Source organism: Enterobacter pseudoroggenkampii (genome assembly GCF_026420145.1).
In the GTDB taxonomy this organism is placed as follows: domain Bacteria; phylum Pseudomonadota; class Gammaproteobacteria; order Enterobacterales; family Enterobacteriaceae; genus Enterobacter; species Enterobacter pseudoroggenkampii.
Genome location: NZ_JAPMLV010000002.1, coordinates 1 through 115,343 on the forward strand (window position 1 = coordinate 1; position 115,343 = coordinate 115,343).

The 115,343-nt window shown below is 55.1% G+C and carries 102 protein-coding genes and 1 pseudogene (1 of these 103 running past the window's edge); 50 read left to right on the forward strand and 53 right to left on the reverse strand.

What is annotated here, in order from left to right:
* Window positions 1-315 precede the first annotated feature (315 nt).
* On the reverse strand, window positions 316-882 hold the full coding sequence (gene gmhB / locus OTG14_RS13255) for a D-glycero-beta-D-manno-heptose 1,7-bisphosphate 7-phosphatase (protein ID WP_048990397.1): 567 nt from the start codon (window positions 880-882) through the stop codon (window positions 316-318).
* 188 nt (window positions 883-1,070) lie between these two features.
* Here gmhB and metN point away from each other — a divergent pair, with 188 nt between their 5' ends.
* The 6 genes from metN (at window position 1,071) to proS (ending at window position 6,650) form a co-directional block, all read left to right on the forward strand.
* Window positions 1,071-2,102 (forward strand): methionine ABC transporter ATP-binding protein MetN, encoded by a 1,032-nt coding sequence (gene metN, locus OTG14_RS13260; protein WP_048990396.1) that lies wholly within the window; start codon window positions 1,071-1,073, stop codon window positions 2,100-2,102.
* On the forward strand, window positions 2,095-2,748 hold the full coding sequence (locus tag OTG14_RS13265) for a methionine ABC transporter permease MetI (protein ID WP_014168730.1): 654 nt from the start codon (window positions 2,095-2,097) through the stop codon (window positions 2,746-2,748). The genes metN and OTG14_RS13265 overlap by 8 nt, the downstream gene beginning before the upstream one ends.
* A gap of 40 nt (window positions 2,749-2,788) precedes the next feature.
* Complete coding sequence (metQ, locus tag OTG14_RS13270; protein WP_014168729.1) at window positions 2,789-3,604, forward strand: methionine ABC transporter substrate-binding lipoprotein MetQ; 816 nt, start codon at window positions 2,789-2,791, stop codon at window positions 3,602-3,604.
* Between the two features lie 106 nt (window positions 3,605-3,710).
* Window positions 3,711-4,115, forward strand: a complete 405-nt coding sequence (rcsF, locus tag OTG14_RS13275) for an Rcs stress response system protein RcsF (RefSeq protein WP_032649711.1) — start codon at window positions 3,711-3,713, stop codon at window positions 4,113-4,115.
* Window positions 4,112-4,819 carry a tRNA (N6-threonylcarbamoyladenosine(37)-N6)-methyltransferase TrmO gene (gene tsaA, locus OTG14_RS13280; protein WP_032649713.1) on the forward strand — a complete coding sequence of 236 codons (708 nt, stop codon included), beginning with the start codon at window positions 4,112-4,114 and terminating at the stop codon, window positions 4,817-4,819. Before rcsF ends, tsaA begins: the two co-directional genes overlap by 4 nt.
* Window positions 4,820-4,931: 112 nt before the next feature.
* Window positions 4,932-6,650: a proline--tRNA ligase gene (proS, locus tag OTG14_RS13285; protein ID WP_048990392.1), complete on the forward strand. Its 1,719-nt coding sequence runs from the start codon at window positions 4,932-4,934 to the stop codon at window positions 6,648-6,650.
* 47 nt (window positions 6,651-6,697) lie between these two features.
* Here proS and nlpE read toward each other — a convergent pair whose 3' ends face one another.
* The 3 genes from nlpE to OTG14_RS13300 are packed head-to-tail and all read right to left on the reverse strand — an operon-like array spanning window position 6,698 to window position 8,395.
* Complete coding sequence (gene nlpE, locus OTG14_RS13290) at window positions 6,698-7,396, reverse strand: envelope stress response activation lipoprotein NlpE (RefSeq protein ID WP_032649717.1); 699 nt, start codon at window positions 7,394-7,396, stop codon at window positions 6,698-6,700.
* Window positions 7,397-7,430: 34 nt separating this feature from the next.
* The gene (arfB, locus tag OTG14_RS13295) at window positions 7,431-7,853 is read right to left on the reverse strand and encodes an alternative ribosome rescue aminoacyl-tRNA hydrolase ArfB (RefSeq protein ID WP_032649720.1); all 423 of its coding nucleotides are present in this window, start codon (window positions 7,851-7,853) and stop codon (window positions 7,431-7,433) included.
* Window positions 7,850-8,395 (reverse strand): YaeQ family protein, encoded by a 546-nt coding sequence (locus OTG14_RS13300; protein ID WP_061715939.1) that lies wholly within the window; start codon window positions 8,393-8,395, stop codon window positions 7,850-7,852. Before OTG14_RS13300 ends, arfB begins: the two co-directional genes overlap by 4 nt.
* A gap of 196 nt (window positions 8,396-8,591) precedes the next feature.
* On the opposite strand from OTG14_RS13300, the gene OTG14_RS13305 reads away from it, so the two are divergent.
* The gene (locus tag OTG14_RS13305) at window positions 8,592-8,792 is read left to right on the forward strand and encodes a YaeP family protein (protein ID WP_008501889.1); all 201 of its coding nucleotides are present in this window, start codon (window positions 8,592-8,594) and stop codon (window positions 8,790-8,792) included.
* Window positions 8,779-9,039, forward strand: coding sequence for a Rho-binding antiterminator (gene rof, locus OTG14_RS13310; protein WP_024907532.1), 261 nt, complete (start codon window positions 8,779-8,781; stop codon window positions 9,037-9,039). The genes OTG14_RS13305 and rof overlap by 14 nt, the downstream gene beginning before the upstream one ends.
* 28 nt (window positions 9,040-9,067) lie before the next feature.
* Here rof and tilS read toward each other — a convergent pair whose 3' ends face one another.
* From tilS to rpsB, 20 genes are all read right to left on the reverse strand, one after another.
* Window positions 9,068-10,357, reverse strand: coding sequence for a tRNA lysidine(34) synthetase TilS (gene tilS, locus OTG14_RS13315; RefSeq protein WP_061715940.1), 1,290 nt, complete (start codon window positions 10,355-10,357; stop codon window positions 9,068-9,070).
* A 58-nt stretch (window positions 10,358-10,415) separates the two neighbouring features.
* On the reverse strand, window positions 10,416-10,805 hold the full coding sequence (locus OTG14_RS13320; protein ID WP_023334583.1) for a VOC family protein: 390 nt from the start codon (window positions 10,803-10,805) through the stop codon (window positions 10,416-10,418).
* Window positions 10,806-10,870: 65 nt separating this feature from the next.
* Complete coding sequence (locus OTG14_RS13325) at window positions 10,871-13,003, reverse strand: lysine decarboxylase LdcC (RefSeq protein WP_267215218.1); 2,133 nt, start codon at window positions 13,001-13,003, stop codon at window positions 10,871-10,873.
* Window positions 13,004-13,103: 100 nt separating this feature from the next.
* Window positions 13,104-14,063 carry an acetyl-CoA carboxylase carboxyl transferase subunit alpha gene (gene accA / locus OTG14_RS13330; protein WP_008501895.1) on the reverse strand — a complete coding sequence of 320 codons (960 nt, stop codon included), beginning with the start codon at window positions 14,061-14,063 and terminating at the stop codon, window positions 13,104-13,106.
* Between the two features lie 12 nt (window positions 14,064-14,075).
* The gene (gene dnaE, locus OTG14_RS13335) at window positions 14,076-17,558 is read right to left on the reverse strand and encodes a DNA polymerase III subunit alpha (RefSeq protein ID WP_024907529.1); all 3,483 of its coding nucleotides are present in this window, start codon (window positions 17,556-17,558) and stop codon (window positions 14,076-14,078) included.
* Between the two features lie 38 nt (window positions 17,559-17,596).
* Window positions 17,597-18,193 (reverse strand): ribonuclease HII, encoded by a 597-nt coding sequence (rnhB, locus tag OTG14_RS13340; RefSeq protein ID WP_024907528.1) that lies wholly within the window; start codon window positions 18,191-18,193, stop codon window positions 17,597-17,599.
* Window positions 18,190-19,338 (reverse strand): lipid-A-disaccharide synthase, encoded by a 1,149-nt coding sequence (gene lpxB, locus OTG14_RS13345; RefSeq protein ID WP_024907527.1) that lies wholly within the window; start codon window positions 19,336-19,338, stop codon window positions 18,190-18,192. The genes rnhB and lpxB overlap by 4 nt, the downstream gene beginning before the upstream one ends.
* On the reverse strand, window positions 19,338-20,126 hold the full coding sequence (gene lpxA, locus OTG14_RS13350) for an acyl-ACP--UDP-N-acetylglucosamine O-acyltransferase (RefSeq protein WP_023310462.1): 789 nt from the start codon (window positions 20,124-20,126) through the stop codon (window positions 19,338-19,340). The genes lpxB and lpxA overlap by 1 nt, the downstream gene beginning before the upstream one ends.
* 3 nt (window positions 20,127-20,129) lie before the next feature.
* Entirely contained in the window at window positions 20,130-20,585 is a 456-nt protein-coding gene (gene fabZ, locus OTG14_RS13355) for a 3-hydroxyacyl-ACP dehydratase FabZ (RefSeq protein WP_010426706.1), read from the reverse strand.
* A 102-nt stretch (window positions 20,586-20,687) separates the two neighbouring features.
* Entirely contained in the window at window positions 20,688-21,713 is a 1,026-nt protein-coding gene (gene lpxD / locus OTG14_RS13360; protein ID WP_023345460.1) for a UDP-3-O-(3-hydroxymyristoyl)glucosamine N-acyltransferase, read from the reverse strand.
* A 3-nt stretch (window positions 21,714-21,716) separates the two neighbouring features.
* Window positions 21,717-22,211, reverse strand: a complete 495-nt coding sequence (gene skp / locus OTG14_RS13365) for a molecular chaperone Skp (protein ID WP_008501902.1) — start codon at window positions 22,209-22,211, stop codon at window positions 21,717-21,719.
* 122 nt (window positions 22,212-22,333) lie between these two features.
* Window positions 22,334-24,760, reverse strand: a complete 2,427-nt coding sequence (gene bamA, locus OTG14_RS13370) for an outer membrane protein assembly factor BamA (RefSeq protein WP_267215219.1) — start codon at window positions 24,758-24,760, stop codon at window positions 22,334-22,336.
* A 29-nt stretch (window positions 24,761-24,789) separates the two neighbouring features.
* The gene (gene rseP / locus OTG14_RS13375; RefSeq protein ID WP_024907524.1) at window positions 24,790-26,142 is read right to left on the reverse strand and encodes a sigma E protease regulator RseP; all 1,353 of its coding nucleotides are present in this window, start codon (window positions 26,140-26,142) and stop codon (window positions 24,790-24,792) included.
* Window positions 26,143-26,153: 11 nt separating this feature from the next.
* Entirely contained in the window at window positions 26,154-27,011 is an 858-nt protein-coding gene (gene cdsA / locus OTG14_RS13380) for a phosphatidate cytidylyltransferase (protein ID WP_024907523.1), read from the reverse strand.
* A gap of 12 nt (window positions 27,012-27,023) precedes the next feature.
* Window positions 27,024-27,782 carry a (2E,6E)-farnesyl-diphosphate-specific ditrans,polycis-undecaprenyl-diphosphate synthase gene (gene ispU / locus OTG14_RS13385; protein ID WP_024907522.1) on the reverse strand — a complete coding sequence of 253 codons (759 nt, stop codon included), beginning with the start codon at window positions 27,780-27,782 and terminating at the stop codon, window positions 27,024-27,026.
* Between the two features lie 186 nt (window positions 27,783-27,968).
* Window positions 27,969-29,168 carry a 1-deoxy-D-xylulose-5-phosphate reductoisomerase gene (gene ispC, locus OTG14_RS13390; protein ID WP_267215220.1) on the reverse strand — a complete coding sequence of 400 codons (1,200 nt, stop codon included), beginning with the start codon at window positions 29,166-29,168 and terminating at the stop codon, window positions 27,969-27,971.
* 95 nt (window positions 29,169-29,263) lie between these two features.
* The gene (gene frr / locus OTG14_RS13395; RefSeq protein ID WP_014882629.1) at window positions 29,264-29,821 is read right to left on the reverse strand and encodes a ribosome recycling factor; all 558 of its coding nucleotides are present in this window, start codon (window positions 29,819-29,821) and stop codon (window positions 29,264-29,266) included.
* Between the two features lie 167 nt (window positions 29,822-29,988).
* Window positions 29,989-30,714, reverse strand: a complete 726-nt coding sequence (pyrH, locus tag OTG14_RS13400) for a UMP kinase (RefSeq protein ID WP_008501910.1) — start codon at window positions 30,712-30,714, stop codon at window positions 29,989-29,991.
* Between the two features lie 150 nt (window positions 30,715-30,864).
* Window positions 30,865-31,716 carry a translation elongation factor Ts gene (gene tsf / locus OTG14_RS13405; protein ID WP_014830708.1) on the reverse strand — a complete coding sequence of 284 codons (852 nt, stop codon included), beginning with the start codon at window positions 31,714-31,716 and terminating at the stop codon, window positions 30,865-30,867.
* A gap of 117 nt (window positions 31,717-31,833) precedes the next feature.
* Window positions 31,834-32,559 (reverse strand): 30S ribosomal protein S2, encoded by a 726-nt coding sequence (gene rpsB, locus OTG14_RS13410; protein WP_003856207.1) that lies wholly within the window; start codon window positions 32,557-32,559, stop codon window positions 31,834-31,836.
* Window positions 32,560-32,880: 321 nt separating this feature from the next.
* On the opposite strand from rpsB, the gene map reads away from it, so the two are divergent.
* From map to OTG14_RS13430, 4 genes are all read left to right on the forward strand, one after another.
* A complete protein-coding gene (gene map / locus OTG14_RS13415; RefSeq protein WP_023310454.1) occupies window positions 32,881-33,675 on the forward strand; it encodes a type I methionyl aminopeptidase in 795 nt (264 codons plus the stop codon).
* A gap of 63 nt (window positions 33,676-33,738) precedes the next feature.
* Window positions 33,739-36,414 (forward strand): bifunctional uridylyltransferase/uridylyl-removing protein GlnD, encoded by a 2,676-nt coding sequence (gene glnD, locus OTG14_RS13420; protein ID WP_024907520.1) that lies wholly within the window; start codon window positions 33,739-33,741, stop codon window positions 36,412-36,414.
* 32 nt (window positions 36,415-36,446) lie between these two features.
* Window positions 36,447-37,271, forward strand: coding sequence for a 2,3,4,5-tetrahydropyridine-2,6-dicarboxylate N-succinyltransferase (gene dapD / locus OTG14_RS13425; protein WP_008501915.1), 825 nt, complete (start codon window positions 36,447-36,449; stop codon window positions 37,269-37,271).
* A gap of 111 nt (window positions 37,272-37,382) precedes the next feature.
* Complete coding sequence (locus OTG14_RS13430; RefSeq protein ID WP_008501916.1) at window positions 37,383-37,772, forward strand: DUF3461 family protein; 390 nt, start codon at window positions 37,383-37,385, stop codon at window positions 37,770-37,772.
* Window positions 37,773-37,831: 59 nt separating this feature from the next.
* Here the strand turns inward: OTG14_RS13430 and cdaR are convergent, their stop codons facing one another.
* The 3 genes from cdaR to dgt all read right to left on the reverse strand — a co-directional run bounded on the left by cdaR (window position 37,832) and on the right by dgt (window position 42,218).
* Window positions 37,832-38,989, reverse strand: a complete 1,158-nt coding sequence (gene cdaR / locus OTG14_RS13435; RefSeq protein ID WP_023334570.1) for a DNA-binding transcriptional regulator CdaR — start codon at window positions 38,987-38,989, stop codon at window positions 37,832-37,834.
* A gap of 146 nt (window positions 38,990-39,135) precedes the next feature.
* Window positions 39,136-40,572: a serine endoprotease DegP gene (gene degP / locus OTG14_RS13440; protein WP_024907518.1), complete on the reverse strand. Its 1,437-nt coding sequence runs from the start codon at window positions 40,570-40,572 to the stop codon at window positions 39,136-39,138.
* A 131-nt stretch (window positions 40,573-40,703) separates the two neighbouring features.
* On the reverse strand, window positions 40,704-42,218 hold the full coding sequence (dgt, locus tag OTG14_RS13445; protein WP_024907517.1) for a dGTPase: 1,515 nt from the start codon (window positions 42,216-42,218) through the stop codon (window positions 40,704-40,706).
* A gap of 82 nt (window positions 42,219-42,300) precedes the next feature.
* On the opposite strand from dgt, the gene mtnN reads away from it, so the two are divergent.
* From mtnN to OTG14_RS13460, 3 genes are read left to right on the forward strand one after another with little or no spacing between them, the layout of a single operon-like run.
* Window positions 42,301-42,999 carry a 5'-methylthioadenosine/S-adenosylhomocysteine nucleosidase gene (gene mtnN, locus OTG14_RS13450; RefSeq protein ID WP_024907516.1) on the forward strand — a complete coding sequence of 233 codons (699 nt, stop codon included), beginning with the start codon at window positions 42,301-42,303 and terminating at the stop codon, window positions 42,997-42,999.
* Window positions 42,992-43,792, forward strand: coding sequence for a vitamin B12 ABC transporter substrate-binding protein BtuF (btuF, locus tag OTG14_RS13455; RefSeq protein WP_024907515.1), 801 nt, complete (start codon window positions 42,992-42,994; stop codon window positions 43,790-43,792). Before mtnN ends, btuF begins: the two co-directional genes overlap by 8 nt.
* 27 nt (window positions 43,793-43,819) lie before the next feature.
* Window positions 43,820-44,437, forward strand: coding sequence for a TRIC cation channel family protein (locus tag OTG14_RS13460; RefSeq protein WP_024907514.1), 618 nt, complete (start codon window positions 43,820-43,822; stop codon window positions 44,435-44,437).
* Between the two features lie 93 nt (window positions 44,438-44,530).
* Here the strand turns inward: OTG14_RS13460 and erpA are convergent, their stop codons facing one another.
* Entirely contained in the window at window positions 44,531-44,875 is a 345-nt protein-coding gene (erpA, locus tag OTG14_RS13465) for an iron-sulfur cluster insertion protein ErpA (protein ID WP_013095643.1), read from the reverse strand.
* An 85-nt stretch (window positions 44,876-44,960) separates the two neighbouring features.
* Complete coding sequence (gene clcA / locus OTG14_RS13470; RefSeq protein ID WP_267215221.1) at window positions 44,961-46,361, reverse strand: H(+)/Cl(-) exchange transporter ClcA; 1,401 nt, start codon at window positions 46,359-46,361, stop codon at window positions 44,961-44,963.
* A gap of 177 nt (window positions 46,362-46,538) precedes the next feature.
* Here clcA and hemL point away from each other — a divergent pair, with 177 nt between their 5' ends.
* Window positions 46,539-47,819, forward strand: a complete 1,281-nt coding sequence (hemL, locus tag OTG14_RS13475; protein ID WP_048990257.1) for a glutamate-1-semialdehyde 2,1-aminomutase — start codon at window positions 46,539-46,541, stop codon at window positions 47,817-47,819.
* A 96-nt stretch (window positions 47,820-47,915) separates the two neighbouring features.
* Here the strand turns inward: hemL and fhuB are convergent, their stop codons facing one another.
* The 6 genes from fhuB to hrpB form a co-directional block, all read right to left on the reverse strand.
* Window positions 47,916-49,898 (reverse strand): Fe(3+)-hydroxamate ABC transporter permease FhuB, encoded by a 1,983-nt coding sequence (gene fhuB, locus OTG14_RS13480; RefSeq protein ID WP_061715949.1) that lies wholly within the window; start codon window positions 49,896-49,898, stop codon window positions 47,916-47,918.
* The gene (fhuD, locus tag OTG14_RS13485; RefSeq protein ID WP_267215222.1) at window positions 49,895-50,785 is read right to left on the reverse strand and encodes a Fe(3+)-hydroxamate ABC transporter substrate-binding protein FhuD; all 891 of its coding nucleotides are present in this window, start codon (window positions 50,783-50,785) and stop codon (window positions 49,895-49,897) included. Before fhuD ends, fhuB begins: the two co-directional genes overlap by 4 nt.
* Complete coding sequence (gene fhuC / locus OTG14_RS13490; RefSeq protein ID WP_267215223.1) at window positions 50,785-51,582, reverse strand: Fe3+-hydroxamate ABC transporter ATP-binding protein FhuC; 798 nt, start codon at window positions 51,580-51,582, stop codon at window positions 50,785-50,787. The genes fhuD and fhuC overlap by 1 nt, the downstream gene beginning before the upstream one ends.
* Before the next feature lie 50 nt (window positions 51,583-51,632).
* Window positions 51,633-53,882 (reverse strand): ferrichrome porin FhuA, encoded by a 2,250-nt coding sequence (gene fhuA / locus OTG14_RS13495; protein WP_267215224.1) that lies wholly within the window; start codon window positions 53,880-53,882, stop codon window positions 51,633-51,635.
* Window positions 53,883-54,116: 234 nt separating this feature from the next.
* Complete coding sequence (gene mrcB, locus OTG14_RS13500) at window positions 54,117-56,642, reverse strand: bifunctional glycosyl transferase/transpeptidase (protein WP_267215225.1); 2,526 nt, start codon at window positions 56,640-56,642, stop codon at window positions 54,117-54,119.
* 144 nt (window positions 56,643-56,786) lie between these two features.
* Window positions 56,787-59,216, reverse strand: a complete 2,430-nt coding sequence (hrpB, locus tag OTG14_RS13505; RefSeq protein WP_267215226.1) for an ATP-dependent helicase HrpB — start codon at window positions 59,214-59,216, stop codon at window positions 56,787-56,789.
* A 73-nt stretch (window positions 59,217-59,289) separates the two neighbouring features.
* On the opposite strand from hrpB, the gene thpR reads away from it, so the two are divergent.
* The 16 genes from thpR to OTG14_RS13585 all read left to right on the forward strand — a co-directional run bounded on the left by thpR (window position 59,290) and on the right by OTG14_RS13585 (window position 73,533).
* A complete protein-coding gene (gene thpR, locus OTG14_RS13510; protein ID WP_267215227.1) occupies window positions 59,290-59,844 on the forward strand; it encodes an RNA 2',3'-cyclic phosphodiesterase in 555 nt (184 codons plus the stop codon).
* Window positions 59,834-60,538, forward strand: a complete 705-nt coding sequence (sfsA, locus tag OTG14_RS13515) for a DNA/RNA nuclease SfsA (protein ID WP_032649756.1) — start codon at window positions 59,834-59,836, stop codon at window positions 60,536-60,538. The genes thpR and sfsA overlap by 11 nt, the downstream gene beginning before the upstream one ends.
* 176 nt (window positions 60,539-60,714) lie before the next feature.
* Window positions 60,715-61,170, forward strand: a complete 456-nt coding sequence (dksA, locus tag OTG14_RS13520; protein ID WP_001155232.1) for an RNA polymerase-binding protein DksA — start codon at window positions 60,715-60,717, stop codon at window positions 61,168-61,170.
* 59 nt (window positions 61,171-61,229) lie between these two features.
* A complete protein-coding gene (gene gluQRS / locus OTG14_RS13525) occupies window positions 61,230-62,120 on the forward strand; it encodes a tRNA glutamyl-Q(34) synthetase GluQRS (protein ID WP_267215228.1) in 891 nt (296 codons plus the stop codon).
* Between the two features lie 42 nt (window positions 62,121-62,162).
* Entirely contained in the window at window positions 62,163-63,560 is a 1,398-nt protein-coding gene (gene pcnB, locus OTG14_RS13530; RefSeq protein WP_073961632.1) for a polynucleotide adenylyltransferase PcnB, read from the forward strand.
* A complete protein-coding gene (folK, locus tag OTG14_RS13535) occupies window positions 63,557-64,036 on the forward strand; it encodes a 2-amino-4-hydroxy-6-hydroxymethyldihydropteridine diphosphokinase (protein ID WP_267215229.1) in 480 nt (159 codons plus the stop codon). Before pcnB ends, folK begins: the two co-directional genes overlap by 4 nt.
* A gap of 123 nt (window positions 64,037-64,159) precedes the next feature.
* Window positions 64,160-64,951, forward strand: a complete 792-nt coding sequence (panB, locus tag OTG14_RS13540) for a 3-methyl-2-oxobutanoate hydroxymethyltransferase (protein ID WP_008501941.1) — start codon at window positions 64,160-64,162, stop codon at window positions 64,949-64,951.
* Between the two features lie 11 nt (window positions 64,952-64,962).
* Window positions 64,963-65,814, forward strand: coding sequence for a pantoate--beta-alanine ligase (panC, locus tag OTG14_RS13545; protein WP_024907496.1), 852 nt, complete (start codon window positions 64,963-64,965; stop codon window positions 65,812-65,814).
* A gap of 31 nt (window positions 65,815-65,845) precedes the next feature.
* On the forward strand, window positions 65,846-66,226 hold the full coding sequence (gene panD, locus OTG14_RS13550; RefSeq protein ID WP_003856284.1) for an aspartate 1-decarboxylase: 381 nt from the start codon (window positions 65,846-65,848) through the stop codon (window positions 66,224-66,226).
* A 298-nt stretch (window positions 66,227-66,524) separates the two neighbouring features.
* Window positions 66,525-67,130, forward strand: a complete 606-nt coding sequence (locus OTG14_RS13555) for a fimbrial protein (RefSeq protein WP_267215230.1) — start codon at window positions 66,525-66,527, stop codon at window positions 67,128-67,130.
* An 82-nt stretch (window positions 67,131-67,212) separates the two neighbouring features.
* Window positions 67,213-67,956, forward strand: coding sequence for a fimbrial chaperone (locus OTG14_RS13560; protein ID WP_267215231.1), 744 nt, complete (start codon window positions 67,213-67,215; stop codon window positions 67,954-67,956).
* A gap of 83 nt (window positions 67,957-68,039) precedes the next feature.
* Entirely contained in the window at window positions 68,040-70,631 is a 2,592-nt protein-coding gene (locus OTG14_RS13565; protein WP_267215232.1) for an outer membrane usher protein, read from the forward strand.
* A gap of 28 nt (window positions 70,632-70,659) precedes the next feature.
* Window positions 70,660-71,232 carry a fimbrial protein gene (locus OTG14_RS13570; protein ID WP_032654701.1) on the forward strand — a complete coding sequence of 191 codons (573 nt, stop codon included), beginning with the start codon at window positions 70,660-70,662 and terminating at the stop codon, window positions 71,230-71,232.
* A gap of 26 nt (window positions 71,233-71,258) precedes the next feature.
* Window positions 71,259-71,822 carry a fimbrial protein gene (locus OTG14_RS13575; protein ID WP_126545079.1) on the forward strand — a complete coding sequence of 188 codons (564 nt, stop codon included), beginning with the start codon at window positions 71,259-71,261 and terminating at the stop codon, window positions 71,820-71,822.
* Between the two features lie 14 nt (window positions 71,823-71,836).
* Window positions 71,837-72,445 (forward strand): fimbrial-like protein, encoded by a 609-nt coding sequence (locus OTG14_RS13580; protein ID WP_267215233.1) that lies wholly within the window; start codon window positions 71,837-71,839, stop codon window positions 72,443-72,445.
* 8 nt (window positions 72,446-72,453) lie between these two features.
* The gene (locus OTG14_RS13585) at window positions 72,454-73,533 is read left to right on the forward strand and encodes a fimbrial protein StkG (RefSeq protein ID WP_267215234.1); all 1,080 of its coding nucleotides are present in this window, start codon (window positions 72,454-72,456) and stop codon (window positions 73,531-73,533) included.
* 1 nt (window position 73,534) lies between these two features.
* On the opposite strand, the gene OTG14_RS13590 is transcribed toward OTG14_RS13585, so the two are convergent.
* From OTG14_RS13590 to OTG14_RS13605, 4 genes are all read right to left on the reverse strand, one after another.
* On the reverse strand, window positions 73,535-74,782 hold the full coding sequence (locus OTG14_RS13590; protein WP_267215235.1) for a polysaccharide deacetylase family protein: 1,248 nt from the start codon (window positions 74,780-74,782) through the stop codon (window positions 73,535-73,537).
* A 64-nt stretch (window positions 74,783-74,846) separates the two neighbouring features.
* The gene (locus OTG14_RS13595) at window positions 74,847-75,287 is read right to left on the reverse strand and encodes a PTS sugar transporter subunit IIA (RefSeq protein ID WP_267215236.1); all 441 of its coding nucleotides are present in this window, start codon (window positions 75,285-75,287) and stop codon (window positions 74,847-74,849) included.
* A gap of 104 nt (window positions 75,288-75,391) precedes the next feature.
* Window positions 75,392-76,162, reverse strand: a complete 771-nt coding sequence (locus tag OTG14_RS13600; RefSeq protein ID WP_023334536.1) for an ABC transporter permease — start codon at window positions 76,160-76,162, stop codon at window positions 75,392-75,394.
* Window positions 76,159-77,085, reverse strand: coding sequence for an ABC transporter ATP-binding protein (locus tag OTG14_RS13605; RefSeq protein ID WP_008501946.1), 927 nt, complete (start codon window positions 77,083-77,085; stop codon window positions 76,159-76,161). The genes OTG14_RS13600 and OTG14_RS13605 overlap by 4 nt, the downstream gene beginning before the upstream one ends.
* A 107-nt stretch (window positions 77,086-77,192) precedes the next feature.
* Here OTG14_RS13605 and can point away from each other — a divergent pair, with 107 nt between their 5' ends.
* Window positions 77,193-77,855: a carbonate dehydratase gene (can, locus tag OTG14_RS13610; protein WP_008501947.1), complete on the forward strand. Its 663-nt coding sequence runs from the start codon at window positions 77,193-77,195 to the stop codon at window positions 77,853-77,855.
* A gap of 61 nt (window positions 77,856-77,916) precedes the next feature.
* Here can and hpt read toward each other — a convergent pair whose 3' ends face one another.
* The gene (hpt, locus tag OTG14_RS13615; protein ID WP_008501948.1) at window positions 77,917-78,453 is read right to left on the reverse strand and encodes a hypoxanthine phosphoribosyltransferase; all 537 of its coding nucleotides are present in this window, start codon (window positions 78,451-78,453) and stop codon (window positions 77,917-77,919) included.
* 208 nt (window positions 78,454-78,661) lie between these two features.
* Between hpt and OTG14_RS13620 the strand changes: the two genes are divergently transcribed.
* On the forward strand, window positions 78,662-81,052 hold the full coding sequence (locus OTG14_RS13620; RefSeq protein ID WP_267215237.1) for a glucose/quinate/shikimate family membrane-bound PQQ-dependent dehydrogenase: 2,391 nt from the start codon (window positions 78,662-78,664) through the stop codon (window positions 81,050-81,052).
* Window positions 81,053-81,142: 90 nt separating this feature from the next.
* Here OTG14_RS13620 and cueO read toward each other — a convergent pair whose 3' ends face one another.
* Window positions 81,143-82,711 (reverse strand): multicopper oxidase CueO, encoded by a 1,569-nt coding sequence (gene cueO / locus OTG14_RS13625; protein ID WP_267215238.1) that lies wholly within the window; start codon window positions 82,709-82,711, stop codon window positions 81,143-81,145.
* A gap of 145 nt (window positions 82,712-82,856) precedes the next feature.
* Between cueO and OTG14_RS13630 the strand changes: the two genes are divergently transcribed.
* The 3 genes from OTG14_RS13630 to speD all read left to right on the forward strand — a co-directional run bounded on the left by OTG14_RS13630 (window position 82,857) and on the right by speD (window position 84,983).
* Complete coding sequence (locus tag OTG14_RS13630; protein ID WP_014882582.1) at window positions 82,857-83,204, forward strand: YacC family pilotin-like protein; 348 nt, start codon at window positions 82,857-82,859, stop codon at window positions 83,202-83,204.
* Window positions 83,205-83,318: 114 nt separating this feature from the next.
* Window positions 83,319-84,188, forward strand: coding sequence for a polyamine aminopropyltransferase (gene speE / locus OTG14_RS13635; RefSeq protein WP_023310424.1), 870 nt, complete (start codon window positions 83,319-83,321; stop codon window positions 84,186-84,188).
* The gene (speD, locus tag OTG14_RS13640; protein WP_032649781.1) at window positions 84,189-84,983 is read left to right on the forward strand and encodes an adenosylmethionine decarboxylase; all 795 of its coding nucleotides are present in this window, start codon (window positions 84,189-84,191) and stop codon (window positions 84,981-84,983) included.
* Between the two features lie 31 nt (window positions 84,984-85,014).
* Here the strand turns inward: speD and yacL are convergent, their stop codons facing one another.
* Window positions 85,015-85,377, reverse strand: a complete 363-nt coding sequence (yacL, locus tag OTG14_RS13645) for a protein YacL (RefSeq protein WP_032649783.1) — start codon at window positions 85,375-85,377, stop codon at window positions 85,015-85,017.
* A 190-nt stretch (window positions 85,378-85,567) separates the two neighbouring features.
* Complete coding sequence (gene acnB, locus OTG14_RS13650; RefSeq protein WP_267215239.1) at window positions 85,568-88,165, reverse strand: bifunctional aconitate hydratase 2/2-methylisocitrate dehydratase; 2,598 nt, start codon at window positions 88,163-88,165, stop codon at window positions 85,568-85,570.
* An 891-nt stretch (window positions 88,166-89,056) separates the two neighbouring features.
* Between acnB and OTG14_RS13655 the strand changes: the two genes are divergently transcribed.
* Window positions 89,057-90,622 carry a DUF3300 domain-containing protein gene (locus tag OTG14_RS13655; RefSeq protein ID WP_267215240.1) on the forward strand — a complete coding sequence of 522 codons (1,566 nt, stop codon included), beginning with the start codon at window positions 89,057-89,059 and terminating at the stop codon, window positions 90,620-90,622.
* A 10-nt stretch (window positions 90,623-90,632) separates the two neighbouring features.
* Window positions 90,633-91,424 carry a DUF2950 family protein gene (locus tag OTG14_RS13660; protein WP_267215241.1) on the forward strand — a complete coding sequence of 264 codons (792 nt, stop codon included), beginning with the start codon at window positions 90,633-90,635 and terminating at the stop codon, window positions 91,422-91,424.
* Window positions 91,425-91,479: 55 nt separating this feature from the next.
* Here the strand turns inward: OTG14_RS13660 and traT are convergent, their stop codons facing one another.
* From traT to pdhR, 5 genes are all read right to left on the reverse strand, one after another.
* Window positions 91,480-92,211 carry a conjugal transfer complement resistance protein TraT gene (gene traT / locus OTG14_RS13665; RefSeq protein ID WP_048225655.1) on the reverse strand — a complete coding sequence of 244 codons (732 nt, stop codon included), beginning with the start codon at window positions 92,209-92,211 and terminating at the stop codon, window positions 91,480-91,482.
* A 198-nt stretch (window positions 92,212-92,409) separates the two neighbouring features.
* Window positions 92,410-93,834, reverse strand: a complete 1,425-nt coding sequence (gene lpdA / locus OTG14_RS13670; RefSeq protein ID WP_003856313.1) for a dihydrolipoyl dehydrogenase — start codon at window positions 93,832-93,834, stop codon at window positions 92,410-92,412.
* Window positions 93,835-94,009: 175 nt separating this feature from the next.
* Entirely contained in the window at window positions 94,010-95,905 is a 1,896-nt protein-coding gene (gene aceF, locus OTG14_RS13675) for a pyruvate dehydrogenase complex dihydrolipoyllysine-residue acetyltransferase (protein WP_267215242.1), read from the reverse strand.
* Between the two features lie 14 nt (window positions 95,906-95,919).
* A complete protein-coding gene (gene aceE / locus OTG14_RS13680; protein WP_024907478.1) occupies window positions 95,920-98,583 on the reverse strand; it encodes a pyruvate dehydrogenase (acetyl-transferring), homodimeric type in 2,664 nt (887 codons plus the stop codon).
* Window positions 98,584-98,706: 123 nt separating this feature from the next.
* Window positions 98,707-99,471 (reverse strand): pyruvate dehydrogenase complex transcriptional repressor PdhR, encoded by a 765-nt coding sequence (gene pdhR, locus OTG14_RS13685; RefSeq protein ID WP_014882565.1) that lies wholly within the window; start codon window positions 99,469-99,471, stop codon window positions 98,707-98,709.
* A gap of 263 nt (window positions 99,472-99,734) precedes the next feature.
* Between pdhR and OTG14_RS13690 the strand changes: the two genes are divergently transcribed.
* The 4 genes from OTG14_RS13690 (at window position 99,735) to OTG14_RS13705 (ending at window position 103,902) form a co-directional block, all read left to right on the forward strand.
* The gene (locus OTG14_RS13690) at window positions 99,735-99,962 is read left to right on the forward strand and encodes a hypothetical protein (protein ID WP_081112054.1); all 228 of its coding nucleotides are present in this window, start codon (window positions 99,735-99,737) and stop codon (window positions 99,960-99,962) included.
* Window positions 99,963-100,008: 46 nt separating this feature from the next.
* Complete coding sequence (gene aroP, locus OTG14_RS13695; protein WP_024907477.1) at window positions 100,009-101,379, forward strand: aromatic amino acid transporter AroP; 1,371 nt, start codon at window positions 100,009-100,011, stop codon at window positions 101,377-101,379.
* Window positions 101,380-101,543: 164 nt separating this feature from the next.
* Window positions 101,544-102,941: a glycoside-pentoside-hexuronide (GPH):cation symporter gene (locus OTG14_RS13700; RefSeq protein ID WP_061715960.1), complete on the forward strand. Its 1,398-nt coding sequence runs from the start codon at window positions 101,544-101,546 to the stop codon at window positions 102,939-102,941.
* Window positions 102,942-102,951: 10 nt separating this feature from the next.
* Window positions 102,952-103,902, forward strand: a complete 951-nt coding sequence (locus tag OTG14_RS13705) for a glycoside hydrolase family 43 protein (protein WP_061715961.1) — start codon at window positions 102,952-102,954, stop codon at window positions 103,900-103,902.
* Between the two features lie 18 nt (window positions 103,903-103,920).
* On the opposite strand, the gene ampE is transcribed toward OTG14_RS13705, so the two are convergent.
* Both ampE and ampD read right to left on the reverse strand, forming a co-directional pair.
* Window positions 103,921-104,775, reverse strand: a complete 855-nt coding sequence (gene ampE / locus OTG14_RS13710; protein ID WP_048989638.1) for a beta-lactamase regulator AmpE — start codon at window positions 104,773-104,775, stop codon at window positions 103,921-103,923.
* A gap of 9 nt (window positions 104,776-104,784) precedes the next feature.
* Window positions 104,785-105,335: pseudogene (gene ampD, locus OTG14_RS13715) on the reverse strand (1,6-anhydro-N-acetylmuramyl-L-alanine amidase AmpD).
* Window positions 105,336-105,422: 87 nt separating this feature from the next.
* On the opposite strand from ampD, the gene nadC reads away from it, so the two are divergent.
* From nadC to hofC, 4 genes are all read left to right on the forward strand, one after another.
* Complete coding sequence (nadC, locus tag OTG14_RS13720) at window positions 105,423-106,316, forward strand: carboxylating nicotinate-nucleotide diphosphorylase (protein ID WP_024907472.1); 894 nt, start codon at window positions 105,423-105,425, stop codon at window positions 106,314-106,316.
* Between the two features lie 174 nt (window positions 106,317-106,490).
* Complete coding sequence (ppdD, locus tag OTG14_RS13725; protein ID WP_024907471.1) at window positions 106,491-106,928, forward strand: prepilin peptidase-dependent pilin; 438 nt, start codon at window positions 106,491-106,493, stop codon at window positions 106,926-106,928.
* A 10-nt stretch (window positions 106,929-106,938) separates the two neighbouring features.
* Window positions 106,939-108,321: a type II secretion system protein GspE gene (gspE, locus tag OTG14_RS13730; RefSeq protein WP_267215243.1), complete on the forward strand. Its 1,383-nt coding sequence runs from the start codon at window positions 106,939-106,941 to the stop codon at window positions 108,319-108,321.
* Complete coding sequence (hofC, locus tag OTG14_RS13735; protein ID WP_267215244.1) at window positions 108,311-109,495, forward strand: protein transport protein HofC; 1,185 nt, start codon at window positions 108,311-108,313, stop codon at window positions 109,493-109,495. The genes gspE and hofC overlap by 11 nt, the downstream gene beginning before the upstream one ends.
* Window positions 109,496-109,538: 43 nt before the next feature.
* On the opposite strand, the gene OTG14_RS13740 is transcribed toward hofC, so the two are convergent.
* Window positions 109,539-110,582, reverse strand: coding sequence for a GMP reductase (locus OTG14_RS13740; RefSeq protein ID WP_024907468.1), 1,044 nt, complete (start codon window positions 110,580-110,582; stop codon window positions 109,539-109,541).
* 228 nt (window positions 110,583-110,810) lie between these two features.
* On the opposite strand from OTG14_RS13740, the gene coaE reads away from it, so the two are divergent.
* Genes coaE through yacG form a run of 3 tightly spaced genes read left to right on the forward strand, consistent with a single transcriptional unit; the run spans window position 110,811 to window position 112,378 of the window.
* A complete protein-coding gene (gene coaE / locus OTG14_RS13745) occupies window positions 110,811-111,431 on the forward strand; it encodes a dephospho-CoA kinase (RefSeq protein WP_267215245.1) in 621 nt (206 codons plus the stop codon).
* A complete protein-coding gene (gene zapD / locus OTG14_RS13750; protein ID WP_248165997.1) occupies window positions 111,431-112,174 on the forward strand; it encodes a cell division protein ZapD in 744 nt (247 codons plus the stop codon). The genes coaE and zapD overlap by 1 nt, the downstream gene beginning before the upstream one ends.
* Before the next feature lie 9 nt (window positions 112,175-112,183).
* Entirely contained in the window at window positions 112,184-112,378 is a 195-nt protein-coding gene (yacG, locus tag OTG14_RS13755) for a DNA gyrase inhibitor YacG (protein ID WP_024907465.1), read from the forward strand.
* Between the two features lie 34 nt (window positions 112,379-112,412).
* Here the strand turns inward: yacG and mutT are convergent, their stop codons facing one another.
* Both mutT and secA read right to left on the reverse strand, forming a co-directional pair.
* A complete protein-coding gene (mutT, locus tag OTG14_RS13760) occupies window positions 112,413-112,805 on the reverse strand; it encodes an 8-oxo-dGTP diphosphatase MutT (protein ID WP_023310403.1) in 393 nt (130 codons plus the stop codon).
* A 57-nt stretch (window positions 112,806-112,862) separates the two neighbouring features.
* A protein-coding gene (secA, locus tag OTG14_RS13765; protein ID WP_267215246.1) for a preprotein translocase subunit SecA crosses the window boundary here: on the reverse strand, window positions 112,863-115,343 show its 3' portion. The gene runs 225 nt beyond the window's last position; only the last 2,481 of its 2,706 coding nucleotides appear in the window; its start codon lies off the right edge, out of view; it ends in the stop codon at window positions 112,863-112,865.

Consider the following 115,343-nt stretch of genomic DNA (forward strand, 5'->3'; position numbering starts at 1 on the left):
AGACTTGGTATTCATTTTTCGTCCGAGGACGTTAAGAATCCATGTCACTTTGAGTGCCCACACAGATTGTCTGATAAATTGTTAAAGAGCAGTGCAACGCGGCTTTCGCTCACCGTTGCGAGGTGGCGTATATTACGCTTTCCTCTTTCAGAGTCAACCCGTTATTTCAGGATTTTTTCTCTTCAACCGACCGGGTTGTTTGTGAAGTGATTCACATCCGCCGTGTCGATGGAGGCGCATTATAGGGGGCCGCCGAGGAATGACAAGCGGAAAAATGCATTTTTATTTCAACCGCTCATCTTTTCGCCAAAAAGGCTATTTATGGTGCTTTTTAATCTCTTTTGGCAGATCGGCCAGACTATTAATCACCCAATCCGCTGCATTTTCTGCTTCTGGCGTTACTGGCTTACCGGTGCGGACTAATATTTTGGTCCCTACACCCGCTGCTGCTGCTGCCTGCATATCTTCCAGTTTATCGCCCACCATATAAGAAGCAGACATATCAATGTGCAGGAACTCCTGCGCAGAGATGAACATCCCCGGATGCGGCTTACGGCAATCACAGGTCTGGCGATACGCTTCAACCGTTCCCTGCGGGTGGTGCGGACAATAATAGATGCCGTCGAGATCCACGCCGCGGTCGGCCAGCGACCAGTCCATCCATTCCGTCAGCGTCTCGAACTGCGCTTCGGTGAATTTACCGCGTGCAATACCGGACTGGTTCGTCACAACTACCAGCGCATAACCCATCTCTTTCAGCTGGCGCATGGCATCTATTACGCCATCGATAAATTCGAACTCATCAATCTCATGGACATAACCGTGATCCACATTAATAGTGCCGTCACGATCGAGAAAAATTGCGGGTACTGATTTTGCCACCGGTTTGCTCCTGAAAAAGGCATGTTCGACTAGTATCTCATGAATCGCAGCGCAATAAAGTGCTCATCGTACAGAGTTGGATTGATTTAGACGTCTGGATGCCTTAACATCCGTTTTGTTTACGGTCATCACCCGTATCTGGCAGAAGAAAATGCCACGGCTAACTTACATACGATAAAAATAATCTAATGATTAAACTTTCCAATATCACCAAAGTGTTCCAGCAGGGGAACCGAACCATTCAGGCGCTGAACAACGTCAGTCTGCATGTTCCTGCTGGTCAAATTTATGGCGTCATTGGCGCATCGGGTGCAGGTAAAAGCACGCTGATCCGTTGTGTTAACCTGCTTGAGCGCCCAACCCAGGGCAGCGTAGAAGTTGGCGGCCAGGAACTTACCGCCCTTTCAGAAAAAGAACTCACCAAAGCGCGTCGTCAGATTGGCATGATTTTCCAGCACTTTAACCTGCTGGCCTCCCGCACCGTGTTCGGCAACGTTGCCTTACCGCTTGAGCTGGATAACACGCCGAAAGAAGAAGTGAAGCGTCGCGTCACCGAGCTGCTCGACCTCGTGGGTCTGGGCGATAAACATGATAGCTACCCGGCAAATCTGTCCGGTGGGCAAAAACAGCGTGTGGCCATTGCCCGCGCGCTGGCAAGCAATCCTAAGGTACTGCTGTGTGATGAAGCCACCAGCGCACTGGATCCGGCCACCACGCGTTCGATTCTGGAACTGCTGAAAGACATTAACCGTCGCCTGGGCCTGACGATCCTCCTTATTACGCACGAGATGGACGTGGTGAAACGCATCTGCGACTGCGTGGCGGTCATCAGCAATGGTGAACTGATCGAGCAGGACACAGTAAGTGAAGTGTTCTCGCATCCGAAGACGCCGCTGGCACAGCAGTTCATCCAGTCCACCCTGCATCTCGATATTCCGGAAGACTATCTGGAGCGTTTGAAAACCGAATCCACCGCAGACAGCGTCCCGATGCTGCGCATGGAGTTCACCGGTCAGTCCGTTGACGCTCCCCTGCTTTCCGAAACCGCGCGTCGCTTTAACGTGAACAACAACATCATCAGCGCGCAGATGGATTACGCCGGTGGCGTGAAGTTCGGCATCATGCTGACAGAAATGCACGGCACACAAGAAGAAACCCAGGCCGCGATTGCCTGGCTGCAAGAACACCATGTAAAAGTAGAGGTACTGGGTTATGTCTGAGCCGATGATGTGGCTGCTGGTTCGCGGCGTTTGGGAAACGCTGGCAATGACCTTTGTCTCTGGCTTCTTTGGTTTTGTGATTGGCCTGCCGGTCGGCGTATTGCTGTACGTAACGCGTCCGGGTCAAATCATTGAGAACGCGAAACTGTACCGTACGCTCTCTGCGCTGGTGAACATCTTCCGTTCTATCCCCTTCATTATTCTGCTGGTGTGGATGATTCCGTTTACCCGCGTGATCGTCGGAACGTCTATCGGTCTGCAGGCAGCGATCGTTCCGCTGACCGTAGGGGCTGCGCCGTTTATCGCCCGTATGGTGGAAAACGCCCTGCTGGAAATTCCAACCGGTTTGATCGAAGCTTCCCGCGCGATGGGCGCAACACCGATGCAGATCGTGCGCAAAGTCCTGCTCCCGGAAGCACTGCCAGGCCTGGTGAATGCGGCAACCATCACGCTCATCACCCTGGTCGGTTATTCGGCAATGGGTGGTGCAGTTGGCGCGGGCGGTTTAGGTCAGATTGGTTACCAGTACGGCTATATTGGATATAACGCTACCGTGATGAATACCGTTCTGGTATTGCTGGTTGTTCTGGTTTACTTAATCCAGTTCTCTGGCGATCGCATCGTCCGGACCGTTACTCACAAATAACGTTACACACAACACAAACTCTACGAGTTAAGGATAAAACATGGCGTTTAAATTAAAGACCTTTGCAGCAGTAGGCGCGCTGATCGGCTCTCTGGCACTGGTGGGTTGCGGTCAGGACGAAAAGGATCCAAACCACATTAAAGTGGGTGTTATCGTGGGTGCAGAACAGCAGGTTGCGGAAGTTGCTCAGAAAGTGGCAAAAGAGAAGTATGGCCTGGACGTTGAGCTGGTGACCTTCAACGATTACGTTCTGCCGAACGAAGCGCTGAGCAAAGGCGATATCGACGCGAACGCCTTCCAGCATAAGCCATACCTGGACCAGCAGATCAAAGATCGTGGCTATAAACTGGTGGGTGTCGGTAACACCTTCGTTTATCCAATTGCCGGTTACTCTAAGAAAATTAAATCGCTGGACGAACTGCAACCGGGCTCTCAGGTAGCCGTGCCTAACGACCCAACCAACCTTGGTCGTTCCCTGCTGCTGCTGCAGAAAGTGGGTCTGATCAAACTGAAAGACGGTGTTGGCCTGCTGCCAACCGTTCTGGATGTCACCGAGAACCCGAAAAATCTGAAAATTGTTGAACTGGAAGCGCCTCAGCTGCCACGTTCTCTGGACGATGCCCAAATTGCCCTGGCCGTTATCAACACCACTTACGCCAGCCAGATTGGCCTGACGCCAGCCAAAGACGGTATCTTCGTTGAAGATAAAGATTCCCCGTACGTTAACCTGATCGTGACTCGCGAAGACAATAAAGACGCGGAAAACGTGAAGAAATTCGTTCAGGCTTATCAGTCTGATGAAGTTTACCAGGAAGCCAACAAAGTGTTTAACGGTGGCGCTGTTAAAGGCTGGTAATCTCACCTCAGTGTAATATCATCAGGACGGGCTTATGCCCGTCTTGTCATTTGTGCAGTCAACTGATTCAATATCTGACGTTTTGATTATCCATTGAGGAAATATTATGCGTGCTTTACCGATCTGTCTTTTAGCACTCATGCTGAGCGGCTGTTCAATGCTAAGCAGATCTCCCGTTGAACCCGTTCAAAGCACGGCAACCCCGCCAAAAACAGAGCCTGCGAAACCAAAAGTGGTTCGCCCTGCGCCAGTTCGCATTATCACGAAAGCGGACGAACTCGTCGGTAAACCGTTCCGTGAACTGGGCGAAGTAAGCGGCGATTCCTGTCAGGCGACCAATCAGGACTCACCACCGAATATTCCGACAGCGCGTAAACGCATGCAGATCAATGCCGCAAAAATGAAAGCTAACGCGGTCCTGCTGCACAGCTGCGAAGTCACCAGCGGCACTCCGGGTTGCTATCGTCAGGCGGTTTGCATCGGTTCTGCGTTGAACATCACGGCGAAATGAGTGCATTTCAGTTCGAGCAGATAGGCGTTATCCACTCTCCCTATAAAGAGAAGTTCGCCGTCCCCCGCCAGCCCGGTCTTGTCACCAGCGGACGCGGTGAGCTTCACCTGATTGCGCCTTACAATCAGGCCGATGCGGTACGCGGGCTCGAGGCTTTCAGCCATTTATGGGTGGTATTCGTGTTTCACCAGACGATGGAAGGCGGCTGGCGTCCTACCGTGCGCCCTCCTCGTCTTGGCGGAAATGCGAGAATGGGCGTGTTTGCAACGCGCTCGACCTTCCGTCCAAATCCGGTTGGCATGTCGCTGGTTGAACTGAAAGGCATACGCTGCCAGAAAGATCGGGTGATACTGGAGTTAGGTAGCCTGGATCTGGTCGACGGCACGCCGGTTATCGACATCAAACCCTATTTGCCCTTCGCCGAAGCCCTCCCGGACGCGCGTGCAAGTTATGCTCAGGACGCACCGCAGGCGGACATGCCTGTTTATTTTACGCCTGAGATAACCGCGCAGCTCGGTCAACTGGAGAAACGCTATCCTCGCTTACGGGATTTCATCACCGAAGTTCTGGCACAGGACCCGCGGCCGGCCTACCGTAAAGAAGAGGAAGCAGGAAAATCATACGCCGTCTGGCTGCTTGATTTTAACGTTCGCTGGCGCGTCACCGGGGCAGGTTTTGAAGTGTTTGCCCTTGAACCCAGGTAATTTTGTTCTCCTCTCTTTTGGCATCTTTGCCACACTGGTAAACTAAACCACTTTTTTTGTGTCAGGCTGGTGTTTCAGCCTGTTCCAATCGTCGAAATGGAACCGTAACAACATGCGTACTAGCCAATATCTGCTCTCCACTCTGAAGGAGACGCCTGCCGACGCCGAAGTGATCAGCCATCAGCTGATGCTGCGCGCCGGGATGATCCGCAAGCTGGCCTCCGGGTTATACACCTGGCTGCCGACCGGCGTGCGCGTCCTGAAAAAAGTCGAAAACATCGTGCGTGAAGAGATGAACAACGCCGGTGCTATCGAGGTGTCCATGCCTGTGGTTCAGCCCGCTGACCTGTGGCAGGAGAGTGGCCGTTGGGAACAATATGGCCCAGAACTGCTGCGCTTCGTCGATCGCGGCGAGCGTCCGTTCGTTCTCGGCCCAACGCATGAAGAAGTCATTACCGACCTGATTCGTAATGAGCTGAGCTCTTACAAACAGCTGCCGCTGAACTTCTTCCAGATCCAGACCAAGTTCCGTGACGAAGTTCGCCCACGTTTCGGCGTCATGCGCTCTCGCGAATTCCTGATGAAAGATGCCTACTCTTTCCATACCTCTCAGGAATCCCTGCAAGAGACGTACGACGCAATGTACGCGGCATACAGCAAAATCTTCTCCCGCATGGGTCTGGATTTCCGTGCTGTGCAGGCTGATACCGGCTCCATCGGCGGTAGCGCATCCCATGAGTTCCAGGTACTGGCGCAGAGCGGTGAAGACGATGTGATCTTCTCTGACTCTTCAGACTACGCGGCGAACATCGAATTTGCAGAGGCGCTGGCGCCAAAAGAACCACGTGCTGCTGCAACGCAAGAGATGACGCTGGTTGACACGCCAAACGCGAAAACCATCGCCGAGCTGGTTGAGCAGTTCAACCTGCCAGTTGAAAAAACCGTTAAGACCCTGCTGGTGAAATCCACCGAAGGGAGCGCTTACCCGCTGGTTGCCCTGCTGGTGCGTGGCGATCACGAGCTGAACGAAGTGAAAGCCGAGAAGCTGCCGCAGGTAGCCAGCCCGCTGACGTTCGCGACGGAAGCGGAAATCCGCGCCGTGGTGAATGCGGGTCCAGGTTCACTGGGTCCAGTCAATCTGCCGGTTCCGGTTGTTATTGACCGCACGGTAGCCGCGATGAGCGACTTCTCCGCCGGTGCGAACATCGACGGTAAACACTTCTTCGGCATCAACTGGGATCGCGATGTGGCGACGCCGGAAGTGGCTGACATCCGCAACGTGGTAGCAGGCGATCCAAGCCCGGACGGCCAGGGTACCCTGATGATCAAGCGCGGTATCGAAGTGGGTCACATCTTCCAGCTGGGCGATAAATACTCGCGCGCGCTGAACGCCGCCGTTCAGGGTGAAGATGGCCGTAACCAGATCCTGACCATGGGTTGCTACGGGATCGGGGTGACGCGCGTGGTAGCTGCCGCCATTGAGCAGAACTACGACGAGCGCGGCATCGTCTGGCCGGACAACATCGCGCCGTTCCAGGTTGCTATTCTGCCAATGAACATGCACAAGTCTTACCGCGTGCAGGAGCTGGCCGAGAAGCTGTATGCCGAGCTGCGCGCTCAGGGTATCGAAGTGCTGATGGATGACCGTAAAGAGCGTCCGGGCGTGATGTTTGCCGATATGGAACTGATCGGTATCCCACACACCGTCGTGATCGGCGACCGTAACCTCGACAGCGACGAGATTGAATACAAATACCGTCGCAGCGGCGAAAAACAGATGATCAAGACCGGCGACATTCTTGATTACCTGGTGAAAGCCATCAAAGGCTAAACAAAAAACCCCGCTCAGGCGGGGTTTTTTAATGGCGCTACGTCAGCTTACTTGCTGTTACAGTCTTTGCCCGCAATAAATTTCGCGTCTTTGTCCGCCACCAGCGTTTTCACCATCTCTCCGCTATCCGGGTTTGGCTCCAGCGTAAAGTGACCGTCCACCGTCAGCAATACCGGTTTGCTGTCATTGCCGCGCGCCACAGCGTAATCGCGTTCAAGCTGGGCATTGTTTGCCACGCTGACCTTCTTGCCGGTTGCGCAGTCGGTAAAGATCGCCGCATCCGCCATATAGAAGTACATCCCCCGCATTGCCATCGGCGTTGCAGGCAGGGCCGCTTTCACCGGCGCCAGCGTGTAGTTTAACTGGGATTGAATAGGGTTACCTTCGCGGTCGAGCATCTCCATGCTGTCACCTTTAGGACGGAACCAGGTTTTCTCACCGGTGGTATCGGTCAGGACCAGCTTCTCCGCCGTACGCGCCCATGTTCCATAAGTCGCAAAAGAAGAAGGCTCTTTCGCCCCCTGATAGCGCTGGTTCATTACCCAGGTGCCGTCTTTTTGCAGGAACAGGGACGTTTCAATGCCTTCACAGTCCGCGCAAGGCAATACGCCACGCCAGCTCTGCTGCATCGGTTTTAATTCTTCCGTTTGCGTGGGTTGTAAAACCTGCGTTTCGGAGCGGTTGTTACACCCGAAAAGCGCAAACAGCGTACTCACTGCCAGCGCTGACCATAATGCTTTTTTCACAATGAATTCCTTATGAAAAGTGTGTTCCCTTTCGTCACTCTGTCGGGCGACGAACTTTACCGCGTAGTGCTTTCACTGTGGATTTTTGGGCCTTCGAGGACAAACGACGCTCTTTCGATGCGCGGGTTGGCCGCGTTGCCCGGCGGCTTTTTTGTACTGCCGTTAACTCTTTGATGACCGCCACCAGCCTGGCTATCGCCGCTTCCCGGTTGAGCTCCTGGCTACGGTACTCCTGGGCTTTAATCACAATCACACCATCGCTGGTGATCAGGTGGTGGCTGGCGGCAAGCAGACTTTCTTTATAATACTCTGGCAGGCTTGAGGCCCGAATGTCAAAACGCAAATGGATAGCCGTCGACGCCTTGTTGACGTGCTGCCCACCGGCCCCCTGTGCACGGATGGCGGTGATCTCCAGCTCGTTGTCCGGAATGCTGACGTTTCGGGACAAGACGATCATGAGGCCGGTTGCCACGCCGTCAAATGAATTTCCAGATTATTCTGAGAATCAGAAAGCCAGATTGCACCGTCCTGAATCGTCGCCTGCAATACCATGGTCCGGCTGGCAAACTCGCTCAGCTGCGCCAGCTGCTCATCATCCAGATACCAGACCGTAAGATTTTTAAACTGTCCGCACTTGCTCTTGTTTTGCTGCCACCAGATCTCCGCAGCGCGCTGATTATACGCGAATAAGGCCACTTCAGCGGACTGGGTGCAGGCCTTCTTAATTCGGCGCTCGTCCGGCAGTCCGAGTTCGATCCACAAATCGATACCCAGATGATCGTTGCGCAGCCAGGCTTCAGGCTCGTCTTCTGCGCTTAACCCACGGGTAAACTGCAGACGCTCGTCGGCATACTTCATCCACGCCAGCAGGCGCAGCATCATACGCTCCTGGGTTTCGGAGGGGTGGCGTGCCAGCGTCAGCGAGGCGTCCAGGAACTGGTTGCGATCCAGATCGGCCACATTGACCACTGCTTTATAAATTGTCGCTTTCAGCGCCATGAGAGAACTCCATTCGAATCAGGCGCCCATTGTAGCGAAAACCGCGGCAAAAGGCTGTTACGGGGTAATAAATACACCGCTATCAAGGCGCTGATATTGCTTAAATGAGTATGGTATAGTCACCTTGCTAAACCGAGTTTATCTTCGTAGGCTTAATGATATCTCACAGTAAGTCAGTGCGCTGGCGGGAGGGGATGTGAATAATTATTGTGAGTTAATTCGCAAACGGTATGCGGAAATCGCCAGCGGAGATCTGGGGTATGTCCCGGACGCGTTGGGCTGTGTATTGAAAGTGCTTAATGAAGTGGCCTCTGATGAGAGCCTTTCGGAGTCGGTCAGGGAAAAAGCAGCGTATGCTGCGGCGAATTTACTGGTGAGCGATTATGTCGATGAATGATACTTATCAACCCATCAATTGTGATGACTATGACAACCTCGAACTCGCCTGCCAGCATCATTTATTACTGACGCTGGAGCTAAAAGATGGCGAAGTGTTGAAGGCGAAAGCCAACGATCTGGTTTCACGTAAGAACGTGGAATACCTGATAGTGGAAGATGCCGGTGCGACGCGTGAGCTGCGTCTGGATAAAATAGCCAGCTTCAGCCACCCGCAAATCGGCACCGTCGTGGTGAGCGAATCCTGATGACATTAACGGGCAGCCAGGCTGCCCGTTACGCTTTCTGCCACTCAAACCTGGCACCCTCTTCTGACCACCCCTCTTCCGTGATGAAAACTCCTGCCGCAGCGATAAGCGTTTCACCGTAGAACAGCAGTGGCGTGGTGTCGCGCAGCCACGGCGGCACGTTACACTCCTGCCATATTTTCTTCAGCTTCCGCCCCCCGTTGCGCCCGACGATGTGCAGCATGCCACCAGCCTTAAAGCGCACGGTGACCGGTTCACCGGGCTTCGGCAACCTCACATGACCAGACGGCAGGAGAGAGACGCGTCCTGCCTCACAGGGCAATACCAGCGGTGCGTCAGGTGAAAGCCAGTCGAGCACCACATCGGTCAGTGAGGGCATGGATTTTATCCACCAGAGTTCCCCTTTATAGCGTCTTACGTCAAACCCGTTCAGATGGACGCGCGGGGAAGCATCATCCCGCGCCAGGGCAACCTCGTCCCAGATACGGCTCAGCATCGCCCGCGACGGCATCGCAGCGTGATGAGAGGCCAGCCAGCGTCGTAGCAGCGCGGCGCGACGTACCGGGCTCATCGCTGTCAGCGGTGCAATGGCCAGCGCACCGTCCTCAGAAATCAGTTCAGCCAGCTCGTCACTCAATAGCTCGTCCAGCAGCGATTCCTGTTCGGCGCACAGCATAGCGCTTCTTGCCGTCGCGTCGGCAAAATGCGGCCAGCGCTCGCTCAATAGCGGGAGGACGCGCAGACGCAGAAAGTTACGATCATAGCCGTCCTCCTGGTTACTCTCATCTTCGATCCAGCTCAGCTGATGTTCTCGCGCCCAGGCTTCAAGCGAGGCGCGCGTCTCGCCAAGCAGCGGACGCAGTAACGTTGTGCCGGCAAATGCAGAACGCGCCGGCATGGCTGACAGCCCCGCCGGTCCGCTGCCCCGCTTAAGCGCCAGCAGAAAGGTTTCACACTGATCGTCCAGATGCTGAGCCGTGACCAGCGCTTCTCCAGGACGTAATGCCCCGGCAAACGCGGCATAGCGGGCTTTACGCGCCTGCGCCTCGATGCCCAGCCCTTCCTCCGCAAGCGTGACGCGCTCGACGATGAGCGGGATCGCCCACGCCGCACACAAGGCTTCACAGTGCGCCACCCACTCCTCTGCGTGAGGACTTAATCCGTGGTGAATATGCATCGCCCGAAGCTGGACGTCAGGCTCCCGATCGCGCCAGCGTTTAAGACGATGGAGCAGAACGGTGGAATCCAGGCCACCGCTAAACCCCACCAGCAGCTGGCGGTACGGTGAAACGGCGTGTGCGATAGCGGGTAAGGTCATAGGGAATTACACATAAAAAATGCCCGAACTGAGCGGGCATTATCACACAGGACAAAGATTACTGCTGATAAAGCTCCAGCGGCAGGCCGTCCGGGTCGTTGAAAAAGGTAAAGCGCTTGTCGGTGAACGGATCGACGCGGATCGCTTCACACGTCACGCCGTGCGCTTCCAGGTGTTTTACTGCGCTATCCAGATCATCGACGCTGAAGGCAAGATGGCGCAGGCCACAGGCTTCCGGGCGGGACGGACGCGCAGGCGGAAAAGGGAAAGAGAACAGTTCAATCACATATTGCCCGTTTAACGCCAGATCGCCCTTCCAGGAGTCGCGCTCTTCGCGGTAGGCCTCGCTCATGAGCGTAAAGCCCAGGATGTCGCAGTAGAAGGCCTTACTTTTCGCGTAATCGGTCGCAATGATCGCAATATGATGAACAGCTTTTAAACCCAGCATAGCTTCTCCTTTTTATGATGCCTGAACGTTACAACCGAAAACCCGCACCTTGCAAGCGGTCACCCTTATTTTAGGACTCGCACCCAGTAAACGCCGTTCTCATCGCGCTTCGCACCGTGAATATCCGTCTCAAAACCGGGATAGTGACGCCCTACCGAACAGAGCATCAGCAGGAAATCGAGCACGGCCCGACTCTCCTCGGTAATCATCTCTCCTGGCATCAGGAGCGGAACGCCCGGCGGGTAAGGCAGGATCATGTTGGCCGATACGCGCCCGACCAGATTTTCCAGCTCAACGGTTTCGACCTCCCCTTTCACCTGGCGCTGCCAAGCCTTGTGCGGGGTTAATTTCATCTCCGGTAAGACATCGAACGCCTGAAGCATCAGACGCGGCAGATCGTGCTGGCGGATCAATCTGTGGATCCCCTGGGCCAGATCCTGAATACGCATATTGCGATAGAAGTCAGGATCCTCCGCGTAGAGATCCGGCAGCATGTTCTTCACCCGCAGGTTAAGATCGTAGGCGCGCTTAAACTCCATCAGACCGCGCAACAACCCCATCGCCCGCGTTTTATCAATACCAATACTGAACAGGAACAGCAGGTTATAGGGGCCGGTTTTTTCCACCACCACACCCCGTTCATAAAGGAATTTCGCCACCAGCGCGGCCGGAATACCTTCTTCACTCATCTTGCCCTGCTCATCCATGCCCGGCGTCAGGATTGTTACTTTTACCGGGTCGAGGAACATATGGTCGCTATCGGCATCCCGGAAACCATGCCAGTCTTCGCCGGGCGAGACGGGCCAGCACTCCGCCTCATCAATCTCTTCAGGCTGCCAGATATCAAAGAACCAGCCGTCGGCTTCATCTTTCAGCCGCTGAACCTCTTTGCGGAAATGCAGCGCGCGCTCCACCGAACGGTTGATGAGACGTTTGCCCGGGTTGCCGCGCAGCATCGCCGCGGCCGTTTCAATAGAGGCCACCAGCGGATAGCTCGGTGAAGTGGTAGTGTGCATCATAAAGGCTTCGTTGAACGTGTCTTCGTCGTACTCACCTTTGATGTGGATAAGCGAAGCCTGGGAAAATGCTGCCAGCATTTTGTGCGTCGACTGCGTTTCAAAGAATACTTTACCCGGCACGCGTTCACCACTCATGCCGCTTTTACCCGCGTATATCGGGTGGAAGTTGGTGTACGGTACCCATGCGGAATCAAAGTGGATAGACGGCACGTCCAGCGCCTTTTTGATCCAGTCTGTATTGTACAGCAGACCGTCATAGGTCGAGTTGGTGATCACCGCATGGACAGGCCAGCTTGCGCCTGGCAGTGCCGCGATCTTGCTTTCAATGGCTTCATGGGTGAACTCCCGGCGCGGAATACCGCCAAGTATACCGAGCGCGTTACGCGTGGGTGATAGCCAAAGCGGTACGACGTCGCTCATCATCAGCAGGTGAGCCAGCGATTTATGGCAGTTACGGTCAATCAGCAGGGTGCTCCCCGCCGGCGCGGCGTACATACCGACGATTTTGTTCGAGGTCGAGGTGCCGTTGGTCACCATATAGCTCTGCTCTGCGCCAAAGGTGCGGGCGATATACTCTTCGGCTTCCAGATGCGGGCCGGTGTGATCCAGCAGAGAGCCTAATTCGGTGACTGAAATCGACACGTCCGCTTTCAGCGTGTTGCCACCAAAGAAATCATAGAACAGGCAGCCCACCGGGCTTTTTTGATAAGCCGTACCCGCCATATGACCCGGCGTACAGAAGGTATATTTCCCCTCCTTTACGTAGGTGAAAAGCGCCCGGGTAAACGGTGGCGTAATGTTATCGAGATATTCATTCGTGTATTGTTGAATGCGGGTCGCAATATCGTCCGCCACGCCGAGGGAATATTCAAAGAACCACAGCGCCATACGCATATCATTGGCGCTGACGTCCATGGTGGAGTGGGTATTAATAAACGCATACAGCGGGAGGTATTCGTTCAGCTTGTTGATGTCGCTGCACAGTTCGAGATCATATTCATCCCAGTCGAAGATCACGCCGCAGATACGCGGGTTATGCTCGATGAACTTCAGCAGGTCGGCGCTGTTGTGCGGCCAGATTAGCTGATACCCGCGCGACTGCAGGGATTGCTCCAGCTCCTTAATCGGCTCATCTTTATAAAAGACGCCGTGCGGCCCCATAATGGCAATGATATTCATGGGCTTCCTCCTTAAAAAACATTAGCTAAGCATAGTCCGGCTAAACCGCAGGTATAAAAAAAGCCGCAACAGTGTGCGGCTTTTCAGATAATTGTGAAGCTTACGCGTAACCGTAGGTCATCAGACGCTGGTAACGGCGGTTGAGCAGATCCTCTTTGCTCAGCACGTCCAGATCCGCCAGGTCAGCCAGCAGCTGCGCTTTCAGAGAAGCCGCCATCACTTCCGGCTTACGATGTGCACCACCCAGCGGTTCCGGGATGATGGAATCGATCAGCTTAAGCTCTTTCAGGCGTGGCGCAATGATGCCCATTGCTTCTGCAGCCAGCGGCGCTTTGTCGGCGCTTTTCCACAGAATGGACGCGCAGCCTTCCGGGGAGATAACGGAATAGGTGCTGTACTGCAGCATATTCACTTTATCGCCCACGCCAATCGCCAGCGCACCGCCGGAACCACCCTCGCCGATAACGGTACAGATGACCGGCACCTTCAGACGAGACATCTCGCGCAGGTTGCGCGCGATGGCTTCAGACTGACCGCGCTCTTCCGCGCCCACGCCAGGGTATGCACCCGGGGTATCGATGAAGGTGATGATTGGCATGTTGAAACGCTCAGCCATCTCCATCAGACGCAGGGCTTTGCGGTAGCCTTCTGGTGCTGGCATACCAAAGTTACGACGGATTTTCTCTTTGGTTTCACGGCCTTTCTGATGACCAATGATCATCACCGGGCGTCCGTCCAGACGCGCGATACCGCCAACGATAGCTTTATCGTCAGCGTATGCGCGATCGCCTGCCAGTTCGTCAAATTCGTCAAACGCCAGGCGGACATAATCCAGGGTGTACGGACGCTGTGGATGGCGAGCCAGCTGGGCCACCTGCCATGCGCCGAGATCGGCAAAGATTTTGCGCGTCAGCTCTACGCTTTTCTCGCGCAGACGATGCACTTCTTCGTCGATGTTAATATCCAGTTTTTCATCCTGACGGCTTACCGCTGTCAGAGAATCGATTTTCGCTTCCAGCTCAGCAATCGGCTGTTCGAAATCAAGGAAATTCAGACTCATAGTATTCCTGTATTAGTCAAACTCCAGTTCCACCTGCTCCGAACCAATGAGGCCACGGAGATCGTTCAGTAAACGATCGCTCGGAGAGACACGCCACGTTGCACCAAAGCGCAACCGCGCACGTGCATCCGCCCTCTGATAGTAGAGATGTACTGGAATTGTCCCCGAGCGGTGGGGTTCCAGAGACTGACGGAGTCGGTTTAAAAGCTGGTCATCAATTTGCCTGTCCGTCAGCGAGATAGCAAGCCCGCGAGCATATTTTTCCCGGGCTTCGTCAATGTCCATCACTTCGCGGGCGGTCATTTTAAGCCCCCCACTGAAGTCATCAAAGCTGACCTGTCCGCTGACGATAAGTATGCGGTCTTTTTCCAGCAATTGCTGGTATTTATCCAGCGCGTCGGTGAACAACATCACCTCCAGACGCCCGGAACGGTCATCCAACGTACAGATGCCGATACGATTGCCGCGCTTGGTGACCATAACCCTTGCAGCAATCACGAGCCCCGCAGCCGTGGTGATTTTACCACGTTCTGTCGGATGCATGTCTTTAAGCCTGTGGCCGCCGACATAGCGCTCAATTTCTTTGATGTACTGGTTGATCGGGTGCCCCGTCAGGTACAAGCCTAACGTCTCACGCTCGCCATCCAGTACCACCTGTTCTGGCCACGGCTGGCAGTTGGAGTAAGATTGCTCGATCTGCTCCGGCTCTTCCGCCAGCACCCCGAACATATCCGCCTGACCAATGGCTTCCGCTTTTGCATGCTGATCCGCCGCTTTCAGCGCATCGCCGAGGGAATTCATCAGCGCGGCGCGGTGCGGCCCCAGCCGGTCAAACGCGCCGGACATGATCAGTTTTTCCAGCACGCGACGGTTCAGTTTTTTGGTATCGGTGCGGGCGCAAAGATCGAACAGCTCGCGGAAATACCCGCCGTTGTTACGCGCTTCGATGATCGCCTCGATCGGACCTTCACCCACGCCTTTGATCGCGCCGATCCCGTAAACGATCTCCCCGTCGTCGTTGACGTGGAAGTGGTAGAGCCCCGAGTTAATGTCCGGCGGCAGGATCTTCAGCCCCATGCGCCAGCACTCGTCCACCAGGCCCACCACCTTCTCGGTGTTGTCCATATCGGCCGTCATTACCGCCGCCATAAATTCAGCAGGATAGTGCGCTTTCAGCCACAGCGTTTGGTACGACACCAAAGCATAGGCGGCGGAGTGGGATTTGTTAAATCCGTACCCGGCGAATTTCTCAACCAGGTCAAAGATCTTAATCGCCAGTTCACCATCAACGCCGTTTTTTCTCGCGCCTTCTTCGAAAGTACCTCGCTGCTTGGCCATCTCTTCCGGCTTTTTCTTACCCATCGCACGACGCAGCATGTCCGCGCCGCCGAGGGTATAGCCGGAAAGCACCTGGGCGATCTGCATAACCTGTTCCTGGTACAGGATGATGCCGTAGGTGGGCTCCAGCACCGGCTTCAGGCTTTCATGCTGCCACTGAACGTCCGGGTAGGAAATCTCTTCGCGCCCGTGCTTACGGTCGATAAAGTTATCTACCATCCCTGACTGCAGCGGGCCCGGACGGAACAGGGCAACCAGCGCGATCATATCTTCGAAGCAGTCGGGCTGCAGGCGCTTAATCAGATCTTTCATGCCGCGCGATTCAAGCTGGAAGACGGCGGTGGTCTCCGAGCGCTGCAGCATGTCGAAACTTTTCTTGTCATCCAGCGGGATGGCCGCGATATCCAACGGCGGCTCGCCGTTCTTCTCGCGGCGGGCGTTGATCATCTCCAGCGCCCAGTTAATGATGGTCAACGTACGCAGACCAAGGAAGTCGAACTTCACCAGCCCGGCGTATTCTACGTCGTTCTTATCGAACTGGGTAACCGGGTGCTGGCCCGCTTCGTCGCAGTAGAGCGGCGCAAAGTCGGTAATTTTTGTCGGGGCGATAACCACGCCCCCCGCATGCTTACCGGCGTTACGCGTGACGCCTTCCAGCTTGCGCGCCATGTCGATCAGCGCTTTGACTTCTTCGTCGGCTTCGTAGATTTCCGGCAGCTGTGGTTCAGCCTCAAAGGCTTTTGCCAGCGTCATGCCCGGATCGGGCGGTACCAGTTTAGAGATGCGATCGACAAACCCGTACGGGTGGCCCAGCACGCGGCCGACGTCACGGATAACCGCTTTCGCCGCCATCGTACCGAACGTAATAATCTGCGATACCGCATCACGGCCGTACATATCGGCGACGTGCTCGATCACCTGGTCACGTTTCTCCATGCAGAAGTCGACGTCAAAGTCGGGCATGGAAACACGTTCCGGGTTAAGGAAACGTTCGAACAGCAGGTCGAATTCCAGCGGATCGAGGTCGGTAATTTTAAGCGCATAGGCCACAAGCGACCCAGCACCGGAGCCTCGGCCCGGTCCGACCGGTACGCCGTTATCCTTCGACCACTGGATAAACTCCATGACGATCAGGAAGTAACCCGGGAAGCCCATCTGGTTGATCACCTGGAGTTCAATGTCCAGGCGTTCATCGTACGGCGGCCGCTTCTCTTTGCGAACGGCCTCATCCGGGAACAGAAACTCCAGACGCTCTTCCAGACCTTCTTTTGATTTTGCGACCAGGAAATCTTCCGTGGTCATGTCTCCTGTCGGGAACTGCGGCAGGAAGTACTCGCCAAGGCGGACGGTAACGTTACAGCGCTTGGCAATCTCTACGCTGTTTTCCAGCGCTTCCGGGATATCGGAGAAGAGCTCACACATCTCCTCTTCGCTGCGCATGTACTGCTGCGATGAGTAGTTGCGCGGTCGTTTAGGATCGTCCAGCGTGAAGCCATCGTGGATCGCCACGCGAATTTCGTGCGCGTCAAAATCCCCCGGCTCAAGGAACCGCACATCGTTGGTAGCCACCACAGGCAACCCACGCTCTTCTGCAAGTGCCACAGCGGCATGAAGATAGTTCTCTTCGTCCTGACGGCCGGTGCGGATCAGCTCCAGATAATAACGATCCGGGAAATACTCTTCATAGAACGAGAGGCATTGATCCACCAGCGCGCTATTGCCGCGCAGCAGGCATTTGCCGACATCGCCCATACGGCCGCCGGAGATCAGCAGCAGCCCTTCGTTCAGCTCAGCCAGCCAGTCACGGTCGATCCACGGCCCCAGCGCACCGTATCCACGCTGGTAGGCTTTTGAGATAAGCAGAGTGAGGTTTTGATAGCCCGTGTTGTTCATCGCCAGCACGGAGATTTGCGTCATTTCATCGCCGATGAGATCGCTCTGCACATGAAAATCTGCGCCAACGATAGGCTTCATCCCCGCGCCATGCGCCGTTCCGTAGAACTTCACCAGGCCACACAGGTTGGTAAAATCGGTTATCGCCAGCGCGGGCATGCCAAGGGAGGCCGCCTTTTTTACCAGCGGCCCGGTCTTCGCCAGCCCATCGATCATGGAGTAGTCGCTATGCACCCGCAGGTGTACGAAACGTGGTTCAGCCATCTTCAGATTCCGCGTTACTTAATTGCTTGCGTATTGATTCAGGACACCCGTCCCAGCGCGCGTTTCACCGGGCCAAAGCTGCGCCGGTGATGTTCGGTTGCGCCATGTTCAGCCAGCCTTTCCAGATGGAAAGGTGTGGGATACCCCTTATGCTGGGCGAAACCATACTGAGGGTAAGTGAGGTCCAGCGCGGCCATTTCAGCGTCGCGCGTCACTTTGGCAATAATAGAAGCTGCGCTGATTTCTGCGACCCGGCTATCGCCTTTGACAACCGCCATTGAAGGCATGGGCAATGCGGGACAGCGGTTGCCGTCAATCAGGACATATTCCGGGGAAATTTTCAAACCCGCTACCGCACGCTGCATCGCCAGCATCGTGGCATGCAAAATATTCAGTTCGTCTATTTCATGCGGTTCAGCGCGCCCCAGGCTCCAGGCCAGCGCCTTCTCCTGAATCTCACTAAACAGCGCCAGCCGGCGCTTTTCAGACAATTTTTTTGAGTCGTTCAGCCCGATAATCGGGCGAGCCGGATCGAGGATCACCGCGGCGGTCACCACAGCCCCCACTAGCGGACCACGACCCACTTCGTCCACGCCCGCCACAAGGCGAGTGTGAGGATAAACAAATTCCATCATTTTGCTAGCTCCAGCACCGCATCAGCCGCTTGCTCATCAGCATTACAGCGGATCAGTTGATGCAGTTCGCGGAAGGTGTCGTGCATCTGGTGGCTGGTCTTGCCGTTTGCCAGCAGCGGCAGCAGTGCATCGGCAAGCGCCTGCGGCTGGCACTCATCCTGCAATAACTCTTTCACCAGCTCGCGACCGGCAAGCAGGTTTGGCAGGGAGACATAATCCGTTTTCACCAGACGTTTTGCCAGCCAGAAGGTGAACGGCTTCATGCGGTAACCGACCACCATCGGGCATTTCGCCAGCATACATTCCAGCGCCGCCGTGCCGGAGGCCAGCAGTGCGGCATCGCTCGCATACATCGCTTCTCGACCTTTGCCGTCCAGAAGACGGACGTGGAGATCCGGGGCGACTTCCGCTTTGATGCGCTCAAACTGCTCGCGGCGTTTGGCATTCACCAGCGGAACAACCACTTCAAGGTCGGGATAGCTCTGGCGAAGAATTTGTGCTGTTTTGAGGAAATCGGCGCTCAGCATCTCCACTTCTGCACCACGGCTGCCTGGCAGCAGTGCCAGACAATGCACATCATGGGGGATGCCCAGCACGTCGCGCGCCGCGTTTTTATCCGGATCCAATGGCATCGCATCCGCCATGGTATGACCGATAAAACGGCACGGAACATTAAATCTGTCGTAAAACGCTTTTTCGAAAGGCAGAAAAGCCAGCACCAGGTTGGTGGACCGTCCAATTTTGAAAACGCGTTTCTGTCGCCACGCCCAGACGGACGGACTGACGTAGTGAATGGTTTTTATGCCCTGCTTTTTCAGATTCCCTTCGAGGGTAATGTTGAAATCAGGTGCATCGATACCGACAAACACATCGGGTTTGAGTTCGGTAAAACGGCGGGTGAGATCGGCACGAATGTGCAACAAACGGCGGAGCCGTCCCAGCACCTCAACGATACCCATCACGGCCAGCTCTTCCATTTCATACCAGGCTTCACAGCCTTCGGCCTGCATCAGCGGGCCAGCAACGCCGACAAAGCGAGCGTTGGGTACACGCGCCTTAAGCGCGCGGATGAGACCTGCACCAAGAATATCGCCGGAGGTTTCTCCGGCGACCAGGGCTATCGTAAGCGGACGACTGTCGACCATTAACGAATCAGACCCCTTGTTGAACGGTCAAAGAATTCCATGAACGCGTTCACTTCCGGGTGCTTATTCGCCAGCTCGGCAATTTCCGGCTTCGCCTCTTCCAGCGTTTTACCGCTACGGTACAGCAGTTTGTACGCGTTGCGGATGGCAGTAATCGCTTCGCGGCTAAAACCACGACGCTTGAGGCCTTCGATGTTCACGCCAAACGGCGTGGCATGGTTGCCCTGCGCAATCACATACGGTGGGACGTCCTGCGCCACACCGGAGCAGCCGCCAACCATCACGTGCGCACCAATGATGCAGAACTGATGGACTGCGGTCATGCCGCCAATAATTGCGAAGTCATCAACCGATACGTGTCCTGCCAGCGTTGCGTTGTTGGCAAGAATACAGCGGTCACCCACGGTACAGTCGTGCGCGATATGCGCATTAACCATAAACAGGTTATCGCTGCCCACCTTCGTCAACCCACCACCCTGTACTGTTCCACGATGAATGGTGACGCTTTCGCGAATACGGTTACGATCGCCAATTTCCAGACGGGTCGACTCACCAGCATATTTCAGATCCTGGTTAACTTCGCCGATGGAGGCGAACTGATAGATCTCGTTATTGCAGCCAATGGTCGTATGACCATTCACGACAACGTGAGATTTCAGTACTGTACCCTCACCAATTTCGACATGGGGTCCAACAATACAAAACGGGCCAATGTGGACGTTAGCACCAATGATGGCACCGGTTTCCACAATCGCGGTAGGATGAATAAAGGCGGATTTATCAATCACGTATCAGGACTCCCGGCTACGAGCACACATCATCGTCGCTTCGCAAACAACTTTGCCGTCAACCAGTGCTACGCCTTTGAAGCGAGTCAGGCCACGACGCGTTTTTTCAAAAGTGACTTCCATGATCATCTGATCACCAGGCACGACAGGGCGCTTAAAGCGCGCTTCATCAATACCCGCGAAGTAATACAGCTCACCTGGCTCCAGTTTACCGACGCTTTTAAACGCCAGAATACCGGTAGCCTGAGCCATCGCTTCCAGAATCAACACACCCGGGAAGATAGGCTTACCAGGGAAGTGCCCCTGGAAGAACGGCTCGTTCACGGAAACATTTTTCACTGCGCGCAGAAAACGACCTTCTTCAAAATCCAGCACGCGGTCTACCAGCAGAAACGGGTAGCGGTGCGGCAGAAGTTCTAAAATCTCTTCAATATGCAGAGTATGAGTGTCAGTAGTCAAAATACTCTTCCTGTCAAAATGTACTGATAACAATAATAACACGGCCTGCCGGTTTATTAGAAAGCCGACAGGCCGGGAAAAATAGCGTTAAACGGATGACGCTTAGTCTTGTTGATCGATCTTACGCTCAAGAGACTTGAGGCGCTTGCTCATATCATCAATGTTCATCACCAGAGCTGCTGTTTTACGCCATACCTTGTTGGGCTGTAGCGGAATGCCTGAGGAATAAACGCCAGGTTCAGTGATAGGACGCATTACCATGCCCATTCCCGTCACGGTCACCTTGTCGCAGATTTCCATATGGCCATTAATCACGCTCGCACCGCCAATCATGCAATAACGGCCAATTTTCAGGCTGCCCGCCATGATGACGCCACCCGCAACCGCGGTATTGTCGCCAATCACAACGTTATGCGCAATCTGGCACTGGTTATCGATGATAACACCATTGCCAATGATCGTGTCGTCAAGCGCGCCACGGTCAATGGTGGTACAGGCGCCGATCTCCACGCGATCGCCAATAATAACGCGACCAAGCTGTGGGATCTTCACCCAGTTACCGCGATCGTTAGCGTAACCAAAGCCATCGGAACCAATCACGGTGCTGGACTGGACGAGGCAGTTTTCGCCAATTTCAACGTCATGATAAACGGACACATTGGCCCACAAACGGGTCCCTGCGCCGATTTTCGTATTTTTCCCAACGAAGCAGCCTGGGCCAATGACGACGTTATCGCCCAGCACAACGCCGGATTCGATAACCGCATTCGCCCCAACGGCGACGTTGTTACCCAGCCTGGCCGTCTCATCAATCGCTGCGCTGGCAGCAATGTTCTGGGCCGGTTGCGGCGTGGTATCAAGAATTTGAGCCATGCGTGCATACGTCAGGTAGGGGTTTTTCACTACCAGCGCGCTTACAGTGGCAAATGGAAGATCGTCCTGCGTCAGTACAACAGCTGACGCCTGGCATTGAGCCAGTTGCTCACGGTACTTAGGGCTTACCATGAAGGTAATCGTGCCAGCTTTAGCAGATTGCATGGACGCAACAGCGGTGATGACGATATCGCCATCACCGTGTAATTCTGCATCCAACTGCTGAGCTAAATCAGCCAGTCGAATTGAAGGCATTACTTATTTAACCTGTTTCAGAACATCAGCAGTGATGTCTTTAACATCTTTGCTGTTGAAAGCGACGGCGTTCGCATCAACAACCAGATCGATGCTCTGATCGGCAGCCACTGCTTTAACAGCGGTCTGAATGCGAGTCACCAGCTTGCCGCGTTCTTCGTTAGAACGACGCTGACGATCCTGCTCGAAAGCCTGCGCTTTCTGAGAGAACGCCTGGCGCTGAGCCATTACGTCTTTTTCCAGCTTGCTGCGGTCGCTTGCCTTCATGGTAGAACCATCACGCTGCAGACGCTGCATTTTGGACTGAAGATCGTTTTCCATACCCTGCAGTTCGCTTGCACGGCCTTTGAATTCGTTTTCCAGAGTCGCAGAAACACCTGTTTTCTGTGCAACCTGCTGGAACAAATTACCCATGTTGACGATTGCAATTTTGTCTGCTGCCTGAGCAGAAGTTGCCATCGCTAAACCGAGACCTGCAGCTAATAACCACTTTTTCACAATTAACTCCTTACCATCCCATTGGCACCAGAAGGTACCGTTCTTTGCGTGGCAAGGCGACCGTGTTACCGATCGCCAGTTGTCAGCGCTACACTGCCAACGCATTCCTTTGCAGCGGATTATTACCAGGTTTTACCAATGTTAAACTGGAATTGCTCCGACTTATCTCCATCATATTTCTTAAACGGCTGGGCGTAAGAGAAGACCAACGGTCCCAGCGGTGACATCCATTGTAATGCGATACCGGCAGACATGCGAATATTGCTCGGATCGCTGTAGTCAGGAATATCGCTAGGCATACCTTTCGTGCTCCAGTTTGTATCCCACACAGTACCTGCATCCCAGAAGAAGGACGTACGCACCGAGTTCGCATATTTATCGCTGATAAACGGCGTTGGCGTGATGAACTCCAGGCTGGCAACGGCCATGGCGTTACCGCCCACTGCATCATTGGAGCTACAGACGTTTGGCTGGCCTTTACTATCCGTAGCTGGTTTATCACAGTTATCTTTGTCGTTCCCGCCGTAGTAAACCGCTTTCGGACCAATGTTGTTGGACTGGAAGCCACGAACGGTACTGGAACCACCGGCATAGAAGTTTTCATAGAACGGCAGTTCTTTGCCGCCTAAACCGTCGCCGTAGCCCCAGCGGGTACGACCCAGAACCACCCACTTATGATCGTCATCGATCGGGAAGTAGGACGCGGTATCCAGCGTGACCTTATAGAACTCGTTATCGGAGCCCGGCACGGTCACTTTACCGTTCAGGTTGACGCGAGAACCTTCCGTTGGGAAGTAACCACGGTCAAGACGGTTATAAGTCCAGCCGTAGTTAAAGGTGAAGTCATCCGCAGCGAAGCCATTGTCATGACCTGTTTTGCTGGTTGACTGACCAATGGAGTCCAGGTAACGCCACATCGCCACCTGCGGTTGCATATTGGACAGGTCGTTATGCACGTAACCTAAGCCCGCACGCAGGGTGTTGTATTCGTTAACCGGGAAGCCAAGCGTACCGTCCACACCGTAACTCTTGTTGGTGTAAGAAGACAGATCCGCGTCGTCTGCTTTAAAGTCGTTATAGAAGATACGACCGCCCAGGCTTACACCGTCTACGGTGAAGTATGGGTTCGTTACAGAGAACTCAGAGTAGGTCTGGTAGTCGTTTTTGGTGCCGTTAATCCCGACAGAGTAACCCGTACCCAGCCAGTTATCCTGCTGCACGCCGACCTGGAAGCTGACGCCGCTCTCGGTACCGTAGCCCACACCGAAGTTGAAGCTACCGGTGTTGCGCTCTTTCACTTTATAAACGACATCAACCTGATCCGGGCTGCCCGGTACGCGCTGGGTATCGGTATCCACCGTTTCAAAATAGCCCAGACGGTTCAGACGCTCTTTACCCTGATCAACGAGGTCGCTACCCAACCATGCGCCTTCCATCTGACGCATTTCGCGACGCAGAACGGAATCTTTGGAGGTGTCGTTACCGACGAAGCGGATCTTACGCACGTAGAAACGGTTGCCCGCGTCAACATTCACGTGCAGCTTAACGGTTTTATCCGCGTCGTTGATTTCAGGCTGAGTCTGTACGCGCGGATAGGCATAACCATAGCGGCCGAGCAGCTTCTTAATGCTGTCTTCCATTTTGGTTACCTTGGAACCGCTATACAGGTCGCCTGGCTGAATTTTGGTCAGCGATTCGATTTCAGCAGAATGCCCCGCCAGGTTACCACTCACCTCAACACCCGAAAGCTTGTACTGCTCGCCTTCAGTGATGTTGACCGTGATGTAAATCCCTTTCTTGTCCGGCGTCAGGCTTACCTGAGTCGAGTCGATGTTGAAACGCGCATAGCCACGATCGAGATAGTAGCTGCGCAGAGTTTCAAGGTCGCCCGCCAGTTTCTGTTTCTGGTATTTGCGATCGCCTACCACGTTCCACCATGGCACTTCATCGCGCAGCTGGAAGGTGGAGATCAGTTCGTCGGTGCTGAACGCGTGGTTGCCGACAATGTTGATCTGCTGGATCTTCGCAGAAACACCTTCCTGGAAGACCAGCTTCAGGTCAACACGGTTGCGCGGCAGCGGAGTGACAACCGCTTTCACGCTGGCACTGTATTTACCGACGCTGTAGTAGAAGTCTTCCAGACCTTTTTCAATGTCTGAAAGGGTTGTGCGGTCCAGGGATTCACCCACACGAACACCGGATGCTTCAAGGTTTTGCTTGAGCATGTCATCTTTCACCGACTTGTTACCGGAGAAAGTGATACTGGCGATCGTTGGACGTTCTTTTACCTGTACCAGCAGCGTATCACCATCGCGCAGGACGCGGACATCCTCAAAGTTGCCGGTGGCAAACAGAGCACGGATGGTGTTACTGATATCATCATCATTAACCGTATCGCCGGGGCGTACAGGCATACTGAGGAGGGCCGCACCAACGGCGACACGCTGGAGGCCTTCGAAATGAATGTCTTTCACTACGAACCCGTCAGCACCGTATACGGTGGCGCTGCTAAACAGCAGCGACGCTATGAGCAACTTTTTCATCGCCATCGTTATTATGCGTTCTTCCTAACACTCTCTTACAACCGAGAGAAATCATTGAAAAGTGCAAGCCCCATTAACAGCACCAGCAAAATCGAGCCAATGCGATAACTAAAGTCTTGAACTCGCTCGGATACCGGTCCGCCTTTTAGCTTTTCAATCGCTAAAAACAGCAGATGACCCCCGTCTAAAACGGGAAGCGGGAACAGGTTGATTATCCCAAGGTTCACGCTAATGAGCGCGAGGAACATGAGATAGTAAATCACCCCGAACTCCGCTGACATCCCAGCCCCCTGGGCAATCGAAATTGGCCCACTGAGGTTGTTCAGTTTCACATCACCGGTTATCAATTTCCCCAACATGTTGACCGTCAGCTTCATCAGTTGCCATGTTTTATCCGTGGCTTCAAGGATGGCGCTGAACGGCCCATACTGGCGTATTGTCTTGTACTCATCTGGCAGCGGGATCACTTTTGGCACAACGCCTGCAAACCCTTCTGCCTTTTTGCCGACCGACTTCGTATCCGGGATCAGCGTCAGCGAAAGCGGACTGCCCTGCCTTTCAACTTCCAGCGCGAGAGACGTTCCCGGATTATCGCGCACCAGAGTAACAAAGGTCATCCACTCTGTTAATGGTTGACCATCGACTTTAACGATCCTGTCGCCCGCTTGCAAACCCGCTTTGCTCGCCGCCGAATTTGCCTGCACTTCGGCTAATACCGGCTCGATCTGCGCACCGCGTGGACGAATACCCAGCGCAGCGACGGGATCTTCTTTGTCTGGCTCGAAACGCCAGTGACGTAAATCGAGCACTTTGTCCTGACGCGCATCGGAACCAAACGGCGATACGCTGATGGTGGTCTGCGGATCGCCAATTTTGGCAACCAGCTGCAGTCGCACGGCATCCCAATCAGGGGTTTCGATGCCATCAATCGCTTTAAGTTCCATCCCGGATGTAATTTGCGCACTCGCCGCGATGGAGTTGGGAGCAATTTCCCCCACCACCGGACGCACGCCCGGGACGCCGATGATAAACACCAGCCAGTAAGCGAAAATCGCAAAGATGAAGTTGGCTACCGGTCCGGCAGCAATGATGGCGGCGCGTTGTCCAACGGTTTTATTGTTGAAAGCGCTGTGTCGCAGCTCAGGTGCGACAGGCTCGACGCGTTCGTCGAGCATTTTGACGTAGCCGCCCAGCGGGATAAGGGCGATGACAAATTCCGTGCCGTGGCGGTCGGTGCGCGTCCAGAGTGATTTGCCAAAACCGATGGAAAACCGCTCTACGCGCACGCCACAGCGGCGAGCAACCCAGAAATGGCCAAATTCATGCACGGTAATCAGTACACCCAGTGCAACAATGAACGCCGCCAGATTCCAGAGAATGCTCAGCATAAAACCTTCCGTTAAATCGTCCCGAATACCAGTAAAAGCAAACATGCAAACACTGGAACAGCCGCTGTCAGGCTATCAATGCGATCCAGTATACCGCCATGCCCTGGAATCAGGTGTCCGCTGTCCTTAATCCCTGCTTCACGCTTAAACATACTTTCGGTTAAATCACCGAGCACGGAGGCAAGCGCAGCAAAAATCGAGCACACCAGCAGTATTGACGGTGCCACTTCAAGATTCGCCCAGACGCCGTAGCCCCAGGAGATGATCGCTGCCGTAAACAGGCCGCCGATGAATCCTTGCCAGGTTTTGCCCGGAGAAACCTTCGGCGCCAGCTTATGTTTGCCAAACAGTTTACCAAACATATAGGCCCCGGAGTCAGCCCCCCAGACCAGAATCATCACATAAAGCAGCCAGATCGCACCGCTGTAGTGGTTTTCGTCGTAGTGCCAGGCGCGCAGCGCAACCATACCCCAGAAAAAAGGAATAATGGTGAGCAAACCAAAAATCAGTCGTAGCACTTTTGAATTACGCCATAATGCCGCGGAACCTGGATAAAAAAGGACCAGCAACAGCGCGGCAACCCACCAGACCAACGATATCCACAAGGAGCCGGCAACCAGGGGCTGATGAATATCATGGTGATATTCAGGCAACGTAAACAGCATTATGGCCAGGATAAAGCCACAAAGTACCGCGAGCCATACTCGCTGAGTGCGCGAGGTAAAGCCGCTAAACTGTCCCCATTCCCACGCGGCGAGCATGCACACCACCAGCGTGACAATAGCGAATCCCACCGGGGGCAGTAAAAACAGCGCCGCAATGACAATGGGTATTAATACAAAAGCGGAAATCAGGCGATACTTCAGCAAAAGCTACCCCCATCAGGCTTTGTCGCCACCAGGCTCGGTGCCGCCGAAACGACGCTCTCGATTGGCAAAGGCATGCAGCGCACCTTCAAAGTCTTGTTCATCAAAATCGGGCCAAAGAACATCGGTAAAGTAAAGTTCGGCATAGGCAATTTGCCATATCAAAAAGTTACTTATGCGATGTTCCCCCCCTGTCCTAATTACCAAATCCACAGGCGCCTGTTCATTCATGCAGATTTGCTTGCTCAGCGCCTCTTCATCAATTTGGTCGGGTCTCAACAGCCCTTCCTGAACCTGTTCGGCCAGATGCCGAACGCCCTGGATAATATCCCAGCGTCCGCCGTAATTCGCCGCAATATTCAGCGTCAGACCGGTATTATTTTCCGTCAGCGCTTCTGCTTTACGAATCCGTTCCTGCAAACGTGAGTTAAAACGACTGGTATCGCCAATGATACGCAGGCGGACGTTGTGGCGGTGCAGGCTTTTTACTTCGCTGTCTAGCGCCCACACAAACAATTCCATCAACGCAGTCACTTCCTGCAAAGGTCGATTCCAGTTTTCACTGCTAAAAGCATAGAGCGTTAACGCATCAATGCCGTTGTTGGCGGCAAAAGAAACGGCGCGACGAACGGATTTCGCCCCCGCTTTATGCCCAAAGGCTCGTATCTTCCCTTGTCTTTTCGCCCAGCGGCCATTGCCATCCATAATGATTGCTACATGACGGCAGCCATGAGCTGGCAAATTTTCGCTTATTGGTTGATTCGCAGACAACATAACGCGTTTTTTGTCCCTGAAAAGGATTTAACGGTACTCAGGAATACTGAAGCCTATACATAAAAAAGCCGTGTCAAACCACGGCTCACCTGACCACATTAAGTCAAATACCTGCGATCAGGTGGCGCAGACTATATCACTGAAGCCCAACGCTAACAAATAGCACGACGACTAGTGGTTGCTTTATCACCAGCTTGCGAGACGTGTCACCTGTTGACGCGCAATATTACGCGCAGTTGCATCCACCGCCAGCACCTCTTCCACGCTTTGTGGTTCGCGCAAATCCATCATCTCCAGTACCGATAAATTTAACGACGCGATATCGGTAAAACGAATTTGCTGATTCAGAAATGCCTCAACGGTAATTTCATTGGCTGCATTAAGTGCCGTCGTCGCCGCCTGCCCCTGGTCAAAGGCAGTCATCGCAAGCTTCAGACAAGGATAGCGGTCATAGTCCGGTTCACTGAACGTCAGGGAACTTAGCTTGCAGAAATCAAGCGGCTTCACGCCGGATTTCACTCGATTTGGCCACGCCATGGAATGGGCAATCGGCGTACGCATGTCCGGCTCGCCCAGCTGTGCCAGCACGCTGCCATCCTGATAACGCACCATCGAGTGAATCACCGATTGCGGGTGAATCAGTACTTCCATCTGTTTCGCTGACGCATTAAACAGCCAGCGCGCTTCAATGTATTCCAGACCTTTGTTCATCATGGTGGCAGAGTCAACGGAGATTTTACGCCCCATCGACCAGTTCGGATGACGGCACGCCTGATCCGGCGTCATGGCGCGCAGTTCAGACAGTGGCGTTTCACGGAACGGGCCACCAGACCCGGTAAGCAGAATAGACACCACGCCATTCTGCTCCAGGTCAGCGTACCCCAGGTTCTGTTGAAAAGGTTGCGGTAAACTCTGAAAAATCGCGTTGTGCTCGCTGTCGACCGGCAAAAGACGCGCGCCGCGCTGCTTCACCGCATCCATAAACAGGCGTCCACAGGTGACCAGCGACTCTTTATTGGCCAGCAGCACATCCTTCCCGGCATCAATCGCGGCAAGCGTAGGCAATAACCCTGCCGCCCCGACGATGGCCGCCATCACCTGATCCACCTCATCCAGCGCCGCCATCTCGCAGGCCGCCTGTTGGCCACTCAGCACCTCGGTTCGACTGCTCTGTTCAAGCAGCTGTGCTTTCAGCAGACGCGCGCTCTCTTCGTCATCCATCACCGCATAGCGGGGCGCAAACTCCAGGCACTGCTCGACCATTCGCTGCACATTCTTACCGGCCACCAGCGCTGTCACGGTGTAGAGTTCAGGATTATGGCGAACGACGTCGAGAGTGCTGCAACCGATAGAGCCGGTTGAGCCAAGGAGTGTTAAATGCTTCATGAGATGCCCGAAAAAAGTTAGACCAGATAAAAGCAAAACGCCGCCAGCAAGACCCGAAGTCCCTCTGAACGGCGTTTATCAGTGTACGACAGAAATCAGAACTGCATCAGTTCCGCTTCTTTATCTGCCAGCGCCGCATCAATTTTCTTGATGGCAGCGTCGGTCATTTTCTGAATGTCGTCCTGAGAACGACGATCGTCATCTTCACTGATCTCTTTTTCTTTCAGCAGCGCTTTTACTTTATCGTTCGCATCGCGACGGACGTTACGCACGGATACACGACCCTGCTCAGCTTCGCCACGAACCACTTTGATCAGATCTTTACGACGCTCTTCCGTCAGTGGAGGCAGTGGAACGCGGATGTCAGAACCCGCAGAGCTTGGGTTCAGTCCGAGGTCAGAGGCCATGATCGCTTTCTCAACGGCCGGGCTCATAGAACGATCGAACACGTTGATTTTCAGCGTACGGGTATCTTCTACCGTGACGCTCGCCAGCTGACGCAGAGGGGTTGGCGTACCGTAGTATTCTACGATGATGCCATCCAGCAGGCTTGGGGAAGCACGGCCAGTACGGATTTTGCTGATTTGGGTTTTGAACGCTTCTACGCATTTTTCCATGCGTACTTCAGCATCTTTTCTGATGTCGTTAATCACGTTACGAATCCTTGAAAACTTGTCTCAGGCAGACTATCCGCCAGCACAGCGCTACAGGTGTGCTAAGTATAGTCGCGTTTAATTCATGACAACGCCAAAGGCGCGCCCGGGTAAGATACCACTACAAAATAAAGCGGAATCTTACCTGTATTTATCGTCAACGGAAATTATTCCGTGATCAAAGTGCCTTCTTTTTCGCCCATGACCACGCGACGCAGTGCGCCAGGCTTGTTCATGTTGAAGACACGGATCGGCAGTTTGTGGTCGCGAGCCAGCGTGAAGGCGGCAAGATCCATCACTTTCAGCTCTTTATCCAGCACTTCGCTGTAGCTCAGCTGATCGTACATGGTGGCAGAAGGATCTTTTGCCGGGTCGGCAGTAAACACGCCATCTACTTTGGTCGCTTTCAGTACCACATCGGCTTCGATCTCGATACCGCGCAGGCAGGCAGCGGAATCGGTTGTAAAGAACGGGTTACCCGTACCGGCGGAGAGGATCACCACGCGGTTATTGCGCAGCAGGCTGATAGCTTCTGCCCAGCTGTAATTATCGCAAACGCCATTCAGGGGAATCGCGGACATCAGGCGGGCATTCACATAGGCGCGATGGAGCGCATCACGCATTGCCAGGCCATTCATCACGGTTGCCAGCATACCCATGTGGTCGCCCACTACGCGGTTCATCCCCGCTTTCGCCAGACCAGCACCACGGAAAAGGTTGCCACCGCCAATGACCACGCCAACCTGGATACCCAGTTCGACCAGTTCTTTGATTTCCTGTGCCATGCGATCAAGGATGCTTGCGTCAATACCGAAGCCTTCCGATCCCTGCAGCGCTTCGCCACTCAGCTTAAGCAGAATGCGTTTGTACACGGGTTTTGCATTGGTAGCCATGTTTCTTTCCTGAGACTGTCAACGATTAAGATGGGGGTTAATTCTGGCGACATGATATGCCGCAAATCAGCACAGCGATACTGGAGCCTGTCTGATTTCCTGTGACGGGTGACAAAAAGAAGCCGCCCTCAGGCGGCTCCTTTTCAATCATTAAGACTGCTTGGACATTGCAGCAACTTCTGCTGCGAAGTCAGTCTCAACTTTCTCGATGCCTTCGCCCACTTCGAAGCGGATGAAGCCAGTTACGTCAGCGTTGTGCTCTTTCAGCAGCTGAGCAACAGACTTGCTTGGATCCATAACGAATGGCTGGCCAGTCAGAGAAACTTCGCCGGTGAATTTCTTCATGCGGCCTTCAACCATTTTCTCTGCGATTTCTTTTGGTTTACCAGACTGCATCGCGATGTCCAGCTGAACCTGGTACTCTTTTTCTACCACTTCAGCAGACACGTCTTCTGGCTTAACGAATTCTGGTTTGCTTGCAGCGATGTGCATAGCCAGCTGTTTAACCAGCTCTTCGTCAGCGCCTTTAGCCGCAACCAGAACACCGATACGTGCACCGTGCTGGTAAGAGCCCAGAACGTCGCCTTCCAGAGAAGCAACGCGACGGATGTTGATGTTCTCACCGATTTTAGCAACCAGCGCAACACGTTCTTCTTCGAACTGTGCTTTCAGAACTTCAACGTCAGTGATTTTGCCAGCAACAGCTGCGTCCAGAACTTTGTTAGCAAATGCCTGGAAACCACCATCTTTAGCAACGAAGTCAGTCTGGCAGTTAACTTCCAGAATGATGCCGTAGGTGCCGTCGATTTTAGTGATGATCACGCCGTCAGCAGCAACGTTGCCTGCTTTTTTAGCTGCTTTGATCGCACCGGATTTACGCATGTTTTCGATTGCCAGCTCGATGTCGCCGTTCGCTTCAGTCAGCGCTTTTTTGCAATCCATCATGCCTGCGCCAGTACGCTCGCGCAGCTCTTTTACCAGGGATGCGGTAATTTCAGCCATTCTTAAATCCTCGGGAGATGTGAACTGCCCGGCCGGGGGCCAAACAGTGTAAATTGAAAAAAGGGGCCGGTAATGGGCCCCTATTCATACACGGTACTAATAAGGGGTAAAACCTTATTATTCAGCTTCTACGAAGCTTTCTTCCGCCTGAGAAGCCAGATCCTGGGAACGGCCTTCACGAACGGTAGCAGCTACAGCGCTCAGGTACAGGCTAACAGCACGGATTGCGTCGTCGTTACCCGGGATAACGAAGTCAACACCGTCCGGATCGGAGTTGGTATCAACGATAGCGAATACCGGGATACCCAGGTTGTTAGCTTCTTTGATTGCGATGTGCTCGTGGTCTGCATCGATTACGAACAGCGCGTCTGGCAGGCCGCCCATATCTTTGATACCGCCCAGGCTGTTTTCCAGCTTGTCCAGTTCACGAGTGCGCATCAGCGCTTCTTTCTTAGTCAGCTTGTCGAAAGTACCGTCCTGAGACTGGGTTTCCAGATCTTTCAGGCGTTTGATGGACTGACGAACAGTTTTCCAGTTGGTCAGCATGCCGCCCAACCAGCGATGGTTCACGAAGAACTGGTCGCAGCTGTTAGCAGCATCTTTCACAGCTTCGCTTGCAGCGCGCTTAGTACCAACGAACAGAATCTTACCTTTACGGGAAGAGATCTTGTTCAGCTCAGCCAGGGCTTCGTTGAACATTGGTACAGTTTTCTCAAGGTTGATGATGTGAACTTTGTTACGCGCGCCGAAGATGAAAGGCTTCATTTTCGGGTTCCAGTAACGGGTCTGGTGACCAAAGTGAACACCAGCCTTGAGCATGTCGCGCATGGAAACAGTTGCCATGTTTAAAACCTCTATATTGAAAGTTGGGGTTATGCCTCCACGTATCCCATATTACCGACCCCAAAGGGCACCCCGGAATATGTGCCGATACGTGTGTGTTGTTACACAAAGTGAGATTTGTCGCTTCCGTCCAGCCTGTGTATCTGAGATGGATCGGAAGTCCGGCGCGCTTTATACCACAAAACACGACCAGAAACCAACAGTTGTTGGCGGAGTGTGCTGTTAATGATTCTCAATTTGGCACGGGGTGTGCCTGACTGATACCATTGACGACACTTAGACTAGTATTGTCGAAAAAATCGACACCGATGGACAGAATACATGGCTATCTCTATTAAGACACCTGAAGAAATTGAAAAGATGCGCGTCGCCGGTCGTCTGGCCGCGGAAGTGCTGGAAATGATCGAGCCGTTCGTAAAGCCGGGCGTCAGCACCGGTGAACTGGACCGTATCTGTAACGACTATATCGTGAACGAGCAGCACGCGGTTTCGGCCTGCCTCGGCTACCACGGTTTCCCGAAATCCGTCTGCATCTCTATTAATGAAGTGGTGTGTCACGGCATTCCGGACGATGAAAAACTGCTGAAAGATGGCGACATCGTCAACATTGACGTGACCGTCATTAAAGACGAGTACCACGGTGACACCTCAAAAATGTTCATCGTTGGCAAGCCGACTATTCTTGGCGAGCGTCTGTGCAAAGTGACGCAAGAGAGCCTCTACCTGGCGCTGAAAATGGTTAAACCGGGTATTCGCCTGCGTACCATCGGTGCGGCAATCCAGAAGTTTGTGGAAGCAGAAGGTTTCTCCGTGGTGCGCGAGTACTGCGGTCACGGCATTGGTCGCGTCTTCCATGAAGAACCGCAGGTTCTGCACTATGATGCAGATGACGGCGGCGTGGTGCTGCAAAAAGGCATGACCTTTACCATTGAGCCGATGGTCAACGCGGGTGACTACCGCATCCGTACCATGAAAGACGGCTGGACGGTGAAAACCAAAGACAGAAGCTTGTCTGCGCAGTACGAGCATACTATTGTGGTAACAGACAACGGCTGCGAAATTATGACGTTGCGCAAGGATGACACCATCCCGGCGATACTGACGCACGACGAATGATAAAAAAGCCGGCAAATGCCGGCTTTTTTAATGGCTATAGTTTTTTCTTATGGGTGGCGCACGATGAGTAATCTTTTACCCGAACAGTATGCTAACACAGCACTTCCCACCCTTCCCGACCAGCCCGATAACCCGGGCGTCTGGCCGTCGCACGAGCTGACCTGCGCGCATATTAAAGCCCACATGGATGTTTTCCATCGCTGGCTGGGCAGCGCGTTCGACGCAGGCGTGTCGGCCGAGCAGCTCATTGAAGCGCGCACCGAATTTATCGACCAGCTTCTGCAGCGCCTGTGGATCGATTACGGGTTTGGGCAAATCAGTGATGTTGCGCTGGTTGCCGTCGGGGGCTATGGCCGCGGTGAGCTGCATCCGCTTTCCGATATCGATCTCCTGATCTTAAGCCGCAAAAAGCTGCCGGACGAACAGGCGCAAAAAATTGGCGAACTGCTGACGCTCCTCTGGGACGTGAAGCTGGAGGTCGGCCACAGCGTGCGCACCCTGGAAGAGTGTCTGCTGGAAGGGTTATCCGACCTGACCGTCGCCACCAACCTGATTGAAACCCGTCTGCTGATTGGCGACGTCGCGCTGTTTCTGGAGCTGCAAAAGCACATCTTCAGCGACGGCTTCTGGCCGTCAGAAAAGTTCTTCGCCGCGAAGGTCGAGGAGCAAAACCAGCGTCACCAGCGCTACCACGGCACCAGCTATAATCTTGAGCCCGATATTAAAAGCAGCCCCGGCGGCCTGCGCGACATCCATACCCTGCAGTGGGTCGCTCGCCGCCATTTTGGCGCCACCTCGATGGACGAGATGGTCGGCTTCGGCTTCTTAACCGAGGCAGAGCGTAACGAGCTGAACGAGTGCCTGCACCTGCTGTGGCGCATTCGATTTGCCCTGCATCTGGAAGTCACCCGCTACGATAACCGTCTGCTGTTTGACCGCCAGCTCAGCGTGGCGCAGCGCCTGAATTATCAGGGCGAAGGCAACGAGCCGGTTGAGCACATGATGAAGGATTTCTTCCGCGTCACCCGCCGGGTGACCGAGCTGAACCAGATGCTGCTGCAGCTGTTCGACGAGGCCATTCTGGCCCTGACGGCGGATGAGAAACCGCGCCCGATTGATGACGAATTCCAGCTGCGCGGCACGCTTATCGATCTGCGCGACGAAACGCTGTTCATCCGCGAGCCGGAAGCGATTCTGCGGATGTTCTATACCATGGTGCGCAACAGCACCATCACCGGGATCTACTCCACCACCCTGCGCCATCTGCGCCATGCGCGCCGTCATCTGACGGAGCCGCTGTGCTATATCCCGGAAGCGCGCTCGCTGTTCCTGAGCATGCTCCGCCACCCGGGCGCCGTCAGCCGTGGGCTGCTGCCGATGCACCGCCACAGCGTGCTGTGGGCCTATATGCCGCAGTGGTCGCACATTGTCGGACAGATGCAGTTCGATCTGTTCCACGCCTACACGGTGGATGAACACACGATCCGCGTGATGCTCAAGCTGGAAAGCTTTGCAAAAGAAGAGACGCGCTCCCGCCATCCGCTGTGCGTGGAGCTATGGCCGCGCCTGACCCACCCGGAACTGATCCTGATTGCTGCCCTGTTCCACGATATCGCCAAAGGTCGCGGCGGCGATCATTCGGTACTGGGTGCACAGGACGTACTGAAATTTGCCGAGCTGCACGGCCTGAACTCACGTGAAACGCAGCTGGTGGCCTGGCTGGTACGCCATCATCTTCTGATGTCGGTTACCGCGCAGCGTCGTGACATTCAGGATCCTGAGGTGATCAAGCAGTTCGCGGAAGCGGTTCAGACGGAAAACCGTCTGCGCTATCTGGTCTGCCTGACGGTGGCCGATATCTGCGCCACCAACGAAACGCTGTGGAACAGCTGGAAGCAGAGCCTGCTGCGCGAGCTGTACTTCGCTACCGAAAAACAGCTGCGTCGCGGGATGCAAAACACCCCGGACATGCGCGAGCGCGTGCGTCATCACCAGCTGCAGGCGCTGGCGCTGCTGCGGATGGATAATATTGATGAAGAGGCGCTACACCAGATATGGGCCCGCTGCCGTGCCAACTATTTTGTCCGCCACAGCCCAAACCAGCTTGCGTGGCACGCGCGGCACCTGCTGAAGCACGACCTGTCCCAGCCAATGATTCTGCTGAGCCCTCAGGCCACCCGCGGCGGAACGGAGATTTTCATCTGGAGCCCGGACCGACCTTATCTGTTTGCTGCGGTCTGCGCCGAGCTGGACAGGCGAAACCTGAGCGTTCACGACGCGCAGATTTTCACCACCCGCGACGGCATGGCAATGGACACCTTTATCGTGCTGGAGCCGGACGGCAGCCCGCTGTCGTCGGACAGGCATGAAGGGATACGTTTTGGTCTGGAACAGGCGATTACCCAGCGCAGCTGGCAGCCCCCGCAGCCGCGTCGCCAGCCGGCGAAATTGCGCCACTTTACCGTCGATACCGAGGTCAACTTCCTGCCGACCCACACCGACCGTAAATCGTTCCTGGAGCTGATCGCGCTCGACCAGCCGGGGCTGCTCGCCCGCGTCGGCCAGGTTTTTGCCGATCTGGGAATTTCGCTCCATGGCGCCCGAATTACAACGATTGGCGAGCGAGTAGAAGATTTATTTATAATCGCGACAGCGGACCGGCGTGCCCTTAATAATGACCTGCAGCTTGAAGTGCAACAACGGTTGACAGCAGCCCTCAATCCAAACGATAAAGGGTGATATGTTTTTTAGTGAAATGGAAAGAGTAAACAATGCAGCAGTTACAGAACGTTATTGAGTCCGCTTTTGAGCGTCGCGCCGAGATTACCCCGGCAAATGTGGATACCGTGACCCGTGAAGCGGTAAACCAGGTGATTTCCCTGCTGGATTCCGGCGCGCTGCGCGTGGCAGAAAAAATCGACGGTCAGTGGGTCACTCATCAATGGCTGAAGAAAGCCGTGCTGCTCTCTTTCCGTATCAACGATAACCAGGTTATCGACGGAGCTGAAAGCCGCTACTTCGATAAAGTCCCTATGAAATTCGCTGACTACGACGAAGCGCGTTTCCAGAAAGAAGGCTTCCGCGTGGTGCCACCTGCGGCTGTGCGTCAGGGCGCCTTCATCGCACGTAATACCGTGCTGATGCCATCCTACGTGAACATCGGTGCCTACGTTGACGAAGGCACCATGGTTGACACCTGGGCGACTGTTGGCTCATGCGCGCAGATCGGTAAAAACGTTCACCTGTCCGGCGGCGTGGGCATCGGTGGCGTTCTGGAGCCACTGCAGGCTAACCCGACCATCATCGAAGACAACTGCTTCATCGGCGCGCGCTCTGAAGTGGTTGAAGGCGTGATCGTTGAAGAAGGCTCCGTGATCTCCATGGGCGTTTACATCGGTCAGAGCACCCGTATTTACGACCGTGAAACCGGCGAAGTTCACTACGGTCGCGTTCCGGCGGGCTCCGTGGTGGTTTCCGGCAACCTGCCGTCAAAAGATGGTAAATACAGCCTGTACTGTGCGGTTATCGTGAAGAAAGTGGATGCGAAAACGCGCGGTAAAGTGGGCATCAACGAGTTGCTGCGCACCATCGATTAATCGGGTATAACAAAAAGCGGGGGCAACCCCGCTTTTTTTGTATCTGAGAGTGGCGAAAATAGATTTTTTCGTTAATTATTCAAAGGTTATGTTGAGATCAAGGGTACCGCTATGTACGATAATCTGAAAAGTCTGGGCATTACCAATCCTGATGAAATTGATCGTTACAGCCTCCGTCAGGAAGCCAATAACGATATTCTGAAAATCTATTTTCACAAGGACAAAGGAGAGTTTTTCGCCAAAAGCGTGAAGTTTAAATATCCACGCCAGCGTAAGACCGTTGTTGCTGACGGTGTAGGACAGGGATACAAAGAAGTACAGGAAATCAGCCCTAACCTGCGATATGTGATCGATGAACTCGATCAGATCTGCCAGCGCGACCGCACCGAAGTCGATCTCAAGCGCAAGATCCTTGACGATCTGCGTCACCTTGAAAGCGTTGTGACCAACAAGATCAGCGAGATTGAAGCGGATCTTGAGAAGTTAACCCGCAACAAATAAGTTGAGTGCGGCCTGATGCCCTCACCCCGGCCCTCTCCCACAGGGAGAGGGTGAAACCCTTATCGCTGTTCATCCAGCTGCAGCGCCACATACAGCAGCAGCCTGTCGTCGAAATTCCCCAGATCCAGCCCCGTCAGCTCTGAAATTCGGTTTAACCGATACTCCAGGGTATTGCGGTGAATAAACAGTGCTTTTGACGTCGCCAGCGGTTGCACGTTATGACGGAACCATGCCTGCAATGTGCGGCGCAGCAGGCCGTTATTGTCCATGGCTTTCAGACGCGCTAATGGCCGTGCCAGCTCATTGGCCTGCCAGCCCCCGCGCAGGCTGTCGAGCAGCACCGGCAGCATCAGGTCCTGATAGAAATAGCTGCGACTCTCCGGCATCCGCTGCTTGCCCACCATCATGGTGGTGCGCGCGGTACGCCAGGAGCGGGCGATGCTGCCCGGCCCGGTAAAGTAGTTGCCCAGCGCAACGCGAAAACGCAGCTGACCATTCTCCTTCATCCGGGAGATCAGCAGCTCCACGCGACGACGATGATCTTCCGCATCCCAGCGGCCGAACGCGTTGAGCGCCGGTTTGAGTACCACCATTTCCGTCAGAGAAACGATCGCCACCAGGTTATCGCGCTCCGGCGTGGCCAGCGCATTTTGCAGCTGCTGCAGCTCGGCCATCGCGCTGTCTACGCCCAGCTGGCCGCTATCGACCTCAATGACCGCCACCACGCGCGGCTGGTTCAGATCGATCCCCAGACGCTGCGCCCATTCGCTGAGCGCGGGCGTGTGCTCTTCCGCCTGAATAAGGTTCATCACCAGCTCTTCACGCAGGCGGCTGTCCTGGGCAAGCAGGTGCATCAGGCGCGACTGCTCCAGCATCATCTCTGCCGTCATACAGACCAGCTCACCGTATTTTCGCAGTGACTCGGGCTCGCCGGTCAGGCCGATGACCCCCACAATCTCGCCTTCAAGGCGCAGCGGTAAATTGATGCCCTGACGGACGCCGTGCAGGTGTTTCGCTACCGCATCGTCGATATCCACGACCCGCCCCTGGGAAAGCACCAGCAGCGCGCCTTCGTGCAATTCCCCAATACGCTCGCGATCGCCGCTGCCAATAATGCGCCCGCGGGCATCCATCACGTTGATATTGGTATCAATGATGCGCATGGTGCGCGCCACGATATCCTGCGCCATTTTGGTATCAAGATGCCAGCCAGCCATAGAACCCTCCCGTGAGCAGAGCTCAAGCATAGGGAAGTTCAGCGACGGCTGCATTGTGCGAATGCACAAAGAGAGAGGGAGAAGTATGGAGTTGTGGCAAGAATCACAGAAAAGAGAAAGCCCCTGCGAACAGGGGCTTTAGAGGTTTACTGCATCAGCAGATAAAGCGAGGTATCACCACGCTGGATATTCAGCGCCAGCACGGAAGGCTTGCTGTCGAGGATCTTGCGCAGTTCAGCGATATTTTTCACCGGCTGCTGGTTAGCGCCCATGATCACATCGCCTTTTTTGAGGCCGATACGGGCTGCCGGTGAATTCGCTTTCACGTTGTTCACCACCACGCCTTTGTCTGCGCCTTTATTGCTCATCTCGGCACCTTCAATGCCGCTGAAGATAGTGCTGGAATCTACCTGATTCTGGCTGCTCTGCTGCAGCTCCAGGCTCACGTTAACCGGCTTACCGTCGCGCAGCAGGCCGAGGGTCACTTTGCTGCCAATCGGCATTGAGCCCACTTCGGCACGCAGGGCGGCAAAGCTGCTGATCGGCTTACCGTTCAGGGAGGTGATCACATCCCCCGCTTTAATGCCCGCTTTCGCCGCGGAGGAGTTCGGCATCACCTGGCTGACGAATGCCCCGCGCTGGGCGTCAACTTTCATCGCCTTAGCCAGTTCGGAGTTCAGCTCAGTCCCGAGGATACCCAGCTCGCCGCGTTTTACCTGGCCATACTGCACCATCTGCGCGGTAAGGTTTTTCACCATGTTACTTGGGATAGCAAAGCCGATCCCGATGTTGCCGCCGTCCGGTGCCAGGATCGCGGTGTTGATACCGATCAGCTCACCGTTCAGGTTCACCAGCGCACCGCCGGAGTTACCGCGGTTGATCGCCGCATCCGTCTGGATGAAGTTTTCATAGTTCTCGGCATTGAGGCCGCTACGGCCCAGCGCAGAGACGATACCCGAGGTCACGGTTTCACCCAGACCGAACGGGTTACCGATCGCCACGGTATAGTCGCCCACGCGCAGCGCGTCGGAGTCGGCAATTTTAATCGCCGTCAGGTTTTTCGGATCCTGGATCTGGATCAGCGCGATATCGGAGCGCGGGTCTTTACCCACCACTTTGGCGTCGAACTTACGGCCATCGCTCAGCTGAACCTTAATGCTGTTCGCGTTATCGACAACGTGGTTGTTAGTGACGACATAGCCTTTCGCTGCATCAATGATTACCCCCGAGCCAAGCGCCATGAATTTCTGCTGCTGGCCGCCGCCCTGGCTGTCATCCCCAGCACCACCGCCCTGACAGAACGGAGAGCTCTGGAATGGCGAACCGTCCTGGCAGAACGGCGAGTTGTCACCGAAGAACTGCTGGAAGTTACGCGGCATACGCGGCGTATTGACGGTCGTACTGCCCTCAACGTTAATACTCACCACCGATGGCATCACTTTTTCGAGCATCGGTGCCAGGCTTGGCATCTGCTGCGCGGTTGCTGCCGACGACGCGGTCTCAGCTGCAGTAGCAGTCAGAGGAGACAGCGCTAAACCTAAACTCAGAGCCAGTGCACTCATTGCTAATGTGGTTTTTTTCATGTTTCTCAATCTCGATTTACAGGTAACGCAAAATTGCTGTGTAACTCAGATTCGTTTTATACCGCTTAGTTCCGGCGATAAGTTTATGGAAAAGGTAAAAATTTATTGGCCGTCTTTACAAAACTCCGGGATTATTCCACCGCCATAAGCTTGCGGTATTCATCCCAGGCATACAAATCCGTCATGCCGCTGATATAGTCCTGGATTAGACGGCTGCGATAATAATATTCCATCACCGGCCATTGGGAAGAGTGGCGATCCAGCTTGCCAATCGCTTCGACATACGCCAGACGATGCCGGGTAGAGAGTTTCTGATAAAGCCGCGATTCGATAGGTATTCTGCGCACGCGCTCGTGTTCCACCAGCTCGCTGAACTCGTCGACCGACAGCTGGAGCAACGGGGAATAAATTTCCAGTAACCCACTGATTACCCGATAACCCTGCAGCTCTAACTGCTCGACATCCGGATGGCTAAATACATGCCGCATCGCCACATGTTTATAAAGCTCAAGGAGTTGACTGAAACTGCTGTCATCTTCCAGCAGCGCGTGGTTGAATTCCCCGCTGAAGATGAGCGGTAAATTATCAATAAAGCGCGACGCCGCATACGGCACCAGTTTATTTAATGTATTGACCCGCAAATACATAAAGAACTGGTCTTCTGTACTACGGCTTAATGTATTTGAGCGCGATTTTTCCCAGGCATTTTCGACAACCTGCGCAAACAGCGAGCCTTTTTCATGAGTACCCCAAGCCGCATAAAGATGCTGATAAAGCTCCTCAACGCTGAAGATTCTTTTCTCAACGGCATCTTCCAGATCGGCCACGCAATAGGAAATATCATCGGCGGCTTCCATAATCCAGGTCAATGGAAAGCGGCCGTTTGGCGTCAATGAAAGTTCTTTACGTAGCCGTTCAATATAGGCCTCTTCGGAAAGGTAATAGCCCGGTTTTTTCATTAAATAGCTGTGGGACGCGGGCGTATCTCCCATCCACCACGCGGGGCGGGTATATTTCAGAATGCAGCCGACCTGTGCCCAGGTCAGGTTCATGCGCATCAGGGAGTGGACCAGCCGGATCCCCTGCGCGTTGCCCTCGAAGTGACACAAATCCTGGCGCACTTTGCGTCGCAGATCGTTCAGCCCCTCTTCGCCTTCACGCAGGCGTAAATCGCGTACGATACAGCGGTCGTCGCTCAGCGGCTGGCTTACCGCATCCGAAGGGTAAAGCCGCTGCTTAAACCAGTCATTGATCGCCGCCTCACCAAAGTGGCCGAAAGGCGGGTTGCCGATGTCATGCATCAGGCAGGCCATCTCAACGATGCTCTCAAAAGGCCCCGTCAGCTCGTCCAGACCATAGGTTTCCAGTAAGCGCTGCTCTTTGAGACGGCTTAAAATCTCTTTGGCAATGTAGCGCCCGACCTGCTGCACCTCCATGGAGTGGGTTAAGCGCGTGCGCACCGCGGCGTTACGCTCAAGCGGAAAGACCTGGGTCTTTTGCTGCAGACGGCGGATGGCTGGCGAGTTAATGATCCGCCCGCGATCGCTTTCGAAGATACGCAGGATCTCATGTTCGCTCTTGTCGCCCTGCGGCGAACGGAAACGTCGGTGCCAGTTAATTTTGGTGCGAAAATCGATTGGTGCCATGTGCTCCCCCGCGTGAGAATGCGTTTCCCCTTAACCGCATGATAGACTATGCATCTTAACAAGGCACATCGCGAGTAAATCTATGAAAATCGGCATTATTGGTGCAATGGAAGAAGAAGTTACGCTACTGCGTGACAAAATTGAGAACCGTCAGACCCTCTCTCTTGGTGGTTGTGAGATCTACACCGGCCAGCTGAACGGTGTTGACGTGGCTCTGCTGAAATCAGGCATCGGTAAAGTGGCAGCTGCGCTGGGTGCAACCCTGCTGCTTGAGCGCTGCAAGCCGGACGTGATCGTTAATACCGGCTCTGCGGGCGGCCTGGCGCCGACGCTGAAGGTGGGTGATATCGTTGTCTCCGACGAAGCGCGTTACCACGATGCTGACGTCACCGCGTTCGGTTACGAGTACGGTCAGCTCCCGGGCTGCCCTGCTGCTTTTAAAGCTGACGACAAACTGATTGCGGCGGCGGAGACCTGCATCGCAGAACTCAACCTCAACGCGGTACGCGGTCTGATTGTCAGCGGTGATGCTTTCATCAACGGCTCCGTTGGGCTGGCGAAAATCCGTCATAACTTCCCTCAGGCGGTTGCCGTTGAGATGGAAGCGACCGCGATTGCGCACGTTTGCCATAACTTCAGCGTACCGTTCGTGGTGGTTCGCGCCATCTCTGACGTGGCAGACCAGCAGTCCCACATCAGCTTCGACGAGTTCCTGACCGTTGCGGCAAAACAGTCCACCGTGATGGTGGAACGCCTGGTGCAGAATCTGGCACGTGGCTAAACATACCGTCAGGGCGCTGGCCGCCCTGCTTCTTCTCGCACCGCTGTGGCTCTATGCTGTACCGCGCGTGATTACACTCTCTCCCGCAAATACGGAACTGGCGTTTGCCGCCGGGATCACGCCCGTTGGCGTGAGTAGCTATTCGGATTATCCGCCGCAGGCCGCGGGAATTGAACAAGTCGCCACCTGGCAAGGGATGAACCTTGAGCGCATCGTGGCGCTTAAACCGGATCTCGTGCTGGCCTGGCGCGGCGGTAACGCCGAGCGGCAGGTCAACCAGCTCACCTCGCTTGGCATAAAAGTGATGTGGATTGATGCCGTCAGCATTGAGCAAGTCGCTCAGGCGCTACGCGCCCTGGCACCCTATAGCCCTACGCCCAAAAAAGCCGAGGCGGCGGCGAAACAGATGCTGAGCGACTATGCCGCGCTGAAATCCCGATACGATACCCCTGTTAAAAAGCGCATCTTCCTGCAGTTTGGCAGCCAGCCGCTGTTCACCACCGGAAAAGGGTCGATTCAGAACCAGGTGCTGGAAGTCTGTGGCGGTGAAAACATCTTTGCAGCCAGCCGGGTGCCGTGGCCCCAGGTTAGCCGTGAACAGGTCCTGGCGCGCCAGCCGCAGGCTATCGTCGTGGTCGGAAATGCGAGCGAAATTCCCAAAATTGAACAATTCTGGCAACGGCAGCTAAAAATACCGGTAATTCCCCTTAACAGCGACTGGTTTGAACGCGCCAGCCCGCGTATTATCCTCGCCGCAAAACAGCTCTGTGCCGCGCTGGCAGAGAGTCACTAACATAAGACCCTTTTCGAGGATTTAACGATGCTCGTTTATTGGCTGGATATTCTTGGCACAGCCGTTTTTGCTATCTCCGGCGTCCTGCTCGCCGGAAAACTACGCATGGATCCGTTTGGCGTGCTGGTGCTTGGGGTCGTGACCGCCGTCGGTGGCGGGACAATCCGCGATATGGCGCTGGCGAATGGCCCGGTGTTTTGGGTGAAAGATCCTACCGATCTGGTGGTCGCGATGGTCACCTGTCTGTTAACCATTGTGCTGGTTCGCCAGCCCCGCAGATTACCCAAATGGATATTGCCGGTACTGGATGCCGTCGGTCTGGCCGTGTTTGTCGGTATTGGCGTCAATAAGGCGTTTAATGCGGGTACCGGTCCAATGGTGGCAATCTGTATGGGCGTATTAACCGGCGTGGGTGGTGGGATCATTCGCGACATTCTGGCGCGTGAAGTACCGATGATCCTGCGTACTGAAATTTACGCGACGGCCTGTATCGCGGGGGGCATTGTCCACGCGACCGCGTACTACACGTTTGCACTTCCGCTGGAAAACGCCGCGATGCTGGGGATGGTCGTGACGCTGGTGATACGTTTAGCGGCGATACGCTGGCACCTGAAGCTGCCGACGTTTGCGCTGGATGACCGGTAAAAGCAAAACGGTAACCTGACGGTTACCGTTTTTAGTCTTTTCTCCCTCTCCCTGTGGGAGAGGGCCGGGGTGAGGGCATCAGCCCACATCCTCTTAAATACTGAACGAAGAACCACACCCGCAGGTGCTTGTTGCGTTCGGGTTGGTCACCACAAAGCGCGAACCTTCCAGACCTTCGGTGTAATCCACCGAACCGCCCACCAGATATTGCAGGCTCATCGGGTCAACCACCAGCGCAACGCCCTGTTTCTCGATAGTCATATCGCCATCGTTAACCTGATCGTCAAAGGTAAAACCATACTGGAAGCCGCTGCAGCCGCCACCGGTAATATAGACGCGCAGTTTCAGATCCGGATTGTCTTCGTCTGCAATCAGGGTTTTCACTTTGTTGGCTGCTGCTTCGGTAAATTCCAGCGGCAACGCTACATCATCACTCATCATATGCTCCCATGAATACTGCTACTGCGATTGGGTAAAATTCACCCAATTCTTTGTGTCATTATCTAATACCCTGGTAATTCATTCAAGTATTCTGCGCTGCGGCCCGTTCCGCCTCTTGTTTTGCCAGAGTACGCGCAAGGATGGTGGAGTATAGCGGCTTTCCACCCAGGAACTGGGCTAATAGTGTCGCGCCGAGACAGGTAATGATCATTGGCAAAATGAGCTGGTAATTGTCCGTCATCTCCAGCACCAGCACGATCCCGGTCAACGGCGCACGCAGGGATGCGGCCAGCAGCGCTCCCATTCCGGCGATGGCAAAGGTCCCGGCGTCAAGATGATAGGCGGGAAAACCCACTTCAGCCGCCATTCCAAACGCGGTGCCCAGCAAGGTCCCCAGCGCCAGCATCGGGGCAAATATCCCGCCGGGCGCGCCGGAGGAAAAACAGAGTACCGTCGTGATGACGCGGGAGATAAACATGAACAGCAGCAGACCCACGCTGAAATTCCCCGCCGCCGCAATGGGAATCAGCCCGAACCCGCCGCCTGCGGCATTCGGCTCGATAAACCCGAGCACGCCACACATTCCGCCCAGCAGGCCGCCCATCAGCACCCATTTCGTGGTGTTCCCGCCGTGAATGCGCTGGAACATATCCTGAGCGCGCAGGATAAAGGTGTTAAACAGCGGCCCCACCACGCCAAAAATCATGCCGAGGATCAGGTAAAGCCACAGGGTGTTAACCGGTGCGTTGGTCAGTTTACCCACCTCAATGACCGCCCCTTCGCCGTTAAAGAGGCGAAAGATGATGCTCGACATAATGACGCCGGTAAACACCGCTTTAATGGAGATCAGGTTGTAGCGAAACTGCGCGCGCATCTCTTCGATAATGAACAAAATGCCCGCCAGCGGCGCGTTAAACGCCGCCGACAGCCCCGCCGCCGCACCGGTAGCCAGCAGCGTATGGCGCGCTTCGGCGCTTCGCATCCGAAACAGATCGCCCACCATGCGGCCGACGTTCCCCCCCAGCTGTACCGTGGGCCCTTCCCGGCCAAGTACCATGCCTGCGCCCAGCGTACCCATGCCGCCGATGAATTTAACCGGAATCACCCGCCACCAGCGCACCGGACGCAGCTCCTCCAGCGCACCTTCAATTTCCGGGATGCCCGACCCGCCCGCCTCCGGCGCGAATTTACGCACCAGAAAATACCCCACCATGGCAAACAGCGCAGACAGCCCAAATGCCCAAACCCAGACCAGCCATTCGCTATCGGCGAAACCGGCCACGGTGCCCACTCGCCAGTTGAGTACGGCATTAACCGCTTTTTCAAACGCCACGCCAATCAGCCCCGCGAGAGTCCCCACCACGGCAGCGGCCAGCAGGATCGCCAGCGGCGTTTTATCGCGATTGAGCAGCCGCCGAATACTGACCCGGTGCCGGGCGCGCGTAAACTGTTGTTCTTCAAAAGACGGAGAATCTGATTTCATGTCCTGTTCTTATTCGTCATACAAAAAGCCGCGAGGATTTTACCAGAGACAGCCCCACCGTCTCCTGAAAATTACTTAACAAATCTTAAAGCATTACCCGGCTAAAAATTTCATAACCTTCCCCGAATCACTTAGAATAGTGGGCTTAATCATTTTATACGAACCAGGAACGACGCCATGAGCAAGTCTGAAAACCTCTACAGTGCAGCCCGCGAGCTTATTCCGGGTGGCGTGAACTCACCTGTGCGCGCCTTCACCGGCGTGGGCGGTACGCCGCTGTTTATCGAACGTGCTGACGGCGCGTATCTGTATGATGTCGATGGCAAAGCCTATATCGATTATGTCGGCTCCTGGGGCCCGATGGTGCTGGGGCACAACCACCCGGCTATTCGTAATGCGGTGATTGAAGCTGCCCAGCGCGGCCTGAGTTTCGGCGCGCCAACCGAAATGGAAGTGAAAATGGCAGAGCTGGTGACCGAGTTGGTGCCTACCATGGACATGGTGCGTATGGTGAACTCCGGTACCGAAGCCACCATGAGCGCCATCCGCCTGGCGCGCGGTTTTACCGGTCGCGATAAAATCATCAAGTTTGAAGGCTGCTACCACGGCCATGCGGACTGCCTGCTGGTGAAAGCCGGTTCCGGCGCGCTGACGCTCGGCCAGCCAAACTCACCTGGCGTACCGGCCGATTTCGCTAAGCATACCCTGACCTGCACCTACAACGATCTGGACACCGTTCGCGCGGCGTTCGAGCAGTATCCGCAGGAGATCGCCTGCATCATCGTTGAGCCGGTTGCGGGCAACATGAACTGCATCCCACCGCAGCCTGAGTTCCTGCCGGGCCTGCGCGCCCTGTGCGACGAGTTCGGCGCGCTGCTGATCATCGATGAAGTGATGACCGGCTTCCGCGTAGCGCTGGCGGGTGCCCAGTCTTACTACGGCGTTGAGCCGGACCTGACCTGCCTCGGCAAAATCATCGGCGGCGGCATGCCGGTCGGCGCATTCGGCGGTCGTAAGGACGTGATGGAAGCCCTGGCGCCAACCGGCCCTGTTTACCAGGCGGGCACGCTCTCCGGTAACCCCATCGCCATGGCCGCGGGCTTTGCCTGCCTGACCGAAGTGGCCCAGCCAGGCATTCACGAAACCCTGACCGACCTGACGACGCAGCTGGCAAACGGACTGCTTGAAGCGGCAGAGGAAGCCGGTATTCCGCTGGTGGTTAACCACGTGGGCGGCATGTTCGGGATCTTCTTCACCGATGCGAAAACCGTGACCTGCTATCAGGAAGTGGTGAAGTGCGACGTTGAGCGCTTCAAGCGCTTCTTCCACCTGATGCTGGAAGAAGGCGTGTATCTGGCACCGTCCGCGTTCGAAGCGGGCTTTATGTCCGTGGCGCACAGCGAAGAAGATATCAATAACACCATCGACGCGGCGCGTAAGGTGTTTGCGAAGCTCTAAGGTCATTGCCGGGTGGCGCTAACGCTTACCCGGCCTACGATGTTCTCCCTCTCCCTGTGGGAGAGGGCTGGGGTGAGGGCATCAGGCCGCACCTGACTACCGGCTCTGCTTTCTCAACAGATAAATAAAGTACGGCGCACCGATAAAGGTCGACAGCAGACCCGCCGGGATCTGATACGGGAACAGCACCATTCTTCCGCACCAGTCTGCGAACACCAGCATCACCCCGCCCGTCAGGGCCGACATGACGATATGCGGCATCGTCCGGCGGAACCCCATCATTCTGGCAATGTGCGGCGCCATTAACCCCACAAAACTCAGCGGTCCAATCGTCAGGGTTGCCGTCGCCGTCAGGCACGCCGCCAGCAGCAGTAAGGCCACGCGCGCTGGCGTCAGCGCCATCCCCACCGCACGCGCGGTTTCGCCGCCGAGCGGCAGAATGGTCATCCAGCGGCGGCACAGCGGCACCATCGCCAGCAGCACGAGCATCACCATCCCGGACCAGACCACCTGGCTTCCGGTGGCGTTGTAGGTCGAGCCGGAAATCCAGGTCAGTATCTTCGCCATACGCGGATCGCCGCTTGCCTGCAGCATCATCAGCAGCATCGTAAACGCGGTGCTGAGCGCCATCCCGGCCAGCAGCATGCGGTGCGGCGAAAACCCGCCGCGACCGGCGGCTATCAGGATAATCATCAGCGTGGCTGCCGCGCCGATACTGCCGGCAGGCATCAGCCAGCCAAACGCATTGCCCGGCACGAAGAACAGCATCAGCACCACGCCAAAGGCGGCGCCAGAGCTGATCCCAAGCACTTCCGGGCTCGCCATCGGGTTGCCGGTCAGACGCTGAATAATGCACCCCGCCACCGCCAGCATCACCCCGGCGATCAGCGCAGCGACGATACGCGGCCAGCGCCACTGCAGCAGTTCATTGAGCAAATCACCCGTTGCCCAGTGCCAGCCCGCGGCATCGCGTCCAAATGAGAGCGCCGCGAACGAGGCGATAATCAGCACCGCCAGACCGGCAAGGCTAAACCAAAGCACCGACCGACGTTCAGCGTAGACTTTATCGCCCGCGTCCATCGCCGGTGCACTCATGCTGCGCAGCCGCGGGAGCAGCCACAGCAGCAGCGGCGCCCCGATAAGCGCGGTCACAGAGCCGGTGGAGACTTCCCGCCAGACCTGCGCCAGCCAGAGAATAAGCTGATCGGAAAGCCAGAGGATCAGCGCCCCAATCAGCGGCGCCAGCATCAGACGCGTCAGTAAACGACGCGCCCCGAGCATTTTCGCCAGCAGCGGCGCAAACAGGCCGATAAACCCGATGATGCCGACCGCGTTCACCAGCAGGGCGCTCAATACAATTGCCAGCGTCAGCGCCGCCAGGCGAGCCAGCGACAGCGCCAGCCCCAGGTTACGCGCCACGCCATCATCCAGCCCCATGAGCGTAAGAGGACGCAGGAGCAGCAGCGTCAGCACAACACCGCCAGCCAGCTGCGGCCACAGGCGCTGCACCACGCTCCAGTCGGTCTGGGTCAGCGTGCCGGTGCTCCACAGGAACATGCTTTGCAGCTGATCGTGGTGGAACAGCACCAGCAGTTGGTTGATCGCCCCACAGTAGAGGCTCACCACCAGCCCGGCCAGGATAAGCGTTACCGGCGAAAGACGCTTGCCCCAGGCCACGCCAAAGACCAGCGCACCTACCACGCACGCCCCCGCGAGTGCCGCAAACTGCGAGGTTAACGCACCCGGCAGCGCCCACAGCGTGGTAATGGTGATCCCAAGCTGTGCGCCGGTCGCGACGCCGAGCGTGGTTGGCTCTGCCAGCGGGTTACGCAAAACCTGCTGGAACAGCACGCCCACCAGCCCTAAACCGGCGCCGACTAACAGGGAGATCGCCAGACGCGGCAGCAGGCTGTAGTGGAACAGCATCTGCTGAATATTATCGATATCCGGCGAGGCCAGCGCGGCCCCCCACTGCGTGCGGGGTAACGCCGTCGAGAGGTTGAACCCGGTTAATACCAGCGCAACCAGAAAAAGCAGGGATAGCAGCAGCGCCGGGAAGCGGGCGATACGCGTACTCATGCTTTACCTCCCAGCGCGTTATCCAGCACGCGGGCAAAATGCATGGCCGACAGCGTCGCGCCGTAGAACCAGACCGCCGGGGCGCGCTGGAAGCGCTGCTCACGCACAAACGGCATCGCCTGCCAGAGCGGCGTCGCCATCAGGGTTTGCATGGCGCGCTCGTTGCCGTGATCGAAGCACAGCACATCCACGTCGCGAAACGCCGCCAGACGATCGATACCCACGGCGGTACTGCCCCAGAACGTCATCTCCCCTTCCCAGGCATTACGAATGCCGAAGCTGTCGAGGACCTCCTGGAAAAGGCAGTTTTTACCGAAAACCAGCATATGGCGGGCATCCAGCAGCGTCACCATCAGCAGCGGACGATCGCCCCGGTGAGCAAAGCGCGGCTTCAGGGAGTCAATCAGGGCATCAAATTCGTCGAGATGTTTTTTGGCCTCGACCTCGCGGTTGAGGAAACGCGCCATCTCGTTAATCGAGCTTTTCGCCATGGCCAGCGGTTTTTTACCGTCACTGAAGGCGAATCCACGTCCGGGCGCAATGCGCGCCATGGTCTCCTCTGACGGACCGTAGCCCGCGGACCAGAACATGAACGAGGGTTTCATCTGGGTGAGCAGCTCGAGGTTTGGCTCCGTCCGCAGGCCGATGTCGATCACCGACTCCGGCAGCTTCGGCTCGTTCACCCAGAGGTTATAGTTAGGAATGTCCGCCACGCCGTAGGGCGTGACGCCGAGCGCCATCATCAGCTCGACCGGCAGCCACTCCAGAGCGACAATGCGGTGCGGATCGACGGCGGCAGCACGCGCCGTATTCATTTTTAACAGCAGCGGTGAGAGCGCCATCGCCGTCAGCAGGCGACGGCGGCTAATGCGTGTGTTATCGAGCATCAGTAGACAAAGCTCACCGGTGCAGCCCCGGCCGGGTGAGGCAGAATACCCATCGGAATACCGTAAATATGTTCCAGCGTTTCGCTACGCATCAGCTCGGACGGCGTTCCCTGGGCAATCATCTCGCCCCCGCGCAGCGCGACGAGGTAGTCACAATAACGCGCGGCCATGTTGATATCGTGCAGAACCGCAATGACCGTCAAACCGCGCTGCTGGCTCAAGCGGTGCACCAGCGCCAGAACGTCGACCTGATGCGCAATATCCAGCGCAGAGGTCGGTTCATCCAGCAGCAGACAGCGGCTGTCCTGCGCCACCAGCATCGCAATCCACGCGCGCTGACGTTCGCCGCCGGACAGGCTATCCACCAGACGGTGCGCCAGCGGTTTTAGCCCGACCAGCGCAATCGCCTCTTCCACCTTCTCTCTGTCGGCCACGCCAAATCGTCCAAGCGCCCCGTGCCACGGATAACGCCCAATCGCCACCAGCTCACGCACCGTCATTCCTTCCGCCTGCGGCAGCTGCTGCGGCAGATAGGCCACTTTGCGCGCAAAGGCTTTACTGCTCCAGCTCTCCAGCGGTTGGTCATCCAGCAGAACATCGCCTTCTGAAGGCGGCTGATGGCGCCCCAGCATCTTGAGCAGCGTGGACTTACCGGAACCGTTGTGACCAATCAGGCCAGTGACTTTACCTGCGGGGAACGTCAAAGAGAGCGGATGCAGCAAGGTGCGCCCGGGTACGCGAAAGGAGAGATGGTTGAGCGTGAAGGTGGTATCGGGTTGCGTTTGATTATCCTGCATATCAGCCAACTTAAATAAAAAGGGCACGACGAACCGTGCCCGGACAGAGATTAGAAGCGGAAGGTCGCGGTAGCAACAACCTGACGTTCAGCACCCCAGAAGCAGCCGTAGGTGTTGAAGCAGCTGGCAACGTACTCACGATCGAACAGGTTGTTCACGTGCAGCGCCACGTTCGAGCCTGCCATGCCAACGCGTGCCAGATCGTATCTGACCAGCGCATCGACAACGGTGTAGCTGCCCACCTTGAAGGAGTTCGCCGGATCGCCATAGCTGGAGCCCGTGTAACGCACGCCGGTACCCAGCGTCAGGCCAGACAGTGGGCCATCAAACATCGTGTAATCACCCCAAACGGATGCCATGTGTTTTGGCACCTGAGCTGGCGTGTTGCCTTTGTAGTTCGTATCGGTGGTGTATTCCGCATCGGTATAGGTATAGGAGCCGACGACGTTCACGCTTGCAGAGAGGGCCGCTTTCGCTTCCAGCTCTACGCCACGCGCGCGGATTTCACCGCCTTCAACGGAGAAGAAGGAGCCCGCCGGGTCCGCCATCAGGTTGTTGGTTTTGGTCAGCTGGTATACCGCACCGGTAACAACGATCGGACGATCGTTCGGTACGTATTTCACGCCCGCTTCGTACTGTTTGCCTTTGGAAGGCGAGAACAGTTTACCCTGGGCATCGGTCTGCGAAGCCGGTTCAAACGATTCGCTGTAGCTAAAGTACGGGGTGACACCGTTATCAAACAGGTAGTTAACGCCGCCGCGCCAGGTGAACTGGGTGTCATCACGTTTGGAAGTGGTGTTCGTCACGCGGTTGTAGGATTCCTGATCGGCCCAGTCATAACGGCCGCCCAGGGTTACCAGGACCTTATCCCACTGCGCCTGATCCTGAACGTAGAGTCCCGTCTGTTTCTGACGGTTAAGGATCTGATACGGGCCGGAGTTTGCTGGGTCTTTTGCACCAAAATCAAAATCGCTGTTCACCGGATGGTAGAGATCCAGCAGCGGAACAGAGTCGTCATAGCCAAACCAGGAGTTGATGTCGTTACGCATACGCATAAAGTCAACGCCGGTCAGCAGGATGTGGTCCACCTCACCCGTAGCGAATTTGCTCTGCAGCTGAGTATCAACGGTGAAGTTCTGCAGTTTTTCATTATCGACAACGTATTTACGCGCCAGATAATGGCCTTTGTCCGATGGCGCTAACGTCGCGCACTGCTTGTTGCCGCTGTTCGCCGGGTCGGTACAGACACCATAGCCGTATACGCTGTTTTGCGAGGTTTTGTTCTCAGCAAAGCGCAGGTTCTGGCGCACGGTAAAGGTATCGTTGAAGGCGTGGTCGAAGCTGTATCCCACCATTTTCTGGTTACGGGAGTAGGTGTTGTTCTTCGCGCCTTCGTTGAAGTTCGTCGGCAGACGATCGCCATTTGGCAGCGGATCAACCGTTCCCTCTTTTGGCAGCCAGCCGTAGTAGCCTGTCTCAGGCTCGTTCTGGAAGTATGAGAGGAACGTGAAGGTGGTTTTATCATCCGGACGCCAGGAGAAAGAAGGCGCGATGGCATAACGCTGCTCACCTTTGCCTTCCTGCTGCGAGTTGTTCGAACGTGCAACGCCCGTTAAGCGGTAAGAGTAAACGCCGTCATCGTCGATCGCATCGCTGAAGTCAAAACCGGTCTGGAACAGGCTGTCAGTGCCCATTTTGAACTGAACTTCTTTCAGCGGCTCGGTGGTTGGGCGCTTGCTGACCATGTTCAGCAAGCCGCCAGGGCTGCTTTTGCCGTAGAGAACCGAAACCGGACCGCGCATGATCTCAGCACGCTCCAGCATATAAGGGTCAATCACCGCGTCGTTATAGAAGTTGCCTTGCATCTTCATACCGTCGAGGTAGTTATTTTGGGTCTGACCGTCGGCCGCGAAACCGCGAATGACCAGGTAGTCATAGGTGTTAGACGCGCCACGGGTACCCACCGCAACACCCGGCGTGTAGCTCAGGGCTTCTTTCACCGAGCGTGGCTGGTGCAGCGCCATCTCTTCAGCGGTAACCACGGAAATAGACTGTGGAACCTTTTGAATCGGAGTATCCGTTTTGGTCCCGGTCGCCGATTGCCGTGCAGCGATGGTCGCCGCCGGTCCCCAGGCACTTTCCTGTGCCGCAGGTGCTGCGGTTACCGTAATGGTTTCTTCTTTTTTTGGTGTTTCTGCCGCATGAGCATACGCGGACACGCCGGCAACCGCTGTGGCGACGACGACCGCGAGTTTACGCAGCGACGTGTTCATTGGCTGAGCAGTATTGGAAAGCGCCATGATGTTTCTCTGATGGAAAAGTGAATGATAACGTAAACGAGAATTATTATTATGAGCGCCAGAATAATATGCGAAACGCGGGTTGCATAGCAAGCAGTAAGCGGCCCTACGAGAATTAAGGGTTTAAGAAATAGACAAGAGAAAACGAAGGGTTAATCAGAGTTAAAGTGAGGGTTAACGAAATGAGGTTTACGGGTAAAAAAAGCCCCCTTCCGGGGAAGAGGGCTTTAAAAGTTAGTTTCCGCCAAACATGTCCTTAATCCAGCCGGCTACGCCATCGCTGTCTTTCTTCTCATTCTGCTGCTGCGGCTGTTGCTGCTGCGGCTGCTGTGGCTGAGAAGACTGATCGAACGGGTTGCCCGTCGGCTGTTCAGGCTGGCTCTGCTGGCACAGGGAATCCGGGTTGGTTGTCCAGACCGGCAGGGTACGCATTCCGCCACCGCAGACAAAGTTACCGGAGCTGTCCACGCCCATATCCACGATATCTTCCGGCGCAACGAGGTTCAGCGGCACCGGTGACTGATTGGCCAGATAGCGCTGGTAAATCGACATCGCCCCGCTCGCCCCGTACAGTTTGGTCGGCTGGTTGTTGTCGCGGCCTACCCAGGTGATCACCACTTCGCGGCCATCAATACCGGCAAACCAGGTATCAACGTTGTTGTTGGTGGTCCCGGTTTTACCCGCCAGATGCAGACCCGGATACTTCGCCCCCAGCTGACGCCCGGTACCACGCTGGACAACCTGCTGCATGGTCCACAGCGTCATATAGGCCGCCTGAGCAGGAACGGCACGCTCGGCCTGCGGGAAGCTCTGATACAGCACGGAACCGTCTTCGGCAATCACCGAACGCAGGGCAGACAGCGGTGCGCGGTTCCCCCCGCTGGCAATGGTCTGGAACGCCTGGGCGACTTCGATCGGCGTCAGGTTAAGCGCGCCGAGGATCATTGCCGGCACCGGGTGCAGCTGATCTTTCGATACGCCCAGTTTTTGCCAGGTGTCGACAATCGCTGGCAGTCCCAGCGACATGCCCAGGTTAACGGTTGGTACGTTCATGGAACGCGTTAACGCATCCACCAGCATCACCTGACCGCTGAACTGTTTATCATCGTTCTGCGGTGACCACACCTGGCCGTTAGGCTGGCGCAGGGAGATCGGCGCATCAGCAATCCAGGTATTCAGACGATACTGGTTTGGCTGACTCAGGGCTGTGAGATAGGTCGCCGGTTTTGCCAGAGAACCGATCGAGCGACGCGCCTGCATGGCACGGTTGTAGCCTGCAAACTGCGGCTCGGCACCGCCCACCATCGCACGCACTTCGCCGGAGTTGCGATCAACCACCACCATCGCGGTTTCAAGATCGGAGAGCTTACGCTGTTTCTTCAGCGCCGGAATGCCTTCCACCGCCGCTTTTTCTGCCGCATCCTGCGCCACGGAGTCAAAGGTAGTGAAGATCTTCACGCCGGAGAGATCTTTGACCTTATCGCCAAGCTTGCTTTGCAGCTCCTGACGCACCAGCTGCATAAACGCAGGCTGAGGCGAAATCACACCGCCGCGCGGCTGAACGCCAAGCGGACGTGCGCTCAGCATGTCGTACAGCTCCTGGTCAATCACCTGCTGTTGTTGCAGCAGACGCAGCACCAGGTTACGACGCTCCAGCGCCAGTTTCGGGTTACGCCACGGGTTATAAATGGACGCGCCTTTCACCATGCCCACCAACAGCGCCTGCTGATCCAGGCTCAGCTCCTCCACCGGACGACCAAAGTAGTACAGGCTCGCCAGCGGGAAGCCGCGGATTTCATTATCGCCGCTCTGACCGAGGTACACCTCGTTCATGTACAGCTCAAGGATGCGATCCTTGCTGTAGCGCGCATCCATCAGCACGGCCATGTAGGCTTCGTTCGCTTTACGCCAGTAAGAACGTTCGCTGGAGAGGAACAGGTTCTTCACCAGCTGCTGGGTCAGCGTACTCGCGCCCTGTACGGTACGGCCGGCAGTCAGGTTAGCCAACACCGCACGACCAATCGAGTAGAGGCTGATGCCATCATGCTCGTAGAAGTGGCGGTCTTCAGTCGCCAGCAGGGTATCGACCAGCAGATCCGGGAAGCCGTTACGCGCCACGAACAGGCGCTGCTCGCCGTTTGCTGACGAAAGCATGGTGATCAAACGCGGATCGAGACGGAAGAAACCGAACTGACGGTTGTTATCCATGTTCTCGATGGTATCCAGACGATCGCCGTCAAAGGTCAGACGCGCGCGCACCTGCCCCTCTTTGCTGTCCGGGAAATCAAACGGACGACGGATCATCTCAATGCTGCTGGACTGCACGGTAAATTCGCCAGGCCGCGTCATTTTTGACACCTGACGATACTGGGTGGCTTCGAGCAGTTTAACCATCTCGTTCTTCGTGATGGACATATCTGGCTCAAGGTTCACCATACGGCCATATACTGCCGCAGGTAACTGCCAGACTTTACCGTCGATACGGCTGCGGATCTTCTGATCCAGATACACGCCGTAAATCGCCATCAGCACGACAAAAACAATGAACAGCTTCAGCAGCAGCCAGAACCAGCCGCGCTTGCCCCGAGGCTTACGCCCTTTGCCTTTTCCATTACGCGGCATCGGTTCTTCATCCTCATAATCGTCTTCATAGTCATCGTCATAGTCCTCATCTCTGAGGCGACGACGGCTTACCTTTTCTTTCGCCGGACGCGTTGGTTTTCCCTTACGTCCTATTGGCTCGCGGTCATTCCCCGCCATGCTTTTTCTCCGCAACTTTCAGGCGCAAAGGCCAGATTTTCTTTTCTTTCACAGGCCTGTGAAAGAAGAAATCTCTCAAAATTTGTTTTCTCCCTCTCCCTGTGGGAGAGGGCTGGGGTGAGGGCATCAGGCCGCACATCCCTTTCAGGAATATTTCTTCGTCCGCCTCGTCGGCGCCGTATTCGCCGGATCGTCCGGCCAGATATGTTTGGGGTATCGCCCCTTCATCTCTTTTTGCACTTCACGGTAGCTTCCCGCCCAGAACGCCCCCAAATCTCGGGTGATTTGTAATGGACGATGCGCAGGCGACAGCAGCTCAAGCACTAACGGCACACGCCCTTCCGCAATGGACGGCGTGGTGGCCTCACCAAACATCTCCTGCATCCGAACCGCCAGCGCCGGCGGATTATCCTCATGATAACGGATGGCAATCCGGCTTCCGGTGGGCACAGTGTAATGCCCTGGCAGTTCACTATCCAGACGTTGACGTAATGACCAGTCCAGTAAATTCTGTAACGCGACTTTAACATCAAGGGCTTTCAGCGCCCGAAGCGAGTGAACACCGTGCATTTGCGGCAGCAGCCAACGCTCCAGAGAGCCCAGCAATGTCTCATCATCGACTGCGGGCCAGGCATACTCCGGCAGCCAACGTGCGGCACAATGCAGGCGAAGACGATACTGTTCAGCCTCTGGTGACCAGTTCAGCACGCCTAATCCTTTTTCCCAAATGCCGTTCAGCATAGCCTGATGAAGCTCTTCTTCCGACGGCTTCGCCAACGGCTTCGTCCCGAGGGTCAGTTTACCAATCTGGCTACGCCGAAACGCCTTCAGCGTACCCTGGGCATCATCCCACTCGACGATGTCCGATTGCTGAAGCAGCTGCGGACAGGTACGGGTCAGGGCGTCAATATCTATGGCAATCGCCTGCAGGATACGCGCATCCGGGGAGTGACTCCCCTGCAGCAGGAGCGGCGCAATCAGCCACTCGTGACGTGTCAGGGCATCATCGCTGTCCAGCATCGCTCCCATGCCGTTTGCCAGCTGGTAGCGACCGTCCAGCCCGCGCCGACGCGCAATCCTGTCCGGGAAAGCCTGCGCCAGCAGCCGGGGAATACTCTCACTGTCTGGTACGCCGCCGCGGCTGTTAAGCCGTTTACCGAGCTGCTGCGCCCGCTGCTGCCAGTTCCCCTGGTTACGCGAAAACGCCTGCCCCAGATCGCTGCTGCTACCGCGCGGCGGCTCCTCAAGAATAGCCGCCAGTTTAGCCGCCGTGGCAATTTCATCGTCCCTCAGCGCGGCCACCAGCATTGCGGCCAGACGCGGATCGTTGCCCAGCGCCGCCATTTTCTGGCCGCGCGCCGTCAGACGTTCGCCTTCCAGCGCGCCAAGCTGGGTCAGCAGATTGCGCGCAGCGGCGAGATTCACGGCAGGCGGAGAATCAAGCCAGGTAAGCTGCCCAGGATCCGGACAGCCCCACTGAAGCAGATCCATCACCAGGCCCGACAAATCACTTTGTAAAATTTCCGGCGTGCTTTGCTGTGCAGCGCGTTCAGCCTGTTCCGCGCTGGTCAAATGCAGGCAGATACCCGGTTCAAGACGCCCCGCGCGGCCCGCGCGCTGCACCATCGACGCCTGGCTAATGCGCTGCGTCAGAAGTTTAGTCAGCCCGGTGCGCGGGTCAAAGCTTGCCACCCTCTCCTGGGCGCTATCCACCACCAGGCGAATCCCTTCAATGGTCAAACTGGTTTCAGCAATGTTGGTTGCCAGCACCACCTTGCGCTGCCCCACCGGGGCCGGAAGGATGGCTTTACGCTGATCCTGGAGCGACAGCGCGCCGTAGAGCGGACACAGCAGCACATCACCGCCTACGCGGGTAGAAAGCTGCTCCTGCACGCGCTGGATTTCACCGACACCCGGCAAAAACAGCAGCAGGGAACCGGGCTCCTGGCGCAGCAGCTCAGCGGTGGCAATGGCGACCGCCTCGTCAAAACGCTGGTGGGAGGGAAGCGGTTGATAGCGGCGTTCAACCGGAAACGCCCGCCCTTCAGAGCTGATGACCGGTGCATCGGGTAGCGCCTGCCGTAGCCGCTCGTTATCCAGCGTGGCCGACATAATCAGCAGCCGGAGATCGTCACGCAGTCCCTGCTGAACGTCCAGCAACAGCGCGAGGGCCAAATCCGCCTGCAGGCTGCGCTCGTGGAATTCATCCAGGATCACCAGCCCGACGCCGGTGAGCTCCGGATCGTTTTGCAGCATGCGGGTGAGAATACCCTCGGTGACCACTTCGAGGCGCGTGCTCGGCCCCACGCAGGTCTCGGCGCGCATCCGGTAACCTACCGTTTCGCCCGGTTTTTCATTCAGCAGTTCCGCCAGACGCTGCGCCACGTTGCGCGCGGCCAGCCTGCGCGGCTCCAGCAGGATAATTTTCCCGCTGATGTTCCCGTCTTTCAGAATCTGCAGCGGCAGCCAGGTGGACTTCCCCGCACCCGTCGGGGCATTCAGCAAAACCTGCGGGGCATGATGTAAGGCAGCGAGAAGGTCAGGAAGAACGACGGCGACCGGCAATGAGGACACTAACAGCTCCAGAGGGTTAACATTAGTCGGCGTACATTGTAGCATCGGCGCATATCATTACCGAGTCCTCCGTATGCCTGAGTCGAAACGGCTGTTTTTTGCCATTGAATTGCCCAACGCGATACAGCGTCAAATTGTTCGCTGGCGCGCCGATCGCTTCCCGCCGGAAGCCGGTCGCCCTGTCGCGGCGGCTAACCTGCACCTGACGCTGGCCTTTTTGGGCGACGTCAGTGCCGAAAAGCAGCGGGCGTTAGCCGCAATGGCCGGGCGTATTGCCCAGCCGGAATTTACGCTGCACCTCGACGACGCGGGTCAGTGGCTGCGTTCGCGCGTGGTCTGGCTGGGCACGCGCCAGCCACCGCGCGGATTATTGCAGCTGGCGAACATGCTGCGCGCGCAGGCGGCGCGCAGCGGCTGTTATCAGAGCCCACAGCCGTTTCATCCACATATCACGCTGCTGCGCGATGCCGGTCAGGCCGTTGCTATCCCGCCGCCGGGTTTTCACTGGGCCTTTCCGGTCAACGGATTCGCGCTTTACGAATCCGTCTTTGCTCAGGGACGCACCCGCTATACGCCGCTACAGCGCTGGACGCTGGGCAACACCGAAAGGAATTCTGATGAAGTTTAGTCCCCCCCTGCAGCACGCTACGCTTATCCAACGCTACAAACGCTTCCTCGCCGACGTGATCACCCCCGAAGGGGTACAGCTCACCCTGCACTGCCCCAATACCGGAGCCATGACGGGCTGTGCGACGCCGGGTGACAGGGTCTGGTATTCCACATCAGAAAATACTAAACGCAAATATGCCCATACCTGGGAAATGACCGAAACCCAAAATGGGGCATTTATTTGCGTTAACACCCTGCGCGCAAATCAACTGGTTAAGGAAGCGCTGACCCATGGCACCATTCCTGAACTGGTCGGTTATGGCACGCATAAAAGTGAAGTGAAATATGGCGATGAAAGCAGCAGAATTGACTTCATGTTACAGGCGGAAGACAGGCCGGAGTGCTATATTGAAGTGAAATCAGTGACGTTAGCGGAGCAGGAAAATGGCTACTTCCCGGATGCGGTAACGCTACGTGGCCAGAAGCATCTGCGAGAGCTAATGAGTGTTGCGGCGGCGGGCAAACGCGCCGTATTGCTGTTTGCGGTGTTGCATTCAGCCATTGAGCGTTTCTCCCCTGCCCGCCATATTGATCCTAAATACGCGCAATTGTTGAATGAGGCACAAAAGCAGGGGGTAGAGGTTTTCGCTTATAAAGCGGAACTTTCTGCCGATAATATGACTCTGAGATCCTCTCTTCCCATTGTCTTATAAGGGATTAGACGATTGACGATTAAGTGTTCTGGCCGCGTGCGCAAATACGCTTTTCCTCACAGGCTTGTCAAGTGTTACGTTTAGATAATTGCCATCCGGAAAAGCATCTGCTATTTATAGCGACCTGATTTTTCCCCCAACACGGGGATCGATAGTGCGTGTTAAGGAGAAGCAACATGCAAGAAGGGCAAAACCGTAAAACATCGTCCCTGAGTATTCTCGCCATCGCTGGGGTGGAGCCGTATCAAGAGAAGCCGGGCGAAGAGTATATGAACGAAGCCCAGCTGTCGCACTTCAAGCGTATTCTTGAAGCATGGCGTAATCAACTCAGGGATGAAGTCGATCGCACCGTTACTCATATGCAGGATGAAGCTGCTAACTTCCCGGATCCGGTAGACCGTGCCGCTCAGGAAGAAGAGTTCAGCCTCGAACTGCGTAACCGTGACCGCGAACGCAAACTGATCAAAAAGATCGAGAAAACGCTGAAAAAAGTCGAAGACGAAGATTTTGGCTACTGCGAATCCTGCGGTGTTGAAATCGGTATTCGTCGCCTGGAAGCGCGTCCAACCGCCGATCTGTGCATCGACTGTAAAACGCTGGCCGAAATCCGCGAAAAACAGATGGCCGGTTAATACCAGCGCTGTTTACACACTCTAAAGGCGGGAGTCTCTCCCGCCTTGTTACTGTTGATATGTCTGAATCACACTATATTGGGCGCTTCGCGCCATCTCCTTCCGGTGAATTACACTTCGGCTCATTAATTGCCGCGCTCGGCAGCTACCTGCAGGCTCACGCCCGCCAGGGAAAATGGCTCGTCCGCATTGAAGATATTGACCCTCCGCGTGAAGTTCCCGGTGCTGCAGAGACGATTCTGCGTCAGCTGGAACATTACGGTCTTCACTGGGATGATGAGGTTCTGTGGCAGTCAAAACGTCACGAGGCGTATCGGGAACGTCTGGCCTGGCTTCGCGCACAGGGGCTTTCCTATAACTGCACCTGCACCCGCGCGCGTATCCAGAGCGCAGGCGGCGTCTATGACGGCCACTGCCGCACGCTTAATCTTCCTCCGGAAAATGCCGCCGTGCGTATCAGTCAGCGCTCCCCGGTGACGCGCTTTACCGATTTACTCTCCGGTGAGATTCATGCCGATGAACGTCTGGCGCGTGAGGATTTTATTATTCACCGTCGCGATGGCCTTTTCGCCTATAACCTGGCCGTGGTGGTGGACGATCATTTCCAGGGCGTGACGGAAATTGTGCGCGGGGCGGATCTGGTCGAGCCGACCGTGCGACAAATCTCGCTGTATCACCAGTTTGGCTGGACGGCGCCGGACTACATTCATCTGCCGCTTGCGGTCAATGCGCAGGGCTTTAAATTGTCAAAGCAGAACCACGCCTCGGCCCTGCCAGACGGCGATCCGCGTCCTGTTTTGATCGACGCGCTGCGATTTCTCAACCAGAATGTAACCAACGAATGGCAGGATCTGCGTATTGACGAACTGCTGAAAATGGCCGTTGCCAACTGGACGCTCGCGGCAGTGCCAAAAATCCAGCATTCTCAAATGCGTTGCGCTGAGCTATGATTAGCCGCTTTTTTCATAACAAAACACACTACGAGGTGTACCATTTTTACCCGAGTCGCTAATTTTTGCCGTAAAGTGCTAAGCCGCGAAGAGAGCATGGCGAACGATGCTATTGCACAGCCACACATGTCGGTTATTCCGCGTGAGCAGCACACTATTTCCCGCAAAGATATCAGTGAAAATGCCCTCAAGGTGCTCTATCGACTGAATAAAGCGGGCTACGAGGCCTATCTCGTGGGCGGTGGAGTGCGTGATTTACTGCTGGGCAAAAAACCAAAAGATTTCGACGTGACGACCAGCGCCACGCCTGAGCAGGTGCGCAAATTATTCCGTAACTGTCGTCTCGTTGGCCGCCGTTTCCGTCTGGCTCACGTGATGTTTGGGCCGGAAATTATCGAAGTGGCGACCTTCCGCGGCCACCACGAAGCGGGCGCGTCCGATCGCACCACGTCACAGCGCGGCCAGAACGGTATGCTGCTGCGCGACAATATCTTCGGCTCTATCGAAGAAGATGCCCAGCGTCGCGACTTCACCATCAATAGCCTTTATTACAGCGTGGCGGATTTCACCGTGCGCGATTACGTCGGCGGCATGCAGGACCTGAAAGAAGGTCTGATCCGTCTGATCGGCACGCCGGAAACGCGCTACCGTGAAGATCCCGTGCGTATGCTGCGCGCCGTGCGTTTCGCCGCCAAGCTGGATATGCGCATCAGCCCGGAAACGGCAGAGCCGATCCCGCGTCTGGCAACGCTGATTAACGACGTGCCGCCTGCTCGCCTGTTTGAAGAGGCGCTGAAGCTGCTGCAGGCCGGCCACGGCTTTGAAACCTATAATCTGCTGCGCGAATACAACCTGTTCCAGCCGCTGTTCCCGACCATTACCCGCTACTTCACCGAAAACGGTGACAGCCCAATGGAGCGGATGATTGCGCAGGTGCTGAAGAATACCGATACCCGCATTCGCAACGACATGCGCGTGAACCCGGCGTTCCTGTTTGCCGCGATGTTCTGGTATCCGCTGCTGGAAACGGCACAGCGTATTACCCAGGAGAGCGGGCTCGCCTATTACGATGCGTTCGCGCTGGCTGCCAACGACGTGCTGGACGAAGGCTGCCGCACGCTCGCCATTCCGAAACGTATTACCACCCTGGTGCGCGACATCTGGCAGCTTCAGCTGCGCATGTCCCGTCGTCAGGGCAAACGCGCCTGGAAGCTGATGGAGCATCCTAAATTCCGCGCTGCCTTCGATCTGCTGTCGCTGCGTGCAGAAATTGAACGCAATCAGGAGCTGCAGCGTCTGGCGCAGTGGTGGGCTGAATTCCAGGTCTCCGCCCCGCCGGAGCAGAAAGATATGCTTACCGGGCTGGATGAAGAGCCGGAACCGCGTCGCCGTCATCGTCGTCCGCGCAAACGCGCGCCGCGTCGTGAAGGGACAGCATGACCCTCGCGTATATCGCCATCGGCAGCAATTTAGCCTCTCCGCTGGAGCAGGTGAATGCTGCCGTACAGGCGCTGGGCGAGATTCCGCAAAGCAAGATCGTGGCAGTCTCCTCGTTCTACCGCACGCCGCCGCTGGGGCCGCAGGATCAGCCCGATTACCTCAACGCCGCCGTGGTGCTGGAAACTGCCCTTGATGCCGAAACACTGCTGGACAATACCCAGCGCATCGAACTGCAGCAGGGCCGCGTACGCAAAGCCGAACGCTGGGGACCGCGCACGCTGGACCTCGACATTATGCTGTTTGGTCACGAGACGATTAACACTGAACGTCTCACCGTTCCGCATTACGATATGAAAAATCGCGGGTTTATGCTCTGGCCGCTCTATGAAGTCGCCCCCGATCTCATCTTCCCGGATGGCACCTTACTTAAGTCCATTCTGGACAACCTCAACGCGGAAAAACCCGCTCGCTGGTGATCGGGTTCCCCTGTCAGTTAGCCTCAAAATAATTGTGGCTAATCGTTTACCTAAAATCATTGTTCCCTCGAATGTTACTGTTAGAATGCGCAAAGATTCGCTTTTGGGCTATCAGGAAACAGTATGAAACCAACCACCATCTCCTTACTGCAGAAATGCAAACAGGAAAAAAAACGCTTCGCCACCATCACCGCGTATGACTACAGCTTCGCCAAACTGTTTGCCGAAGAGGGGATCAACGTCATGCTGGTCGGAGATTCGTTAGGGATGACGGTACAAGGACATGATTCCACCCTGCCGGTGACGGTTGAGGATATCGCTTACCATACCCGTGCCGTGCGCCGTGGCGCCCCAGCCTGCCTGCTGCTTTCCGATCTACCGTTTATGGCCTATGCCACGCCGGAACAGGCATTCGAAAACGCGGCGGCAGTGATGCGCGCCGGTGCCAATATGGTCAAAATTGAAGGCGGCGCCTGGCTGGTTGATACGGTGAAGATGCTCACCGAGCGCGCCGTGCCGGTCTGCGGCCATTTAGGCCTGACGCCGCAGTCCGTGAATATCTTCGGCGGCTATAAGGTGCAGGGCCGCGGCGATGCAGCCCAGACGCTGCTGGATGATGCCCTGGCGCTGGAAGCCGCAGGTGCCCAGCTGCTGGTGCTGGAGTGCGTGCCGGTTGAGCTGGCGAAACGCATCACCGACGCGCTGTCCATTCCGGTGATTGGTATTGGTGCAGGCAACGTCACCGACGGCCAGATTCTGGTGATGCACGACGCCTTCGGTATCACCGGCGGACACATCCCGAAATTTGCTAAAAATTTCCTCGCCGAAGCGGGCGACATGCGCGCTGCGGTCAGGCAGTATATTGCCGACGTTGAATCCGGTGTTTACCCGGGTGAAGAACACAGTTTCCATTAAGGAGTCTCGTTGTGCTAATCATTGAAACCCTGCCGCTGCTGCGCCAGCATATCCGCCGCGCGCGTCAGGAAGGTAAACGTATCGCACTGGTCCCAACCATGGGCAATCTGCATGACGGCCACATGAAGCTCGTCGACGAAGCCCGCGCGCGGGCAGATATCGTGGTGGTCAGTATCTTCGTGAACCCCATGCAGTTTGACCGCGCCGACGATCTGGCGCGCTATCCGCGCACCCTGCAGGAAGATTGCGAGAAGCTCAAAAAACGCCATGCGGATATCGTCTTCTCACCTGCACCGGCGGATGTTTACCCGCAGGGTACTGAAGAGGCAACCTACGTTGACGTCCCGGGGATTTCCACCATGCTCGAAGGTGCCAGCCGCCCGGGCCATTTCCGTGGCGTTTCCACCATCGTCAGCAAGCTGTTCAACCTGGTACAGCCGGACGTTGCCTGCTTCGGTGAGAAAGATTTCCAGCAGCTGGCGCTGATCCGCAAAATGGTCGCGGATATGGGTTACGATATTGAGATTGTCGGCGTACCGATTGTACGTGCCAAAGACGGTCTGGCGCTCAGTTCGCGAAATGGCTACCTGACCGCTGAACAGCGTAAAATCGCGCCGGGCTTAAGCAAGGTCATGAACACCATGGCGGAGCAGGTTCTGGCAAAAGAGTTGACCGTCGAAGAGATCGTCGCCCTCGCCGAACAAGCGCTGAACGATAAAGGTCTTCGTGCTGACGACGTACAAATTCGTGATGCTGATACGCTGCTGGAATTTACGGAAACCAGCAAACGTGCGGTGATCCTGGTAGCGGCATGGCTTGGCCAGGCTCGTCTGATTGATAATAAAGTGGTTGAGCTGGCGTAGTTCTCTCCCTTGATAATTAAAGGTAAACGTAATGATTCGCAAAATGCTGCAAGGTAAGCTTCACCGTGTGAAAGTCACCCAGGCCGACCTGCACTATGAAGGCTCCTGCGCCATTGACCAGGATTTCCTCGATGCTGCGGGCATCCTTGAAAACGAAGCCATTGATATCTGGAACGTGAACAACGGTAAACGCTTCTCTACCTACGCGATTGCCGCCGAGCGCGGTTCTAAAATCATCTCCGTTAACGGCGCAGCCGCGCACTGTGCAGACGTGGGCGACATTGTGATTATCGCCAGCTTCGTGATGATGTCTGACGAAGAAGCCCGCCGCTGGCAGCCTAAAGTGGCCTACTTCGAAGGCGACAATGAAATGAAGCGCACCGCAAAGGCGATTCCGGTTCAGGTTGCGTAAAGCTAATTCACTCATCGAAATGCTTTTTCGGTGAGTGAATCCCCCCATCTATCCTATTAAAATATCCGCCATAATTATATTCATAACGATATACATCCATAAATAACATTCACACACGTAATATTATTAGTATATCTACAAACATCTTATAAACTTCATAAAACCACCCCTATTTATTTCCCTCCAGCAAGCATTTAAACTCCGCACCGAAATAACATTATTTCAAATGACAAGGTTTATTATAGATAAATATAATTTTCCCTGTTGATATCGAAAACTTATAGATATGGATAATCAAATGTCTTTCAAAAAATATGGCATGGCAGCAGCTGTAGCAATGGTTCTGAGCGCGGGTTCCGCAATGGCAGCTAATGATACGGGTACCATTACCTTCCACGGTATGGTTTCTAACAACACTTGCCAGGTTTCTCTTGACCAGAAGATAGATCAGAACGGTAACGATTTTGACGTGAACCTGGACACCGTATTTGTGCGCGATTTCGCTAACGCACTGGGTACCACCAGCACTCTGGGTGAAAAGAAATTCACCCTGTCACTGACGGGTTGTGATACTGCTACTGCGAAGAAAGCGTCTTCACAGTTCGCTTCATGGGCTGGCTCTTCTTCTACCGAAGGCGGTCTGCTGGTTCCACCAAGCAACGCTCAGGGTGCGGCTAAGAACGTCAACCTGGTTCTGTCAAACGACGGTAACTCCGCTACCGATCAAATTAAGATTGACCAGACTAACAATACCCAGAAAGCAACAATCGATACTACTACTGGCGCAGGTAACCTGTACTACCGTGTAGCTTACACCCAGGGTCAGGGTTGGGATGCCGCGTCTAACCCAGTATCTGCGGGTACCGTGCAGGCACAGGTTGCCTTCACTATGATTTACGAATAAGAGATTCGTAAATCAAAAATAATTTAACAATCCCTCATTATTAATGGGGGATTGTTTCTGTAATTCCAAAAGGAAGTGGAAAATGTCTCGTTTAGTATTCGGTAAAGGCCTGAAGGCCACATTGCTCGCAACCGCTTTTTTGTGCGCATCAAATGCTAATGCGGATATCGTTATATCCGGCACACGTATTGTATACACGCAGTCCTCCAAAGATGTCGTGGTAAATCTGGATAACCATGGTACTAAACCCCTTCTGGTTCAGACCTGGCTTGACGATGGTCGCGATGGTGTAAACCCGCAAGAGCTTAAGCTCCCATTTATCATTACTCCGCCGGTATCACGTATTGACCCGAAAAAAGGGCAGTCCGTACGAATTACCTACACAGGTACACCGTTACCTCAGGATCGTGAATCCCTGTTCTGGTTCAACGTTCTGGAAATTCCGCCAAAATCCAAAAATGTGGATAAAGAAAACCTTAACCAGCTTCAGCTGGCATTCAGAACGCGTATTAAATTCTTTTTCCGTCCAGAGGGATTAAAAGGCACTCCAGGTGATGCAGCCAAAGGTTTAACATGGACGCAGAAGAAAGAAGGAGATGCAATTAAACTCGTTGCACACAATAGCTCACCATATAACATCTCTGTTTCAACGGTGACCTTTAAAAGTGGGCCAAAAACGTATGAGGTCATTCATCAGGCAGTGGCACCTTTCAGCGATACTGTGATGACGGTAAAAGGTTTAGCTTCCGTGGTAAATGGCAGCGTAGAGTATGACGCCATTAATGACTATGGTGGAACAGACCATTACGAAACCGGGATGAAATAAATAGAAAGTTCTAATTCCTATAATAATTGATAGCATTAGCTCTGCAGAGTTATCGATCTCTGCACTGATCAAGCGGGTCTGCCATGTTATTTAAACGTTCTCTTTTATGCCTTGCTATAAGCGCAGCATTACCCTTTTATGCTTGTGCAGAAAATATCGCATCAGCAGATACGCAGCCTGATGACGAAGAAGCGATTGAATTTAACGATCAGTTTCTTTTAAATGGCAGCTCAAATATTGATATTAACCGTTTTGCACATGGCAACCCGGTATTACCGGGTACTTATCGCACAAAGATTAACCTTAACGGTAAATTAAAATCTACTGTGGATGTAACGTTTAAAGATAACGGAACACCGCGCGCGGCGCCATGCCTGACGAAACTGCTGTTGGCACAATCAGGTATAGATACCAAGACGCTGGATAAAGTACAGGAAGATGATGCGTCATGCATAGATATTAAAAAGGCCTTTCCCGGCGCAACGGTAAGTTATGACAGCGGTAAACAGGCGCTGGATCTTAATTTCCCGCAGGTCTATGTCCTGAGACGCCCGGCAGGTTATGTCGATCCGTCTCTTTGGGAAAACGGTATTCCTGCCGCCCTGCTCTCTTATGATATGAACGCATGGCATAGCGAGAGCAATGGCAGTACATCAGAAAGTGCCTATATGGGTTTACGCTACGGGCTTAATATGGGCCCGTGGCGGTTACGTTCTCGCGGTAATCTTAACTGGGACAAAGATAACGGCACCAAGTATTCCAGCCAGGACATCTATTTACAGCGGGATATTACGCCACTCAGCGCGCAATTCGTCGTAGGTGACTCCTATACTCGCGGTGACGCGTTTGACTCAATAAGCCTACGCGGTACCCGAATATACAGCGATGACCGCATGCTGCCGATGGGCTCTACAGGCTATGCGCCGGTGATCCGCGGGACAGCAAACAGTAACGCGAAGGTCAGCGTCACGCAGAGCGGAAATAAGATCTATGAAACCTCTGTGCCACCAGGAGCATTTGAAATTAATGACCTTAGCACAACGGGCTATGGTAATGATTTACTGGTCACCATTGAAGAGGCGGATGGCAGCAAACGCACCTTTACCGTGCCTTTTTCATCCGTTACCCAAATGCTCCGCCCGGGGGCGACGCGCTGGGACGTGGGTCTTGGTGAATTAAACGACGATTCCCTGATTGACGCACCTAAAGTCGGTTATGGCACACTTTACTATGGCCTGAACAATACCTTCACGGGCTATATTGGCGCGCAATACAGCGACATGGATTTTTACGCGGGTATTCTGGGCCTCGCGATGAACACCTCAATTGGTGCGTTCGCACTTGATGCCACCCAGTCCCATGCGAATATTGAAGGCCTTAATACGCTTAGCGGTCAAAGTTATCGCCTGACCTTCAGTAAAATGATTGAGGCGACAGATACGTCCTTCAACGTGGCGGCCTATCGTTTCTCGACAGAGGATTACCTCAGTCTTAACGATGCGGCACAGCTCCAGGACAGTATCACGCGACAGAAATATTCTAACCGCAGCTATGCCTCAAACGACGCGCTATACGCCGACTATCAGCGAACCAAAAATCAGGTGCAAATCAGTCTTAATCAGCCCCTGAATTCGGGTGAAAATAGCTTTGGTTCTCTGTACGTCAGCGGTACGTGGCAGGATTACTGGAATGCCACCGGGTCAACGTCCAACTATAACATTGGATATAACAATAGCTTCACCTATGGCAGTTACAGTCTGTCATTACAACGAACCTATGACCAGTATGGGAAAAAAGATGACAGCGTTTATTTGAGTCTGAGTGTTCCACTAAACGTGTTTTCACATGACGGTTCGCGTTCAGGTGGTTTCTCTAACATTAATATGGGGTTGCGTTCCGATCTTAAAGGTGGCACGAGCGTTAACACTTCTGCGGGTGGCAACACGCAAGATAATAAGATCAGCTATTCCGTCAGCGCCGCCTCTAACAGCGGTAATTACGGTAATCTGAATCAAATAAGTGGCTATGGTTCATTAAATAGCGCATACGGTCCTCTTGGATTATCGGCTTCATTCGGCGATGACAACAGCAAGCAATATTCCGCATCCTATAGCGGGGGCATGGTATTGCATTCCGGGGGCATTGCATTCGCACCGGGAAGTATTGGTGATAGCGATGCACTGGCGCTGGTAAAAGCCAGCGGTGCGAAAGGAGCAGGTATTGGCTTCGGCAGTAGTGAAATTGGTGATTCTGGTTACGGCATTTTACCTTATATGTCGGCTTATCGTGAAAACCGTGTTTATCTGGATATCAGCACCCTGGAAAACGACGTTGAAATCACAAACACCAGTGAAATTACTGTTCCTCGTAGCGGTTCCGTGGTGCTGGTTAATTTTGAAACGAACGAAGGTCGCTCACTGATATTAGAGCTCCAGCGAACCGATAAAGGGTTTATTCCTCTGGGTGCAGATGTATTAAATGAGAAAAATGAATCTGTCGGCACCGTCGGTCAGGCGGGTCAAGCTTATGTCCGTGGCGTAGAGGATCAAGGCGTACTGCACGTGGTCTGGGGAAATGATAAGGACAGTAAATGTGACGTCCGTTATCAGGTTTTACAAAACGCTCAAAAAATAGGACTTACAACGGTACTTAATAACCAACAGTGCCAAATGTAATTATTCAGGAAAATAGATGAGAGTGAGTATGAAAAAAAATCTTAAGCTGTCGGTCGTTGCCATGACGATGCTTGCGTTATCAGGTTCAGCGCTTGCCAACGGCACCAATCTGGATGTGAACTTCACCGCCAATATTCGCGAAACCACTTGCGATATGAAACTGGTTGGCGGTACGGGCTCCGATACGCAACAAACGCTGACTATTGGTAGCAATAGCCAGGTGCGTATTGACGATGTGAAGGCCGGTACTGCGAATGCCAATTTCAAAATCGTGATCGTTGAATGTCCGGCATCCCTGACCTCGCTGAAAACCACGGTAAAAGGGTCACCATCGGGTTATTTGACCACGGGGCTAGTCAACCAGATCACTAAAGCAAACGGTGGTGCAGATTATTCTGCGGTCGAAATTGCCAGAGCAGATACACCGCTGGCTCCATTCACTATTAACTCTACCGTTGATACAGAGCGCCTGGTCTGGACTGCAACAGAAATCCAGAACAAGGAAGTACCTTTAGTTGCCACACTACGTGAAACCCAAACAAACAAAATGACCATTGGCGATTTTCAGGCTGTGGCGACATTTGAATTTAGCTACGAGTAATTGGTGCAGGAAACCGGAGCAACATTATGAAATTTAAATCCACTTTTATCGCCCTGTCCGTTTCTACCCTTCTGTTCTCTGGAATGGCAAGTGCAGCAATTACAGGTACCAGCAGCGTCGAAATGACGATTAAAACCAAAGTTGTATCAGGCACATGTACTGCAAAAGTGCTTAACGATGCCGGTACTGCAGCCACTGAAATTGCTTTTGGCGAAGTATATAAATCCGATCTGGTGAACAAAACCCGCGTTAAGCCGCTCAAGATTGCCTTCACCAACTGTTCTGGTGTCACGAAGGCAACAGTAGCAGCCGCAAAAGGCGCTGGTGGGGAGTGCAGTGGCACAGGTAAGAACGGTGACTCCTACTCAGGTGGCTTAGCAACAGGCTTTGAAATCTGGTCAGGCGTTGTCGATACTGGGCTACTCATGAGCTGCAACACCCCTCCAGCAGCACAGGAAGTCACCATTTCTAATGGCATCGGTGAATTTCCAATGAATTCCCGCATCGTAGTAGGCCAGGGTCAAACCATTGCTGATGTTGGCACAGGTGCCGTTAGTGCACCGGTCACGTTCACCATCGCCTATCAATAATTCCAGGGACCACTATGCAACAATCACCGTTTACTTTACACCAGCCCGGTCTGATGTTGCTTATCGGTCTGGCTGGTAGCACTCTGCCTGGCGTAAGCCAGGCAGGTTCAGGTATGGATGTAAACCTGACGGCAAACATTGTTAACAATACATGCCAGCTCAGCGTCGAAAACGGCGGGGAAATCTATTTGCCCACCGTTGGCCGAGACTGGTTTTATAACAGCGATAAGAGCGACCGTTTAACGCCGACCGATGATGAAGCAGGCACGCCCTTCACCATTCACGTAGATAACTGCTACGCGGGCAGTGGAGAGGGTGCAGATATTAACCAACTGAAATTTAGTTTTGCACCCCAGAATGGTTTCTGGAGTAACCAAAACCAGGTGTTTAAAAACGATGCGACAGCTGGCGCAGCTGAAAATGTAGGTATCGTTATTTTCTCTGAAAAATACAAAACGAACGTTTTGAAAAGTGACGGTACGTCTAACGTTATTTACGACGTTGCTGGAAGCAGTGAGAGCTATATAAAGGATTATGGATTTTACGCACGCTATCAGAACGTGGGAACCGTCACCAGCGGCACGGTGATGAGCAGCGTTCTGGTGAATGTGAGCTACGAATAAAGGGATTTATGATGAAGAAACTATTGACTCTATTAGCGTTTGTGGCGCTCGGGATTTCTGGCGCAACGCATGCGTATGAGTGCAAATTTTACGCCGGAGCAGACGATGTGTTAATTATGTCCCCGGGTACACAACCGGTGATTACCCCCCTGCCCGTGGGCATGGTAACCGCCCCAACGCAGATCAGCTCCACGATCATTATGGAGACAACACCGACGTTAAGATCGCACTGCGCAGGCGGCGATGACGGCGGAGATGTTTATCAGTTAACCGATAATGCAATGGAGATGGTGAGCATTGATGGCAAAGCCGCTTTTCGTACAAACATCCCAGGGATTTACTACACGCTGGCGTTTTTCCCGGATGGTAATGGCGTAACGGCATGGTTCCCCCCAAACGCGAACGAATTTTATAGGACAGGTATCATCGGGTATGACTATGGGCTTCTTGATGAGAAAAACTGGCACGTTCGTATGGAAATTTGGCAGACAAATGGGTTCACAGGTGTACCCGCAGATGAGAATTTCCTAACTGCGAGCAGTGGCCCTATCGGTCAAATTATTATTGGTAACCCTAATGGGACAACAAAAGATGACCATCCACGTCCGCTGGTGAATATGTCCCAGATGTCATTCAGTATTCCCTTAAACCGTCCAACGTGCGCATTACGCGCCCCGGCAACGGTGAATCTGGGGGACTGGTATCCTGCAGAAGTCGAAAACGGTAATACCACTAAAGTCGGGTTTCAGATTACGGGGACATGTATAAATACAGTAAAGGTTGAATATACATTATCATCCACTCATACCACCTCAGATAAAAAGTATTTTACTAACAACGTTGAAGGTAATAGTGGAGTAACCGCGGCAGGAGGCGTCGGCGTCAGGATTCTCGATAATCAGGGTGATAACTATCCTGTTCCAGCTGATAGCTATGCGCGAACCCTTGCTGTGGGCGAAGTGATTGGAGTGGACCCTGTGAATTTTGTAGACAGAACCCTTTGGGCTCAACTGGTTAAAATCGGCAGCGAACCTGTGACCGTCGGGACTTTCGGTACCTCTGTTACCTTCCAGATAACCTACGAGTAAACTACCCCTGCGGCTGATTGCTGATCAGCCGCGACATCGTCTCCAGCGAATCCGTTCTTAAGATATACAGGCGCTTCAGTAAGAACGGATTATCCCCCGGCTTGACCTTCCCGCGTACCGTCGTCACCGCCAGATGAAACCCGGCGTCATTCGCGGCTTTAATCGCCTTATCGTCGTAGCCGCCGAACGGATACGAGAGGTAAAGCACGTGCGGGTTAAACTGCGCCAGATCCCGTCGCGAGCGCTTAAAATCAAACAAAATATTGTGATAGCTGCGGCTCAGTAAAATGGGCTGATGGTTGTCGTCAACGCGGTGCAGGAAGTGCGTGTGGGACTGATAGTCGAACACGTCATGCATCTGCTCCAGCTCCGACACGCTCATAAACTGCAGGGATTTCGGCGCCCATTTTTGCGGGTGGCGCTTGATGCGCGAGGAGATAATAAACTCCGTCGCCTTAAAGCCATACGCTTTGAGGATCGGGTAAGCATAGCGGTTAACGGACTTCAGGCCGTCGTCGAAGGTAATCACCACCGATTTCGCCGGCAGGTTCATTTTGTTACGCACATACCCTTCCAGCTGGTACATCGTCAGGGTGGTATAGCCCTGGTCGCGCAGCCAGGTCATCTGGTTGCTGAATGCCCGCACGCTGGTGGTCGTGGAGGTATGGCGGAAACGGGTGTTCTCCTCGTCGCGCAAAATATGGTGATAGGTAATGACCGGAATGCCATTATCTTCCTGCGCGTCCAGGCTGCTGATCCACGCCAGGCGGTTGCCGATGCGGATCTGGAACCAGGTCTGATTGAGGCGATCTTTAAGCTTGTTCAGGATCGGATAACGCAAATTGCTGCTCAGGGTGCCGAAGGGTGCGCTACCGTTGTTCGGGGCGTTATAAACGGGCGTGTCTTTCCACGTTATCAGGTTTTGATTGCTCAGCGGTTTATTCAGATCCCCCAGCCCATCCTCGACGCGCTGTTTACCCTGAACCGGCTCCAGGTGTCCCTTGTCGATAAAACCCGTGCCAAATCCGAAGCGAAATTCATAGTAGTCCGCCGCCGCAGGCACTACCGCAAGGATCTGCCCTGCCCGCACGTTACCGACGTTAATAACGCTGTTGCCGACCTGCGCCCAAATCGCCGCATCTTCGGTGGTTTGCATATATTGAGCAGGCAGTCTTTGCTGACTTAATAAACTGGCAGAAGAAGTGCCGGACACGAACATCAATAACAGGAAAACAATACGCGTGAACATGAGGGTCTTATTCGAAGCGGAAATACTTATGCCATTGTAGCAAAAGCGACATCAATACCAACGTTTAATTCTTATACAGATCATGGAGCAGGACGAAAGGAGGATTTTTTTGCTGCTGATGCCACAAGCTGCTGACGTCCGGCGCGCCCTGCTCGACGATAGCGTTACGGAACCCGGCGCTGGTTAACGTTTCACGTTGCGGATACATCGCTTCAAGTAATGGAAGGCTGATGCCCGAGATCACCTCACAGCAATCATGCTTATGGCTCAGCAAAGCGGCTGCGCGGTAAGGCGCCGCGCCCGATTTATCGGTCAAAAAAATGACGCCATCACCGGTGTCCGTTTCATGCAGGGCATCGCACATCATGCGGCTCAGCATGTTAGTGCTCAACCCGCGCCAGTAATTTACCGCCCGGCACTGTGCCAGCGGGCCAAATCTGGCTTCAAGCTTGTCCAGCATGTCCTGCGCCCGTTCATCGTGGCAGGTGATAACCCATCCCAGCATAACTCTCTCCTTAGCAGGCAAGTAGTTTAGCGGAGTGAAGGTTAGCTTTCGGTGATAACTGTCAAAGAAAGTGCCCGGCAGACAGAATGTCGCCGGGCTGAGGGCTAGCTGCGCAGACCGCGTCCGCGCTGGATCAGATACCAGCAAAGCAGGTAGAAGGCGATGATGAACACCACCAGCACCGCCACCGTGGTAAACAGCGGCACGTCAGTGATGCCGAGGAAGCCAAAGCGGAATCCGCTGATCATGTAGACAATCGGGTTCAGGTGCGACAGCGCCTGCCAGAACGGTGGCAGCAGCGTCAGGGAGTAGAACACCCCGCCGAGATAGGTCAGCGGCGTCAGCACGAAGGTCGGGATCAGGCTGATGTCGTCAAACGTTTTGGCGAACACGGCGTTCAGCAGACCGGCCAGCGAGAACAGGATCGCCGTCAGGAGCAGCGTCAGCGCGACGAACAGCCACGAGTGCACCTGGAACGGCACGAAGAACAGCGAAATCGCCGTGACCAGGATCCCCACGCACAGCCCGCGCGCCACGCCGCCGCCGACATAGCCGGCGATAATTACATGCGTCGGTACCGGCGCGACCAGCAGCTCTTCGATGTTACGCTGGAACTTGGCGCTGAAGAATGACGACGCCACGTTGGCATAGGCGTTGGTGATCACCGCCATCATAATCAGGCCCGGCACGATAAACTGCATATAGGTAAAGCCGTGCATCTCACCAATCCGGGAACCAATCAGGTTACCGAAGATGATGAAATAGAGCGTCATCGTGATGACTGGCGGCACCAGGGTTTGCACCCAGATGCGCATGAAGCGGTTAATCTCTTTCGCCCAGATGCTTTTCAGCGCGACCCAGTAAAGATGCGTCATGCCTTGTCTCCTTGTTTATCCTGCACCAGAGAGACAAACAGCTCTTCCAGTCGGTTCGCTTTGTTACGCATACTTAAGACCTGAATACCCTGCGCGCTCAGCTGTGAGAACACGCTGTTGATGCCCTGCTCGCGCAGCACTTCCACTTCCAGCGTCGAGGTATCGACAAGACGATACTGATACCCTTCCAGCTTCGGCAGTGGACTTTTTGCCGCCAGATCGAGAATGAAGGTTTCTGATTTCAGCTTGGAGAGCAGGTTCTTCATCGAGGTGTTTTCTACCAGCTCGCCGTGCTGAATGATGCCGATGTTGCGGCACAGCATTTCAGCCTCTTCAAGGTAGTGGGTGGTCAGAATAATGGTGGTGCCTTTGTCGTTGAGATCTTTCAGGAAGCCCCACATGGAACGACGAAGTTCGATATCGACACCCGCCGTCGGTTCATCGAGGATCAGCAGCTTTGGCTCGTGCATCAGCGCGCGGGCGATCATCAGGCGGCGCTTCATCCCGCCGGATAACATCCGCGCGCGTTCGTTACGTTTTTCCCACAGGTCGAGCTGCTTGAGGTACTTTTCGCTCCGCTCCAGGGCCTCTTTACGCTCGACGCCGTAATAACCCGCCTGGTTAACAACGATCTGCTGCACCGTCTCAAACGGGTTGAAGTTGAACTCCTGCGGCACCAGACCCAGCTGGCGCTTGGCGTTCACCACATCTTTTTGCAGGTCGTAACCAAAGACGCTCACCCGGCCGGATGTTTTATTGACCAGCGAGCTGATAATCCCAATGGTGGTCGATTTCCCCGCCCCGTTCGGCCCCAGAAGCGCATAAAAATCACCGGCCTCTACTTTTAGATCTATTCCGCGCAGCGCCTGAACGCCGCCCGGATAGGTTTTTTTAAGCTGCTCAAGCTCCAGTGCAATTGCCATGAAATTAACTTACCTTCCGTTCTGACACACGTTGTGTGGTTTCATTAAAAGTCGGGTTACCCTATAGTAGCGCAACGCAATTACTCGGTTACAGGTCGCTAACCTCCATGAACAACATAGATACACTCATCAGCAACAATGCACTATGGTCAAAAATGCTGGTGGAGGAAGACCCCGGATTTTTTGGAAAACTCGCGCAGGCGCAAAACCCACGCTTTCTCTGGATTGGATGCTCCGACAGCCGCGTACCGGCGGAGCGCCTGACCGGCCTCGAGCCCGGCGAACTGTTTGTTCACCGCAACGTTGCCAACCTGGTGATTCACACCGATCTCAACTGTCTTTCTGTTGTTCAGTATGCCGTTGACGTTCTGCAAGTCGAGCACATCATCATTTGCGGCCACTACGGCTGCGGCGGCGTGCAGGCGGCGGTTGAAAACACGGAACTGGGGCTCATTGATAACTGGCTGCTGCACATCCGCGATATCTGGTTCAAACATAGCTCACTGCTGGGCGAAATGCCGCAGGAGCGTCGCATGGATACCCTGTGCGAACTCAACGTGATGGAGCAGGTGTATAACCTGGGCCACTCAACGATCATGCAATCGGCGTGGAAACGCGGGCAGAAGGTCTCGATCCACGGCTGGGCGTACGGCATTCACGACGGCCTGCTGCGCAATCTGGAAGTGACCGCCACCAACCGGGAAACGCTGGAGCAGCGTTACCGTTCGGGAATTGCCAACCTTCAGCTTAAGCATGTGAACCATAAATAAAGCCGGGGATTTTCTCCCTCTCCCTGTGGGAGAGGGCCGGGGTGAGGTCATCAGCCCGCAATTACTCGTCCAGCAATACCACTTTCCCAACATACGGCAGATGGCGATAGCGCTGCGCGTAGTCAATGCCGTAACCGACGACGAATTCATCCGGAATCGAGAAACCGACGAACTCGACCGGTACCTGCACTTCACGGCGGTCAGGCTTATCCAGCAGCGTACAAATCGCCAGCGATTTCGGCTCACGCAGGCTCAGGATCTCGCGCACTTTTGACAGCGTGTTGCCGGAGTCGATGATGTCCTCAACGATCAACACATCTTTACCACGAATATCTTCATCCAGATCTTTCAGGATTTTCACATCACGGGTGGTGGACATGCCGCTGCCGTAGCTGGAGGCGGTCATAAAATCGACCTCATGGGGCACATGCACTTCACGGCACAGGTCCGCCATGAACATGAAAGAGCCGCGCAACAGACCGACCAGCACCATTTCACTGCCGCTGTCCTTGTAATGTTCGGTGATTTGACGACCCAGTTCGGCGATACGCGCTTTGATCTCGGCTTCCGGGATCATCACTTCAACAGTATGTTTCATATTACTAACCAAATGATTTTGATGAAAATCTCTCAATACGGATGAGTTAATATCCAGCACTGATACGCAAGCCAGCCATTATATCAGCAAATGGATAACCCTGGCGTATGAGTTATAAAAAGCAAATATTGTGATTCCGATCACACTTGTTAATACCTATAATTAGTTGCTAGCAAATTATTAACAAAAACTGACGAGTACACTTTCTATGGCTGAAACAAACTCTAAACAGCCGCGTCTACTGGTGACATTAACAGCGGCGTTCGCAGCCTTCTGCGCGCTGTATCTGTTAATCGGTGGCGTCTGGCTGGTCGCGATCGGCGGCTCCTGGTACTACCCGATTGCGGGCCTGGTTATGCTTGGCGTAACCGTCCTGCTCTGGCGTAGAAAACAATCTGCACTGTGGCTGTATGCCGCACTCCTTCTTGCCACCATGATCTGGGGCGTCTGGGAAGTTGGCTTTGACTTCTGGGCGCTGACGCCGCGCAGCGACATCCTGGTCTTCTTCGGTATCTGGCTGATCCTGCCGTTCGTGTGGCGTCGCCTGATTGTGCCTTCCAGCGGTGCTGTGGCGGGCCTGGTTGTTGCCCTGCTGATTACCGGCGGCATCCTGACATGGGCCGGCTTTAACGACCCGCAGGAGATCAACGGTACGCTGAACGCAGAATCGACGCCTGCGGCGGCTATCTCGCAGGTGGCGGACGGCGACTGGCCTGCGTATGGTCGTAATCAGGAAGGTCAACGTTACTCTCCGCTGAAGCAGATCAACGCGGACAACGTTAAGAACCTGAAAGAAGCCTGGGTATTCCGTACCGGCGACCTGAAGATGCCGAACGATCCGGGCGAGCTGACCAACGAAGTGACGCCAATTAAAGTCGGCGATATGCTTTATCTGTGTACGGCGCACCAGCGTCTGTTCGCGCTCGACGCGGCCACGGGTAAAGAGAAATGGCACTTCGATCCGCAGCTGAACTCCAACCCGTCCTTCCAGCACGTCACCTGCCGTGGCGTCTCATACCACGAAGCGCGCGCCGATAACGCGAGCCCGGAAGTGGTTGCCGACTGTCCTCGCCGCATCATGCTGCCGGTGAACGATGGCCGTCTGTTCGCCATCAATGCCGAAACGGGCAAGCTGTGCGAAACCTTTGCCAACAAAGGTATCCTGAATCTGCAGACCAACATGCCGGACACCACGCCGGGTCTGTATGAGCCAACTTCGCCGCCGATCATCACCGATAAAACCATCGTGATTGCCGGTTCGGTAACGGATAACTTCTCCACGCGCGAAACCTCCGGCGTTATCCGCGGTTTCGACGTGAATACCGGTAAACTGCTGTGGGCCTTCGACCCGGGCGCGAAAGATCCGAATGCGATCCCGTCGGACGAGCACACCTTTACCTTTAACTCGCCAAACTCCTGGGCCCCGGCTGCGTATGACGCGAAGCTGGACCTGGTCTACCTGCCGATGGGCGTTACCACGCCAGATATCTGGGGCGGTAACCGCACGCCGGAGCAGGAGCGTTATGCGAGCGCTATCGTGGCGCTGAACGCGACCACCGGTAAGCTGGCCTGGAGCTATCAGACCGTACACCACGATCTGTGGGATATGGATATGCCGTCCCAGCCGACGCTGGCGGACATTACCGTTAACGGCAAAACCGTTCCGGTGATTTACGCCCCGGCGAAAACCGGCAACATCTTCGTACTGGATCGCAGCAACGGCAAGCTGGTTGTGCCGGCACCGGAAAAACCGGTTCCGCAGGGCGCGGCGAAAGGCGATTACGTCAGCGAAACCCAGCCGTTCTCCGATCTGAGCTTCCGTCCGAAGAAAGACCTCAGCGGGGCAGACATGTGGGGTGCCACGATGTTTGACCAGCTGGTGTGCCGCGTGATGTTCCATCAGCTGCGCTATGAAGGCATCTTCACGCCACCTTCTGAGCAGGGCACGCTGGTCTTCCCGGGTAACCTGGGGATGTTCGAGTGGGGCGGGATCTCCGTTGACCCGAACCGTCAGGTAGCGATCGCCAACCCAATGGCACTGCCGTTCGTTTCCCGTCTGATCCCACGCGGTCCGGGCAACCCAATGGAGCAGCCGAAAGACGCGAAAGGCAGCGGTACCGAAGCCGGTATTCAGCCGCAGTATGGCGTACCGTTCGGCGTAACGCTGAACCCGTTCCTGTCGCCGTTTGGCCTGCCGTGTAAACAGCCTGCCTGGGGTTATATCTCCGGCCTGGATCTGAAAACCAATCAGATCGTGTGGAAAAAACGTATTGGTACGCCACAGGACAGCATGCCGTTCCCGATGCCGGTTCCGGTGCCGTTTAATATGGGTATGCCGATGCTGGGTGGCCCAATTTCCACCGCCGGTAACGTGCTGTTCATCGCGGCAACCGCAGATAACTACCTGCGCGCGTACAACATGACCAACGGTGAGAAACTGTGGCAAGGCCGTCTGCCGGCTGGCGGACAGGCTACCCCGATGACCTATGAAGTGAATGGCAAGCAGTACGTTGTCATCTCCGCGGGCGGTCACGGTTCGTTTGGCACGAAGATGGGCGACTATATTGTCGCGTATGCGTTGCCTGACGAAGGCAAATAAAAGCAAAACGGCAACCTCGGTTGCCGTTTTTGTGTTTGTTCCCTCTCCCTGTGGGAGAGGGCCAGGGTGAGGGCATCAGGCCGCACTGTTTTAAACAGTGAACCCGAGCATCATCCCCGTATCTTCATGCTCCAGCAGATGGCAGTGCGCCATATAGGCAAACTCCTTCGGCGCGTCGTGGTCAAACTTCACCAGCACCTCGCTAACGCCGCCTTCCACTCTCACCGTATCTTTCCAGCCCGCGCGATGCGCATCCGGCGCTTTACCGTTTTCTGAGAGAATGCGGAACTGGGTACCGTGGATATGGAACGGATGCAGCATCATGTCCCCTTCACCTGAAATCACCCAGCGCTCAAACTGCCCTTTTGTCGCAGCAAACATCGGCGTGTTCATGTCGAACGCTTTGCCGTTGATCATATTGGCGTTGTGAAAATCAAAGCCATGGTCGCCGTGATCCATGTTCCCCATGCCGCCCATTTTGCCGTGGTCCATATTCATATGACCCATCATCTGCCCGTGATGCATCCCCGCCATCGCCTTATCGCCATATTTCGCCATCAGCGCCTGCATGCCCATCATATCGAGCATCGGGTTCATGGAGAGCTGCAGCTTACGCTGCGTAAGACCATCAAGCGACGGGAGTGCTGGCAGAGTGGTTAACAAATCAGGCAGCGTGCCGGAAGCGGTCACCAGTAACGGCTGAATACGCAGCACCGGATGCGGCTTGTCAAACGGTGCGACCGCCATCCCCATCTGGCTAACCGGCAGGGTCACAAGATCAAACGCCTTGCCGTCGCTGATGTCCACCAGCACCTCGAAGCGCTCGCCCATCAGCATCGGCAGCTCGTTCACTTTTACCGGCTCCGGCAGCAGGCCGCCGTCGCTTGCCACTACGTACAGCGGGCGCTTATCGCTGGTGGCGAAGTTGAGTGAACGCGCGTTACAGCCATTGAGCAGACGCAGGCGCAGCCAGCCTTTCGGCGCGGCGTGCTGAGGATAAATGGCGCCGTTGGTCAACAGCGTGTCGCCAAACCAGCCTACCGCCGCGCTCATCACGTCCAGCTGGTAGTCAATTTGCCCGTCCGCGGTGAATTTCTTGTCCTGCACAATCACCGGCACGTCGTCGATGCCCCACTGTTTCGGCAGGCGCAGCAGGCGGCTTTCGTCGTCTTCAATCAGCACCAGCCCCGCCAGCCCCATCGCCACCTGATGGCCCGTTTTGCCATGCTGATGCGGATGGAACCAGCAGGTCGCCGCGCGCTGGTCGGGCGTAAAGGTGACGCTGCGCGTGCCGCCCGCTTTGATGACGCCCTGCGGCCCGCCGTCTACCTCGCCCGGCACTTCCAGCCCGTGCCAGTGCAGCGTCGTCTCTTCGGCAAGCGTGTTGTGGATATCCACCGTCACCGTCTTCCCTTTGCGCAGCTGCAGCGCCGGGCCGAGCAGATTGCCGTTATAGCCCCAGGTCGTGGCGTTGTGCGCACCGAACAGCGTGTTGCCGGACTGAACAACAAGCTTGATACGGCTACGGGCATCCGCGGTCAGCAAGTCAGGGATAGGTAAGGCAGGCCTGTCAGCCGCGAAAACCGCGCGGCTCCAGAGAGGCAATGCGCTGGCAGCACCCAGCGCCACGGAATATTTTAAAAAATCACGACGTTGCATGTTCATTTCCTTATTTCCAGCAGGCGATCTTTTGAGCATAAACCCTCCCCTTACCGGAAGGTCAAGTCAAGCGGCAATAATAAAGATCGTCGCACTGGCATCAAGTATGCTAACGTTAATTTTCCGTGAAGAAGTGGTAGAAGCAATGAAGACGTTTTTCAGGACAATTTTGTTCGGTAGCCTGATGGCAATGTGTGCGAACAGCTATGCGCTAAGTGAAAATGAAGCGGAAGATATGGCCGATTTAACGGCGGTTTTTGTATTCCTGAAAAATGATTGCGGCTACCAGAATTTACCCAACGGGCAAATTCGCCGCGCGCTGGTCTTTTTTGCCCAGCAGAACCAGTGGGATCTCAGCAACTACGACAGCTTCGACATGAAGGCGCTCGGCGAAGACAGCTACCGCGACCTAAGCGGTATTGGTATTCCCACTGCCAAAAAATGCAAAGCGCTGGCTCGCGACTCACTCAGCCTGCTCGCCTACGTCAAATAACCTTCCCGACGCCCCCTGTTGAACCTCTGACCGTGCAACCGCGGTTAGAGTTAGCTATCATGTTTCGCTCATTTTTTGTGAGCGTAACGGATGTTTACACAGGAGGAGTTCGCTATGGCCGACCACACGTTGTGGCATGAAACCTTGCATGACCAGTTTGGTCAGTACTTTGCCGTTGATAACGTGCTCTATCATGAGAAAACCGATCACCAGGATCTGATCATCTTCGAGAATGCTGCCTTTGGCCGCGTCATGGCGCTGGACGGCGTCGTGCAAACGACCGAGCGAGATGAATTTATCTATCATGAGATGATGACCCACGTCCCGCTGCTGGCGCACGGCCACGCGAAGCATGTCCTGATTATTGGCGGTGGCGATGGCGCAATGCTGCGTGAAGTTTCCCGCCATCGTTCCATTGAAACCATCACCATGGTGGAAATCGATGCGGGCGTCGTCTCTTTCTGCCGCCAGTACCTGCCCAACCACAATGCCGGCAGCTATGACGATCCGCGCTTTAGCCTGGTGATTGACGACGGCGTTAACTTCGTTAACCAGACCTCGCAGACCTTTGACGTGATCATCTCCGACTGCACCGACCCTATCGGCCCAGGCGCGTCACTGTTTACCTCCTCCTTCTACGAGGGCTGCAAGCGCTGCCTGAACCCGGGCGGGATCTTCGTCGCCCAAAATGGCGTCTGCTTCCTGCAGCAGGATGAAGCGCTGGATAGCCATCGTAAGCTCAGCACCTATTTCGATGATGTCAGCTTCTATCAGGCCGCTATTCCGACGTACTACGGCGGGATCATGACCTTTGCCTGGGCGACGGATAACGATGTATTACGTCATCTTTCCACCGAAATTATTCAGGCCCGCTTCCATCAGGCCGGTCTTCAGTGCCGATACTACAATCCGGCTATTCATACCGCAGCGTTTGCTCTGCCGCAGTACCTGCAAGACGCATTATCCACTAAGGGGGTGAGCTAATTGAAAAAGCTTAAACTGCATGGCTTTAACAACCTGACGAAAAGCCTGAGTTTTTGTATTTACGATATCTGCTATGCCAAAACAGCGGAAGAACGCGATGGTTACATCGCCTATATCGACGAACTCTACAACGCCAACCGTCTGACCGAGATCCTGTCAGAAACCTGTTCCATTATCGGCGCCAACATCCTGAACATCGCCCGACAGGATTATGAACCCCAGGGCGCCAGCGTGACCATCCTGGTCAGCGAAGAGCCGGTCGATCCCAAGCTTATCGACAAAACGGAACATCCGGGCCCGCTGCCGGAAGTGGTTGTTGCCCACCTGGATAAAAGCCATATCTGCGTCCATACCTACCCGGAGAGTCACCCGGAAGGTGGGCTGTGTACGTTCCGCGCCGATATTGAAGTGTCGACCTGCGGCGTGATTTCCCCGCTGAACGCGCTGAACTATCTCATCCATCAGCTGGAATCGGATATCGTCACGATTGATTACCGCGTGCGCGGTTTTACTCGTGATATCAACGGCATGAAGCACTTCATTGACCACGAAATCAACTCTATTCAGAACTTTATGTCCGAGGACATGAAATCACTGTATGACATGATGGATGTGAACGTGTATCAGGAAAACATCTTCCATACCAAGATGTTACTTAAGGAATTCGACCTTAAGCACTATATGTTCCACACGAAGCCGGAAGATTTGAGCGAAGAAGAGCGTAAGGCGATTACCGACCTGCTCTGGAAAGAAATGCGCGAGATCTACTACGGCCGTAATATTCCGGCCGTGTAAGTGTTACCCGGAGCAGGGACGCTTCGGGAAGTTACCGCTGTTTCATAAACTCGCGGTAGGCATTCACCACCTGAAGGAAGTCTTCTACGCCGCACATCGACAGGCTCTCTTCGTCGTAGTAGCTCATCCCCTCTTCCATCTCGTCACCTGAAAACTCGAGCTGGTTGGCGCGCACCATGACCTCTTCACCGTCCATCCACAGCGTGTATTCATGACCGGCGCGCTGCCAGGAGCGTTCACTGCCTTTCACCGTATTTGCCGCCTGTTCAACCTCATCAAGAAGTGCGAGATTTTCTTTCACCTCTTCGTTAAACCAGTGTCCAACGGCTTCGTGGCCCATCGACATACGCACTTTCACCACTCCGGTGATGTCGCGCAGAAATTCGTAATCCATAGTGTTTTCCTCTGCAAAGCCATTAAGGTAATTATCGCAGCAGCGAGGAAGAAAAAAAGCGTGAGAGGTGGGAGGAATGAAAATAAAAAGGTGAGAGCAAGACCCTGCGGCCTGATGCCCTCACCCCGTCCCTCTCCCACGGGAGAGGGTGCAAACACTAAAAACCGTCTCGTGGAGACGGTTTTGCTGTTTATACCGCCGTCTGGAAGATAACCCCGTCGGCCTTCTCGGTGTACTGAGAGAGCTGGTCGAAGTTCAGATAGCGATAGGTATCCACCGCGGTCTTATCCACCTGAGCCACAAAGGTCTGGTACTCTTCCGGCGTTGGCAGTTTGCCAATCAGCGCCGCAACCGCCGCCAGCTCCGCAGAGGCCAGGAAGACGTTCGCACCGGTACCTAAACGGTTCGGGAAGTTACGGGTAGAGGTGGAGACCACCGTCGCGCCGTCGGCTACGCGCGCCTGGTTGCCCATGCACAGGGAACAGCCAGGAATTTCAATACGCGCCCCGCTCTTACCAAACACGCTGTAGTAGCCCTCTTCGGTCAGCTGAGCCGCGTCCATACGGGTTGGCGGCGCCACCCACAGACGGGTTGGCAGCTGGCCTTTGTGGGTATCCAGAAGCTTACCGGCCGCACGGAAGTGACCGATGTTGGTCATGCAGGATCCGATGAACACTTCGTCGATCTTCTCGCCCTGAACTTCGGACAGCGGACGCGCGTCGTCCGGATCGTTCGGTGCACACAGGATTGGCTCTTTGATATCCGCCAGATCGATGTCGATCACCGCCGCGTACTCTGCGTCAGCATCAGCTTCCAGCAGTTGCGGATCGGCCAGCCATTTCTCCATGCCCTGGATACGACGCTCCAGCGTACGACGGTCGCCGTAGCCTTCTGCAATCATCCACTTCAGCAGCACGATGTTAGAGTTAAGATACTCAATAATCGGCTCTTTGTTCAGCTTGATGGTACAGCCCGCAGCTGAACGCTCAGCGGAGGCATCGGTCAGCTCGAACGCCTGCTCAACCTTCAGATCCGGCAGACCTTCGATTTCCAGGATACGGCCAGAGAAGATGTTTTTCTTCCCTTTCTTCTCAACGGTCAGCAGACCCTGTTTAATCGCATACAGCGGGATCGCGTGAACCAGGTCGCGCAGGGTGATACCCGGCTGCATTTTACCTTTGAAGCGCACCAGCACCGATTCCGGCATATCCAGCGGCATCACGCCCGTCGCCGCGGCAAACGCCACCAGACCGGAGCCCGCCGGGAAAGAGATACCGATTGGGAAACGGGTATGGGAGTCACCGCCGGTACCCACGGTATCCGGCAGCAGCATGCGGTTCAGCCAGGAGTGAATTACGCCGTCGCCCGGACGCAGGGAAACGCCGCCACGGTTCATGATGAAGTCTGGCAGCGTGTGATGCGTGGTCACGTCAACCGGCTTCGGATAGGCCGCAGTGTGGCAGAAGGACTGCATCACCAGATCGGAAGAGAAGCCCAGGCACGCCAGGTCCTTCAGCTCGTCACGGGTCATTGGGCCAGTGGTGTCCTGAGAGCCTACGGAGGTCATCTTCGGCTCACAGTATGCGCCAGGACGAACACCGGCGACGCCGCAGGCGCGACCGACCATTTTCTGCGCCAGAGAGTAACCGCGATTGCTTTCCGCTACGTCTTTCGCGTGACGGAATACATCACTGTGCGGCAGACCCAGCGCTTCACGCGCTTTGGTGGTCAGGCCACGGCCGATGATCAGCGGAATACGGCCACCGGCACGCACTTCGTCGATCAGCACGTCGGTTTTCAGCTCAAAGCTCGCCAGCAGCTCGTTGGTTTCGTGGTTACGCACTTCACCTTTGTACGGGTAAACGTCAATCACGTCGCCCATGTTCAGGTTGGAGACGTCCACTTCGATCGGCAGGGCGCCCGCATCTTCCATGGTGTTGAAGAAGATCGGTGCAATTTTACCGCCGAGGCACAGGCCGCCGCCGCGTTTGTTTGGCACATGAGGGATGTCGTCACCCATGAACCACAGCACGGAGTTGGTGGCGGACTTACGGGAAGAACCGGTACCTACAACGTCACCCACGTAGGCCAGCGGGAACCCTTTTTTCTGCAGGGCTTCGATCTGTTTGATCGGGCCAACGCTGCCAGGCTGATCCGGCTCAATGCCTTCACGGGCGTTTTTCAGCATCGCCAGGGCGTGCAGAGGGATATCCGGGCGAGACCACGCGTCCGGTGCCGGAGAGAGGTCATCGGTGTTGGTTTCACCGGTCACTTTGAAGACGGTAACGGTGATTTTTTCAGCCAGCACAGGACGGTTCAGGAACCATTCGGCATCCGCCCAGGACTGCATCACCTGCTTCGCATAGACGTTGCCTGCTTTGGCTTTTTCTTCTACATCGTAGAAGTTATCGAACATCAGCAGCGTGGAAGAGAGCGCTTTAGCGGCAATCGGCGCCAGCTTGTCGTTATCCAGCGCGTCAATCAGCGGATGAATGTTGTAACCACCCTGCATGGTGCCGAGCAGTTCAATGGCTTTTTCAGGAGTAACCAGTGGGGAGGTGGCTTCGCCTTTGGCGATAGCAGCAAGGAATCCGGCTTTTACGTAGGCAGCTTCATCTACGCCAGGCGGTACGCGGTTGATCAGCAGATCTAACAGGAATTCTTCTTCGCCCTTAGGCGGGTTCTTCAGCAGCTCGACGAGCGCGGCCATTTGGGTTGCATCTAAAGGTTTGGGTACAATTCCCTCGGCGGCACGTTCTGCTACGTGCTTACGGTATTCTTCTAGCACGACGGTTCTCCTCGCTCTCATTGTCATATGCGGCGGGCGTTCTCTTCACGCTCCTGTGAGACAGCAGTTTGTAGGGTAAATGCCCGATACCGCGTCGGGCAGCATAGCAGGATTTCTGCACAGTGTTAATCCGTTTACAAAAAAGCAACATTAAAAAATTTGCTGAATCGTTAAGCATGGTGTAGCGGGGAGACAAGACGAATTTTGGGTACAAAAAAACCGCCTGATAGCGGTTTATTTGTTGCCTTGCGATGGTAGCACACCGTGTTGGCAGATTTGCGGCAACCCCAACGCAATGAATTTTGCATCACGCCCCGCTGGCTTGCAAGCCATTATGTCAATTTTGCGTAGCGCCTTCCTGTTTCGAATGAAAATTCGTTTCACTTCATTTTTCGCCTTCAGAATGACTACTGAGTCGATTACTCTTCCTCTCGGCCTGCTTCGCTGGTGTAGCAACCAGTCACCGGGCCCGGGAGCAGTTCCGTAACCTACGCGGCAATCCCAACTTGCCTGGTTCTGCCTTTCCCGGTGAAGAATGAACCCGCGTAGCCTTTACAGGAACGCACGCAATGGAGATGCGAATCACTGCGCTGATCGTTGTGACCGGTTTACTGCTAACCGCGCTGCACGGTGGCTGGAACATATCCGACATCACGGTGCTGTTTGTCGTCAACCTCGGCAACTAGCTGCTGGCCGCTCGTAAGAGCGGCCTTCTGAATTCCCTTCGGTTTTTCCCGCATCGCATATAATTGTGTAATAAATGCTCACAATCTTTATCCGGACGTACCGGACGCTTCCCAATAAAAGTCAAAACAGTAAAAGACGGGTGAATAATACTCACGCCAACCGTAACGCCTCACGGCACAGCGCTTGTCTCGTTGGAGTCATTTTATGAAGTTGCCCTTTAAGCCACATCTGCTCGTCCTTCTGTGCAGTGCCGGGCTGCTTGCCGCCTCAGGCGTCATGTTTGTCAAAAGTCGTGCAACGGAACCCGTTGCGCCGGCCCCCGTCGCACAACAACCAGCGGCACCGGCGGCACCGGTAGCAGCAACGCCCGCCCCTGTCGCCGCACCAACCTATACTGCCGCGCAAATCGATCAGTGGGTTGCCCCCATCGCGCTCTACCCGGATGCCCTGCTGTCGCAAATCCTGATGGCCTCGACTTACCCGGCCAACGTGATCCAGGCGGCGCAGTGGTCAAAAGACAACCCTAAAATGGAAGGGGACGCCGCCATTCAGGCCGTTGCCAGCCAGCCCTGGGATCCCAGCGTAAAATCGCTGGTCGCGTTTCCTCAGCTCATGTCCCTGATGGGCGAAAACCCGCCGTGGGTACAAAATCTGGGCGATGCGTTTCTCGCGCAGCCGAAGGACGTAATGGATTCCGTTCAACGCCTGCGCGCGCTGGCACAGAAGACCGGCGCTTTACAATCCACGCCTCAGCAGACGGTCACCACCGTGACAAAACCGGCACCAGCGAAAACCAGCACCACCGAGACAACGACAACCACAGCAGCAACGCCCGCGCCGGCCCCAACGGTAATCAAAATTGAATCTGCCGATCCGCAGGTTGTTTACGTCCCCACCTATAACCCCAATACGGTTTACGGGACCTGGCCAAACACCGCCTATCCACCTACCTATCTCCCGCCTACACCCGGGGAGCAGTTTGGCAACAGCTTCGTCAACGGCTTAGGCTTCAGCCTGGGCGTCGCCACAACCTATGCCATCTTCAGCAACATCGACTGGGATGATGACGATGACTGGGATCATCACCATGACGACTGGGATAATCACGGCGGCTATAACCGCAACGGTGATAACAACATCAATATCAACGTTGAGAACTTCAATAAAATCAGCGGGCAGCGTCTGACGGACGCCAACCGTACCTGGCAGCATAACCCGGCCTATCGGGAAGGTGTGCCCTATCCGACTAACCAGCTCAACACCCGTTTCCACTCCACCAGCACGGCTACCGGGCTCAGTTCAACGCAGCAAAAACCGGTTAACCGCGATAGCCAGCGTCAGGCTGCCCTGAGCCAGATGGAGAAATCCACGGGCAAAACTTTCCCCCAAACGGCGCGTCCCGGAACGAAAGATGTGCAGCGTCAGGCCTCAAGTGAACAGCTGAAGCAGATTTCCCAGCGCAATAACTACCGTGGCTACGACACCAAACCGCAGACGACGAAGCGAACCACCACGCAGCAGCGAGAAAATCGCCAGACCACCGCGCAGAGACAAGAGAAACGGGGTTCGCAGCCGGCGCAGCAACGCGCTCTCCAGCAGCGAAACAGCCAGCCCCGGGCCAATGCGCTGAGCGGCAACGACAGCCGCTCCGCGAACTGGCAGGCGCAGCAGCAGCGCGGTGCGCAAAGCAGACAGCTTGCGGCTCGCCAGCAGCAGCCACGTCAGGCGTCTGGTGGACGCGCTGAACGCCGTGAAATTCGACATCGCTAAGGGAACCGACATGAAAAGTAAACTACTCAGTGGCATGGTGTTGTTCATGCTTTCGGCTTCGGTGATGGCGCAGCAATCCTTTAGCACCCCCGATCAGGCAACCGATGCGCTGACCAAAGCCATTAGTGAGCATAATGAGAGCGCTATGAGCAATCTGCTTGGAGAAAACTGGCGCGATTTTCTGCCCCCTGAAGGCGTTGACCCGGATGCCGTCGATCGTTTCCTTCGCGACTGGAAAGTCCGTCATAACACGGTTGTCCAAGGGGATACGGCGCATCTGGTTGTCGGTGACAACAGCTGGCAGCTTCCTATCCCGGTGATCAAAACCGCTGCCGGTTGGCAGTTCGATATCAAAGAAGGGGCGGAAGAGATCCTGACCCGCGAAATCGGGCGTAACGAACTTGCCGCCATTGAAGCCTTACATGCCTATGTTGATGCGCAGCAAAGCTACTTTGCGATGAACCAGAAATTCGCGCAGAAGATTGTCAGCTCGAAAGGGAAAAAAGACGGTTTGTACTGGCCCGCCTCTCCCGGCGAAGCGCCCAGTCCGCTCGGACCGGCATTTAGCCCAAAAGAGCCGGGTACCGGTTATCACGGCTATCGTTTCCGCATCCTGCCGGATAATAACGGTTTCGCGATGGTGGCCTGGCCAGTCAGCTATGGTCAGACGGGCGTGATGAGCTTTGTAATAAATCAGGACGACAAGGTGTACCAGTCCGATCTCGGCAGCGAGTCGGAGCAAAAGGCCCGGGCGCTGGCCTCATACGCGCCTGATAAAACCTGGCAGCCCGTCGAACCCTGAATACCCGCTCTGCCTGTAGGCCGGGTAAGGCGAAGCCGCCCCCCGGCTTTTTAACTTACAGAATATTGGCGACTGATTTCGCCAACTGAGCTTCCAGAACCGGTTTGGCTTCTTCAAACTTCAGGTTTACTTTGTTAGCGTTCGACACCACGCGGGTTTGATACTTCGCACGGTCGCCCTGCTCGGAGCTGGTTTGCAGCTTCACGCCAGACGTTCCCTGACGCAGCGCCGCGATGTTGTCCGTGGTGACCTTCGCCTTGCTGCGCTCGGAGATCTGCAGGTCGGTCACCATGGTATAGTTTACGTCTTCCACCATCGCATCTGCCGCCATGCCGATCAGCCCCGCAGCCAGCCCCACGCCCAGCGCTGCGCCGGAGGAGTTGCTGTTGTAGGCCGTGATACCGGCACCCAGCGCGGCACCCACAGCGGCACCTTCATAGCCGGTTTTCAGGTAGCCCTGAGATTCACGCAAGTCCATTTTGTCTGCTTTCAGAACGTTAGCCTGCACCCAATAGTATGCGCTGTCAGGAGAGCTGGTGACCTTGTATCCCTTGGCACTCAGATCGTTTGCCAGCAGCGTCTGCAGGTTGCTCATGTCTTTATCAGAAGTGTTTTTAACCTGAATGTAGACCGTTTTTTCACTGGATGGCTCAAGCCAGATGGTTTCACTCATCTGCGTTTTTACTTCCAGGTTGCGTTTTTTCACCGCCGTCGTCATCGCACCGCACCCAGTCAGCGTCATCACTGCCGCTAATAAGCCAATCCCCATCACTTTCTTCAAAGACATGTTATTTCCTTTTTGTGTGTAATCAAAAGTCCAGAATCGTTAACCGTGCGGCCAGTAGCTACACAATGGTGCAAAAGGTATCGGCAGACAGATGAAAATTTTTAGAGGAAATAACAATAAGTTACCTACCATAATGGGTAGTTTTCAGGCAAAAAAAAAAACGCCTCCAGAGGAGGCGTTAGCAATCAGGGAAGAAACTTATTTCTTCTTCGCTTTCGCGTTTGGCAGGTCGGTGATGCTGCCTTCAAACACTTCTGCCGCCAGGCCCACGGACTCGTGCAGAGTCGGGTGAGCGTGGATGGTCAGCGCGATGTCTTCAGCGTCACAGCCCATTTCGATAGCCAGACCGATTTCACCCAGCAGCTCGCCGCCGTTGGTACCGACAATCGCACCACCGATTACACGGTGAGTCTCTTTGTCGAAGATCAGTTTGGTCATACCGTCTGCGCAGTCGGAAGCGATAGCACGGCCAGAAGCAGCCCACGGGAAGGTGGCGGTTTCGTAGCTGATGCCTTTCTCTTTCGCTTCTTTCTCGGTCAGACCCACCCATGCCACTTCTGGCTCGGTGTACGCGATAGATGGGATGACTTTCGGATCGAAGTAGTGCTTCATGCCGGCGATAACTTCAGCGGCAACGTGACCTTCGTGAACACCTTTGTGTGCCAGCATTGGCTGGCCGACGATATCGCCGATTGCAAAGATGTGCGGCACGTTAGTGCGCAGCTGCTTGTCAACGCGGATAAAGCCACGGTCGTCCACTTCCACGCCAGCTTTGCCCGCGTCGAGGTTTTTACCGTTCGGCACACGGCCGATAGCCACCAGCACGGCGTCGTAACGCTGTGGTTCGGATGGGGCTTTTTTGCCTTCCATGGAAACGTAAATACCGTCTTCTTTCGCTTCAACGGCAGTCACTTTGGTTTCCAGCATCAGGTTAAATTTCTTGCTGATGCGTTTGGTGAAGACCTTAACGATGTCTTTGTCGGCAGCCGGGATAACCTGGTCGAACATTTCAACCACGTCGATCTCTGAACCCAGCGCATGGTACACGGTACCCATTTCCAGACCGATGATACCGCCGCCCATAACCAGCAGACGCTTAGGAACGGTTTTCAGCTCCAGCGCATCGGTGGAATCCCACACGCGTGGATCTTCATGCGGAATGAATGGCAGTTCGATTGGGCGAGAGCCTGCCGCGATGATCGCGTTGTCGAAGTTGATCACGGTTTTGCCGTTTTCGCCTTCCACTTCCAGGGTGTTCGCACCGGTGAATTTACCCAGACCGTTTACCACTTTCACTTTACGGCCTTTGGCCATACCCGCCAGACCGCCGGTCAGCTGAGTGATAACTTTCTCTTTCCAGGTACGAATTTTGTCGATGTCGGTTTTCGGCTCGCCGAAGACGATACCGTGTTCAGCCAGCGCTTTGGCTTCTTCGATAACTTTCGCTACGTGCAGCAGCGCTTTAGAAGGGATACAGCCGACGTTCAGACAAACACCGCCGAGGGTGCTGTAACGCTCTACGATGACGGTTTCCAGACCTAAATCCGCGGCGCGGAATGCTGCGGAGTAACCTGCCGGGCCTGCCCCAAGTACTACGACCTGAGTTTTGATTTCTGTGCTCATCATGACCTCTTAATTTATACCCGTCGTCCACCGGGTCGTTCTATCCGCCCGCAGTTTACAAAATTGTTAACAATTTTGAAACAACAAACGGCTCACGAATTGTCGCTTTCGCCAATAACCTCACAAACCCCATGAGATTATCAGAAAAAAGCCGGCCGACTGGCCGGCTTTTCGATTACATCACCAGGCGGCGAATGTCGCTCAGCATGTTGTTGATGATGGTGATGAAACGCGCACCATCAGCACCGTCGATTACGCGGTGGTCGAAGGACAGAGAGATTGGCATCATCAGACGCGGTACGAACTCTTTGCCATTCCACACCGGCTCCATCGCGGACTTGGACACACCGAGGATAGCCACTTCCGGCGCGTTCACAATCGGCGCGAAGTGGGTAGTACCCAGGCCGCCGATGCTGGAGATAGTGAAGCAGCCGCCCTGCATTTCGCCGGCAGTCAGCTTACCATCACGCGCTTTCTTGGAGATCACGGTCAGTTCACGGGACAGCTCGGTAATGCTCTTCTTGTTCACGTCTTTGAAGACCGGAACAACCAGACCATTTGGCGTATCAACCGCAACACCGATGTTGATGTATTTCTTCAGCGTCAGCTTCTGACCGTCTTCGGACAGGGAGCTGTTGAAGCGTGGCATCTGTTCCAGAGCCGCAGCAACCGCTTTCATGATGAAGACCACTGGGGTGAATTTCACGTCCAGTTTGCGCTTCTCGGCTTCGGCGTTCTGCTGTTTACGGAACGTTTCCAGATCGGTGATATCGGTCTTATCAAAGTGCGTAACGTGCGGGATCATCACCCAGTTACGGCTCAGGTTCGCACCAGAGATTTTCTGGATACGGCCCAGCTCCACTTCTTCGATTTCGCCGAACTTGCTGAAGTCCACTTTCGGCCATGGCAGCATGCCCGGGATACCGCCGCCAGCGGCTGCAGCTGGTGCAGCTTCGGCACGTTTCACCGCGTCTTTCACGTAGGTCTGAACGTCTTCGCGCAGGATACGCCCCTTACGGCCGGTCCCTTTTACTTTCGCCAGGTTCACACCGAATTCGCGCGCCAGGCGACGAATCAGCGGGGTAGCGTGGACGTAAGCGTCGTTTTCAGCGAACTCAGATTTTTCTGCTTTAGCAGCAGGGGCAGCGGCTGGTTTAGCAGCCTGAGCCGGCGCAGCAGCAGGTGCTGGAGCAGCCGCGGCAGCCGGAGCTGCGGCAGGCGCAGCGCCTTCCACTTCGAAGACCATGATCAGAGAGCCGGTAGACACTTTGTCGCCGGTGCTGATTTTGATCTCTTTAACCGTACCCGCGAACGGCGCAGGGACTTCCATAGAAGCCTTGTCGCCTTCAACGGTGATCAGTGACTGTTCAGCGGCAACTTTGTCGCCCACTTTCACCATCACTTCGGTGACTTCAACTTCGTCACCGCCGATGTCCGGTACGTTAACGTCTTTCGCGCCGCCAGCAGCGGCTGGTGCTGCGGCTGGAGCCGGAGCAGCGGCCTGTGCAGGCGCGGCAGCGCCTTCTGCACCCGCCACTTCGAAGACCATAATCAGGGAGCCAGTAGACACTTTGTCACCGGTGTTGATCTTGATCTCTTTAACGGTACCGGCGAACGGCGCTGGCACTTCCATAGAGGCTTTGTCGCCTTCTACGGTGATCAGTGACTGCTCGGCCGCAACGGTGTCGCCCACTTTCACCAGGATTTCAGTGACTTCAACTTCGTCACCGCCGATGTCAGGCACGTTCACTTCTTTCGCGCTCGCGGCAGCTGCTGGAGCAGCGGCGGCCGGAGCGGCTTTCTTCTCTTCCTGCGCAGGTGCAGCAGCTGCTGCACCGTCGGCGGAATCGAAAATCATGATCAGTTTGCCAGTCTCGGTTTTATCGCCAACAGAGACTTTGATCTCTTTAACGATGCCAGCCTGAGGAGACGGGACTTCCATAGAGGCTTTGTCGCCTTCTACGGTGATCAGCGACTGTTCAGCTTCAACTTTGTCGCCAACTTTGACCAGGATCTCGGTGATTTCAACTTCATCAGCCCCGATGTCCGGTACATTGATTTCGATAGCCATTATTCTTTTACCTCTTACGCCAGACGCGGGTTAACTTTTTCTGCATCGATGTTGAATTTGGTGATTGCGTCCGCAACCACTTTCTTATCGATTTCGCCACGTTTAGCCAGTTCGCCCAGTGCTGCTACAACCACGTAAGAAGCATCAACTTCGAAGTGGTGACGCAGGTTTTCGCGGCTGTCAGAACGACCGAAGCCGTCAGTACCCAGAACGCGATAATCATCAGCTGGAACGTAAGTACGAACCTGCTCAGCGAACAGTTTCATATAGTCAGTAGACGCCACCGCTGGCGCGTCGTTCATCACCTGAGCGATGTACGGAACGCGTGGGGTTTCCATTGGGTGCAGCATGTTCCAGCGCTCACAATCCTGGCCATCACGCGCCAGCTCAGTGAAGGAGGTAACAGAGTACACATCGGAACCGACACCGTAGTCTTTCGCCAGGATCTGCGCTGCTTCACGTACGTGACGCAGGATAGAACCGGAGCCCAGCAGCTGAACTTTACCTTTGCTACCTTCAATGGTTTCGAGTTTGTAGATACCTTTACGGATACCTTCCTCGGCACCTGCTGGCATTGCCGGCATGTGGTAGTTTTCGTTCAGGGTGGTGATGTAGTAGTAAATGTTCTCCTGCGCTTCACCGTACATGCGCTGCAGACCGTCATGCATGATGACTGCCACTTCGTACGCGTAAGACGGGTCGTAAGAGATACAGTTAGGGATAGTCAGAGACTGAATGTGGCTGTGGCCATCTTCGTGCTGCAGACCTTCACCGTTCAGGGTCGTACGACCGGAAGTACCGCCTACCAGGAAGCCGCGAGCCTGCTGGTCGCCTGCCTGCCAGCACAGGTCGCCGATACGCTGGAACCCGAACATGGAGTAGTAAATGTAAAACGGGATCATCGGCAGGTTGTTGGTGCTGTAAGAAGTCGCAGCAGCCAGCCAGGATGCGCCTGCGCCCAGCTCGTTGATACCTTCCTGCAGGATCTGACCTTTCTCGTCTTCTTTGTAGTATGCAACCTGCTCACGGTCCTGCGGGGTGTACTGCTGGCCGTTCGGGCTGTAGATACCGATCTGACGGAACAGACCTTCCATACCGAAAGTACGCGCTTCGTCGGCGATGATTGGAACCAGACGATCTTTGATCGACTTGTTCTTCAGCATCACGTTCAGGGCACGAACGAAAGCGATAGTTGTAGAGATCTCTTTGTTCTGCTCTTCCAGCAGCTGAGAGAAATCTTCCAGCGCTGGCAGTTCCAGCTTCTCGGTGAAGTTTGGCTGACGAGCTGGCAGGTAGCCTTTCAGCGCCTGACGACGTTCGTGCAGGTACTTATGCTCTTCAGACCCTTCCGGGAAGGTGATGTAAGACAGGTTTTCTACCTGCTCATCGGTCACTGGAACGTTGAAACGGTCGCGGATATAACGCACGCCGTCCATGTTCATTTTCTTAACCTGGTGAGCGATGTTTTTACCTTCTGCGGTATCACCCATGCCGTAACCTTTGATGGTGTGGGCCAGGATTACAGTCGCTTTACCTTTGGTTTCACGCGCTTTTTTCAGTGCAGCGTAGACTTTCTTCGGATCGTGACCACCGCGGTTCAGGGCCCAGATCTGCTCATCAGTCCAGTCTGCAACCAGGGCTGCGGTTTCAGGGTATTTGCCGAAGAAGTGCTCACGAACGTAGGCACCGTCTTTGGATTTGAAGGTCTGGTAGTCACCGTCAACGGTTTCGTTCATCAGTTGGATCAGTTTACCGCTGGTGTCTTTACGCAGCAGTTCATCCCAACGACCGCCCCACATGACTTTGATCACGTTCCAGCCAGCACCCGCGAAGATGCCTTCCAGTTCGTTGATGATCTTGCCGTTGCCGGTTACCGGACCATCCAGACGCTGCAGGTTACAGTTGATGATGAAGCACAGGTTGTCCAGCTTCTCACGGGTTGCGATGGTGATCGCACCTTTAGATTCTGGCTCATCCATTTCGCCGTCGCCCAGGAAGGCGTAAACGGTCTGCTCAGAGGTGTCTTTCAGACCACGGTGTTCCAGATACTTCAGGAATTTAGCCTGGTAGATCGCACCGATTGGGCCCAGACCCATAGATACGGTCGGGAACTGCCAGAATTCAGGCATCAGTTTAGGGTGCGGGTAAGAAGACAGACCTTTACCGTGAACTTCCTGACGGAAGTTGTTCATCTGCTCTTCAGTCAGACGACCTTCCAGGAAGGCACGTGCATAGATGCCCGGAGAGATGTGGCCCTGGAAGTACACCAGGTCGCCGCCGTCTTTCTCGTTCGCTGCACGGAAGAAGTGGTTGAAGCACACTTCGTAAACGGTCGCAGAAGACTGGAAGGACGCCATGTGGCCACCCAGCTCCAGGTCTTTCTTGGAGGCGCGCAGAACGGTCATGATGGCGTTCCAGCGGATTGCAGAACGGATACGACGTTCCAGATCCAGATTGCCCGGGTATTCCGGTTCGTCTTCGACGGCAATCGTGTTTACGTAGTTGCTAGCCCCTGCACCTGAAGCAACCTTCACACCGCCTTTGCGGGCTTCAGAAAGCAGCTGATCAATCAGATACTGAGCGCGCTCAACACCTTCTTCACGGATGACCGATTCGATCGCCTGTAGCCAGTCGCGAGTTTCGATCGGATCCACGTCATTTTGGAGACGTTCTGACATGGGGGTATTCCTTATCTATCTAATACGTTGATTTGTCTGGAACCTGTCCCATTGTGCTCTTGAGCAAGAACACAATAAGACAGGTTCTGCGTTTAGTTGCCGCGCTCTAAAAGTACCTGGCGCTTAATCCTTTCGTTGCTGTATGCGGCGTAATGAACGTTCGCGTCGCGATTGTTCACGGCTGCGGTCCAGCAAGATTTCCTCAATGAAAGCCAGATGGCGGTGCGACGCTTCACGCGCCTGCTCCGGTTCCCCGGCCATTATCGCCTCGAATATTCGGGTGCGATGGTTGCTTACCAGTGGGAGCATCTCCCGACGGGCATACAACAATTCAAAATTCTGACGAACGTTCTGGGCCAGCATCGGCTCCATGCAGCGTAGCAGATGGAGGAGCACCACATTGTGTGCCGCTTCGGTGACGGCGATTTGATACTGGACGACGGCGCTGGACTCGGCGTCTAAATCGCCGGACTGCTGTGCCCGTTCAATGGCCTGATGCAGTTCGCGGATGCGCACGCGATCTTCATCAGTGCTGCGAAGGGCGGCGTAATAGGCCGCAATCCCTTCAAGCGCGTGACGGGTCTCAAGCAGGTCAAACTGGGATTCTGGGTGGTCAGAGAGAAGTTCTACCAGCGGATCGCTGAAGCTCTGCCACAGGCTGTTTTGCACAAAGGTTCCGCCGCCCTGGCGACGAAGCAGCAAGCCCTTTGCTTCGAGACGTTGAATCGCCTCACGCAGAGAGGGACGTGAAACGTCGAACTGTTTTGCCAGCTCGCGTTCTGGTGGAAGTTTCTCACCCGGGCGCAGAGTCCCTTCGAGGATTAAAAACTCCAGCTGCTGCTCAATCACATCAGATAGTTTTGGTTGGCGAATTTTGCTGTAGGCCATATTCCCTGTCTTACGCCTTTTTGCCCGGAGTCAATTGGTCTTACCAATTTCTATTTCGTATCGCTAAAGTAACAAAGTATTCACCTTCTGTCCATATTGGTTTTGATTGAAATCAGTAAACCCTGCACATTTTAACAACCTTACAGAAATAACGTTTCAGAAATGTAACTTTGCACAAATGAGTTGATTACTCCTAAAGAGGGGGTTTTAACCATAATGAAACGAGGGTTTTTGCAATCTGAAGCGATTCAACAAGGCAAATAATGAAAATTCGCCCACTTACGGCGCATTTCTATTCTATAGGTTGGGTTAGGAACAACGAGCGGGCCGATTTACAAATGCTTTCTTTTTATTCAAGTCGTCATCACCCCTTCATAAAGCAGGTGCATTCGCAGGCGCTTACCACTATTCTTGCGCTTACGGAAGTCATCTCCGCTTTTTTCGGTCTCGTTAACCGTAAAGAAATAAATACAGAATATGGATTTTCATAATTACACACGCACAGCGTGAACATAACAACCACACACGAGGTTTCAAATGGAAGCTCAACAGCACGGCGATCAGCTAAAGCGCGGGCTTAAAAACCGCCATATTCAGCTCATCGCACTGGGCGGTGCGATAGGTACCGGCCTGTTTCTGGGCAGCGCATCCGTTATCCAGTCTGCCGGTCCGGGTATTATTTTGGGTTACGCGATTGCGGGTTTCATTGCTTTTCTGATCATGCGCCAGCTGGGCGAAATGGTCGTTGAAGAGCCGGTCGCAGGCTCCTTCAGCCACTTTGCCTATAAATACTGGGGCAGCTTTGCCGGTTTCGCCTCAGGCTGGAACTACTGGGTGCTGTACGTTCTGGTTGCCATGGCCGAACTGACGGCCGTCGGGAAATACATTCAGTTCTGGTATCCCGAAATCCCAACCTGGGCTTCTGCTGCGGCCTTCTTCGTCATTATCAACGCCATTAACCTCACCAACGTTAAAGTGTTCGGTGAGATGGAGTTCTGGTTCGCCATCATCAAAGTCATTGCCGTGGTGGCGATGATTATCTTTGGCGGCTGGCTGCTGTTCAGCGGCAACGGCGGACCGCAGGCCACCGTGCGCAACCTCTGGGAACAGGGTGGCTTCCTGCCTCACGGCATGACAGGTCTGGTGATGATGATGGCCATCATTATGTTCTCCTTTGGCGGTCTGGAGCTGGTGGGTATCACCGCCGCTGAAGCCGACAACCCGGAGCAGAGCATTCCAAAAGCCACTAACCAGGTTATCTACCGTATTCTGATCTTCTATGTGGGCTCGCTGGCCGTGCTGCTCTCCCTGCTGCCATGGACGCGCGTCACCGCTGACACCAGCCCGTTTGTGCTGATCTTCCACGAGCTGGGCGACACCTTTGTCGCCAACGCCCTGAACATCGTGGTACTGACCGCAGCGCTCTCCGTATACAACAGCTGCGTATACTGCAATAGCCGTATGCTGTTCGGCCTCGCCCAACAGGGCAACGCGCCGAAGATGCTGCTTAACGTTGATAAACGCGGCGTGCCGGTGAATACCATCATTGTTTCCGCCATCGTGACCGCCCTGTGCGTGCTCATTAACTACATGGCACCGGAATCGGCTTTTGGCCTGCTGATGGCGCTGGTGGTCTCTGCCCTGGTCATCAACTGGGCGATGATCAGCCTGGCACACATCAAGTTCCGCCGCGCGAAACAGCAGCAGGGCGTCACCACGCGCTTCCCTGCCCTGCTCTATCCGCTGGGTAACTGGATCTGCCTGCTGTTTATGGCGGCCGTGCTGGTGATCATGCTGATCACGCCGGGTATGGCGATTTCCGTCTACCTGATCCCGGTCTGGATTGCGATCCTGGGCGTGGGCTATCTCTTCAGTCAGAAAAGCCGTAATGCCATGAAGGCGCACTAAGCCTCCCTCCGCGGTACCTGCTTTTACGGGTACCGCGCGTTGTTACCTCCCTCACACTTTCGCGCCCACAGCGCATTTATCCATATCACCGCCCTGATACTGCAACGCATATATCCCTTCGCCAGCGAATAATTCTCTCCATACCGTAAACCGGAGAGCTGTCGATGGATAACAACACACTGTCAGTAAAAGAAAAGATCGGCTATGGGATGGGCGACGCCGGATGCAACATTATCTTTGGCGCCATCATGCTGTTTGTTAACTATTTTTATACGGATATTTTTGGCCTCGCGCCTGCGCTGGTCGGCGTGCTGCTGCTGTCCGTCCGCGTAATTGACGCCGTAACGGACCCGATCATGGGCGCGATTGCCGACCGTACCCGCAGTAAATATGGCCGGTTTCGTCCATGGCTGCTGTGGATCGCCTTCCCCTACGCGCTGTTCAGCATCCTGATGTTCACCACGCCGGAGTGGAGCTATAACAGCAAAGTTATCTATGCGTTTGTCACCTACTTCCTGCTCTCTTTGACCTATACGGCAATCAACATCCCCTACTGCTCCTTAGGAGGGGTGATCACCAACGATCCAAAAGAACGTGTGGCCTGCCAGTCGTATCGCTTCGTGCTGGTCGGCATCGCCACGCTGCTGCTCTCATTAACGCTGCTGCCGATGGCCGACTGGTTTGGCGGGGACAACAAAGCCAAAGGCTACCAGATGGCGATGACCGTGCTGGCGCTGATTGGCACCTGCATGTTCCTGTTCTGCTTCGCCACCGTGCGCGAGCGCGTGCGCCCGGCGGTACAGACCAACGACGAGTTGAAAAACGATTTGAAAGACGTGTGGAAGAACGACCAGTGGGTACGCATTCTGCTGCTGACGCTCTGCAACGTCTGCCCGGGCTTCATCCGTATGGCGGCCACCATGTATTACGTCACCTGGGTGATGGGCCAGAGCACCCACTTCGCTACGCTGTTTATCAGCCTGGGCGTGGTCGGCATGATGCTCGGCAGCGTGCTGGCAAAAGTGCTGACCGACCGCTGGTGTAAGCTGAAGGTCTTCTTCTGGACCAACATCGTGCTGGCGATTTTCTCCTGCGCCTTCTACTTCTTCGACCCGAAAGCCACCGTCACCATTGTGGTGCTCTACTTCCTGCTGAACATCCTGCACCAGATCCCGTCTCCGCTGCACTGGTCGCTGATGGCCGACGTGGACGACTACGGCGAGTGGAAGACCGGGAAGCGCATCACGGGCATCAGCTTCTCCGGCAACATCTTCTTCCTCAAGCTGGGGCTGGCAATTGCCGGGGCGATGGTCGGCTTCCTGCTCTCCTGGTACGGTTATGACGCGGGCGCGAAAGCGCAGAGCGCGGACGCCATTAACGGGATCGTGCTGCTCTTTACCGTTATTCCCGGCATTGGATACTTAATTACCGCGGGCGTGGTACGTCTGCTGAAGGTGGACCGTGAAACGATGAAACGCATTCAGGAAGACCTGGAAAAACGTCGCACCAATTACCGTGAACTGAGCGACTATCAGGAACTAAAAGCCGCAGAGACAAAATAAGGAGAGCCAAATGCATCAGTGGCCAAACCCGTTTATCGAACAACGTGCCGACCCGTACATTTTACGCCATGAGGGGCAGTACTATTTTATCGCCTCCGTGCCGCAGTACGACAGGCTGGCGGTCCGCCGCGCAGCGTCGCTGGAAGGCTTATGTAATGCTGAAGAAGTGGTGGTCTGGCGCAAACCCGAGACCGGCCCGATGAGCCAGCTCATTTGGGCACCTGAACTGCACCACATTGACGGGAAGTGGTACATCTACTTTGCCGCGACGCACACCCAGGCGCTCGACGCGCTCGGGATGTTCCAGCACCGAATGTTCGCCATTGAATGTGCTGACGACGATCCGCTTACCGGCGCGTGGGTGGAAAAAGGGCAGATAAAAACGCCTTTCGACACCTTCGCCCTGGACGCCACCACCTTTGTGCATCAGGGAAAACGCTGGTATCTGTGGGCGCAAAAAGCGCCGGATATCACCGGGAACTCCAACCTTTACCTGTGCGAAATGGCGAACCCGTGGACGCTAAAAGGCGAGCCGGTGATGCTCAGCAAGCCGGAGTATGACTGGGAGTGTCGCGGATTTTGGGTTAATGAAGGCCCGGCGGTGCTGGTTCACGGCGATAAGCTGTTTATCAGCTATTCCGCCAGCGCCACCGACGAGAACTACTGCATGGGGCTACTGTGGATAGACCTGAATGCCGATCCGAAAAACCCGGCAAACTGGCACAAATCCCCGCGTCCGGTGTTCGTTACCAGCTATGAAAACCGCCAGTTCGGCCCGGGACACAACAGCTTTACGCAAACGCAGGAAGGGGAAGACGTGCTGGTGTATCACGCGCGTAATTACACCGAAATTGAGGGCGATCCGCTGTACGATCCGAACCGGCATACTCGCCTGAAGCTCGTCCGCTGGAATGAAAACGGGATGCCTGATTTCGGCATCCCGCCCGCGGATACGCTGTAGTCTTTGCGGCGCGCTGGCTTACACTAGCGTGCCGTAAATCGTCAGCAGTGCCACGATCACCACCACCACAAACGACGTTTTCTTCGCCATGGAGACAGCGGCTTTTGGTGTTTCAATCTTGTCGGTATGCGGCTCACGCGCCAGCGAGAACTGCGCCAGACGCGTTAGCACCTGGTACTGCGACGTATGGCGGTCAGCCAGCGAAGCAAACCACGCGGGCAGCGCTTTCTCACCATGACCAATTAACGCATACACCACGCCCACCAGACGCACCGGGAGCCAGTCGAGCACGTGCAGGATGGCATCGATGCCGGACAGCAAACGTTCATGCGGCGTCAGATAACGAGCAAGCCAGGTCTGCCAGGCGCGCAGGAACGCATACCCCATCAGCAGTACCGGTCCCCACGGGCCGCCCACCACAAACCAGAACAGCGGCGCCAGGTAGTAACGGAAGTTAATCCACAGCAGCGCGTTCTGCAGCTCGCGCAGAAATTCGCGCTCGTCGCAGTCCGGCGGCACGCCGTGGATCATCGTCAGCTCGCTCGCCATAGCACCGCGCGCATGGGCATCGTCACGGGAGGCGGCTTTCAGGTAGGCGTGATAGTGCAAACGCACCTTGCCCGCACCAATGCACAGCACCCCAAGCAGGATCCACACCACCAGCAGCGGTACGTTGAAAAAGAGTCCGTGCAGCGAGCGCAGGAGCAGGAACGTAATGACCATCACGCCCGCCATCATCAGCAGCGTGCGCAGCATGGAAAAGTGCTTAATCCGGCGGAAAAACACCTCCAGCCGGTGATCCAGATGCCAGTGCTCGCCGAGCTTGAACAGGCGTTCAGCGATGATAACCAGCAGCATGGTAAACAACGTCATGGTATCTCCTTATTCTGACGACGCGGTGAGCATGGCGCGAAACCGGGGCCAGTCAAAGGCCGGCCGGGATCGGTTTTTCTCTCCGGGGCAATATCACTGTGCCCCGTGATATTGTCGGCGATAGCCGGGTAGAGTCCGATAAGCGTGCGGGTCACGGCCGCTAGCTGTTGATACTGTGAATCGGTATAAGGCGTCGTATCCGTGCCTTCCAGTTCGATCCCGATAGAAAAATCGTTGCACCGTTCGCGCCCGTGATACATCGACACCCCGGCATGCCAGGCGCGCTTATGAAAGGGAACATACTGAACCACTTCACCATCGCGACGAATCAGGCAGTGAGCCGATACGCGCAGATGCGCAATTTCAGCAAAAAAGGGATGAGCATCGGGATCAATCGTTCCCGTGAATAACGCATCGATCCACGGGCCGCCAAATTCACCCGGCGGGAGACTAATATTATGAACCACCAGCAGTGTGGGCTTTTCATCCTCCGGGCGGTAATCGTGGTGCGGCGAGGGCACATGCCGCGCATCCACCAGCCATCCGTTTTCTAACAACATGCTGGAACTCCTTCTGTATGGTGCAATGACTCGGTTCAGAGTAGCATGTTTCAATATTATGATTCGTTACCAATTTGGAGTTTTATCATGCCGCCTCGCCGCTACAACCCCGACCACCGACGTGAAGCGCTTCTGGAACGTATTAATATGGATATTCCGGCAAGCGTCTCCCATGCTTTGAAAGAAGATCTGGGCGGTGACGTTAATGCTGAAAAGGATATTACCGCACAATTATTGCCAAAAGAGACGCGCTCCCACGCGGTCATCATCACCCGTGAAGACGGTGTTTTTTGCGGCAAGCGTTGGGTTGAAGAGGTCTTTACTCAACTGGCAGGCGACGATGTGCAGGTAACATGGCACGTGGAAGACGGCGATGCAGTCAAGGCCAACCAGCCGCTGTTCGAACTGGACGGACCTTCCCGCGTCTTGCTGACCGGCGAACGTACCGCGCTCAATTTTGTACAAACGCTCTCAGGCGTGGCCAGCGAAGTGCGTCGCTACGTTGACCTGCTGGCCGGTACCCGCACTCAGCTGCTGGATACCCGCAAAACGCTGCCGGGCCTGCGCACCGCGCTGAAATATGCGGTGCTCTGCGGCGGGGGCGCAAACCATCGTCTGGGCCTGTCCGACGCCTTCCTGATTAAAGAGAACCACATTATTGCCTCCGGCTCCGTGCGTCAGGCGGTGGAGAAAGCCTTCTGGCTGCACCCGGATGTGCCGGTTGAGGTGGAAGTCGAAAACCTGGACGAGCTGGAGCAGGCGATTAAGGCCGGGGCCGATATCATCATGCTCGATAACTTCGAAACAGAGCAGATGCGCGAGGCGGTAAAACTGACAAACGGCCGGGCTCAGCTTGAAGTATCCGGGAACGTCACTTTCGAAACGATCCGTGAATTCGCCGAAACCGGCGTGGATTACATCTCCGTCGGTGCGCTAACCAAACACGTTCGCGCTCTCGACCTCTCAATGCGCTTTAAATAACGCATTCTCCCCTCTCCACCCGGAGAGGGGAATTTCTGCCCCGCTCGCAGATCCGCTGCTCTTCCCTGCAATACTGAATAAATTCTCTGAAGCCCCCTTCCCGTTCCCTTTTTTGCCCCTCGTTTCTGTTCTTTCCCGCTGACAAAGTAGCGCCACTTTGCATAAGGAGCAGATATGGACAGACAACAAGGCTTCACACTCATTGAGCTGATGGTGGTCATTGGCATTATTGCGATTCTGAGCGCCATCGGCGTCCCCGCCTATCAGAATTACCTGCGCAAGGCGGCGCTGACCGATATGCTGCAAACCTTCGTTCCCTACCGCACCGCCATCGAGCTTTGCGCGCTGGATCACGGTGGTGTGGAAAGCTGCGATGCCGGCAGCAACGGCATCCCTTCCCCCACCACGACACGCTACGTTTCAGGAATGAGCGTAGCGAAAGGGGTCGTGACCTTAACAGGACAGGAGAGTCTTAACGGGCTGACGGTAACCATGACGCCACGGTGGAGCGACGGCAACGGTATGACGGGCTGGACGCGTGACTGCAGCATCAGTGCTGACAGCGCCCTGAAGCAGGCCTGCGAAGACGTTTTCCGCTTCGACAATAACTGAGGAGCGGAAAATGAATACCGATCAACTCGTGGCGCTTTGCCTGCGCCATCACGCTCTGCTGCTCAACAGCGACAGTGACATGGTCAGCATCGCCGTTGTAGGCAACCCCGCGGCTGAACTGATGGAGGCGCTGCGTTTCGCCACCCAGAAACGAATTGATATTGAGTGCTGGAGCGCTGAGCGCATGGAAAAACAGCGACAGCTAACGTCACAATCCCATCTGCCCGTTGTTTCGCTAACGCACTCAACGGTAGATATCCTCAACCACACGCTGCAGCAGGCAATCAACCAGCGCGCCTCTGATATTCATATCGAACCGATGGAGCACGCGTGCCAGATCCGTTTACGCATCGACGGGGTTCTTTGCCCCCAGCCTCCGCTTTCCGCCTCGCTGGCAAGCCAGTTCAGCGCGCGTTTAAAAGTGCTGGGTAACCTGGATATTGCAGAGCGTCGTTTGCCACAGGACGGTCAGTTTACGATTGAGCTGGCGAACGCGCCGGTCTCGTTTCGGATCGCGACGCTTCCCTGCAGCGGCGGCGAGAAAATTGTGCTGCGTCTCCTGCATCAGGTTCAGCAGGCCCTTGAGCCAAAAGCGCTTGGCATGAGTGCTGAACAACTGGCCTGTTTTAATGAGGCCCTCCACCAGCCGCAGGGGCTAATTCTGGTTACCGGCCCTACCGGCAGCGGCAAAACCGTGACGCTGTATAGCGCGCTGCAGGCGCGTAACACCCCTGACGTCAACATCTGTAGCGTGGAGGATCCCATTGAGATCCCCCTTGCGGGATTAAACCAGACGCAGATTAATCCCCGGGCGGGTTTAACATTCCAGAGCGTGCTGCGGGCGCTGCTACGCCAGGATCCAGACATCATTATGGTCGGCGAAATTCGTGACGGTGAAACGGCAGGGATTGCCATTAATGCTGCCCAGACCGGGCACCTGGTGCTATCAACGCTGCACACCAACTCGACGACGGAAGCCCTGACTCGCCTGGAGCAGATGGGCGTGGCGCGCTGGATGATATCTTCCGCGCTGTCGATGGTGATTGCCCAGCGGCTGGTCCGGCGTCTGTGCCCGCACTGTCGCCGGGAAGCCAGCGAGCATGCTGAATTACCGCACGCCGTATGGTCCAGACCGCTTCCACGCTGGCAGCCCATCGGCTGTGAGCGCTGTTATCACGGTTTTTATGGCCGTGTGGCCATTTTTGAAGTACTCACGATCGACAATGCCCTGCGGAAGGCCATTACCAGCGGGGCGGGAACAGAAGTGATAGAGGCGAGCGCCCGGCAGGCGGGAATGATTTCTCTTTTTGAGCACGGCTGCATGGCCGTCGAACAGGGGATGACCACGATCGAAGAGCTGGTGCGCGTCCTGGGCATGCCGGATGGCTGCTAATCAGCTCTGGCGCTGGCGAGCGCTCACCCAGGAAGGAGACCCCCGAAGCGGGACACTCTGGGCCACAGACCGCAATGCCGCCTTCACCAGGCTGATGCACAGCGGCCTCCATCCTCTGACGCTGACCCGATGCGCTCAGCGACACCGCTGGCGGCCACATCACTGCTACGAGATGTTTCGCCAGCTCGCAACGCTTCTGCAGGCCGGGCTGACATTGTCCCACAGCCTGCAGATGCTGGCAGAACAACATCCGTTAAAACCGTGGCAGGCGCTGCTGCAAAGCATTGCCGATGAGCTTAGTGAGGGAGCCCCCTTTTCTGAGTCGCTAAAAAAGTGGCCAGCCGTTTTTAGCCCACTGCATGTCTCGATGGTGAAAACCGGTGAGCTCACAGGGAAGCTGGAGGAGTGCTGTCGCCAGCTCGCGCAGCAGCAAAAAGCGCAGCAGCAGCTCAGTGCGAAAGTGAAAAAGGCGCTGCGCTACCCGGCGATCGTCCTGACCCTGGCCGTACTCGTGGTGCTGGCGATGGTCATCCTGGTCTTGCCCGAGTTTGCCGCGATCTACAAAACGTTTAACACTCCGCTTCCGCTGCTGACGCAAATGGTCATGGGGATGGCCGCATTTATGCGGTCATATGCCCTTGCGTTGTTCGCCGCGTTACTCGCGCCCTTAGCCACCGCCTGGACTCTGCGGCAGAACCCTCGCTGGCAGCGCATCCTGATGCTAACTCCCGTGTTGGGCGCACTGGCAAAAGGTCAAAAACTGGGACATATCTTTACCGTGCTGTCACTCACGCAACAGGCGGGCATCCCCTTTTTACAGGGCCTGGCGAGTGCAGAGGAAACTGTTGAGAGCCGGTACTGGCAGGGAATACTTCGCGGCGTGCGAGAGGACATTGAAAAAGGCCTCCCCGTCTGGTCATCCTTTCAGAAAGCGGCCATCTTTACCCCGCTGTGCATTCAGCTTTTACGAACCGGCGAAATGTCAGGTGCGCTGGACATCATGCTGGCAAACCTCGCCCGACATCACACGGAACAGACCTTTCAACGGGCAGATAGCCTGGCGGCACTTCTCGAGCCAGTGCTTCTGATTGTGACGGGGGTCATTATCGGTACGCTGGTGGTGGCAATGTACCTGCCGATTTTCCATCTGGGGGATGCGATGAGCGCGGGTTAGCGCAAAACAGTGCTGGCGCATGGGCATGCGCCAGCGAAAACCATTACAGGCTATTGAATACGCGGTTTTCCTGTTCCTGAACGCGAATAAACGTTGTACGTTTCGTCAGCTCTTTCAGGCGGGATGCCCCAACGTAGGTGCAGGCCGAGCGCAGGCCGCCGAGGATATCGCGCGCGGTGTATTCAACCGGGCCGCGCAGAGGCAGCTTCACGGTTTTGCCTTCTGCCGCACGGTATTTTGCCACGCCACCGACGTGACGGGTCATCGCGGATTCAGAGCTCATGCCGTAGAACAGCATAAATTTCTCGCCGTTCTCTTCAACCACGGTACCACCGCTCTCTTCGTGGCCTGCCAGCATACCGCCGAGCATCACGAAGTCCGCACCGCCACCGAAGGCTTTCGCAACATCACCCGGCATGGTGCAACCGCCGTCGCTGATGATCTGGCCGCCGAGCCCGTGCGCCGCGTCGGCACATTCAATGACGGCGGAGAGCTGCGGATAACCGACGCCGGTTTTGACGCGTGTGGTGCATACGGAGCCCGGGCCAATACCTACTTTCACGATATCTGCACCGGAGAGGATCAGCTCTTCACACATTTCACCGGTCACCACGTTGCCCGCGATGATGGTTTTCGTCGGCCAGGCCTCGCGCGCCTTGCTGACGAACTGCACGAAGTGCTCGGAGTAACCATTCGCCACATCAATGCAAACGAAGTTGAGTGCCGGGTTAGCCTTCAGGATCTGTTTGGTCTTCTCGAAATCCGCATCGGAGGTGCCGGTAGAGACCATCACATGCTTCACCACGTCAGCAGACGCGGACGCAACGAACGCATTCCACTCTTCAGGGCTGTAATGTTTGTGCACGGCGGTGAGAATGTCGAACTGTGCCAGGGCGGTTGCCATCTCAAAGGTTCCCACAGTATCCATGTTGGCAGCGATGATCGGCACGCCAGACCAGGTCTGACCGGAATGCTTAAAGGTGAATTGACGTTCGAGTTCAACGTCTGAGCGACTTTTCAGTGTAGAGCGTTTAGGGCGGATAAGAACGTCTTTGAAACCTAACTTCAGATCTTCTTCGATACGCATGTGCGGATTCCTGGGGTTAGAGGCAAATATGTTAAAAGCACAACTCCAGTGACGTTATCATACGCACTAATACCTGCTCCGCAAGACTGCGAAATTCTCTTTTTTTACGCTACAATCCTATAAATTTACCTGGTAAAAAGCCGGTAAACGGGGCTAAACAGTGGCTGGCGCACGTAAGAATTTTAATCAACTGATTTTAAAAATGAATAATTCCCAGGATTTGATTTAATGGGGTATATCGTCGCATTAACCGGCGGCATCGGTAGTGGCAAAAGTACCGTTGCGGACGCTTTCTCTCGTTTGGGTATCACGATTATCGATGCCGATATCATTGCCCGCCAGGTGGTAGAGCCCAATACACCCGCGCTAAAGGCCATTGCAGAACATTTTGGTCAGGCCATCATCAATGCCGATGGCACACTGAATCGCCGTCAGCTTCGCGAATGCATTTTTTCCGATTCCGCCGAAAAAGCCTGGCTTAATAGCCTTCTCCACCCCATCATCCACCTGGAAACTCAGCGTCAGATCGCCGCGGCCCACTCGCCCTATGTCTTATGGGTGGTTCCGCTACTGGTTGAAAATCAGCTGCAGAAGAAAGCCGATCGGGTGCTGGTGATTGATGTCTCTCCCGAAACGCAAATCCAGCGAACCATGACGCGCGACCATGTCTCGCGGAAGCATGCTGAACACATTCTTGCCGCTCAGGCTACGCGCGCTCAGCGCCTTGCCGTGGCGGATGATGTCATTGATAATAACGGCGCACCAGATGCCATTGCATCGGATGTTGCCCGTCTGCACGCGCAGTATCTGACGTTTGCCGCGCAGGCCGTTGCACAGGAAAAACCATAATGTCGACACACATCCTTTTTGAGCATCCGCTCAACGAAAAAATGCGCACCTGGCTGCGCATCGAATTCCTCATTCAGCAGCTTTCACAACATCTGCCGGTTAACGATCACGCTACGGCGCTGCACTTCTTCCGCAACGTAGGCGATCTGCTGGATGTGATTGAACGCGGCGATGTCCGCACAGAATTACTCAAAGAGCTGGAGCGCCAGCAGCGTAAATTACAGGCATGGGCTGAGGTCCCCGGGGTGGATGTAAGCCGTATCGATTCCCTTCGTCAGCAGCTTAAAACCAGCAGCAGCATCCTGATGGCCGCGCCGCGCGTCGGGCAGTTTTTGCGTGAAGACCGCCTGATTGGCCTGGTGCGCCAACGTCTGAGCATCCCTGGCGGCTGCTGTAGCTTCGACCTGCCGACGCTGCATATGTGGCTACATATGCCACAGCCGCAGCGTGACGCGCAGGTGAACAGCTGGCTGGCAAGCCTGGAGCCGATGCACCAGACGCTGTCGCTGATCCTCGATCTGATTCGTAACTCTGCACCGTTCCGCAAGCAAACCAGCCTGAATGGTTTCTTCCAGGATAACGGTGATGATGCCGATCTTCTGCGTCTCAATCTGTCTCTTGGCGAACAGCTTTACCCACAGATTTCCGGGCATAAGAGCCGCTTTGCGATTCGCTTTATGCCGCTGGACAGTGAAAATGGCACCGTGCCGGAACGTCTCGATTTTGAACTGGCCTGTTGTTAAGGAGTGCCGATGTCTGATGTCACCACCGTAAACTGCCCTACCTGTGGCAAAACCGTTGTCTGGGGCGAAGTGAGTCCGTTCCGCCCATTCTGCTGCAAACGCTGCCAGCTTATTGACCTGGGCGAATGGGCGGCGGAAGAGAAACGCATTCCGAGTAAAGGCGATCTCTCCGACAGCGACGACTGGAGTGAAACCCAGCAGTAATCTGTAAAGCCTGCTGGCGCGTCGCTCAGCAGGCCTACGGTTGTGCGACTAACCGCAGGATCACAGGTTCATTAGCTGGCGGGAATTTTTCGGCATCACTTGCCTGAAGCTCTACCCAGTTACCCGGCTGTCCCTCTTTTCCCCAGGGTTCACCTTCCCAGTTTTCCACCAGCCAGAACCACAGCGTGATGTGCCTGTCCGGAAACTGGTACTCAAGCTTATCAAACAGCGTAGCGCCAAGCGGGGTAATCCCGACTTCTTCCTGAAGTTCCCGAACCAGCGCCTCTTCCGGCGTTTCACCTGACTCGATTTTACCGCCCGGAAACTCCCACTTGTTCGCCATATGGGCGTCGGCAGCGCGCTGGGTGATGAAGATTTGGTTTTGCGGGTTGCGAATAATCCCGACGGCAATTTGCAGTATTTTCATATTGTTACTTCCATAAAAAAGGCGCAGATGTCTGCGCCTTTTTGTTTTTTTATGAACTTAGCTCAGACGGCCGTGGCACGCCTTGTACTTTTTACCGGAACCACACGGGCACGGATCGTTACGACCCACTTTACGATCGCCGGTCTGCGCGGCGATCGCCGCTGCGGCTTCGCTGTCGTCGGTCTGATGACTCAGCTGTTGCATTTGTGCCAGACGCTCGGCTTCTTCACGACGCTGCAGCTCCATCGCTTCCACTTCTTCCGGCATACGCACCTGAACCTTGCTCAGGGTGCTGATCACTTCGTACTTCAGTGACTCCAGCATAGACGCAAACATGGAGAAGGATTCACGCTTGTATTCCTGCTTCGGATCTTTCTGCGCATAGCCACGCAGGTGGATACCCTGACGCAGGTAGTCCATCGCCGCCAGGTGCTCTTTCCACAGGGAGTCCAGAGTCTGCAGCATCACGCCTTTTTCGAAGTGACGCATCATTTCAGCGCCAACAACCTCTTCCTTACGCTTGTAAACGTCCAGCGCGGTTTCAAAGATACGTTCACGCAGGGTCTCTTCGTGCAGCTCAGGCTCTTTGTCCAGCCACTCTTTGATTGGCAGTTCGAGGTCAAAGTCATTTTTCAGACGTTCCTGCAGGCCTTCAATATCCCACATCTCTTCCAGAGACTGCGGTGGAATATGCGCGTCGATGGTGGCTTTGAACACATCTTCACGAATGCTGTTGATGGTTTCGCTCACGTCGGACACGTCCAGCAGTTCGTTACGCTGGGTGTAGATCGCACGGCGCTGATCGTTAGCCACATCATCATATTCCAGCAGCTGCTTACGGATATCAAAGTTGCGGCTTTCCACTTTACGCTGTGCGTTAGCGATCGCTTTGGTGACCCACGGGTGCTCAATAGCTTCGCCAGGTTTCATCCCCAGCTTACGCATCATGCCGGATACACGGTCGGAGGCAAAAATACGCATCAGCGCATCTTCCATAGACAGGTAGAAACGGGATGAACCGGCATCCCCCTGACGACCCGCACGACCACGCAGCTGGTTATCGATACGACGGGATTCATGACGCTCTGTACCGATGATATGCAGACCGCCGGAAGCCAGAACGGCGTCATGACGAACCTGCCAGTCGGCTTTGATCTGGGCAATCTGTTCTGGCGTTGGGTTTTCCAGCTCCGCCACTTCAGCCTGCCAGCTACCGCCCAGCATAATGTCGGTACCACGACCCGCCATGTTGGTGGCGATGGTTACGGCAGCCGGATAACCCGCCTGCGCAACGATGTCCGCTTCTTTGGCGTGGAATTTGGCGTTAAGAACGTTGTGTTGGATACCCGCTTTCGTCAGCTCGTGCGAAACCACTTCGGATTTCTCGATGGAGATGGTCCCCACCAGAACCGGCTGGCCATTGGCAGTACGGTCGCGAATATCTTCGATGATCGCCTGAATTTTTTCCGCTTCGGTCATGTACACCAGGTCCGGCATATCCTTACGGATCATCGGACGGTTGGTTGGAACGACCACGGTATCCAGCTTGTAGATAGAGCTGAATTCAAACGCTTCGGTATCAGCAGTACCGGTCATCCCCGCCAGTTTCTCGTACAGACGGAAGTAGTTCTGGAAGGTGATAGACGCCAGGGTCTGGTTTTCATTCTGAATATCCACACCTTCTTTGGCTTCCACAGCCTGGTGCAGACCGTCAGACCAGCGACGTCCCTGCATGGTACGGCCGGTGTGCTCATCGACGATGATCACTTCACCGTCTTTTACGATGTAGTCGACGTCGCGGGTGAACAGCGCGTGGGCACGCAGCGCGGCAGTCACGTGGTGCATCAGCATAATGTTGCTCGGGGAGTACAGAGACTCGCCCTCTTCCATAATGCCTTCAGCGACCAGCAGCTCTTCAATTTTCACCAGACCACGTTCGGTCAGGTTCACCTGGCGCGCTTTTTCATCAACGGAGAAGTGGCCTTCACCCTGGAAGGTATCCGAGTCCTCTTTCTCCTGACGCAGCAGGTGTGGAATGATTTTGTCGACCTTACGGTACATCTCGGAGCTGTCTTCAGCCGGGCCGGAGATGATAAGCGGAGTACGCGCTTCATCGATCAGGATGGAGTCCACCTCATCCACCAGCGCATAGTGCAGTTTACGCTGTACGCGCTCTTCCGGGCTGAACGCCATGTTGTCACGCAGGTAGTCGAAGCCGTATTCGTTGTTGGTACCGTAGGTAATGTCCGCGTTATACGCTTCACGCTTGGCTGGCGCAGGCAGGCCGGACATGTTGATGCCGACGGTCATACCGAGGAATTCGAATAGTGGACGGTTGTTTTCGGCGTCACGCTGCGCCAGATAGTCGTTGACGGTTACCACGTGAACGCCTTTACCGGTCAGCGCGTTCAGGTAAGCCGGCAGCGTTGCGGTCAGGGTTTTACCTTCACCGGTACGCATTTCCGCGATGCAGCGCTCGTTAAGCACCATACCGCCCAGCAGCTGAACGTCGAAGTGACGCATGCCGAATACGCGCTT

Excerpts from the sequence above, each read along its gene's own strand:
- metN (WP_048990396.1), top strand. The coding sequence starts at position 1,071 with ATGATTAAACTTTCCAATATCACCAAAGTGTTCCAGCAGGGGAACCGA.
- OTG14_RS13265 (WP_014168730.1), top strand. The coding sequence starts at position 2,095 with ATGTCTGAGCCGATGATGTGGCTGCTGGTTCGCGGCGTTTGGGAAACG.
- metQ (WP_014168729.1), top strand. The coding sequence starts at position 2,789 with ATGGCGTTTAAATTAAAGACCTTTGCAGCAGTAGGCGCGCTGATCGGC.
- rcsF (WP_032649711.1), top strand. The coding sequence starts at position 3,711 with ATGCGTGCTTTACCGATCTGTCTTTTAGCACTCATGCTGAGCGGCTGT.
- tsaA (WP_032649713.1), top strand. The coding sequence starts at position 4,112 with ATGAGTGCATTTCAGTTCGAGCAGATAGGCGTTATCCACTCTCCCTAT.
- proS (WP_048990392.1), top strand. The coding sequence starts at position 4,932 with ATGCGTACTAGCCAATATCTGCTCTCCACTCTGAAGGAGACGCCTGCC.
- arfB (WP_032649720.1), bottom strand. The coding sequence starts at position 7,853 with ATGATCGTCTTGTCCCGAAACGTCAGCATTCCGGACAACGAGCTGGAG.
- OTG14_RS13300 (WP_061715939.1), bottom strand. The coding sequence starts at position 8,395 with ATGGCGCTGAAAGCGACAATTTATAAAGCAGTGGTCAATGTGGCCGAT.
- rof (WP_024907532.1), top strand. The coding sequence starts at position 8,779 with ATGTCGATGAATGATACTTATCAACCCATCAATTGTGATGACTATGAC.
- tilS (WP_061715940.1), bottom strand. The coding sequence starts at position 10,357 with ATGACCTTACCCGCTATCGCACACGCCGTTTCACCGTACCGCCAGCTG.
- OTG14_RS13320 (WP_023334583.1), bottom strand. The coding sequence starts at position 10,805 with ATGCTGGGTTTAAAAGCTGTTCATCATATTGCGATCATTGCGACCGAT.
- OTG14_RS13325 (WP_267215218.1), bottom strand. The coding sequence starts at position 13,003 with ATGAATATCATTGCCATTATGGGGCCGCACGGCGTCTTTTATAAAGAT.
- accA (WP_008501895.1), bottom strand. The coding sequence starts at position 14,063 with ATGAGTCTGAATTTCCTTGATTTCGAACAGCCGATTGCTGAGCTGGAA.
- dnaE (WP_024907529.1), bottom strand. The coding sequence starts at position 17,558 with ATGGCTGAACCACGTTTCGTACACCTGCGGGTGCATAGCGACTACTCC.
- rnhB (WP_024907528.1), bottom strand. The coding sequence starts at position 18,193 with ATGATGGAATTTGTTTATCCTCACACTCGCCTTGTGGCGGGCGTGGAC.
- lpxB (WP_024907527.1), bottom strand. The coding sequence starts at position 19,338 with ATGGTCGACAGTCGTCCGCTTACGATAGCCCTGGTCGCCGGAGAAACC.
- lpxD (WP_023345460.1), bottom strand. The coding sequence starts at position 21,713 with ATGCCTTCAATTCGACTGGCTGATTTAGCTCAGCAGTTGGATGCAGAA.
- bamA (WP_267215219.1), bottom strand. The coding sequence starts at position 24,760 with ATGGCGATGAAAAAGTTGCTCATAGCGTCGCTGCTGTTTAGCAGCGCC.
- rseP (WP_024907524.1), bottom strand. The coding sequence starts at position 26,142 with ATGCTGAGCATTCTCTGGAATCTGGCGGCGTTCATTGTTGCACTGGGT.
- ispU (WP_024907522.1), bottom strand. The coding sequence starts at position 27,782 with ATGTTGTCTGCGAATCAACCAATAAGCGAAAATTTGCCAGCTCATGGC.
- ispC (WP_267215220.1), bottom strand. The coding sequence starts at position 29,168 with ATGAAGCATTTAACACTCCTTGGCTCAACCGGCTCTATCGGTTGCAGC.
- pyrH (WP_008501910.1), bottom strand. The coding sequence starts at position 30,714 with ATGGCTACCAATGCAAAACCCGTGTACAAACGCATTCTGCTTAAGCTG.
- tsf (WP_014830708.1), bottom strand. The coding sequence starts at position 31,716 with ATGGCTGAAATTACCGCATCCCTGGTAAAAGAGCTGCGCGAGCGTACT.
- rpsB (WP_003856207.1), bottom strand. The coding sequence starts at position 32,559 with ATGGCAACTGTTTCCATGCGCGACATGCTCAAGGCTGGTGTTCACTTT.
- map (WP_023310454.1), top strand. The coding sequence starts at position 32,881 with ATGGCTATCTCTATTAAGACACCTGAAGAAATTGAAAAGATGCGCGTC.
- glnD (WP_024907520.1), top strand. The coding sequence starts at position 33,739 with ATGAGTAATCTTTTACCCGAACAGTATGCTAACACAGCACTTCCCACC.
- dapD (WP_008501915.1), top strand. The coding sequence starts at position 36,447 with ATGCAGCAGTTACAGAACGTTATTGAGTCCGCTTTTGAGCGTCGCGCC.
- OTG14_RS13430 (WP_008501916.1), top strand. The coding sequence starts at position 37,383 with ATGTACGATAATCTGAAAAGTCTGGGCATTACCAATCCTGATGAAATT.
- cdaR (WP_023334570.1), bottom strand. The coding sequence starts at position 38,989 with ATGGCTGGCTGGCATCTTGATACCAAAATGGCGCAGGATATCGTGGCG.
- degP (WP_024907518.1), bottom strand. The coding sequence starts at position 40,572 with ATGAAAAAAACCACATTAGCAATGAGTGCACTGGCTCTGAGTTTAGGT.
- dgt (WP_024907517.1), bottom strand. The coding sequence starts at position 42,218 with ATGGCACCAATCGATTTTCGCACCAAAATTAACTGGCACCGACGTTTC.
- mtnN (WP_024907516.1), top strand. The coding sequence starts at position 42,301 with ATGAAAATCGGCATTATTGGTGCAATGGAAGAAGAAGTTACGCTACTG.
- OTG14_RS13460 (WP_024907514.1), top strand. The coding sequence starts at position 43,820 with ATGCTCGTTTATTGGCTGGATATTCTTGGCACAGCCGTTTTTGCTATC.
- erpA (WP_013095643.1), bottom strand. The coding sequence starts at position 44,875 with ATGAGTGATGATGTAGCGTTGCCGCTGGAATTTACCGAAGCAGCAGCC.
- clcA (WP_267215221.1), bottom strand. The coding sequence starts at position 46,361 with ATGAAATCAGATTCTCCGTCTTTTGAAGAACAACAGTTTACGCGCGCC.
- hemL (WP_048990257.1), top strand. The coding sequence starts at position 46,539 with ATGAGCAAGTCTGAAAACCTCTACAGTGCAGCCCGCGAGCTTATTCCG.
- fhuB (WP_061715949.1), bottom strand. The coding sequence starts at position 49,898 with ATGAGTACGCGTATCGCCCGCTTCCCGGCGCTGCTGCTATCCCTGCTT.
- fhuD (WP_267215222.1), bottom strand. The coding sequence starts at position 50,785 with ATGCTCGATAACACACGCATTAGCCGCCGTCGCCTGCTGACGGCGATG.
- fhuC (WP_267215223.1), bottom strand. The coding sequence starts at position 51,582 with ATGCAGGATAATCAAACGCAACCCGATACCACCTTCACGCTCAACCAT.
- fhuA (WP_267215224.1), bottom strand. The coding sequence starts at position 53,882 with ATGGCGCTTTCCAATACTGCTCAGCCAATGAACACGTCGCTGCGTAAA.
- mrcB (WP_267215225.1), bottom strand. The coding sequence starts at position 56,642 with ATGGCGGGGAATGACCGCGAGCCAATAGGACGTAAGGGAAAACCAACG.
- thpR (WP_267215227.1), top strand. The coding sequence starts at position 59,290 with ATGCCTGAGTCGAAACGGCTGTTTTTTGCCATTGAATTGCCCAACGCG.
- sfsA (WP_032649756.1), top strand. The coding sequence starts at position 59,834 with ATGAAGTTTAGTCCCCCCCTGCAGCACGCTACGCTTATCCAACGCTAC.
- dksA (WP_001155232.1), top strand. The coding sequence starts at position 60,715 with ATGCAAGAAGGGCAAAACCGTAAAACATCGTCCCTGAGTATTCTCGCC.
- gluQRS (WP_267215228.1), top strand. The coding sequence starts at position 61,230 with ATGTCTGAATCACACTATATTGGGCGCTTCGCGCCATCTCCTTCCGGT.
- folK (WP_267215229.1), top strand. The coding sequence starts at position 63,557 with ATGACCCTCGCGTATATCGCCATCGGCAGCAATTTAGCCTCTCCGCTG.
- panB (WP_008501941.1), top strand. The coding sequence starts at position 64,160 with ATGAAACCAACCACCATCTCCTTACTGCAGAAATGCAAACAGGAAAAA.
- panD (WP_003856284.1), top strand. The coding sequence starts at position 65,846 with ATGATTCGCAAAATGCTGCAAGGTAAGCTTCACCGTGTGAAAGTCACC.
- OTG14_RS13555 (WP_267215230.1), top strand. The coding sequence starts at position 66,525 with ATGTCTTTCAAAAAATATGGCATGGCAGCAGCTGTAGCAATGGTTCTG.
- OTG14_RS13560 (WP_267215231.1), top strand. The coding sequence starts at position 67,213 with ATGTCTCGTTTAGTATTCGGTAAAGGCCTGAAGGCCACATTGCTCGCA.
- OTG14_RS13565 (WP_267215232.1), top strand. The coding sequence starts at position 68,040 with ATGTTATTTAAACGTTCTCTTTTATGCCTTGCTATAAGCGCAGCATTA.
- OTG14_RS13570 (WP_032654701.1), top strand. The coding sequence starts at position 70,660 with ATGAAAAAAAATCTTAAGCTGTCGGTCGTTGCCATGACGATGCTTGCG.
- OTG14_RS13575 (WP_126545079.1), top strand. The coding sequence starts at position 71,259 with ATGAAATTTAAATCCACTTTTATCGCCCTGTCCGTTTCTACCCTTCTG.
- OTG14_RS13580 (WP_267215233.1), top strand. The coding sequence starts at position 71,837 with ATGCAACAATCACCGTTTACTTTACACCAGCCCGGTCTGATGTTGCTT.
- OTG14_RS13585 (WP_267215234.1), top strand. The coding sequence starts at position 72,454 with ATGATGAAGAAACTATTGACTCTATTAGCGTTTGTGGCGCTCGGGATT.
- OTG14_RS13590 (WP_267215235.1), bottom strand. The coding sequence starts at position 74,782 with ATGTTCACGCGTATTGTTTTCCTGTTATTGATGTTCGTGTCCGGCACT.
- OTG14_RS13595 (WP_267215236.1), bottom strand. The coding sequence starts at position 75,287 with ATGCTGGGATGGGTTATCACCTGCCACGATGAACGGGCGCAGGACATG.
- OTG14_RS13600 (WP_023334536.1), bottom strand. The coding sequence starts at position 76,162 with ATGACGCATCTTTACTGGGTCGCGCTGAAAAGCATCTGGGCGAAAGAG.
- OTG14_RS13605 (WP_008501946.1), bottom strand. The coding sequence starts at position 77,085 with ATGGCAATTGCACTGGAGCTTGAGCAGCTTAAAAAAACCTATCCGGGC.
- can (WP_008501947.1), top strand. The coding sequence starts at position 77,193 with ATGAACAACATAGATACACTCATCAGCAACAATGCACTATGGTCAAAA.
- hpt (WP_008501948.1), bottom strand. The coding sequence starts at position 78,453 with ATGAAACATACTGTTGAAGTGATGATCCCGGAAGCCGAGATCAAAGCG.
- OTG14_RS13620 (WP_267215237.1), top strand. The coding sequence starts at position 78,662 with ATGGCTGAAACAAACTCTAAACAGCCGCGTCTACTGGTGACATTAACA.
- cueO (WP_267215238.1), bottom strand. The coding sequence starts at position 82,711 with ATGCAACGTCGTGATTTTTTAAAATATTCCGTGGCGCTGGGTGCTGCC.
- OTG14_RS13630 (WP_014882582.1), top strand. The coding sequence starts at position 82,857 with ATGAAGACGTTTTTCAGGACAATTTTGTTCGGTAGCCTGATGGCAATG.
- speE (WP_023310424.1), top strand. The coding sequence starts at position 83,319 with ATGGCCGACCACACGTTGTGGCATGAAACCTTGCATGACCAGTTTGGT.
- yacL (WP_032649783.1), bottom strand. The coding sequence starts at position 85,377 with ATGGATTACGAATTTCTGCGCGACATCACCGGAGTGGTGAAAGTGCGT.
- OTG14_RS13655 (WP_267215240.1), top strand. The coding sequence starts at position 89,057 with ATGAAGTTGCCCTTTAAGCCACATCTGCTCGTCCTTCTGTGCAGTGCC.
- OTG14_RS13660 (WP_267215241.1), top strand. The coding sequence starts at position 90,633 with ATGAAAAGTAAACTACTCAGTGGCATGGTGTTGTTCATGCTTTCGGCT.
- traT (WP_048225655.1), bottom strand. The coding sequence starts at position 92,211 with ATGTCTTTGAAGAAAGTGATGGGGATTGGCTTATTAGCGGCAGTGATG.
- lpdA (WP_003856313.1), bottom strand. The coding sequence starts at position 93,834 with ATGAGCACAGAAATCAAAACTCAGGTCGTAGTACTTGGGGCAGGCCCG.
- aceF (WP_267215242.1), bottom strand. The coding sequence starts at position 95,905 with ATGGCTATCGAAATCAATGTACCGGACATCGGGGCTGATGAAGTTGAA.
- aceE (WP_024907478.1), bottom strand. The coding sequence starts at position 98,583 with ATGTCAGAACGTCTCCAAAATGACGTGGATCCGATCGAAACTCGCGAC.
- pdhR (WP_014882565.1), bottom strand. The coding sequence starts at position 99,471 with ATGGCCTACAGCAAAATTCGCCAACCAAAACTATCTGATGTGATTGAG.
- OTG14_RS13690 (WP_081112054.1), top strand. The coding sequence starts at position 99,735 with ATGAAAATTCGCCCACTTACGGCGCATTTCTATTCTATAGGTTGGGTT.
- aroP (WP_024907477.1), top strand. The coding sequence starts at position 100,009 with ATGGAAGCTCAACAGCACGGCGATCAGCTAAAGCGCGGGCTTAAAAAC.
- OTG14_RS13700 (WP_061715960.1), top strand. The coding sequence starts at position 101,544 with ATGGATAACAACACACTGTCAGTAAAAGAAAAGATCGGCTATGGGATG.
- OTG14_RS13705 (WP_061715961.1), top strand. The coding sequence starts at position 102,952 with ATGCATCAGTGGCCAAACCCGTTTATCGAACAACGTGCCGACCCGTAC.
- ampE (WP_048989638.1), bottom strand. The coding sequence starts at position 104,775 with ATGACGTTGTTTACCATGCTGCTGGTTATCATCGCTGAACGCCTGTTC.
- nadC (WP_024907472.1), top strand. The coding sequence starts at position 105,423 with ATGCCGCCTCGCCGCTACAACCCCGACCACCGACGTGAAGCGCTTCTG.
- ppdD (WP_024907471.1), top strand. The coding sequence starts at position 106,491 with ATGGACAGACAACAAGGCTTCACACTCATTGAGCTGATGGTGGTCATT.
- gspE (WP_267215243.1), top strand. The coding sequence starts at position 106,939 with ATGAATACCGATCAACTCGTGGCGCTTTGCCTGCGCCATCACGCTCTG.
- hofC (WP_267215244.1), top strand. The coding sequence starts at position 108,311 with ATGGCTGCTAATCAGCTCTGGCGCTGGCGAGCGCTCACCCAGGAAGGA.
- OTG14_RS13740 (WP_024907468.1), bottom strand. The coding sequence starts at position 110,582 with ATGCGTATCGAAGAAGATCTGAAGTTAGGTTTCAAAGACGTTCTTATC.
- coaE (WP_267215245.1), top strand. The coding sequence starts at position 110,811 with ATGGGGTATATCGTCGCATTAACCGGCGGCATCGGTAGTGGCAAAAGT.
- zapD (WP_248165997.1), top strand. The coding sequence starts at position 111,431 with ATGTCGACACACATCCTTTTTGAGCATCCGCTCAACGAAAAAATGCGC.
- yacG (WP_024907465.1), top strand. The coding sequence starts at position 112,184 with ATGTCTGATGTCACCACCGTAAACTGCCCTACCTGTGGCAAAACCGTT.
- mutT (WP_023310403.1), bottom strand. The coding sequence starts at position 112,805 with ATGAAAATACTGCAAATTGCCGTCGGGATTATTCGCAACCCGCAAAAC.